This window comes from Acinetobacter sp. F-1 (assembly GCF_022869025.1).
Classification (GTDB): Bacteria; Pseudomonadota; Gammaproteobacteria; order Pseudomonadales; family Moraxellaceae; genus Acinetobacter; species Acinetobacter pseudolwoffii.
The window spans coordinates 1-86,251 of sequence record NZ_JAJKFX010000013.1 but is presented as its reverse complement, the minus strand read 5'-3'; the positions used below and the strand labels follow the sequence as shown (position 1 = coordinate 86,251).

The following is an 86,251-nucleotide window of genomic DNA, read 5'->3' as shown; positions in this document are numbered from 1 at the left end:
CGTAATGATCTTAAAACAAAAAAGGCTTGAACCCTTACGGTTCAAGCCTTTAGCTGAAGATCTTGGAAGATCTTCGGATTTACTTTTGAATTTTGGTGGAGGTGGCGTCAATTGAACTAAAATCCTAACCTATTCATTCTAAATATATTTTATTGAATAAAAAAATTCATTGACCCAATTTTGACCCAAATTAGATTTAGTGCATTGAATCACTTTAAAATCTTGTTCAAATCCGAATTCAGGATTTGAAGTGGCGTACGGCATTATAGCAGAAAATTATACCTAAAAATAAATGCAATGTTATATCATTACATTTAGCTCATTATGATATTAATAATCACATCAAGCTCAGTATAGTTCAATTTTTTAATTTGTACTTTTGCTTAGGACTCTTTGGGTTATTAGGGAGCGTTCGTTCAATTAACCCGGCCTCCAATGCTGGATTTAAATATTTTTTTTTGGAATGTTGCTCGGTGTGACAAGTCTAATAAAGCCATCAGCTCAGTTAGGTTATATTCCTTCTGCTCCATATGCTGGATGAGATATTTAACTTGATCGCTAACTTGAGCGGTATCTTGATCGCTGGCATCAGAACTAAGTATTGCATCTAGAATCATCTGCAAAATAAACTCAATAAAAGGTGCAGAATCTGAACGATCTGTGCTCGCTTACAATGCATCGTAATAAGCTTTTTGGTTTTGATAAATCAAGCTTTCTACAAGGATATTGAGAAAAATTGGATTCCACTGGCTTAAGATTAAAGTTTGCCACAAACGCTCTATTCGCCCATTACCATCAGTAAATAGGTGTCTCATAATAAAATACTGAACTGTGAATTAATGAGTGCTCATTGCCTTCAGCTAACCACTGCAATAGCTCTTAAACGGTTGACTTGATTTGCAGGCGGAGCTATATGCACGACTCGATTCCCTGACATTACACCCACACCGCGATGGCTGTTCAGACATACCCTAAATATTAAGTAATTATTTAGTATCCTAAAAAGCGGATAAAGATCTGGAGGATTCGGATAGCTCTGTAGGATGAATTTCGCTTCAATGAGGGAAATAACCCTAATGGACTAGAGGATACAACAATGACCTCACGCAGCATTACTGAATGGCAAGACTTCGTTAAGAACTGTATTGATTTTCGTCCACACGATGGTGTGTACCGAATTGCTCGAGACATGTTCACTGAAGCTGAACTGTTTGAGCTTGAGATGGAACAAATCTTTGAAAAAGTCTGGATTTATGCCTGTCATGAAAGTGAAATTCCAAATAATAATGATTTTGTGACCGTTCAAATTGGTCGCCAACCACTAATTATCAGCCGTGACAGTAATGGTGAACTTCATGCCATGGTCAATGCATGTGAACACCGCGGTGCTACCCTGACACGTGTAAGCAAAGGCAATCAAGCTACATTTACCTGTCCTTTCCATGCATGGACCTATAAATCAGATGGCCGCTTGATTAAAGTCAAGGCTCCAGGTGAATATTGCAAACACTTCGATAAAACCACACGTGGTCTCAAACAAGGTCGCATTTCTAGTTATCGCGGTTTCGTATTTGTCAGCTTAGACAGTCAGGCGACAGATTCTTTAGAGGATTTCTTAGGTGATGCCAAGGTCTTTCTTGATTTAATGGTTGAGCAGTCACCAACGGGTGAGCTTGAAGTATTGCAAGGTAAATCAGCTTATACCTTTGCAGGCAACTGGAAATTACAGAATGAAAATGGTTTAGATGGCTATCACGTTAGTACAGTGCACTATAATTATGTATCGACTGTTCAACATCGTCAGCAAGTCAATCTCGAAAAAGGGGCTGACTTAGATACGTTAGATTACAGCAAATTAGGTGCTGGTGATTCTGCAACTGATGATGGTTGGTTCAGCTTTAAAAATGGTCATAGTGTATTGTTCAGTGATATGCCTAATCCAACAGTTCGTCCAGGTTATAGCACTGTAATGCCATACCTTTTAGAAAAATACGGAGAAAAACGTGCCGAATGGGCAATGCATCGTTTAAGAAATCTGAATTTGTACCCTAGCCTATTCTTTATGGATCAAATCAGCTCTCAGTTACGTATTATTCGTCCTGTGGCATGGAATAAAACAGAAGTTATTAGTCAATGTATTGGGGTTAAGGGTGAGTCTGCCGAAGCACGTCGTAACCGTATTCGCCAGTTTGAAGACTTTTTTAACGTGTCAGGTTTAGGCACCCCAGATGACCTTGTAGAATTCCGTGAACAACAAAAAGGTTTCCAAGCTCGACTCGAACGCTGGAGTGATATTTCTAGAGGTCATCATACTTGGGAATATGGTATTACCCAAAATGCTCAAGATTTAAACATTAAGCCAGTCATTACTGGACGTGAATTTACCCATGAAGGCCTGTATGTCAATCAACATGGTCAATGGCAACGTTTAATGCTAAATGGCCTAAATAAAAAAGCATTAAAAATGCAAGATGTGACTTTTGAGCAACACACTATCAAGGACGAGGTGTAATCATGACTGCTGAACTTAACTTTGCTGTTTCTCAGTTTTTAATCAAAAAAGCTGAACTTTGTGATACCTATGATTGGGATGCTTATCTTGATCTATATGATGAAGATAGTGAATACCATATTCCACAGTGGATTGATGATCATAACTATATCCAAGATCCGAATCAGGGCTTGTCGTATATTTATTATGAAGACCGTACAGGGCTGGAAGACCGAATTTTTCGCATCCGTACCGGTAAGGCGGCCTCTGCCACCCCCCTACCACGCACCTTACACATGATTAAGAATGTTCGGGTTAAAGAACTAGATGATGGCTTAATTGAAGCAAAAGTAGCATGGCACACCCTGTATAACCGTCAAGGCTTGGAAGGCAGTTTTTATGGTCATGCCACTTATACCTTACGCAAAGATCAAGATAGCTTCCGTATCCGCCGTCAACATACAGTTTTGCTAAATGACAAAATTGACTCTGTCTTAGACTTTTATCATGTTTAAGGATCAATACTATGACTTATTCAGTCGCGCTCAATTTCGCTGATGGTAAAACCTTCTTCATCTCTGTACATGATGACGAATTGCTGCTCAATGCAGCAATTCGTCAAGGGATTACACTACCTTTGGATTGTCGTGAAGGGGTATGTGGAACCTGTCAGGGCCAATGTGAAAGCGGTTCTTACGAACAGGAATATGTCGATGAAGAGGCACTCAGTGAACGCGATTTGGCAGAACGTAAGATATTGGCTTGCCAAACCCGGGTAAAATCTAATGCTTCTTTTTACTTCGATCATAATTCAAATCTTTGTAATGCTGGCGAATCTTTAAAAATTGCCACTACAGTGACTGCAGTAGAACTTGTTTCTGAAACCACGGCCATTTTGCATATTGATGCCAGCAGTTATAAGCAACCTTTGAACTTTTTACCGGGTCAATATGCACGTCTGCAAATTCCGAATTCTGAGGAATGGCGTTCTTATTCTTTTGCAAACCAGCCTAATGCAACCAACCAGTTGCAATTCTTAATTCGCCTGCTGCCAAACGGTGTAATGAGCAATTACTTGCGTGAATGTTGTGAAGTAGGACAGACCATTTATATGGAAGCTCCTTTAGGCAGTTTCTATTTGCGTGAAGTCGAGCGCCCCTTGGTCTTTATTGCTGGTGGGACGGGATTATCTGCCTTTTTAGGGATGCTGGATAATATCGCTGAACAACCTAATGCCCCAGCAGTACATCTTTATTATGGCGTGAACCAAGAAGCCGATTTGTGTGAACAACAACGTTTACATAAGTATACCGAACGTATGCCTAATTTTAAGTATCAGCCAATAATTAGTAAGGCGTCAGAAAGTTGGACTGGTAAAACCGGTTATATTCAGGACCATTTAAATAAAGACCAGCTTGCAGAGCAAGCATTTGACATATACCTATGTGGGCCACCCCCAATGATTGAAGCGGTAAAAGACTGGCTGGAAGATCAAGCCCTACAGGACTACCGCATTTATAGTGAAAAATTTTTGCAAAGCAATACAACGAATCGTTTTTAAGAACATGGGAATACCCAAAATAAAAGTATTGAGCTTTATAGCTTGGATGTAAATCAAACACCTACTTAAGGAAAATAGCATGGAACGCAAACAAATTAGTGATCTGGTTAAGCAAATGAATGTAGACACCGCCACTGGACCTGTCGACACACGAGTACAGGAAATCATTGTCCGTTTAGTCACAGATCTTTTTCAGGCCATTGATGAGCTCGATATTCAGCCGTCTGAAGTGTGGAAAGGCTTAGAATATTTAACTGATGCTGGACAAGCTAATGAACTGGGCCTACTCGCAGCTGGCTTGGGATTGGAGCATTTTTTAGACTTGCGAGCTGATGAAATCGACTTAGAAGCAGGTATCACTGGAGGTACGCCACGTACCATTGAAGGCCCTCTGTATGTAGCAGGTGCACCTGAGTCTGTGGGTTTTGCCCGTATGGATGATGGCTCTGAGTCTAATCAAATTGATACTCTCATTATTGAAGGGACAGTAACCGATACAGAAGGTAATCTAATTGAAAATGCCAAAGTCGAAATATGGCATGCAAACAGTTTAGGAAATTATTCCTTCTTCGATAAAGCTCAATCAGACTTCAACTTACGCCGCACAATTTTTGCCGATGATAAAGGAAAATATGTAGCGTTAACCACGATGCCGGTCGGTTATGGCTGTCCTCCAGAAGGTACTACACAGGCTTTGCTAAACAAGTTAGGCCGTCATGGTAATCGCCCTTCCCACGTGCACTATTTTGTATCTGCGCCTGGATTCCGTAAGCTCACCACCCAGTTCAATATTGAAGGTGATCAATATTTATGGGATGACTTTGCTTTCGCAACGCGCGATGGTTTAGTCGCAACAGCAGTAGAAGTTACCGATCCAAGCGAAATTAAACGTTATGGCGTAGATAGACCTTTTAAACATATTACATTTAATATATCTCTGGTCAAAAACAGTGTTTCAGCGCCTTCAGCAGAAGTTGAACGTCGTCGCTTATGTGCATAGTGCTCTTTTTCTCTCCACTTGAACTGAGTCTTAATCTGGGTTCAAGTGGAGGGTTTTAAATTAAGCTAAACTTAATTATATCATCCCCATTTTCTAAACTTCTCAATTGAAATAGATATTTTTTTATCCTTAATTATTTTACTTTTCTCTAAAAAACTGATGTATCTATCTTCAATCCTATTTTATTAAAAAAATAATATATTCCTAAAAGCCTCTAGTCTTTTAGCACAATCTTCTCTTTGGAAAATCTTTCCTTCACACATCATACCCCCAATCTTTTTTAGTTATTTAGCTAAATATCCCAATTATCTGATTTGGAAAAAATGGATGGTGTTTAGGAATTTCTGGATAGTTTAAAAGAAGCAAAAAGCGTTCAATCAATACTCTGAAAAAGTTTTTTAAGTGAATGAAATACAGCAAGGAATAATCAATTTCTCTAAGGAAGGTATGAGATGATAGGTCAGCAAGGAATAAAAGTAGGATCAAAAAAATCATTTATATTATTTAGTATTTTAAGTGGAATAAGCTTATCTGGCCAAGCGGAAACAACTGAGCAAGAATGGAAATTTACACTTAAAAATGTTTATATTGAACGAGATTTTGACTCTTCTTCAATAAAAGATATCGGAAGCTGGTCACAATCAGCATCATTGTTTTATACGTCGCAAATGAAGGATACTCCGCTTAGTCTTGCAGGAAGTCCTATCACTATAGGTGTCAATGCTTCAACCCAATATGCAGTACGTCTCAGCTCAGACAAACATGTACCTGATGCTATTTTACCGTTTGATCCTATCACTCAATCACAAGCTGCTGACTATTTTAAATATGGGGCTACCTTAAAATTAGGCTATCAAGATACGCTATTGAGCTTAGGAGAGCTTTGGCTAGATCTTCCTTTGACTACAGTTGACGGTAGCCGTCAGCTACTGAACTCTTATTGGGGTGGAAATTTACGTTCTCAAATAAATGATCAACTGCAGCTTGAGCTTGGACATATCACTAAGTTATCTCCAAGAAATGAAAAAGATTTTCGCAAGTTTTCTTATACTGCTGCAGGAGTCAAACACTATTCAGATGCTCTAAATTATATTGATCTGCGCTATCAAGTTTCACCCAATTTAAAAACAGAATATTATTTTGGTAATCTCGAAAATCTTTATAATAAACATTACTTAGGTGTTGAGCATAACTGGAAAGCCGATCATTTTTCTTTAAATTCAAGGCTAAAATATTTTAATGCGCAACAGGACAATAACCAACTCAATATAGATGCGCAAAACATTGGTTTACTTGAAACCGTAAAGATAAAGAACCACGGTATCGGTATAGGTTATCAACAAATTATGGGTGAATCTGCCTATCCTTTACTTGATGGTTTTTTACCTGAGCCTTATTTTATCAATTGGAATGCAACAGGATTTTTTAAAGAAAATGAAAAGTCTTATCACTTCATCTATAGCTACGATTTTAAAGATTATATTCCAGGACTGAATACAACACTTAAATATGTATATGGTAATAACTTTAACGCCGCTGATGGTCGCGAAAATAGAGAAAGTGAAGCTAATTTTATTGGAAGCTATGCATTTCAACAACCCTATCTTAAAGGTTTAGCTTTGCAATATCTTTTAATTGATTATCACGTTAAATATGGCACTGATTTCACAGAGAATCGTTTTTTTGTAAATTACAGTAAAAAATTCTAAAAATTTTAAGGGAATAAAGATGAAAACAATTGATCTTAATACGGTGATAGACCGTGAAAAACTATCACCATTACAATGGCTAGTATTTACGCTAGGCTTTTTAGTATTTTTTTGCGATGGTTTAGACACTGGTATTATTGGTTTTATTGCACCTGCATTATTAGATGATTGGGGGATAAGCAAACCTCAACTTGCACCAGTTTTGAGTGCTGCTCTGGTCGGTATGTCGATTGGCGCTATTCTGTCTGGCCCTCTTGCTGATAAATTTGGGCGGAAAAAAGTTATTACTTTTACCACATTACTTTTTGGTGTATTTACAGTTTTATGCGGACTTGCTACTTCAACACAAGAGTTGATGATTTACCGGTTCATTACTGGTATTGGCTTAGGTGCAGCTATGCCAAATATTAGTACAATTGTTTCAGAATATATGCCTGTAAAACGTAAAGCATTTTTAACTGGATTGGCAGGTTGTGGATTCATGCTTGGAATTTCTTGTGGCGGCCTTCTATCCGCTTATTTATTAGAGAGTTTAGGCTGGGCTAAAGTCATTATTATTGGCGGTGTTATTCCACTTATTCTGGTCATTATACTACTCGTCAAATTGCCAGAATCACCACAATATTTAATCAAAAATAATCAACTCTCAAAAGCTCAGCATATTTTAGAGCTTATACAAGGAAAACCCTTTTCCGATATAATCACAATTAGATTGGCTCATACTGAAATACAGTCTACTCAAAGTCCTGTTAAGCAAGTTTTAAGCAAATATTTAGTAAGCTCAAGTATGTTATGGCTTTGCTGTTTTATGAGCTTATTAGTCTTTTATCTTTTAACCAGTTGGATGCCAGTCATTTTAAAAACAGCAGGTTTTACTACTCAGCAATTCAGCTTAATTGCCGCTATCTTTCCTTTTGGTGGAGTAATTGGCGCTATAATCATGGGTTGGTATATGGATAAAACCAATCCTAATACAGTTATTCGATACTCTTATCTGGTTGCTTTTGGCTTATTTATTGTAGCAGGCTTCTTAAGTTCAGACATATTTTTCTTTGGAATTACCATATTCTTAATTGGTGCTTTGCTTACTGGTGCTCAATCTTCCTTACTACCTTTAGCAGCCATTTCCTATCCTTCAACCTGTCGAGCTGTAGGCGTCTCATGGATGCATGGCATTGGTCGAATTGGAGCAATTTTAGGTGCTTTCTTTGGATCCTTAATTTTCACATTTGATCTGAGTTTAAGCGGCTTATTCTACATCCTTGCAATTCCTACATTTATTTCATTTATTGCCTTGAGTTTAAAAGTGTTAAGTGAGAAATCAAAATACCCAGAACAAACTGAAATTAAAGAAATAGCTTAAACTAATCTAATAGCATTAAAAGCCAGGTTTAAATCTGGCTTTTAATCTTTACATTTTTAATATTTTAATAAAACTCTTTAAATTTGTTTTTAGTATCACTCGGCTTTTCGCCAAACTCCTCATGATAATCTTGAGAGAATCGGCTCAAATGATTAAACCCCCATTTAAAAGCTAACTGTGAAATAGAGATTCTTTTACCAGGCTCAGGCGTACATAAGGATTTATAAATTTGTTGTAATCGATACTTTTTTAGATAAGCTAAAGGGCTCGTTCCATAATAGGCTTGAAACTCTTCATATAATTTTGATTTTGAGACTCCTGCTAATTTTTGCAAAGTATCAACACTGATTTCCTCACATGCATGGGTAATTATAAATTTATGTACTTTTTGAATATAAGTAGGCTGCCGTTGATTCGATAACTGTCTAAGCTGCTCTGAATAATTATTTTCTTGAGAAAGTAATAAGGTTTTAATGATGAAATTTTCATAGTCTTCAGCAAGCAAAGATAATCCATGAAAACTAATATATTGAGATTTTGAGTTTAAGAAATTCTGGATGTATTTCCACCACGAATTAGTAAGCTGCTGTGAATCAAAATGCATTTTCGGATTGAATATAACAGAATCATCCACAGGTTGCTTAAGAAGATCTGCCAATACAAGATGTAAACTTCTTTCAGGAATGACTACTTGAAGCTTTTTACAGTTTTTATCAATTGCAAGATCTTGCAACTGGGCATTTGAGATAATAAGTCCAGTGTTTTCATCTGAATAATATTGCTCTCCCCTCATATTTAAAATTTGTTTGCCACATAGAGGTAGGCTAATACTATAAGCTTTAAGATGGGAAGTATTTATTGCTACGTTAGCGCCATAAGAAATGGTACCGATCGTCATCTGCTTACTAGGTAGGCGCATTCCATCATAATGAAAATCTAAAGTATTCCGATAACTGGTATCCAAGCGATGTTCGCCACAAATGTTTGACATAAGATTTTGAGCAAAATCGGCTTTTTTTGAATAATGTTTCAATTCAATATCTTCTTGGCTTAGTGATTGCATTCCTTGTTCACCTAGCTAAAATTTATAATATTGTTAAATATATCAGTTAGGACAGCTATCTGGATAGACAAATTCTATATTTAAATTCAATCTCAAACCTTTCCTAGTATTAGAATTTATTTATTGGTAAAATAAAAAATTAATATAACCATTATAATCAATGACATAAAAATTAGCGTAGCATCATAAAACTTAAAAACAAAAAAAATACCTTTAAAATATTTACTTATACCAATAGGGTATATTAAATAAATAATAATTCTTACATTAAAAATATTTTTTAAATTAAATATTTCTTGCTATATATAAAATACATAATAAGATTTATTAGTTAGAAGTACCTACCTATATTTAATCAGTCTACAAGGATATCGTGATGATTAATCTAGATAAATTTGAAAAAAATTTACCCAAAAAGTTTTCTACTAATTTAAAGCATCCAGAAGATGTGTTGCAATGGATGATAAAGGTAAATGGCCCGCATCGCCTCTACATTCCAGACCCTCAAAAAATTGATTTTTTACATGAGGGTATTAACGTTGGTGCGATTACTTTCGGTACTGTTCAATATTCTACTCTAGCAAACATTTCTATTGATAATTTACAACATTGTTATATTTTTAATGTACCTATTGAAGGCATTCAAGAAATTAAAATTAAATCATCAACTATATATTCTAGTGATGAGGTAGCTGCTATATTTTCACCTCATCAACCATTTTCTATGATTTTACAACCTAACTGCCAAAAACAAATGATTCGAATTTCAAAAGATAAGGTAGAGAACTATCTTTCCCAATTATTAGGCTATAAGATAGTTAAACCATTAATCTTTGATATTCAAGCACCTATGCAAGGTTCGATTAAAAAATGGTTTAATTTAGCCATGAATTTTCAAGAATTTTTGTTGGAGGCTGAATATCTTCTAGATTTTCAAAATATCTGGAGCAACTTTGAAAAAAATTTAATTTCTATTTTATTAAACTCTCAACCTCATAATTACAGTTTAGAGCTTGAGCATCGATTAAAAGGAAAACCCTCATATTTAAATTATATTGAAGATGTTTTTAAAGAAAATCTTTCTCAACCAATTACACTTAATGAGCTTGAAAAAATTCTAGGCATCTCACGTGAAAAATTATACCAAGATTTTAATACTTACTATGGTCAATCTCCTGTAGCTTACTTACGTAATTTGCGTTTCGAAGAAACTTATAAACGTTTAAAAAATATAAAACCTTGGGAAAATGTTTCAAGTATTGCAATGGATTGTGGTTTTCAGCAATTAGGCCGTTTCTCACAAGAATATAAAAACCGTTTTGGAGAGTTACCTTCTGAAACATTAAAAAATAGTATTCAATAAAACCACCTATTTTATTTATATAGTTTTAAGCTAATTAAAAGAGCACTTCATTTATAAAGTGCTCTTATCTTTGAATCAGATAATCTATTTATACTTTTTCTTCATCATCTTTTAGAATATCTTTTTGCATTTTTTTCGCTGTTCTATCTGGATTAAGGAATATTACAGCAGCTAATCCTACAATTAATAAATAGATACCAATATAAGAAAAACTTAAGTTCATTCCCATAACTAGTTTATTGAGCATTATAGCATCTGGAAGTATTCCCTTTACTGGCTGGATGTATCCTGCAGACTCCATAAACATTCCTACCATAGTTGGCGAAATCATCCCCCCTAAAGAGGCTAGAGCCGTAACAGTCGCCATAACAGCTGCCCGTTGTTTAGAACAAATACTATAGGCCAAAGTAATAGGTGCTAATGGGAATGTCATCGCCAAACCTGCAGCAATGGTCAAAACACCAACTGCAGCAATCCCTGTCGTATAAGGTAATAGTAAAAAGAAAATACCTGACATTAAAATTAAGATACCAAATACACAGCCTAAGGATTTATGTACTGAGCACCCTTTTTTCATTAAAATTTTAGATAGATAGCCTGCTACCAATAAAGTTAAAGCGCCAAATATCCATGGAAAAGTTGAAATCATACCGATCATCTGAGGAGACGTGTCTATAACCGCAGATAGGTAGCGAGGCGACCATGTGGTTAAAAAGCCCATAGCCCAAAAACATCCAGCACCTGCTAAAAAAGCAGAAATGAACATGGGTGAAATAAAAACTTTAAATAAAGGTACTACTTTTAATTGGTCTGAAAACTCAGCAATACTTTTATTATTAATATAACTTGTACTAGGATGCACAAGTGGTTTAGGTTGAGTAAGCTGCTGTTTCGCTTTGATATGACTATATGGCCCTTCTTTCGCAATTAAAAACCATAATAAACTCCAGCCAAGACCAAAAAATCCTAAAAAACCAAATGCCCATCTCCACCCATAAGAGGGATGAGCGATGATTGCAGCCAATATAGGTGCAGCAATAATTGGTCCCAAGGTTGATCCTATTGCAACTAAACTACTTGGCAAACCACGCTCCTTGGGTGCATACCATCCATGGATATGCTGCAAAGTGATAGGGGTTGCTGGCCCTTCTGCAGCCCCTAAAATAATGCGTGTAACCAGAAGGAGAGTTACCCCCCCCCCCATCAACATAGGAAATTGCAAAACTGCCCATGCAATTCCCATAACCAATAGAATCCATCGTGTTTGTATTTTAGCTGCCAAAAAACCTACCGCAATCGATGAAATAGCAAATAAAAAGAAAAAAGAACTACCAATAAAACCGAATTGACTACTCGACATTCCTAGTTCACGCATTGCGGGTTCAGCTACCAGGCCTAAAACAGCTTTATCAGCAAAGTTGATCATTTGGAATATGATGAGCATTCCAGTAATTAACCACGCTCGACTTGTAATTCTCCCAGTTTCTAATGGCTCTATAAGTGAAGTAGGAAGGCTTTTGATTTGGCTTTTCATGTATTTACCTCCCGTAAAAACTCATGTGCTCTGCGCTCATCAAGATGAGTTTTTACAATATCAATTACATTAAAAGTATCATTATCTTCTGCTGCCAATACCAAACCATCGAAATCATTTTGAGCAGTATTGACCATCTTCTGAACATCTGCTGAGTCTGGTGTATTTGGTACAATATGATGCAGGATAAGTGCTTTCACATTTGCTTCTTGGGCAACTACGCCTACTTTCTCATAAGATGTGTGAGATTCTTCAAGATGGACTGCAATACCGTTGCGTGTCGGTCCCTCAGGGAACGTAGCTAAAATTGCGTCTAGATCAATAACCTCATGCATTAATACATCTGCGTCTTTGGCTAGTAAAATACAGTTTTTAGAATATGTCGTATCACCTGAAATTACGACAGAACCATATTTAGAATCGAACCGGAAACCAAAAGCAGGAAAACATAGACGGTGGTCTACCAAAATTGTGCTCACTTTAACCAGCTCATCTTCATAAATGACGAAAGGTTCCATTTCCGGATGTCGATTATGGACAGGGTCTGCTTTGGCATTTTCAGGAATCTGAATATCAAATGCCTTAATCCATTCGGTTGGACTTGAACGACCTTCATCTGCCATTCGAATTGCAATATCTGATGCAAATACATTGTGTATTAAAGCATCAACCATCGCAGCTGTTCCTACCATAGGATGATCCCCGCCACAACAGCCTTTAATTTTGGGATGAGTATGAGTCGGCATAGCTGGATTTTGTAAAGGCTTTCCAGGACCATAAATTTGGATAGGCTGGCTAAAAGACTCACCTGGGACTTGCCAACCTGTGAATAAATAAGAGCCTAAATCATAGATATGGTCAGAGTGATGATGAGTAATAAAAATACCTCGTAACTCACCCCAAGTAGCATGACTTCTATAATTACGAATACTCCCCATACCACAATCGACGATATAGGTTGCATTATCTATACAAATAGCTGTTGAGATTCCTGCTCTAGAACTAGATACGATTGGGCCACCACCTGTACCTAAAGCAATAATTTTCATTCCCTGTTGATTATTAATTTTCATTGAATAGTCCTTTTAAATTCATGCTAATAACACTCTATAAATATAATTTATTTTATTCTTCGACTAATATTCACTTTTTATAAATTTATTATGCTTAATTTAATTTTTTTCATTTGCTTAAATCTAAGTGAACACACAATAATTTTTGGTAAAATAATTAAATAAAAAGCCTTCATAATTATGAAGGCTTTTTATTTAATTATTTAGAATAAATATTTTAACGATTAGAACTCACAGTTAGGAAGGCTGGATGGATTAAAGAAACGAATATTACGAGCTGCTGAGACCTGGACTACCTTCTCTGGATCTGTCAAATTGTGCAGTTCTGAAAACAAACTGGCTAAATCATTACCTGGACTTACCCAAAAAACACCTTTAGCGGGGCCTTCTGAAGTAACTTTATATCCATGTGTTGTTCCACGTGGCCAATAAAGATAATCCCCTGCTTTGGCAGTTGTCCATTCACCGTCTAAATATAGCGAATACTCGCCCTCAAGAATAAAAGCATGTTCATCCTGTACAGGATGCATATGAGGAGGAACAAAAGTTCCAGGAGGATCATTTGAAATCCAAGCAAAACTTGACTGTTGATCTCCTCCTAATATAGGTTCATATACATGTCCAAGCACATTCCATTTAATATTTTTAAGCTCTTTATTTAATCGTGTTTCATTAAACACTAAAGAAGATAAATGTTTCTGATCTAGCATTTGCATTGTAAGTCTCCCTTTTTTGTTATTTCAACAACTTTTCAAAATATGAACTATGCATTTATTAAGGAGTTTCTATTCAAATAAGACATATAAAATACATAGATTATCATCTAAGAATGCATAGCATTTATTACTCAAGAGTTATATATTCTAGATTTTAACTGATCAAAAAATTATGAAAAATTTAATTAAAATCATTAAACTAACTGATGGAGAAGACCCGGATCCTCGTTTTACACTTGCCAATGAGAGAACATTTTTAGCATGGAATAGAACAGCACTCGCTATATTAGTGGGTGCCATAGCATTTATTACATTGAATAATGGAATAATTGAAGAAGTAATTGCCAATCATATTTTTATCTCTTTAATTTTACTTTCTATTCTTCTTAGTATTAGCGCTATTTTTCGTTGGTTTAGAGTTGAATATGCACTGAGAACCAAACAGTCTCTCCCCTATCCTTTTATGGCCCCGATATTATCAATTTTTAGTTTAATTCTAATTATATTTATTTTTATTCATATTAAATAGGAATTATTATGCAAGATAGTGGACTTCAACCTGAAAGAACTTTTTTATCTATAGAAAGGAGTTTATTTTCTTATATCATAGTAAACTTTACTTTTTTTAAATATTTGATCAATAAGCCTTATTATTTTTTTTATATTTCTATTTTCATTACCACAGCAATTTGTCTCTATTATTTTGTTTTACTCATTAACTTTAATAAAATAAAAACCTTAAGAACTGATAATAAAAATTTAATTACTTATCGTCTCATATTATTATCTTCGGCTATTTTCACCATAATCTTAGCTATAGCAGCTATTTTTATTATTTATTAATAAAAAAACTACTCTTTGAAAGTAGTTTTTTTAATTTTTTAAATTTTTATATATTTGTAGATGTATAAAGTCTTTCAATTGATTTTACAATTTCACCATTTCTAAGAAAGTGAAAAAGCAAACTAAAATGATCACTGTCTTTAAGAACTCTAAAATTTGCTAAATTCCCTTTAAACTCCCACAGTTCTTTCATTTTTTGGGATTGTTGAATGAAGGCTTCGGTTTCATAACTTCCAACAAAAAACTCAGCAGGAACTAAATCGTCAGATACTCTTAATATCGGTGAATTCTCCCTTGCCTGAGAACTATCTAATTTAATATTTATATTTAAGCTAGTAGATATCAAAGGAACTAAATCGTATATACCACTGATAGGAATTATACCCTTAACATTTAACCAGTCTTTTATTAAACATCTGGTATTTAATACGAGCTCTGTTGTTAAGTGCGCACCTGCCGAATGCCCACAAATATACATAGGTAATTTTTTTGAATCAAAATTTAAAAGTGTATTTAATGTAAATAAAGAATAACTTAATGATTTTTTTATTTTTTCAATACTTACTTCTGGGCAAAGAGGATAATTCATAATTGCAACATGATATCCAAGTTCTGCTAAATGGTCAGCAATAAAGTAAAACTGGTTTTTATCTCTTGATTGCCAATACCCCGCATGTAGGTAAACAAAAATTGCTTTTGCATCCCCTACTGCATAGCACAGGTCAAAGCATTCTCGCTCATGAAAACCATAATATATATTTTTTTTCCATTTTTTGCTGATCAATGCTAAATGATTTAGCTCTTTGAACTTAGCCATCACTTCATTATAATTATTGTTTTTCTGCCCGACAACATAATCATTTTCAAAATTGATAGTATTCATTTCTATTATCTCTATTTATTAACCACTCATCTATTACATAGTTTTATATATATTCTCACTATTCAAAAATTATTTTTTTTTATCCTCTTTAGATAGATTGAATTGCCACCACTCTCCTAGACAAATTTCGTCTATTCTTTTTGCATAGGAGAGAACCTTATGAGTGGACAACGCTATACCCCAGAATTTAAAGATGAAGCTGTTAAATTGATTACCGAACGTGGATATTCTGTCACTGATGTTGCAGAACGTTTAGGTGTATCACAACACAGCATTTATAAATCGCTAAAGGCCGTACAGCCTTTACGCAACAATCCTGATGAACATGAATTGCTCGAAGCAAAGAAAGAAATCCTTCTCCTTAAAAGTCAGCTTAAACAGACAGAAGAGGAACGGGATATTCTAAAAAAGGCCGCAAGGTACTTTGCAAGCCTGCCCGAGTAAAGTATCAGTTTATCCTGGAATACAGCCATCAATTTAAGATTAAAACGATGTGTCGGGTTCTTAAGATTGCTCGTGCTGGCTACTATGCCTGGTTGCATGAACCCGAATCAGGCAGGACGATTGAAGATAAGCGGTTATTACAGCTCATCCGTTCTTCTTATGATGCCAGTTATGGCATCTACGGTTATCGTCGCATTACGCTAGATCTAAAAAAAGCTAGGTGAAGCTGTGGACCTAATCGTGTGCTGAAGATCATGAAGAACAATGGTATTGCCGCTGTTCGAGGATATAAGAAGCATAGAGGTTATGGCTGTGGTCGTCCTCAAATTGTGCCACCAAATCACTTAAATCGAGAGTTTGTTGTAAACACACCTGATACCTCTTGGGTGACTGATATTACCTACATCCGTACTTGGCAAGGCTGGTTATATCTGGCTGTGGTTCTTGATTTATATTCGAGAAAAGTCATCGGTTGGTCAATGAAGCCTACGCTTGCTAAGGATATCGTTTTGGATGCACTTCTTATGGCAGTATGGCGACGCAGACCCAATGAGCCTGTGATCATACATTCAGACTAAGGCTCACAATACAGCAGCGGAGACTGGCATAAATTCTGTCAGAAGCATAACTTGATTCCCAGTATGAGCCGCGGAGGCCTTGCGCAGTATACTGCTCATGGGACAATGCTGTTGCTGAATCCTTTTTTAGCAGCTTAAAGAAGGAAAGAATTAAAAAGAAGATCTATAAAACACGAGAAATGGCTCGTGCAGATGTGTTTGATTACATCGAGATGTTTTACAATCGAATCAGGCGTCATTCGCATCTCGATGAGATGAGTCCAGAAGTCTTTGAGGCAGCTTCAAAATGAGGCTGTCTCGTGTCTAGGATACTGGGAGCAGTCCATCTCATTTCTTTGATATTTTTTTTGATGTATTATTCTTTTAGACTCATTCAGGGATAAGTTAATGTTTGAAATTATTGATGATTTAAAAAATAAATTAGATCGGCATCGTCCCCTATCACCTGCAATAGTAAAAAATTTAAAAGAAGATCTTATTGTACGATGGACTTATCACTCCAATGCTATTGAAGGTAATACACTTACTCTCTTAGAAACTAAAGTTGTATTAGAAGGTATAACTGTCGGTGGAAAAGCGTTAAGAGAGCACTTCGAAGCAATTAACCATCGTAATGCAATCTACTACGTTGAAGACATTATCAGAAAAGAAGAACCTTTTTCTGAATGGCAAATCCGCAATATACATCAACTCATTTTAAAAAATATTGATGATGAGAATGCAGGACGTTATCGTCAGCAAAATGTCCTAATCTCTGGTGCTACATCTACCCCGCCTGATTACACATTATTAAATGACAAGATGGCTCAGCTAGTTGATTGGTACAATTCAGAGGCACATAAGCTTCACCCCATTGAATGTGCAGCTAAAGTACATGCTGATTTTGTTGGCATTCATCCATTCATTGATGGCAATGGGCGTACATCACGTCTATTGATGAATCTTGAATTATTAAAAGCTGGCTATCCGCCTTGTGTTATCACTGTAGAAAATCGCTTGGCTTACTATGAGGCTTTGGATCAGTGGATGGCATATGGGAAGACCGAAGCTTTTATTCAATTGGTTTCGGATGCAGTAATCGAAGGATTTAAACCCTATCAAGTAATTTTGAATTTAAATTAAGGATTTGGCCAAATAAATATTTCAAATATATTTGCAAGACAAAGACCTATCCATAATTAATCTTCACATTTTCTAAATTACATCCTGGACTGTTTGTCTAACCATACCTGGAACCCAGACCAACTTTTAAAATCATCCACTGCACGCACGAGACAATTTGGATTGCGTTCTAATAGCATTTTACTCAAGGCACTGCCCGGCCCAATTTCTAATACTACATCAGGCTGGTTTTCTTGTATTACTGTTAAACAGGCATCCCAGTCAATAGCATGATTCATTTGGTGAATCAGCGCATTAACTGCATCTGTGGTCTTAAAAAACTTATGTCCACCCGAACCGCTGATCATGGCCGTGCATAAATGAGCAAAGTCTTGTTGCTGTAAAACCTGCTGATACGGCTGTACTGCAGCATCCATCCATACGGTATGCGATGCAATGGTAACATTCAACCGTTTAACAAAACGTGTTCCTCGCAATTCGAGTTGCTGAGCCAGCTGCTGTAAATTCGTATCAGCCCCCCCCACGACAAAACTACTATCACTCAGTTTAATAGAAAGTGCGGTTGACGTTTCTGTCAACAACTCTTGAAGCGTATTGAAATTAATTCCCTGGACAGCCATTAAGCCACTTGCGTCCTGGGCAGCTGAAGACATCAACGAGGCACGCTGCTGGGCTAAATACAAGCCTTGTTCCAAACTTATCTGCGTTGCACAAATGAGTGCACTTAACTCTCCGAGTGAATAACCTGAGAAGCTCATAAGGTCCTCAATCTCAGGTTTTAACTTTTGCCAACGACACCATTGCAAAGCAAAAATAAAAGGCTGCGCGAACTCATTCGGATACAGATCAACTTCGGTCAAATCTGAACAAAATAGCTTCGGCAAATACAGTTTTAATTCATCTACTACTTGCAGTTCTTTCGCCATGCTTCGGAGCTCATGCACATGCGCTAAGTTCTGAAGTCCTTGACCACTAAATATGATTGCGAAATTCATTTTCTACCTTTAGCAAGAACAAAGTTACTCCCAATAAATCTGCACTACCACCTGGACTTAAACGATGTTGAACAAAATAATTCTCTATTTTAGACACATCTTTTACCCAGTGCTGTTGTAGTACACCACCCCTTGCTAAAAACTGTTTTGCTATATCCTGCACAAGATATAAGGCCGATAAACCGCCGCGCCAAACAATATTGGTATCTTGTACATAGGCCATAAGGCTGAATAGGCTTTGAATTGAAGCCTGTTGGATATTGGCCGTTTGGGTATAAATGTCGATATACGTTGGTAAGGCAATATCCATCACCGTTTTAAAACCTGAAGCCACTTCTTCAATCGCGCCTGTGATGCCATATTGGCGACGCATACGTTGTCCATGACTATTCGGGTCACGTTGCAAATGATGTAACAGTTCATCCTGCCAAGTGCTTTGAATTTTTTGACTGATTGAGCCTGTATTCAACGAACTATCAGTTGCTAGACATTGCCCGACTGCTGCACTGGCAAAACCTAAATTAAAAATCGCCCCTTTATGGGTATTGATCTGCTGAGTGGCAGTCATCATCTTCTGTTCAGCTAAAATGCCACACTGTCGAATCTCTTCAAAATTGACATCACGATAGCCATTCAAACATTGTGCCTGAAAATAGCCTTGTAAAGCATCGACACTGGATTGGAATAAGCTAAAGTCCATATCACTATGACTGCCCTGCGAACTTGGACAAACCAAACCGGGCTTATGTTCTAAACTGGCTTCATCCAATAACGCCATACATGCCAAATGGTCTAATGTTTCAGCAGTAGTGATAATGCTTGGGCATAAAACTTCATGTGGTTGTAGCATCTGCATATTCCAGCTTCCCTTCGAATAATTGTTCTAATCTCAGCATCTCGACACGCTGAATTCCTTTTACGATCACTTGCTGTTTCATTTCAGGAAAAACCGCAATTAGTTCATTAAATGACACATGCCAGTCTGGATGGATTTGAATCTCGCCGTCTAAATGAACTGAACTCTGTGCCTGGACTTGCTGTATTAACTGTAAAATTTCCGGCACATCATTTTGATGCTGTGGATATAACAGCATATCTAAATCTGAAACCGGTCTGACATAGGCCTCCCGCGTGAGAGCTTGGTAGGCATAAGAGCCATAGACATATACTTCACAGCCTCGTTGTTCTAGCTTGTCTGCAAAATCACTTAGGATCTCACGCTGGAAGATCTGTAAGTCAGCTTTTAACAAGGCCCGTAGGGAAAGCGGTCGAGTGATCTGTTCAATATTGTATTCTGCGACCCAACAGGCTACACGATATTTATAACCTTCCACCAAACAGTTGATCGCCAACTTCACCTGTCCCGCATCCAGCCCTTCCTGCCGGCAAACAGTCATTGGAACATGTTGGCTCAGCAATTGAGACACTTTCAGTTTCACTGTTTCAGGTAAAGAAACATCCAAAAATTGTAAAGTGGCTGAATCACGCAGATAAGCGAAGTCATGACGATCCATATCTGCTTTCCTTAACTATGAACGACTTTCTCGATTATGTGATTACACAACACGCGTCCTTGACGCTGTTGCCCAACTATACGACGCTGATCCACAAGATAAGATTCAATATGTTGTTGTTGATTTAACAGCACTTGGCTAACCCAATCGGTCTCCAAATCTGGCCAAATGGCATTGATTGCACCCATCTTGTAAAAGTTTTCCGCACCGGGAGCAAAAATAGCTGAACTTTGTGAAAGTTCTTTTAACTTATCGGCGGGAATTTTTGTCACCCTTGCCATTGCGTTAAGATCCATCACTTTGACTTGGGAATCACTCAGTGCATAGACTTCGTTCGCCATTAAGCCATAGGAAAGGAATCCACCACTTACGGCTTGGCCAAAAATAATCGCGAGGTTGGCGTGCCCACTTCTGCGCAGTAAATCTACACAGGATGCCAAATGGGCAAAGGTTCTGTTTAAGCAGAGTAACTCATCTGCACGAGAAAGGTCTTGGCCTTGCGTATCCACAACAAACACCACAGGTGTCTGTTGCTTCTGCTGTACCAGCTGTAAGATTTCACCTGCCAGTTCCATGGCAATCTGTTGATTAATGGGTGCTGCATTGACTGTGCCGAGAATCCGCACCGGACCTGCATCCGTCTGCGCACTACCTTTAATTACATAACCTTCGATCTGGTAATCTAACTGATGCGGAAATAATTGTTGTAAGAGTACTTCTGTATTCATGAGCTCATCCTTGCTTTAACAACACAACTTCATGGGCAGACAACATCGGAATTTTTTCTGGCTGTGAAATTCCCATCTCGTGCCAGATTTGTAAACCATCATTTTTACCAAACCAGCGTTGGTACTGGTGCTCAAGCTGTTGCTGTTGCTTCAATAATTGTTCTAAGTCTAAAGGAGCTACCTTAGCGTCGAGTTGCGTTAAAATCGCATCACGAATATCTGCAATATCATCCTCAACCAAAGCCTGTACATGATTTAGTAAATAACGATGTTTACCGCCTGTAACACGCCAAACCAATGCACGATCTTTCGAGTCAAACTCTTCTACGCCTTTGACCGTTTCAATCACTTCTGGGCCAGATAGTGCCAAACGCCCTTCTTCGGTCATGATAATAGTACTGCTCAAACAAGCGCTAATCCCCATACCACCGAAAGCGCCACAGGTGCCGCCAATCACGGTAATAATCGGAATACCTGCATTTCTTACCTGCAACATCGCACGCATAATTTCGGAAATAGCGATAAGACCTGCATTAGCTTCATGCAGACGTACACCACCTGAATCGACAAAAAATACGACTGCTTGAGTTTGATCTTGAATCGCTTTATGTAAGAGGCCTACAATTTTCGCCCCGTGGATTTCACCCACAGCACCGCCCATAAACTGGCCTTCTTGAGCCATAATATGCACTGGTGTTCCATTCAAACGCGCTGTACCAATAATCACGCCATCATCAAAACTTCCCGGAATATCCAAAGCAGAGAGATGTGGGCTAACTTCAATTTCAGCAGGCTTTAATATTTCATTAAAACTGTGTTCATCGACGACCGCTTGAATACGTGCACGAGCAGTTTTTTCATAAAAACTGTTTTTGAGCATTACTTGATCCATGTTCTATACTCCCTTAAACATAGATATTGCTTGGCTTAAGCGCAGGTTTACCACCGCTGGAGTCGCCCCCATATCATTTAACTGAAATTTAAGCCCTGCCACCGCATGACGTTGTGCAAACTCATTCAATACTGACTGCCAAACATGTTGAAAACCGACCGCTGATGTAGTGACTTCAATCTGACAAATATCCGCCTGATCATGCCGTGAAACTAAGACTTCTAAATTTCCAGATCCTACTACACCACAAATGACAGCTGCTTGTTGAGCACTTAACGGTGCTGATTGCAATTCAAATTTTAACTTTTCCATGTCGATCACCAGTTTCTAAAGCGACTCGGGGGACTATATAAACCACCCGACCATTTAACTAAATCTTTTACCGATTTTGCCGCCAACAAATCACGACTGACCTGTGTTGGATCGATATCCAAATCTTCTGGATGTTGAATAATGCCGCGCTGGCGTAACTCTTTCACTTTGGCCTCATCACGCTGTATACCTACGGGTGTATAACCTGCCACACCACGAATCGCTTGTTCACGTTCTTCAGGTGTGCGACATAACAGTAAGTTGGCAATGCCTTCTTCTGTCACAATATGGGTTACGTCTTCGCCATAAATCATGATTGGCGGGAGTTCGCTCTCCATTTTTTCCTGCAACTGCCACGCATCTAACTCTTCTACAAATACAGGATGCATATGTTCACGGTAGGTTTCGACCATCTGCACTACCAATTTACGGCCTTTGATCATTTTGCCATCCACCGCTTCACGGCCAGCTTTGGTATATGCATAACTGGCATGACGACGCCCATGGGGATCAGAACCCATATTTGGTGCACCGCCAAAACCAGAAATTCGGTCCACTGTTGCGGTTGAACTGTTGCCTTGTAAATCGATTTGTAAAGTTGAACCAATAAATAAGTCGCAGGCATATAGACCTGCAGTCTGGCTAAAGGCTCGATTGGAACGCATGCTGCCATCACTGCCTGTAAAGAAAACATCTGAACGTTCTTTAATATAGTCTTCCATCCCCACTTCAGAACCGAAGCTATGAATCGAATCAACAAATCCACTTTCAATGGCTGGAATCAAAGTCGGATGTGGATTTAATGCCCAATTGGTACAGATCTGTCCTTTTAATCCTAAGGATGCTGCATAGGTAGGTAGTAGTAATTCAATCGCAGCAGTGTCAAAACCAATGCCATGATTTAATCGCTGAATTTTATAAGGTGCATATATTCCCTTAATGACCATCATTGCCATTAAGATTTGTACTTCGGTAATTTGTGCAGGGTCGCGTGTGAACAACGGTTCTATATAGTTGTACTTAGGACTTTCGATATAAAAATCGACCCAGTCAGCGGGTACATCGACACGCGGTAACTTATCTACAATTTCGTTCACCTGTACAATCACAATACCGCTTTTAAATGCAGTTGCTTCAATAATTGCAGGTGTATCTTCAGTATTGGCACCTGTATAAAGGTTACCTTCACGATCGGCCGCATGTGCCGTAATCAAACAGACATTTGGTGTCAGATCAATAAAGTAACGTCCATACAGCTCTAGATAAGTATGGATTGAACCAATACTAATTTTTTGCTGCTGTACCAATTGTGCTAGACGCAGACTTTGAGGACCTGCGAAGGAAAAATCGACTTTAGAGGCAATGCCCTTTTCAAACACATCAATATGACTGGGTAAAGCCAATACCGACTGCACGATATGTAAGTCATGAATGACCTCTGGATTACATTGACTTAAACTCTTTGACAGGAAATCAGCCTGCTTTTGATTATTACCTTCTAAGCAAACGCGATCACTACTGGAAATCACGGTTTCCAAAAGTTCAATCACCCGAGCATGCTCAACTTGTTTTACAAACCCTTTTTCTTTGGCAAGATTCAGTTTTTCTTGTCTACGGGTGCGCTGCTTATCCCATAAGCGCGTCTTAACCATTTGGTTCATGGAGTCACCTTTATGCTGTGCTTAGCCGAAGATGGCATTGATTGTAAGAAAAAAAACTGACGGACCAAGTAAACAACCAAGACCGGTATAAAAAGTTGCGACCAATGCACCATATGGCACCAAACGCACATCGGTTCCTGCCAAGCCTGCTGCTGTACCACTGGTCGATCCTGCCATTCCACCAAAAACCATGGCAGAACGTGGACTTTTCAGATACATGAATTTCGCAAACAGAGGGGTTCCCACCATGAAAAATACTGCTTTAATCAGACCAATTGCAATTGATAAGGCAATCACTTCTGAGCTCGCACCAATGGCTGAACCTGTCACTGGTCCAACGATATAAGTCATTGCACCTGCACCAATTGTAGTCATTGAAACGGGGTCTTTATAGCCCATCAACCATGCTACCAGTGCACCAATCAAAAATGGAATTACACAGCCCAGTCCAAGCGCGATCAAACCCACTTTTCCTGCTTTTTTCACTTCTTTGACATCAACTTCAAACGCCGTTGAGGCAATGGCCAAGTCACGAATCATGGCGCCACCGAGTAAAGCAAAACCTGAGAAAATGGCGATATCTGAAATGCCCTTTTCACCTTGAGTATAAATTCCTGCAAAATAGGCCAAGACCAACCCCATGGTGATGGCGATGGCTGAGCTTTGTAATTTGCCTTTGGTGAGATATTTCGACAAAAGATGCGATACATACATCATCAAACCAGTCACTGCGAGCGCCGCGACGAGGGCATTTTTGGTAAAAACCGTAATTATTTCTTCCATTGCGTTTCTTCCTTGCAACCGTACAGCTGATTGTTATTTCGTGTTATGACAACACTCTTGTCCTTAAGTGGCTTTTTCAGTCGGCTCTACCGCCCATTCATAGCTTTCATAATCGCCACTGGATTTATTCAACCAACGAATCACCAAGACGGTGCCAATCAAAGACGCAACCGAAACAATCAGGCCCAACATCCCGCCTGACATAGCAGCAACTACGTTTTGGCCTGCCGACATTGCAACTACAATCGGGATATACATACCTGACCAGTACAGCACACCAAATTGAGTCACTTGAGGTAAGTGTCCACGTTTAGCTAATAGTTCTTTCGATAGAATTAATAAAATCATGGCGATTGCCACACCACCTACATTTGCTTGGACACCGAGTGCAATCCCGAGGGCATTGCCTAGATAAACACCAAGTAAATGGCAAACTGCCAGTATGGCTGTTCCGTAAATAATCATTGCTGAATCCTCCCTGGATCATGCAGCACTTCTAATAATCTGACTTATAATTTGGTATAGTTATAGCTTATCTGTATCCAGTGTACAATGCTTTGTACTCAAATAAACATATATTGTATACAATTTTTTGGTGATGTATGACTTCAATTGCGGAACTTCCTCTTTCTATTCAAATTAGTAAAAAGTTAGAGGATGATATTATTTATGGTTTTTTCCTGCCTGGGACTAAGCTGGATGAACAAGAGCTGTGTGAACGCTACGGTGCCTCACGCACCCCGATCCGTGAGGCATTAAAGCTATTGGCCGCTGAAGGTTTGGTTGAAATTCGCCCACGTCGTGGCGCAATTATTCCAGCCATTAACTCACTCACCCTTTGTGAAATGTTCGAAGTGATGGCTGAATTAGAAGCCATGTGTGGACGACTGGCTGCACGACGTATTCAACCTGAAGAAAAGCAAGAATTAAAGCACTTACATCAGTTATGTCAGGACTATTTAAATCAGAACGACTCAGAAAATTATTATGAGGCCAACCGTTTATTTCACTTTGCCATTTATAAAGCTAGTCATAATGCCTTTTTAATTGAACAAGCCTGCACTTTACACAAACGTTTGCACCCGTACCGTCGCCTACAACTCCGCGTCAACCATCGAATGAATCATTCCTTTACAGAGCATAGTGAAATCTTAGAGGCCATTTTTGCAGGCAATGAACAAGAAGCCGAGGCTTTACTGAAAGCACATGTCGTGATTCAAGGTGAGAAATTTACCGACTTTATTTCAACCTTAGAGCATTTAAAATTATAGATATCTATGGCGGCATCAGATTTGGATTTTCTAGTAATAATATTTATGCCGCCTCTCTTCTGATGATGGCGTCAATTGAACTAAAATCCTAACCTATTCATTCTAAAGCTCTTTTATTGAATAAAAAAATTCATTGACCCAATTTTGACTCAAATTAGATTTAGTACATTGAATCACTTTAAAATATTGTTCAAATCCTAATTCAGGATTTGAAGGGTGTACCGATTCTACTATTATTATAATCTAATAAAAATATCATGTTATAACATATCATTTATTTGATATTTTTTTTTGATGTATTATTCTTTTAGACATATTTAGGGACAAGGTAATGTTTGAAATTATTGATAATTTAAAAAATAAATTAGATCAGCATCCCCTCCTATCCCCAGTAATAGTAAAAAATTTACAAGAAGACCTTATTTTACGATGGACTTATCACTCGAATGCTATTGAAGGGAATACACTTACTCTTTTAGAAACGAAAGTCGTGTTAGAAGGCATAACTGTCGGTGGGAAAACATTAAGAGAACATTTCGAGGCAATTAACCATAGAAATGCTATTTATTACGTTGAAGATATTATTAGAAAAGAAGAGCCATTTTCTGAATGGCGAATTCGCAATATCCATCAGCTTATCTTAAAGAATATTGACGATGATAATGCTGGCCGATATCGCCAGCAAAACATATTGATTTCAGGTTCTACAACTACACCACCGGACTATACATTGCTCAATGACAAAATGACTCAGCTAGTCGACTGGTACAACTCAGAGGCACATAAGCTTCATCCGATTGAACGTGCAGCTAAAGTACATGCTGATTTTGTAGGTATCCATCCATTCACTGATGGCAATGGCCGTACATCACGTCTTTTGATGAATCTAGAATTGTTAAAAGCTGGTTACCCACCTTGTGTCATCACTGTAGAAAATCGATTGGCTTACTATGAAGCTCTAGATCAATGGATGGCATATGGAAAAACTGAAGCTTTTATTCAATTGGTTTCGGATGCAGTAATTGAAGGATTTAAACCATATCAGGTGGTTTTAGGGCTTTAAAATAAGAGCTAGGCTTTATGGTATTTTATAAAAATATGGGTAAGGATAATCCTCACCCATTTATAAATAACAACTCTATTAAATAATTTAGGGATTAGACTTTGATACTATTTTTCTTCATATAGATCAAAATTTAAAGTGATGCTAAACCATCATAGCCTTTAAACCCTTCAACCTTATTAACTAATTTGCACCCCTTAAATGCCCCCTGATTTTCTCTAATATACATCTGTGTTTGAGCGAAACTTTCATTTCTTTCACTTACATCACCATATATACCATACGTACATTTCTGATTACCTAGACCTCGATCACTAATAATAATGGTTAATTCGTTAAAATTTGGTGCTGTGAAAACATTAGCAACCATATTTTTTTCTCTAGAAACGGTTTCAAGCATTACCACCCATGCATCATTACTATCACCTGCTGGATCTATAAGCTCAGGCGGTGATTCAATATCAAAATATCTACCATCGAAGGGTGATTCTTTAAATGCTTTCGAAACTCGTTCTCTAAACCATGAGTCCTTTGAATATAATGTGCTAAAGGAGTAAGAACAATCATATGGCAAATTAAAAAAACCATTAATAAATTCAGTACGGTCTAAACATTGTTTAGATACTATTCTTTTTACATTAACCTTCTTATCTATCTGTGGAGTAACTTTAGGAGGTATACCTGAATAACTATGGGCACTTAAACTAAGCAAAAGGCAAATGCTTACACTTGATAGTAATGATCTTAAATACATTTCTACTTCTCTTCTATTAAAATTTTAATATATGAATTATTTAAATTATAAAATATTAAATTGGTTAAAGCATATACGATTAAAGTATTATTTTTATAGAAAAAGCATCAAGATAACAACCACTTATTATTAAGTTTTTCTTACCAAATAAAATATCATATTAATTTTATTTAACCACTAACATTCAAAAGCCGAATTAAAACAATCAATAACAAAAATTTTTAATTCTAAAATATTTCAACTCATATCAAATTTATCTCTAAATAGATTTCATTACAATAATTAATAGTATAAAATTCAAACACTAAAACAAATACATAAATATATACTTTTATATATTATTTTTTATGAAAATTTATCATGAATATATAAGGACTAACCTTATAAGTAGACACCTATTATTTTAGGTCAGGAATAAATTTAAATACATTGTCAATTAATACAATTATTTTTCAATTTCCATTAGCTTAAAATCAACTCAATATCAAAAAATTTAGGGTAATTTATGTATTCTCATTATTGTAATGGTTGCGGAAGACATTTCGAATCAGTCAGTATGAATGACACCTATTGTTCAGCAAATTGTTCTTCTAGTAACATAGAGTATAAAAAACAGCAAGCAAGATACCAAGATGGTTTCAGGTCTAATAGTGATTCTAATTCTGGAGGATATACTTATGGTGGAGGTCAACCTGCAATCCCAATTGAGTTGATCATATTTGGAGCTGCTGGCTACGTTGCATGGGATTCAGTTAAACGATGGTCAGAGTTTGAGCCTATCACTAGTCACATATTGCTTGTATTTCACTATATTTTTTATAAACCATTACATTTCAGTACCAACATTCACTCATATTTAACGAGGGTAGATCGAATACATGATCTGGGAGTTTGGTTCTTTTTCTTAAAATGGTTTGCAATTATTTTCTACGTTATTTTTATTTTCTGTTTGTATATCACGATTATTGATGCTCTTAATAAAAAAGGTCTGACATGGCTTTGGGTTTTGTTCCTCATTTCCCCTATTATTACACATGGTATTTGGTATTTTTTCATTAAATAGAATAGTGTGAGTAGCTACAATGTAAGATGCAGCTATTCAAATAAGCAAAAGTGGGGATTACCGGGGTAGTGAATAATAGATGCTAAGAATACCCCTATTTTTTAATAGTAGGTAACACATGATATTGCATTTAGGTTGTAAGCAATCCTACTCAAAATTAATTTGAGATGGTGGCAGCTTAACTGACGATCTATTATGAATTCCTATAGATAGTAATTGTTTTTCAATATTCAACTTTTACCCATAATTTACCCAATTATCATAAATTTATGAAGCCCATAACGTAAGTTATGGGCTTCATATTTTGTATCGCCTGCGTACAAGAGAAACGCATCTGAAAAGGATTTCTGACTTGTATATTTTACTTGTCTAAAAAATTAGACTGTTTCTCCCACTCCGAAACTAAGCGAGTTCAACCGACATATACCAGATCTTAGCAAAAGCAAAACATCACTAAACACTACTTGCTAAAAACAAGCTTAATCAATTGCTTAACAGCCTACAAGTGTTAGGCACTCATTCATTTAAATTAGCCTATCAGTGCCTAGGTAGTAAAAATAATAATTAAAAATCAATTATATATGAACTCATATTTTTGACTTTTAAAAATTATAAAATTTCGTGCTGTTTAAACAGTGCCGTAAAGAAGTCTTTTACAACAGATACCGCATTATCTTCGGGTGTATTTTTATCGTTATAGAACTCCGCACCACCGAAGCGATATACTTCATACCCTCTTAAACGCATCTCACGGTCTACTCTAACCATTTCGGCATAGCGTCTGGTATCCGCTCTACCATCTTCTCGTGCGTAATGGTGTTTTCCATCAATTTCAATAATGACCCGCTTTAGATTTGGAAGAATCATTAAGAAGTCGATACGTTGTCGGATTCGTGTTTTCCCATTTGGTAGATCTTTGGCACTTACTGGATCATATGCAACATATACTTGTGGTAATAATGCGGGAAGTTTGTCACCCAAGAATCCAAAGTTTCTAAAATATGATTCAAAAAACATAATTTCAGCTTCTGAATCTAGAGACTCAATTAATCGTTTTTTTAAACCTTTATTAATTTCTAAATTATTGTCTTCCCACCAGTCTTCTAGCTGCTGCCATGTAAGATGATCATATATTTTTTGATCATAGTTCAATGAATTTGTATCAGAAATTAAAGAAATATCACCATCTAGAACATCTGTAATACCAAAATCTGGTTTCACATTTTTCGAAGCAAAGATAATTTGTTTCGGGACTTTTATGGATTCTTTTTTCTTTTCAGTAATTATATATTTCGTTCTAAAAATTTTTGAATCTTGATCAACAACTATTTCATATCCGTCATTTCCAATAATTTCATTAAGTCTATTAACTAACTCTTTATTAGCTTGTTCTGATCGATGTGAAGGATCTAATAAAAATTCTAGAAACCAAAGAAAATGTGTGGTTGAGCAATCATAAGCTCCTATATATTTAAAAACATCACTATTGGTGAATTTTTGATTTCCAGATGTTGAATTTGTTAATACCTTTACTCTTGAGTAATCCAGCTTTTTGCCAAGATCATTATCATAACCATCTAAATTAAAATATTTCTGAATAGATAAAATGAAATCTTTCTCTCCAAAAAAATCATACAAAGCAAAAGTTTCTGCTATTTTTGTTCTATTTTCTGAAGTTAAAGGTGATTTGAATTGGTCAAGATAAAGCCCCATTGTTTGTCTATTTTTTATAGAATCAATTCTTGGGAGAATATATTCGATAAATAGTCTAAGTTCTAACGAAGTTAAACAATTTAAAGCATCTTCGGTTTTTTGATGCATATATTCTTTATTGCTATTAAAGCATGCTAATGCTTCATAGTTACTCAAGCCATGTGTTTTTAAAAACTTACTTAATTCTTTTGGAGGATCAATCTTTGAATAAATATTTCCAACTGCCCCAGCTAAGCTATGAATAATATCTTTATTGTTCATGAATAATTACTTCTTAAAATCGCTTAATTTTGCTTTAAAGGCTACTGCTTTTAGCTCTTCAGGGTGATTTTCCCCAAATGGATCATGAATTTCTATCACTTCATGTTCTGAACCATTTTCATCAAGAACTACTCGATAAATATAAGCTTCTTTTCCTTTTGATTTTAATACTTCATATTCATTTAAACTAAAGTAAAAGTCAGAGTTAGCTTTTAAGGTCGTAGTCTTTACTTCAATATATCGTGACTCACCTTCATAGTGACTTTCCATATCATAGCCCGCAGATACATTATCTAATGCAGTACGAGTAATCGCTTTTGTAACAAGTTTAGGATTGTTTGCTAAAACAAAAATTCGTGCATACTCCCATTGATAAGCAATCTCCTCTCCTTTTTTTCCTATTTCTTCTTGCCGATCTAATACTTCAATTAATTTATCTACAGACATTCCACGTTCTATTATTGTTTTGCCATTATTAATGTTTGTTGGCAAGATCTCCGAGTTGGCTGATGTAGAATCACTTATCAGATCAACTACTTTTTTAGCAATATCAATTTCTATCAGACTTAATAGAACAACAGGATTATTGGAACTTGGAGCCAGCCAGTCTTCATGGTCCAATGCTGCATGATATCCTTTTGTTGAATGCCCTTTCTTATTTTCAGTATAAACTTTACCAGGTTTATTAAACTTTCTAGCTTCGGGTAGCACATCAAAAATATGTTGTCCATTTGATAAAATGCTTTTTACATAAATGCTTGGAAGATCAGCATTTAACTGGATCATTAATCCTTTTCTATGAGGGAATTCATAGACTAATCCACCTGCTAAAGCATAACCATCTTTACTAATTTGTCTTTGATGACGACTATCATGTACATTTTTACCGCCTTTGGACTCAATAAATTTAACCAAACGCTCAGTTGCATCAGAAACAGGTAAATTGTTTCTATACTTGGTATTAATTGATCCCATTAGACATTCTCAACTGCATTCGCCACCAAAGCATCTGCTAAATAAAGCTTGGTTTTCTGTAATTTACTTTGTAAAACTTGAAGCTGTTCAATGATAGAAAAAAGTTGATTAACTTTTTTTACAATCAACCTTTGTTCATTCAATGGAGGTAACGGTATAGGAAACCTATTCATTGATGCCAATGATAAATTTTTGATAGTCGTACTAGTTACAGATTTTTCAGCATAGTCGAAGAAGTATGGACTATTAAAAACCAATTTTATGAAAAGCAGTGATGTTGGCTCAATCATATTAAAATAACAGGCACTTTTTCCTAAAATTACTGGTTCATTATTATAAAAAGCAACATTACCAATAGTCCCATTAATTGAGACAAACATAGTTCTTAAGCATAGATCCTTTTTATTTTTTTCAAAGGATTCTTTAGATACTGTTTTCGTATGATCTTTTATTTCAATCACACCATCATTTAAATTATTTCCATTGATGAAATACAGTTCAGTATTATCTTCATATTCCGGTGTTCCGTGTAAGCCATCCCCTAAAATAGACACAATATTATTTAAGCGAGACCACTCCCACCCACTCGGCAATTCAAACGGCTTTTCATCCTCAGTTATCTCAGGCAAAGGCTTCGACTTCTTAATCTTGCCTTCTTTAATCAGCTTGGCTTTTTCATAGGCAATTTTTTTAAGCAACTCACTTGCAGGTTCATCACTTGGGTCTTGTTTGACCAATTTACCCATCACAGCAAGCTGTAAAACAGTTTGTTTTAACTGCTCGATGCTGTATTCAGTGTTAAATAACAGATCAAAGTTTGCAACAATGCGTTGCCAGTTGCCTTGAAAATCATCGGCATCGCTCGATTCAGTTAAGGCTTTTAGTAAAGTATCGACCAATGTGGAATGTGCATCACTGCTTAAAGTTTGTTGTTGCTCAAGCTGATCGCATAGTTGCATCAGTTCATCAACTTTTACAACGATACGTTGTTGTTCTTCGAGTGGTGGTAATGGAATTTTTGTTTGTTGAACGGTAGATGTATTTAATTCAATCTGATTCGTAGTTCCTGAAGCGGAATCCTCCAAATCTTTTTGAATATAAGGACTTCTAATTACTAAATATATAAATTTAGCAATATCATTTAATAGTCTAACAACTGTTACATGACTATCAGCTACAACTTTTTCAAAATTCTCATTTATTTCAAATAAGCAAGCTCTACCTATTGTTCCTGTTCCCGTTGAGTTCCATAAAATATCATCTTGTTGAAGAAAACGAATTTCTTCATATTTATCCAGACTTTCAGGTTCAATAAATCTAGCTGGTGATAAATCTAATCCTTGCCAACGGACACATTTTTGTGAAACCACAATTCGATTAGACTTTTCAGTGTACTTTGGACTTTTACCACGTTGAATATAACTACTCAAATCTTGTAAATACCCCCAAACCCAATTGCTAGGAATAGTAAATGGAGTCTCATCCAATATTGGTAATGGCTTAGCCTTTTTAATCTTTCCCTCTTTAACCAGTTTTTCTTTTTCCGTTGAAATCTTTTTTAATAGTTCACTTGCAGGTTCACCATTAGGGTTTTGGGCAACTAATTTACCTCGAATCGCTAAATCTAAAATCAATTCACGAAGTTTTTGCACACCATAAATGGTATCTTTCGCACCCGAACTACGCCCACGCCCTGACTTCTTTTCAGTTTCCGCAGTCAGCCAAATATCTAAATGCTCAGTAATGAGCTGTTTTACATCGGTCATCTCATTCACCCTAAATTATTGGCTTAACGCTTCATCTAAAATCATTTTTAGCTGATTACGGATTTTGCTGATCTCAGCCTGTAAATCCGCATACTGCGCCAACAATTCCTCAGGGTCTTTAACTTCCTCCTCCACTTGATGCGGATTCTTAATATCTAAATTGTAGTTACGATCTAAAATCTCTTGCTTAGAGACTTTCCACGCCTGTTCATTTTCCACACGACTGGCAAAACCGTCAGCTTCGTTGCCCCACCACGCTTTTAAAGCATCAAACTCTTTGAGCTGAATCGGCTTGGTCTTGTTATAGGCTTTTACGCCTTGTGGCAATTGATGCTCATAGAACCAAATATCTTCGGTCTTTTTGCCTTTGGTGAAGAATAAAATATTGGTACTGATGGATGTATACGGTGCAAAAACAGACTTCGGTAAACGTACAATGGTATGCAGATTACAATCCGTCATCAACTTTTCTTTAATGGCAGTTTTAATCCCTTCACCAAACATAAAGCCATCAGGTAAAACCACGGCTGCACGACCATTGGCTTTTAAAAGCTGAATCAACAGCACCATAAACAGGTCAGCCGTTTCACGGGTTTGAAACTTAGATGGAAAATTCTTCTCAATGCCTTGTTCTTCCGTACCACCAAAAGGTGGGTTGGTCAGAATCACATCTACACGCTTGTCAGGTCCCCATGAAATCAGCGGATAAGACAGTGTATTATCTCGGCGAATCTGCACTGGCACATCAATGCCATGCAAAATCATATTAGTCGTACATAGCAAATGTGGTAAAGGTTTTTTCTCAATACCAAAAATACTGTCATGCAGTACTTTTTCATCATCGGCATTTTTTACATATTGCTCACGCTTATGCTCAATCGCAGACGTTAAAAATCCGCCCGTACCACATGCAGGATCAAGTACTGATTCTTCTAATTTTGGATCAATAATTTGCGCCATAAACGTTGTGACAGCACGAGGTGTATAAAACTCACCTGAGTTTTTGGCATTTTGCAAATCACGCAACAATTGCTCGTAAATGTCACCAAAGGCATGACGTTCAGTCGATTTATTAAAGTCAAAACCTTTTTGGATTTGGTTAATCACTTTACGAATCAGACCGCCTGACTTCATATAGTTATAGGCATCTGAAAATACAGATTGAACTACGCGCGCACGAGGATCATCATTTTCTTGAGCAAGATTTTGTAATCTTGGGAAAAGCTGATTATCAATAAAATCTTTAAGCGCATCACCTGTAATACCTTCATCATTGGCTGCCCAATTACGCCAGCGGAATTCTTCAGGTATTGGGGATTTAAAGGTCTTACCTTCAAAAAGTGCGAGTGTTTCTGCTTCTTTTTCACGGTCATCCACAACTTTCAGGAAAAGCATCCAAACCAACTGACCTAGGCGTTGTACATCACCATCTACACCTACATCTTCACGCATGGTATCTTGAATAGACTTAATTGTTCCCGAAATGCTCATAATTAAACTTCAAATCATTAATATTAAATTTGCGCAAGAGTTTAACAGACCGCAACCTTATGACACATCATCATAAAGTTGATCGCCCAGTTCTTTCAGTGCTTTTGTATATTCTTCAACCGAACCAAACGATTGAATAATCTCCATGAGCGACCCCATCTGATTAAAAGGCGGAACTTTTAAAATCTGCACATCTTCAATCGGCTGAATTCCTTGGTCGGCAAATTTGTCTAGCAATGCATCTAATACCTGACGCGCCTGCTCGTTGTACTTGGTAAAGTAATTGCGTTTACGGACGTTATTGGCCCGTTCTTTTTTAGTCAGTGCTGGCTGATCAAAAGCAATGTGACAAATCAGATCAAAAGCATCGAAGTCCTTGCCAACTTCATCTTCTAGTGCTTCAAAAATCACCCCTTGTTTTTGAAACTCTTCAATAATCAGTGATTTCTTTTCTGCCCCTTTCCATTTTCTCAGGAAGGTATCTAAGGATTCATAGTCCTTCAAAATGTGCTCACGGGTATAATCCTTCAGGGATTCTGTGACGAGCTTGCCATCGTTATCATAGAATTGAACACGCTCACCAATCACGCTAACATGCACATTGTTGACCACAAATTTCTTAGGTGTTTCACCTTCGGGATCTTCTCCTTCACCACCAGTAGGTGGATCAAAAGGTTTAGGCTCTACGTCATCACCACCTATGGAATCCTCACCTTCTTCTGGTGGCACAATAGGATCATCACCTTTCGGCTCATAGATCACCACAGGTTCACCATCAAATGTAGGATCGCTAAACAGCTCAGTGGCTTTTTTAAAGTCCATAATCGTGAACCAAGACTTTCCAAACTCTTCATTTACCCGTGTACCACGACCAATGATCTGCTTGAACTCTGTCATGGACTGAATATGCTGATCGAGAACAATCAATTTACAAGTTTGCGCATCAACCCCTGTGGTCATGAGCTTGGAAGTAGTTGCAATGACAGGATAACGTTCTTCAGGGTTAATGAAGTTATCTAGTTCAGCTTTACCTTCTTGATCATCCCCTGTAATACGCATGACATACTTGCGATTTTCTTTAATTTTATCAGGGTTCAGGTTCATAAGAGCCTGACGCATACGCTCTGCATGATCGATATTGTCACAGAACACAATGGTTTTGGCATACGGATCAGTGCTGTTCAAATAGTCAGTAATTTTCTGTGCAACAAGCTCTGTACGTTTTTCCAAAACCAATGTTTTATCCATATCTTTTAAATTGTAGATACGGTCTTCGATTTCGTTGCCATGCTTATCTTTTTGACCCTTGGTTGGTCGCCAACCTTTGAGGTCTTTATCAATATCAATACGGATCACTTTATAAGGCGCGAGGAAACCGTCTTGAATTCCCTGTTTCAAGGTATAGGTATATACAGGTTCACCAAAATAAGTGATGTTGGATGTGTCTTTGGTCTCTTTAGGTGTCGCAGTTAAACCAATGTGGGTCGCTGAATTAAAATATTCAAGAATGTCACGCCATGCGGAATCTTCTTTAGCACTGCCACGATGACATTCATCAATTACGATCAGGTCAAAGAATTCAGGACTAAACTGCTTATAGATGTTCTTCTCTTCTTCTGAACCTGTTACAGCCTGGTATAAAGACAGATAGATTTCATAGCTTTTATCAACCGTGCGATTGGTGATTTTCGTCATCTTATCGCCAAACGGTTTAAAGTCATTATTCTTGGTTTGATCAACTAAAATATTACGGTCAGCCAAAAAGAGAATGCGTTTTTTAGCACCAGATTTCCATAGACGCCAAATGATCTGAAAAGCTGTATAGGTCTTACCTGTGCCTGTTGCCATAACCAATAAGACACGATCTTGCCCACGGGCAATTACTTCCAGAGTCTTATTAATTGCATTGGTTTGATAATAACGAGGTGCACGATCTGTACCATCATCGTAGTAAGGAAATTCGACAATTGCTTTTGCTTCAGGTGTTATTAAACCATGATGCTGTTGATATAGATTCCATAAGAAATCTGGCGGTGGGAATTGATCTAAACCTAGTTCTGTTTCCACCTTATTGGAATTAAACAATTCTGTCTGGTCATGTAAAAGAAAGCCATCTCCATTCGTTGAAAATACAAATGGAGTTTGTAAACAGTCAGCATAACCAAGCGCCTGCTGCATACCAGCACCTAAAGTATGTTTATTGTCTTTGGCTTCAATCACCGCAATTGGAATGTTCTTTTTATAGTAAAGAATATAGTCTGCACGTTTGGTCTCACCGCGGGTATGTAATTTGCCACGAACCATGATTTGACCTTTGGTAAAAGTCACTTCTTCACGGATCTGTTGCGCTGTCCACCCTGCATTTATTAAAGCGGGATAGATAAAACGAGTGCAGATCTCACGTTCTGACAAATCTTTTTTAGACATATATCCTCAAAGCGAATAACTTAATTTTTATCATATATTTAAAGATAACCATTATTTCTAAAATATAAAAGCAAATACTGCATGCTTTTAAACTTAGGTTGAATAGCTTGAAACAAAAAAATAAGGGAGCAAAGGCTCCCTTTCTATTCTCGACTCGCCAACTTACTTTCAATCCATTGATGGATCTCATAAGCTGACCAGCCGATACGATTTTGAGTAATTTTAACTTTCCTTGGGAATGTAGGATCGTAATAAGGTGAATTCTCATCCATCATTTCATAGATAGTTGAACGTCCTACTCCTGTAAACAGCACAACTTGTTTGATATTGATAAGCTGATTCATTTGAAATGTTTGACCAATAAATGTATTCATGACTGATTCTCCTTAGATTGTTTAAGCGAGCTGTCTACCGCTCAAACAATCAGGACGTTCTGTAAAAAACTAATTTGAATACTTCAGCACCTTGGCCTAATTCACCGCTCTTACACTTTGCTGCAACCCCTGTTGAATATCTTGTACAAACCCTTCAGGCGAAGTTTGTTGCTCCACTGCCCGGTTCTGTTCTTGTTCAGGATAGTATTCATCCAGCACATCCAACCCTTCCTCTATATCTGTTTCAAATCGCGCATTGGCAAAACCCTTCCTTGCCGTAAAGTCCAAAGCCTCCTGATAAAACCCAGCTTGTTTACTCTGCTCATCAATTTGCCTGGCTTGAGCAATCGCATCATTCAAGTTAATCCCTTCCCTTAAAGTTAGATCCACGTAATACACCGGCTGACGATAGCTTTGTGTGGTGCTTTTTCCTCTTAAAGTCAGTTGCAAAGGCAAGCAAGACAATAAGCCTCCTGAAGCGGCATGGTAATAACTCAGCCGTGCAGCCAAAGTCCGAATACTGTTAAAGCCTGTAGTTCTAAAGATGAAGGTACCAAACTCATCCGAGTCATCCAGGTTCACATGTAAACGTCCATAAGGTTTGCAGTTGCCACCTTGAGCAAGAGGACATAAATCTGGCGATGGACAGGGATGTTGCTCTACGCCTTGATTGGTTAATCGCTGGCAGGTTTCCCCATTACCGACACAGACAGGGCGACCGGTCTGACGGTCAAACAGGCTGTACTCTGCACGTAGGTTTAAGTCAGGATCATTGAAGATCATTCTGACAGGGATTGAGCGTAGTTTTTGATTCGGCGTATTGGCTCGAAGCTGTTCATCCAGTGGATGTTTCACCCATCCTTCTTTGCTTTGGATTTGGGACGTAATGGTGAATTGATCATCTTTTTCCGGTAGGCGTTTGCCATTCTTTTCTACTACCCGACCAATACTGATACGCCCTAGAGCTGGTGGTGTAATCGCTAAACCTTTAATCATGGAAAATATCCTTAAATTTATTTTCTTACAGATTTGCCGCTGCTATGTAAGAGACGTGTTTCAAAGACACTCAATAAATCCAATCAACAGAAATAGATTATTGCTAGCAGACCAGCCGTAGATATGTAAGAAGCATGTTTCGAAATAATTGAATCAACTAAAAATGAATGAATAACGTTGCTAGCAACAAAAGCCGCGACCGTTTGCCCTCTATTCCTAGCGAATGGAGGGCGGGGAGCGGTTTTTGCGCCTCGCTAATTGAATGGGCTGAAACAGGCTAGTCGGTATAGATATTGAATCGACGACCGCCTTGCTTCTGAAGGGGATAAAGCTCAATAAGTTCAGGCTGGTGCTGAAGCAATGCCTTGGTATTCAGACTGATGGAGTCCTTGGCTTTCTTCCACACCACCGAGCCACGACTAAACACAGCTCTTTCAGCATCTTTCATCAGCATTTGGATGTGATGCTTCAGCTGGTCAAAGCGTTCCTGCTTATGCTGAATCTCTTCTTTCATTTTAATGAGCTGATCAAACATTAAATTGGCATTTTCATTTTGCGAGAGATCTTCAACGCTCAGCGGTACATGCGCTGGATAGAGTTGCAGAATGGCTTTGGCTGCGGATTCACTGGCATCGACTGATGGCGGAGTATCCGTTTCCACACATTCCCAGAAATAACGCTCTGCCTGAATGATGTGTTGAATCACTGATTCAGAACGGCTGACTTTAAAGATCTTGGTTTCATGCCCACAGATCAGGACACAGACATGCGCTGCCTGTTTACCTGTCACTGCAAGTTGGTGCTGTACCTGACACAGTACGTATAAAGGCACACCATCTCGCCATAGTCTGGCACCATGTTCTCCGGCAGTCTTACACTCCAGGATCTGTACGTCATCACTACCCACGACTGAGTAATCTAGATTTGCTAGCATAAAGGCTTTGTCGGGATCGGGGTGCTGAAGCACGGCATTCACTCGTCTCACTTTATTATTGGTGTGCAGACTGTAGTACTCAGCCACCAATGGCTCTAGCTGTTTGCCCCAATACAACGGTGCAACGCCTGAGCTATCATCATCTATATTCTGCTGAGTTCGACCGGTCTTGATCATCCAGAGTTCCAACATTGACATGTAAGGGTTGAGGCCGCAGGCGGTTGCGGCATCACTACTGCCAATACCTTGCTTACGTACTTCCAGCCATTCCTGGTAATCCATGTTTTTGGTATTAGCTAAACGCTTGGCTGTCGTTGTTCGTTTAGCGACTGTATTTGATTGATTGCTCTCATTCGGAATTGGGAAATGAGTTCGTTGAGGGGGATTTATCGGTGCAATCTGATTCATGCTTTAATCCTTATAAATAGTGAGGTCTGTAAAAATTTTTGGCATAAAAAAAGCCACATCCGAAGATGTGGCAAAAGGGAGTATTGACTGGATAAGGATCATCTACATGATCCTTATCCATTAAATTAAGCATACTGGTTTGAAAAGCTTAGACAGCTAAACGTAGTGCCTGTTCCAGTCCACGCTGCTTTAATGCAGCACCTGTACCAAACCAGGCTGAATCGAGGCGGTGATCTGTACTCATGGCACGACGTTCATGATCGGCAAATTCGGTAATTGAACAAAGTAAGCCATAAGCGGTATCTTTGGCTGAGCTGAGTTCTGCACCACGACCTTGTCCATTAAACATGTCCATGACTTTAGTCATAGCGCGTCCATTCGGTTCAGACTTTTCTTTGGCTGGATTTGGAGTAGTCATATTGCGATAGAACTGAATGATGTTCTCTTCCTGATCTGCAATACTTAAGCTAGTGTTATTAAACACGGCATCAAAATAGGCAGCGGCTTCTCCTTGAGTGACTTTACGCTGAGTCAGCTGTTTCATCTCATACATATGCTCATCCCAGGCACGGACTGAGATGCCCAATTGCTGCTTAACTTTGTCAGCATCAAACTTAGTACTGTGTGGCACTTTCACGACACCAGCACTGCTACTTTGTCCACGTAGGGCAATGGCTAAGGTATTATTGCATACCACCCGGATATTGGTGAACTGTGCTGTGGTGGCCAACGTACCGTCACAGGCAGTTGCCAGCAGAATATAACCATTACTGACATCCTTGCCCTTCAGTGCCGTAGATTGTCCGGTACGGGCCAATGCCCAGAACTTCTTCCCGCCTTTGAGTACACCAGCGGTTTCCAGTTCAAAGCCGGATTGCTCAGTCAGATCCCGATAGAACTCCAGAATCTCCATCGGTTGCACTTCCTGATACCGCTGACTGACCACAGACAAGGGCGCATGAGTATCGGAACGATACAGCACCCGCTGTTCTTCATAAGGCATGATGATGCTCTGCCCACGTGCATTCTGTGCCATGTAGCTAACATCGGAGGATTCAATCCGCCAATCCATGCCTGCCTGCTGTGCCCACACTTCAATAGGCTGATTCTGAGTGAGTTGATTCCCTAGACCATGCCAGGGAGTATCACCGACATACGCCATTTGTTCGACTTGATGCGCCATATCTTTTCTCCTGAACCGGGTTAATCAAAATTGCGTTGGCAATGATGGCAGTGGAAATAACGAACGGATGCTACTGCTGGTCGAGATGGCTGAATGAAACTATCAATCAAACCACCAACCACTGCCCCTGCAATTCCCCCCATCCACGGAGAGATCGGCATCGGCAAACTTTTAGAAATGCTGGCACCAATACCGGCACAGGTCATGGAAGACAGGCTGCCCTGATTGGCTGGCTGTTGATTTACCACACGGCTGACGTTTTCGGAATAACAGTAGGGACATGTAATATTCATAAGATATACCTCTAAAATAAAAAAAGGCTTACCGTCTGATAAGCCTTTGAATGTGTAAAGAAACACTCATTGTTCATGTAGATGATGTATATCTATGATTTTTTGGGATCGATGCCTTTCCATGGATTTTGTGCCATATTAAATTGACTCTTTTTTTTCCACCATACTCGCAGGTATTGATCCGCTTTCTCAGACATAGCCAAATAACGGATTACATTAAAAGCGTTATGTACACTCTTTTCGTTGCATCGTTTAATCATTCCTATACCTAGCGTACCTTTATTCCGATAGCGCTGCTTATTGGAGGCCTGATTACAATTAAAAAAACCACCACTTCCCTGGGTAATCTTCTTCCTCCATAACTGACCAATCTCATGTCCATAATAGTTGTCATTACAGTGAAGTGAACCGTTATAGATCACTAGTAAATGACAATGGTAGCCTCTCGACTTTCCTCCCTGCTCAAGACGATATGCATATCCAATTTGATCTTTAAAAATCGTATCTTTGTCATGTATCCGTTTAAGCAGTACTCTCATATGTTCATCAAACTTAGTAACGCCTGGATGTGTCTCTGCTGGATAATTTAAATCGACCCGTACCAAAAGCAGCTTACAATGATGTCTGACCATATCTTCAAAGTACGTTCTTAATGGCTCCCAATTAAGTTCTCTCTTATTTTTATTATTTCTTAAAAATGATTTGTGTTCTTTCCTTAACCCACTTTGAAAGTGTTTAAATGCAGCATGAGTAAAAAAAATATCCTCATTATCTTTTTTAATGTGCTCAGGGAGCAGATCAAAGTAAGCCTGAATCAAAGGGCTGTAGGTTCTGTTTGAATCATAAATTAATTTGGCATCTTCTCTTAATCTGTTTAAGTCAGATTCGAGCTCTTGCCAGCGATACGTTTTCTTAATCACTTCCTTCATCTGGTTTTCAATAGCGAGTAAGATTTGTGGTTCGTTCATCGTTGGTGTCCTATGGTTAATTCCATAGGAGTGACTGATCTGTATTTTTTAAATTTGAAGGAGGTAGATTATTTTTCTCTCAATAAAACACCTTCATCATTTGGGGATGATGAAGGTTATTAAGTTGTTTAAGTATTTAATAATATTAAATATATTATCCTAGCTACTCTCAAACTAAAATAAGCTAACAAGTGCAAGACTGAAATGAAAACCTCTACTTCTATAGCAAACAGGGAAAATCTTACAAATTTCCCTATATTTATAGGGAAAAGTGAAGCGTAAGTTAAGCATCTTTATTTTTTAGATTTCGCTCTTTTTTCAGCTGCAATTTGGTCAGGATCTGGCTTTACAAAAGCTGTCTTTTTCTTAATAACAGGATTAATAATTTTTACCCGTTCATGCGCCCTAATCTGTTTATTACTTTTGATCAGCACAGTATGATTTGTATGAGAGAATAACTCGGGGCTATTGATTTGCATGGACTCATTTTCTTGATTTGATGCTGGACTTTCTTCGTAAATATCTTGCAAATTAGCCTGCTGTTGAGTTATCTGATTAGCACTTTCAGAAATCTCTGATGGGATATATTGCGTATTAGACAAATCACAGTTGCCTAAATCATTTTGCTTATCACTCTCTACTGAGCAGGATACTAAGCGTCCCTCCGCACTCTCTAGCGTTGATGCTGACTCAATAGACTTTAATATTTTTTCTCTTTTTTTAGTATTTTTAGTTCGAATTCGACCCAAAATCAAATAGCTTTTCCTTGGCAAGTATTTTAAGTCATCTTTATTCATTAGAACCATAGGACAGTAAGCATAGAATTCAGCCAGGCATTGAACCAACAACTTAATAACTTTATTTTGCCCTGGTCTAACTTCAATATAAGTATCCTTTAACAGATTTTCTGTTTTCACAATAGCAACTGAGATGGCGGTTAAATCTCTCCCTAGGTACTCATCAAAAGGGTTATGTATAACTTTATCTGATTGCCCATGCCGTTTGTTAAAGTCCTCAATCTGAACCGCTTTAATTGAAGCATATTCTTTCCAATATTTGATAACCTCCTCTTTTAGCTGCTGAGACTCAATTTCCTCTTGTTCGTTAAACTCGAACAACAAGGTTGCATCAATAGAGTGTTTTCTGTCGCAGGTTACATAGGCTCCAACATGACCAATCAGTTTGGCACCTGCGGTATATCGGCGTTTTAAATTTTCAATATAATCTCGGAACATCTCATCAAAAAGCTTCCCATCTCTAACCCGGTTACATCCAAAGATGAAGCGCATCACAATTACATCTTTTTTTAAAATTTGCTCAAGATAATTTTGAATACTTGCTTTGGTTGATTCTGCTTTCTTTAAGCTTGCAGCTTCCTCTTTGAGATTAGGCTTAAGCTCATCTCGACGATATTCGTTTAAATGCTGTCTTAGTTCATCCAAATTTGAGAGCAAATAATCTTCATTAAAAAAGTCTAGAAACTGGTGAGTAAATCTAACTGCTTGAGTTCGTAGCCCTATATCCAAATTCTTTTCATTGATCAGACAGCTTAGTTGAGAAACTAAACTAAATTGTTGCAACAAAGGGGACAGCTTAGACATTCGAGGCGATTTTTGAAACCTATCAGCACTAGAATTTGCTGAATATTCAAAAACTGAGTCATAGTTTAGACAAGTTAAGAAAGTCTCTATTCGTATTAAATCATCTAAGAGAGCTGACTTTAGTGAAACAACACTTTGCTGTCGATATACATACTCTAATAATCTCAAACGATTACGAGCCTGATCTGGCAAGTTCTTACGGTTAAAATATTTATCAATTTTATCGATATCAAAATCATCCAACAAATCACTCAAATACTCTGGAATGGTATTGGAAGCTACTTTGTTATTTGAGCGATCTCTTCCTTGCTTTACGTCATCGATGTATATTTTTTCTTCCCAAAATTGATGGGTATTAAGAACTAAACCCTTTTCTTTTTCTTTTTCTTCATTTTCATCTTTAGAGTCTTGATCCATTCGGAACAAAAAAATACTTGCGAAAAAGTATTTTAAAAATGTATTTCTGAAATTATCTTGCTGCTTAGCTGTAAGCTTTCCAACGAAAACATTTTTTTGGAAGACATCTTTAATTAAAGCTTCCTGATCAAAAAACTGAATGAACCTATCAAAAATATGCTCTCCCCATTTTTTCAAAAGAATTGATTTACACCATTTTATAAAGTTGGAGGAGGTTGTATATAATGACGCTTTATACAATACCAGATAAGAAATCGTATACTGATTTCTTGGTGCTCTATGTACATGACTAACTTGCATCAATATTGAATAATCATATTTAAATGTAGACTCCAAACCACGTACTACGTCAAAAAAGATATCTTTTGGTAAAGTAATATCAAATACACTAACACCAACCTGCTCCCCACTACGCACTAACTCATCGTAATCAGCAACTAATCTATTGTATGCATCATTCTGATCTTGAATAACCTGCTTAAGACTTGAAGAAATCCCCCCCCTCTGCAAATCTAGAGCTACTTGATATACCTCTATGAATAAAAAGAAAGACTCTATATCAAGAGTATTTTTTTTAGAATTCCACGATGACAAAAACTTCTCATATAGAGGAAAATTCTCATCTACAAAACGTACATAGTGAGCAAGCAAAGAATCCCAATAATAATTGCGATTAAAAGTCTTATAAGCATCACATAACTCAGGTCCAGCAACATCGATTAGCTTCTGATAGAAGTCAATTATTGATTGAGCTTGTTCGGCATCATTATTTTTTAGCGCTGTCTCATACTTATCCCGAGTAGGTGCAGACCTATTTGCAATTTTTCTAAGCACCTGATGCACCTGTTCTAACGCAACGATGGTCTCATGATAAATGCTCACATCTGTAGCATTTTGCCCAATCAATTGAAAAGCTTTAAATCTATGAGGAAATTTTCTTTTCAAGTAAGCAAACAGGTTTGAATAAAAGTCCTCAGTATCCCCTAGCCACGATAGAGTCATTAGTCTTCTTTCCTTTCATATCCAAAATGAGAAAATAAGTATTAATATATAAGTCTGTTTTATTTTAAACTTTAAAAATTATAGCCTAAAAGTATTAAAAATAGGACATTCTATAAAAATTAGATAATTACTATCCCTTAAATTTTAGATCTCTAAATCATATTTTAAGGTACCTAATCTTACTAAATTATCAATCTTATATATCAAAGTAGAAGCGTATGAAAACAGAGATATTACTTAAGATTCAGCTCCACCTCCTTAAGTCGCTATAGAAATTTCACCTATATTTACGCGACCTTTCTAAAATAATGGACAAAAAAAGACGTGCATACGCACGTCTTCAAAGTAATTTACTTACTTCAATTAATCTCTTTCAGAGTAAATTTGACCAGGATAAATCTAAGAATCTATTAGGTGTAAGCAACGTCAAAACTCAGCTGTTTGAGCCACCCACTCTTTCACTTGCTCCCCATACCACTCCATCAACCTTACCCTCTCATCCCAGTACTGTGCTCGGTTATAGGCCGAGCGAATTCTATTTTGAGGCACATGAGCAAGCTGGCGCTCAATTGCATCTGGATTAAACAGATTCGATTCATTTACGACAGTACTGAATAGAGATCTAAAACCATGTGTGGTCATTCGTCCCGCATAGCCTGAACGTTTGATCACAGCCAAAATAGACTCACTACGCATCGATTCTTTGTTATTCAAACGATGTGGAAATAACAGTTCCTGATTATGAGTAAGCCTCAAAGCCTTTAGCTCAGCAATCATCATGTCCGTCAATGGTACACGATGCGGAAGACGGTTCTTCATACGCTCTTCAGGGATATCCCACTTACGCCCTTCCAGATCAAATTCTTCCCAGCGTGCTTGTAGCAACTCACTTACTCGAACACCTGTAAGCATAATTAGGATAATGGCATGATGTGTTTGAGCATCGGCAGGATAAGCCTTAATACGTCTGAGAAATTCAGGCATCTCAGATTCAGACAAAGCTGCTAGGTTTTTCACCTTTTTACTTTTTACCACCCCCACTAGATCACGTGCGGGATTACTATTTCTATAACCATGCGCAATAGCATAATTCATCACCATTCCACATCTCGATAAGGTTCGCTTGGCAACTTCAGTAGAACCCCTAGCGTCAATTTTCTTGATGATCTGAAGAATCTCAGGTGCCTCAATCTGGTTAATACGCTTATTAGCAAGAGCAATATAGAGCTCATCTAATGAAGCTCGAACATTACTGATATGTTTGGATGACCAGGTTTCTTTTTGAGTATTGAACCAATTCTCTGCAACCTCCTTAAAATAAGGCTGCTCTTCTTGGACCTCAACTGTATTCTTGAGTTTATATCTCAGATCAAGCGCGATCTCCCTTGCACGCTTTAGACTCAGCTCAGGATATATACCTAATGCTTTAGACTTCCGTTGTCCATTTTCCGTATACCGGATAGACCAATATTTTTTCCCATTCGGATCGATTCGTAAAGACAGACCATTAACATCAGAAAGGCGGTATTGTTTTTCCTGCGGTAGTGCTTTTTTACACATTACATCAGTAAGTGACATATCTTTGTCCCACGTAATTAAACTTATTTAGTGGGTCAAATTGTCCCAATATTGACCCACAAACAGCAAATATAGGGTCAAATGGCTTTGGATAGAATCGGACAAACAGGCATAAAAAAAAGCCTTTAAACATTGAGTTTAAAGGCTTTTTTAGATTCCGATGGATTACTTCGGAAAGAATTTTGGTGGAGGTGGCGGGAGTTGAACCCGCGTCCGCCAGCACTACGCTCGAGAATACTACATGCTTAGATATCGTCTATTATTTTAACTCTTTGTGACCCGACGAACAGGATACAAATCGCGATCCTCTTAATTTAGTACAAAGCCCCGAGGCTTGGCTTTATACGGACTTGTGTGCGTGCGCTTCAGTCGGACTCTCTAACCACAAGTATTCGGAGAGGCGGACAAGCTGCCCTTAGGCAGCTAGAGCGTATGATTCGTCGTTTGCGACTAAAAAATGCAAATTTGATTTACGAGAGAAAATGCGCTCTCGGCATGCATCTATGAGTTTCATCACCAGCGTCGAAGCCAGAAACACCCCCAAAGTACAAGGCAATCATAGCATAAATGTCAAAAATTACGATGTATTTTCTGAACATTTACACAACTTGATGTGCTTAATTACATTATTGCGCTAATATTTTACTTTTCAAGCCAAATAACAGAAAAATTATGAGCTATTTACTGGCACTAGATCAGGGAACTACGTCAAGTCGGGCCATTATTTTTAATGAACATGGACAAGTTCAGGCAACGGCTCAACGTGAAACGCATATCCACACCCCACATTCGGGCTGGGTGGAACAGGATGCTCAAGAAATCTGGAGCTCACAGATTGCCGTGGTACAACAAGCTTTGGCGACTGCAGGTATTCTGGCAAAAGATATTAAAGCCCTTGGCCTGACTAACCAGCGCGAAACGACCGTAGTCTGGGATCGTAGAAACGGCAAACCGCTCGCTCCGGCAATCGTCTGGCAAGACCGTCGAACTTCTGACTGGTGTAACCAGCTGATTGAACAGGGCTGGATGTGCAAAATTCAGCAGAAAACCGGTCTACGGATTGATCCTTATTTTAGTGCAGGAAAATTGGTCTGGTTTCTGGAGCATGTAGAAGGCGTACGTGAACTGGCTGAACAGGGTCATGTCGCTTTTGGTACTATCGATAGCTGGCTGATCTGGAACCTGACTCAAGGCGCAGAACATGTGATTGAAGCCAGCAATGCTTCCCGTACCATGCTGATGAATCTGCATCAACAAACTTGGGACGAAGAACTGCTGGAGCTGTTTCATATTCCTGCTTCGGTCTTACCAAAAATTATTTCCTCGGATAATTATATCGCTGACACCGCTTCAGGTTTACTCGGTGCCAATATCCCCATTACCGGTATTCTAGGTGATCAGCAATCTGCACTGTTTGGTCAATCCTGTTTTGAAGTGGGTAGCGCAAAAAATACCTATGGCACCGGCTGTTTTATGCTGTTCAATACCGGTCAAGACATCCAGCTCAGTCAGAATAAACTGCTTTCTACCCTTGCCTGGCAAGCGCAGGGTCAAACTACCTATGCACTGGAAGGCAGCGTCTTTATGGCAGGTGCGGTAGTGCAATGGCTACGTGATGGTCTCGGGATTATTCAAAAAAGCAATGATATCGAAAAACTGGCCTGTAAAGTTGAGGATACCGACGGCGTGGTTTTGGTTCCGGCCTTTACCGGACTTGGCGCACCGCATTGGGACAGTGAAGCGCGTGCCCTGCTCTGTGGCATGTCTCGTGGTACGACTCAAGCGCATATCGCCCGAGCAGCCTTAGAATCAATCGCTTTTCAGGTATCGGATGTCCTCAGTGCAATGCAATCCGATATTGCCCACCCTTTAAAAGAATTACGGGTCGATGGCGGTGCCAGTAGCAATGACATGCTGATGCAGTTTCAGGCAGATATTCTCAATGTGCCGGTGCTGCGTCCGAAAATGCTGGAGTCTACCGCTTGGGGGGCAGCCGCCATGGCCGGATTAAAATCCGGAATATTTTCCAGTCTGGAGGAAATTTCGCAGTCTTGGCAACTTGAACGTGCCTTTGAACCAAAAATGAAAAATGATGAGCGTGAAGCTCATTTAGCCAAATGGCAGAAGGCCTTAAAACGGGCCAAATCAGATCTATAACCTGTATCGATCTGAAGGTCGAAAGCTAAAAAAGCACTGTTCAACAGTGCTTTTTATTTTCTATCTCTTACCCTCAATAAGCATAAGATGCAATCGCTGTAGCAATTGGCTTATCTTCATCATTGACCATGGTCATACGCATGGTGCAGCCCTTACGCCCCAAACGTAAGGTTTCTGCCCGCGCGATAAAATATTTACCACGCCCGGGCGCCAGATAATCCACCCGCATATCCACTGTCGCCAAACGCGACACTTTTTTAATGGTATCTGCAATCGTTTCAGGTTCAGCTTTTTTATATAGCTCCCCCATCGCTACAATTCCACCGACACTATCGAGTACCGTGGCCGCAAGACCGCCATGCAAAATTTGAAACGCGACATTCCCAACCATAAAATCCTGCATTTCGACATAGGCTTCGATCTGGCCTTCCACCACCCGCATGCTCATGCCATTATGCTTAAAAAAAGGAGAGCTATTAAAAGCATGTACCAACTGATTTAAGACCACATCAATATCCACCTTTGCCCCCAAGTGTATATTACCTGTCCAGCTTTTCTCTGTCTTAGTCATCACTCTGCTCAAATCCACCGCAATAAAAAACCGCTAATTTATGCCCAAAAATTTCAGTTAGGGCTACAATAGGTGCCTAGTTTAATACTGATTGCTGAGATTTTTATGACCTATACGTTCAATCGTCCCGCGTTTCCTGCAACTCGCATGCGTCGTATTCGTAAAAATGAGCATTTACGTTCTATGGTACGTGAAACGCATCTCAGTGCAGATCACCTGATTTATCCAGTATTTGTACTGCCGGGACAAAACCAGAGCCAAGATATTCCCAGTATGCCGAATATCCAACGCCTGTCAGCAGACTTGCTGTTAAAAAAATCAGAGCGTCTGCTGGAACTGGGCGTCAATAAACTGGCACTGTTTCCAGTCACACCACAAGAAGATAAAAGCCTGACCGCCGAAGCGGCTTGGCGCGAAGATGGTCTGGTCCAACGCACTTTGCGTTTATTAAAAAAGGAACTGCCAGAAATGGTGCTGATTACTGATGGTGCACTCGACCCATATACCACGCATGGTCAGGATGGCATTATTGATGAGACCGGTTATGTCTTAAATGATGAAACGGTCGAATGTCTGATTAAACAGGGTCTCAGCCATGCCGAAGCAGGCGCAGATGTATTTGCCCCAAGTGACATGATGGATGGCCGGATCGGTGCAATTCGTCAGGCCTTTGAACAAAATGGGCATATTTATACCTCAATCATGGCTTATTCAGCCAAATATGCATCCAGCTTCTATGGCCCATTCCGTGATGCAGTCGGTTCTGCCAGCAATTTAAAAGGCGGCAATAAATACAATTACCAGATGGATGTCGGTAACCGTGCCGAAGCACTGCATGAAATTGCGCTGGATATTCAGGAAGGCGCAGACATGGTGATTGTCAAACCGGGCATGCCTTATCTTGATATCGTCCGCGAAGTCAAAGACACTTTTGGCGTACCAACCTTTGTCTATCAGGTCAGTGGTGAATATGCGATGCTGGCCGCTGCCATTCAAAATGGCTGGTTATCTGACAGCGTGATTATTGAATCGCTGATGAGCTGCCGCCGCGCCGGTGCCGATGGCATCTGGACTTACTTTGCCGAAGAAGCTGCGCTTAAACTGAAAGACATGAAGTAAAAGGATTTCGGCGCAATGCATATCGCCATTATCGGCGCTGGCATCACCGGGTTGATGTCGGCGCTGGAACTGCTTGAACAGGGATGTTCTGTCACGATTTTTGATCAGCAAGTTGCCGGGAAGGCTGCGTCCTGGGCCGGAGGCGGGATTCTTTCTCCGATGTATCCCTGGCGCTACCCCGCTGCAGTCAATACGTTGGCCCGGCATGCCAAACCGCTCTATCAGGACTGGAATCAAAAACTGCAGCCAGTGACCGGTATCGATTTCCAGATTCATGAAAGTGGTATGCTGATTTTTGATGAAGATGATTTTGAGCTTGGCTTGCGCTATGCGGAAAAATATCAGGACCCTCAGCAACAGGCCGAATTGCTTGATCAGACTCAGCTACAACAAATCAATCCCCGAATTGATCAGCGCAAGTTCCAACAGGCGATTTACTTTCCCGAACTGGCCAATATCCGCAACCCTAGGCTATTACAGTCGGTCATCAGCTATTTAAAACAGCATCCGCATGTCACCTGGCAAGAACATTGTAAAATCACTCAGCTCAATATTCAGCAAGGCTGGGTAACGAGTGTGTCTAGTGCAAGTGGTCAACATTTTCAGGCAGATCAGTTTGTAATCGCCACAGGCGCATGGTCTGCAGGCTGGTCAGAACAGCTTGGCTGTGAAATTCCGGTGCAACCGGTGCAAGGACAAATGCTGCTGTTTAAAACCCCAGAAAACTGGCTACCGAGCATGTGCATGAACAAGGTCATGTATCTGATTCCACGGCGCGACGGACATGTTGTATGTGGCTCCAGTATGCGTCAAGTCGGTTTTGACACCTCGCCTTCTGCTGAAATCCGGCAAGATATTCTACAGGCTTGTCTGGGGATGGTACCGGAACTGGCGGATTTTCCGCTGGTCAAGCAATGGGCCGGATTAAGACCCAGCTCACCCGATGGTATTCCCTATATTGGCAAAATCCCCGAATTACAAAATGCCTGGGCCAATTTTGGCCATTTCCGCAATGGCTTATGCATGGCCCCAGCCTCAGGCAAGCTACTTGCTCAATTGATGCTTGAACAAACGCCGACCATTGTAGATCCACAGCCCTATGCTCCGGCCCATCTATTGGAGCCAGGTCGCTTAGTGCTTTAGGATATTATGCAGCGCTTCTTTCAAGGTTGGATAATCAAACTGAAATCCCGCATCCTGTAAAGCTTGAGGCTGTACATACTGACCGTTTAAAACCAGTTGCGATTGTTCTCCCAGCATCATTTTCAGGCTGCATGCTGGCAGTGGCAGTAAAGGTTTGCGTTTCAGTAGCTGTGCAGCAGTCCGGGCAAACTGTGCCTGACTGACTTTTTCCGGAGCAACCACATTAAAAATCTGCCCAGTCGTCGTTTCAAGCATCAAGAATTCAATCGCACGCAATACATCTTCTAAATGCACCCAAGTGACTGGCTGACGCCCATGACCAATCCGCCCGAACAGATTCAGTTTAATCGGCAATAACATCTGCGGCAGAATTCCACCACCTTTGCCGAAGACCACAGCAAAGCGAACAATTTTGGTGTCCTGACTGCTATAGGACAAAGCCAGTTGTTCCCACTTCGCACAGAGCTCAGACATAAAAATATCTTGTGGCGGGCTTTGTTCCGTACAGACCTGCTCCCAACGCTCGCTCGGGTCAATACCATAATAACCAACGGCCGAGGTCGAAATAATCCGTTTCGGTTTGATCTGGTATTTTTCTAAATAGTCAAATAACTGTTTGGTGGTGTCTAAACGGCTATCCAGCAATTTCTTTTTACGCGCTGCTGTCCAGCGTCCCTGACCGATGCTTTCGCCAGCCAGATTAATCACATAATCAATCTGAGGCTGTTTTAATTCATCCAGCTGGTTAATCCAGTGAAAATCTGGATGAGGTTCAGATTGATTCTTGCGGCGGGTCAGCCCAATCACCCGATAATCACGTTCTAATAAAAAACGCACCAGATGACTGCCAATAAAACCACTCGCTCCGGTCACCAGCACTACAGGTTTATCCATAAGTCATTCTTAGCCCTGTTATTTTTTCTATTTAAATTATACGCAACTTATTCTGGGGTTTTTCAATCAATGCCCTCTTTGTCGTGGTGAATTTGTATCCTGCCTGATGCGATCAATCTATCAAGATCAATCGTCATAAAGCCACCTACCTATCAGGCCTGCGGCGAATTGCCAAACATTTGATCTGCCATACGCTGTGCCTGCTTGCCATAGAACCAGTAAGTCAATAGATACAACGGAATCGCGATCAGCAAGAACATGATCAGCACAATACTTATAAATTGTGGCTGCTGTAGATATAGCAAAAAGTCCTGCCAGGCATTTGGATTAGAGCGCGTGGCAATGAGAATACCAAGTAACAGAAATAGCAGGTTATAGCCCCAATAAATCAGGCTAAACCCCAAGGTGAATTTTTTACGTTCCGACTGCGTTGGGGCACGTTTTTGCTGTTTTAAAAACTTAAATAAGATCCAGATCATGGCCACCAGATAAGGAACAATCGTCAGTACGGCGCCCATCCCCGTTGGCATCAGGGCTGCCAGCACCCCGCAAATGCAGGTAAAAATAAAGCAGATAATAAAAAACCAGATAAAATAACGGGTTAAAGGCAACATAAGAATCACTCAGTGACATTCATCAAGCTAGTATAAAAAAAAACAGGTTTTTTTTCATTTTATTGTCAACCATCGGCCAGAAGGTGACGTTATATAGGGTACAAGGTACAAAAATTTGGACTGGCATCCACGAATTTTTGCTGACCTTAGAGCTAAAGCAATAAGTCCAGTGTACAGGGAAATTTTGAATAGCAGCCAAAATCTTCATGTAACACAAATTTGACCGACGATTTCACATCACTCGAATCGTCGGTTTTTATTTTTTAAAATTCCGATTTTTCAGCCTGATGAATTGCATGACTGTTCAAGACTGGGTGATTTAGACACCACCATCCTGCTATTTCACCTACTGATTAAAATAAATTCAGCCTGACATCAGCAACAATTCGCTGAAATATCTTTTTTAAGTAGATTTTCCCCTCAGCTTTTTCCTATAGTAGCAAGGCAGACATTTCAGGGTTCATCTACATGGCAGTTCATTTTCTTCACACTTCCGATTGGCATCTGGGGCAATTTTTCCATAACCATGACCGTGAATTTGAACATGCCCAGTTTTTGACTTGGTTGCTCGATCAAATTAAAACAAAACAGCCGCATGCTTTGTTGATTGCCGGTGATATTTTTGATGTGATCAATCCAGCCTCAAGTGCGCAAAAGCAACTGTATCAGTTTCTGGCCGATGCACATGATCTGGCGCCGCATATGCAGACTTTGATGATTGCCGGTAATCATGATTCCGGTTACCGGATTGAGCAGGTTGAACCTTTTCTGTCTAAATTCAATGCCAAAGCTGTGGGAATTGTAGGCCGAACCGCAGAAAACACCCTGAATCTGGATCGCTTGCTGATTCCGATTTATGATCAGGATAAAAATATCATCGCCTGGTGTCTGACCCTGCCCTATTTACGCAGTGCCGAAATTACCGGGCTGAATGAGCATACCAGCAATAGCCAGAATGCGATTAGCTATCTGCATCAACAACTGATTGCCGAAGCCAAGGCCCGTAAACAGCCACATCAAGCCCTGATTCTAATGTCGCATGCACATATGCAAGGTGGCGAAACTTCCGACTCGGAACGGCCAATTATTGTCGGTAATGAAGAAGCGCTCTCGACGGCGCTGTTTGATGAAGTGATTGATTATGTGGCACTCGGTCATCTGCATAAACCACAAAAAGTTGGTCAGCCACATATCCGTTATAGTGGCTCACCGATTCCGCTGTCATTTAGTGAAATCAACTATCAACATCAGGTGGTCGAGGTCAGGATTGATCCTGAGCAAAGCAACGAACAGCGCTTTCAATACGATGTTTTAAAAGTGCCACGCACCGTCGAGCTGTGCCGGATTCGGGAAGAACTGGAAGATTTAATTGCTAAACTTCAGGCCTTGCCTGCCGGAGAAATCGAACAACTGTCGGCACGACATTTTCTGGAAATAGAATACACCACCGATGCCCCGCCACCAGTCGATTTACGCCAGCAAATTGAACTGGCTTTACCCGCCAACCGTTACCGCTTGCTGCGCATCAGCCGGATTTATCAGCAACAGGCCGAACATACGCAAGGAGATTCGAAAATTGATCTGGCACCACCGACGCCGGAATCGCTGTTTTTGAATATCTGGAAAAAAATGGGCTATGAACATGATCATTCTGTACAACAGGATTTTCAGCAACTTCTGGTTGAAGCCCAGCACGAACTTGCTCAGAAACAACAAGCCTAGGATCGGCCATGAAAATTTTACGTTTGAGTCTCAACAACCTGGCCTCCCTCACTGGCACCCATCATATTGATTTTGAATCCAGCCCTTTAACACATGCCGGCCTGATTGCAATCACTGGAAAAACCGGAGCCGGTAAATCGACCCTGCTCGATGCCATGTGTCTGGCGCTCTATAACGAAATTCCACGTCTAAAAGGTGCGACCGGCAGCCTGAAAGATGCCGGTGGTCAGGATGTTTCGATTAAAGACTCCAAGAATATTCTACGCCGTGGCTGCGTGCATGGTTTTGCCGAGCTGGAGTTTATTGCCCTGGATAGCAAACGCTATACAGCACGCTGGGAGATTCGCCGGGCACGTCAGAAAGTCGATGGCAATCTAAAAGTAGATCGTTTTATCAAGTGCATCGATGATGATACGACGCTAACGCAAAAAATATCTGAAGTTACCCCCTTAATTGAAAAACTGCTGGGCCTGAGCTTTGAACAGTTTACCCGCGCGGTACTGCTGGCGCAGTCGGAAGTTGGCGCATTTTTAAAAGCCAAAGATCATGAACGTGCAGACTTGCTGGAATATCTGACCAATTCGCAGATTTTCAGTGAGGTCAGTAAAAAAGCAGCGGAAAAGCATAGTCAGGTTCGACAAAAGCGCCATGAACTGGAAAACTGGCTCGGTCATCTGGAATTATTATCCGAAGACGATATTACTCAGCTTCAACAGCAACATACTGCCTTCAACCAGATACTTGAGCATTTTAACCAGAGTGAAAAATTACTAGAAAATGACCTGAAATGGTATCGGCAGAAACATGCTTTATATACTGAAATTCAGGCCAAAAAAGAAATTTACGATGTACAGCTGGATGCCGATCAGAAGCTGACCGCACAAAAGCAGTTGCTGGTTCATTTGGATGAGTTTCAGGGCATTCGAGAACAGTTTATCCAGCAGAATCAAATGCTCACGCAGCAAAAACAGCTTGCGATACAACAACAATCATTCGAACAGCAGCTACAACAGGTGCAACAGCAACGTGATGCTGAATTTGCGCAACTTGCTCAGATCCAGCAACAGCAACAAGCCCATGTTCAACATATGCATGCCATGCAGCCGCATCTGGAACAAGGTCTAAAACTGGATCATGAGATGCATCTGGTCGGCAATGACTATAAGAAAAAATCAGCAGATTTATTGGACTATGCACAGCAGTATATCCAACCCTTGCAACAACAGATTGAATCATCGAAACAGCAACTCGCATCTGCTGCCGAGCAGCAACAGCAACGCCTGACGCAACTTGAACAGCAGGCTGATCTTGCCGTGTTTGATCTGGAACCACAAAGTACACTGCAACGACTGCAAGACTATCAAAAGCTGTATCAACAGATGCAGCAACAGGCGCCGGCAGTACTCTCTCAATCGCGTACTGAACTGGAACATTCCCGGCAGCAGCTGGCTCAACAAATCGAAAGTTTGCAGCAACAATTTGGCAATCAAGCCCAATTGGAACAACAGCTTCAGCAGCAGCAGACTGTACAGCAACAGAGCTCGACCCGGCTGCTTAAACTGGAAGGCTTGATCCAGCACGTGGCACGTCTAGCGGAACAGGAAGCCGAACAACAGCAACTCAAACAAGACGTAGCGTATGCACAGACAGAATTAACCCAGCTTGAACATACGGAAATTCAACTGCAGCAAACAGTCAGCAACACCGAACAGGAATTTGAACAACTACAAAATATGCTGCAGCAACAGCGCCTACTGCAAACCCAAAGCGTGCAGGAACTGCGCGCGCAGCTCAAACCTGATGAAGCCTGTATGGTCTGTGGCAGCCAACAGCATCCGTTTGTCCAACATCAAGCATTATTAGACACAGCGCTAAACCAGCTGCAAGATCAACAGCTGCAACAGGCACAACAACAACTGAATCAGCTTAAAGATGATTTAAAAGCAACCCAGATTCAACAATCCAAAATCAAGATGCTCCTTGAGCAAAAACAACAGCGTTTAATCCACATTGAACGGATACTGAATGAACAGCACCAGACATTACAACAAAACTTAAAAGAGTTAGGACTTGAGCCAGCCAATCCTGATCATTCAGCCCAGTTGCTCCATCCCCTGCAAACACAGCTTGGCCAGTGGCAACAGCAACACACTCAGGCAAACGAACAGTTCAAAATCCTGCAACAGACTTGGCAAAACTGGCGACAACAGCAACAGCAACTCGACAGCTTGCAACTGAGTCTGCAAAAAATGCTGCAACTGGATCAACTGATTGAGCCAGTTCTTACAGTACTGCCCGAAGCACAGCAGCTCGCTTGGCACAAGAATGCGCCTGCTGCCTGTACCCAGCTGCAACAACATTTGCAGCAGCGATTACATCTTGTCAATCAAGTCAAAACTGCGGAACAGGAGCTACAAGGTTTCAAGCAGCAACTGAATCAGGCTCAACAGCAACTTCAGCTACATGAGCAGCGGCATACGCAAATACAGGCCGAGACCCATTATTTGCTTGAACAAGGCAAAGACTTACGTCAGCAACTCAATCAGCTGACCGAACAACATGCCGGTCAGACCTATAAGCTGGCAGCAGAATGGCGACTGCAACTGGATACCCAGTTAAAAGCGCTTGATAGCCAGCTTCAAGCACAACGCCAGGTATATGAACAGCATGAGCAAGCTTTGCATCAGGCTTTACTTAAACAACAGGCTTTGCTGACCCAAATGCAACAGCTAACTCAACAGCAGGCACAATCTGATCAGGCCATCCGTACATGGCAAAATCTGCATCGACATTTTAATGCGGAACTGATCCAACAATGTCTGACCATTGGTCTGAGTGAACATCAGCAAATCCGACAGCAATTACAGGCACAACATCAAGCACTGGAAAATGCCAAAATTGCCTGGCAAACGCTGGAAGATCAATACCAGAAGCATCTCCAGCAACAGCCTGAACTTGCTTTTGAGGAAGTGGAAGCACATTTAAATAGTTTGGCACAGGAAAAAACCGAGCAACAAAACAGCTTCAATGAGATTGATACCAAACTGCGTATGAATGCCAATAATCAAAATACCTATGCCAAATATCAGCAACAGATTGAACAGGTCAAAGCCGAAGAATATCGCTGGGGCCGTATCTACGATTTAATCGGACATAAGGAAGGTACCAAGTTCCAGAAAATTGCTCAGGAACATCATCTGGATATCTTGGTGGAATACGCCAACCAACAACTGCAACCGCTGGCACCGCGCTATCAGTTGCACCGTATTCCAGACAGCCTGAGTCTGGCGATTATTGATCTGGACATGAACAGCGAAGTACGTCCGGTCTTGTCTTTATCTGGCGGAGAAACCTTTCTGGTTTCTCTGGCCTTGGCACTGGCGATTGCTAATATGGCTTCCGGTTCGATGAAACTGGAATCGCTATTTATTGATGAAGGCTTTGGTACTTTAGATCCAGCCTCATTACATATGGTGATGAATGCACTGGATCATTTACAAAGTCAGGGTCGTAAAGTGGTCTTAATCTCGCATGTGCAGGAAATGCATGAACGGATTCCAGTACAGATTCAGGTCAAGCCAGTCGGTGCTGGCGCCAGTACCATTCAGATTATAGGTTGACAATGATGCACCCTGCCCCAGACAGGCTCTCGCCCTATTTCAGCTTACAGCTCGAGAGCCTACGGGGCATCAGTGCCATTGTTGTACTGTTCACGCATTGCTTTCAGGCCTTTATCGCCCCTTTTGACCTCAGCCTGTATTCATGGGTGCGCCTGCTTGGTCAGGCCGCGGTCATGATTTTCTTTGTTCTGAGTGGTTATCTGATTGGCTATTCGATCCAGCACAATATTCATCAGCATGGTCAGTTCAATCTGCGCCGTTATACCCAACAGCGTTATCGCAGGATTTTGCCACCCTTTCTGTTTGCCATGGCTCTGAGCCTGTTGTTGTATCTGTTGGCACCACTACTCTTTGCCACTCAAAGCCATGCCTTTCAAAACAGTTTTGGCATGATGATCCGGACTGACTATGGTCTCGATTCAGGTGATTTTATTGGCGCTCTGCTGTTTTTGAATGGCTTCATCACGCCTACAATTTCAGCCAATGCCCCGCTCTGGAGCCTGAGTTATGAAGTCTGGTTCTATGTCTTGGCCGGATTTCTGCCTTTTTTCAAAGATTCAGAAATAGCCAAAATCGGCTTTTTTAGTGTTTTAATCGTTTTATCCATCCTGAATATTCAGTTTTTTATTTATTTTCTGGTCTGGCTGATGGCCTTTGCCTGTTCATTTCGTCATATCCAGCGACATTTTCTAAACCGGTTACAAGTGCTTAAACTGGGGTTATTTGGCTTGGCATTTCTAATCGCCTGCATTGATGCTTACCAGTTTCATATCGTCGATCAAGCCCGACAATATCGCGCTGCAAATTTTACTCCCTTTAATTTCTGTATCGGTCTGGCATTTAGCTGCTGGCTGGTACAACTCCAGCAGCAGCGCAGTCACTACAATCCGGTCTGGGTACAATCCGCTGATTTTTCCTATACCTTGTATGTAACCCATTTCCCTTTGCTGCTGTTTATTCTGGGCTGTGTTCCGGCAACCTTGGCTTATGGTCTGGGCGGCGCTGTTTTAGCCTTGCTCGGCAGTATGGGCAGCCTGATTGTCTTTGCCTGGCTGATGGCAAAATGGCTGGAGCCACAAAGAAAAAAAGCGTTATCGAATAACGCTTAATCATACTTTTTCAAAATAACCCGACGACGCCTGTTAATCCTTTTGAGGACGTGCACCAAATAATGCCGTGCCGACACGCACCATGCTGGAACCGGCAGCAATTGCAGCCTGCATATCGGCCGACATGCCCATACTCAAGGTATCCCAATCTTCAGGATGCGCATGCTGAGCTTTCACCCTATCAAATAAAGCTTTAGCCTCGATGAAAGCTTGAGGATTGCCCGGCGCTGGAATCACCATCAGGCCACGTAAGCGCACATTTGGCAGTTGGCTGATTTGTCTAACTAAATCAGCAACCTCTTCCGGCTGGCAACCATCTTTCGTATCCTGAGCATCAATATTGACCTGAAGACAGATATTCAGCGCGAGCTGATCTTCTCTACGCTGATTGGATAAACGCTCGGCAATAATCAAACGATCCACCCCATGCACCCAGGCAAAATTTTCTGCCAGATGCTTGGTCTTGTTACGCTGTACATGGCCAATAAAATGCCATTCAATTTCCAAGTCTTTTAGAGCCGTAATTTTCTCTAGCGCTTCCTGCAAATAGTTTTCGCCAAAGGCACGTTGTCCCGCCTGATACATATCAGCCAGTACTGCACTCGGCTGGGTCTTGGAAACGGCCAGCAGTTGCACCGAATCTGGCTCACGACCGGCCTGAGCACAGGCTGTTTCAATTTGCGCTAAAACCTGATTTCGTGACTGTTGCAACATATTCATTGATGGGGTTCTCATTTCATTCATCTTTTTTTCCCTTGCCCATAAACTAAGGGTTGGTTAAGCTGTGGGAAAGCCTTATTATTCTATCAAAATAATTAACATTTTAATGAACTCGGGGACCTTATGGATATCACAGAATTGTTGGCATTTTCTGCTAAAAATGGTGCGTCGGATTTACACTTGTCTGCAGGCTTACCGCCAATGATTCGTGTCGATGGGGAAGTTCGTCGTATCAACCTGCCAGCATTAGAACATAAAGAAGTACATAAACTTGTTTATGACATCATGAACGATAAACAGCGCCGTGATTTTGAAGAAAATCTGGAAACTGACTTTTCTTTTGAAGTACCCGGTGTGGCCCGTTTCCGTGTCAACGCATTTAACCAGAACCGTGGTGCCGGTGCAGTATTCCGTACCATTCCATCCAAAGTTCTGACCCTTGAAGATCTGGGCATGGGACAGATTTTTAAAGACATCTGTGAATATCCGCGTGGTCTGGTACTGGTCACAGGGCCAACCGGGTCGGGTAAATCAACCACCTTGGCGGCGATGCTGGATTATATTAACGACAACCGTTATGACCATATTCTGACCGTCGAAGATCCAATCGAATTTGTGCATCAATCCAAGAAATGCCTGATCAACCAGCGTGAAGTGCATCGTGATACGCATGGCTTTAATGAAGCCCTGCGTTCGGCACTGCGTGAAGACCCTGATATTATTCTGGTCGGTGAGATGCGTGACCTTGAAACCATCCGTCTGGCCTTAACTGCGGCAGAAACTGGTCACCTGGTGTTTGGCACCCTGCATACCACCTCTGCGGCCAAAACCATTGACCGTGTGATTGACGTATTCCCTGCCGAAGAAAAAGATATGGTTCGTGCCATGTTATCGGAATCATTGCAGGCTGTGGTTTCACAGGCCCTATTAAAGAAAAATGGCGGCGGACGTGTTGCAGCGTATGAAATCATGATTGGTATTCCTGCAATCCGTAACCTGATTCGTGAAAATAAAGTCGCACAAATGTATTCTGCGATTCAGACCGGTGCCAACTATGGCATGACCACACTGGATCAGACCCTGAAAACCCTGGTATCTAAAGGTCTCATCAGCCCGCAAGTGGCACGTACTGCAGCCAAACAGCCAGAAGCATTCTTATAAGAAAAATTAATTGTATTGGGGTTTTTATACATGGATTTTAACGGCTTACTCGATTATATGGTGGAGAAAAAAGCATCGGATCTGTTCATTACAGCCGATGTCGAACCTTCAATCAAAATTAATGGGCAGATTTTACCGATTGGTTCGATAAAATTACCCGGCGCGGCAGTGGGGCAACTGCTTCACTCCATCATGAGCGACAAGCAGCGTAAAGAATTTGCAGACACGCGTGAATGTAACTTTGCCATCAGTACACCGGATAAAAGTGCCCGCTTCCGTGTCAGTGCCTTTCAGCAGCGTGATCAGCCGGGTATGGTTTTGCGTCGGATTGAAACCGTGATTCCGACCATGGATGAACTCAAATTACCGCCGATTCTAAAAGAACTGGCGATGACCAAACGCGGCATCATTATTTTTGTCGGGGCAACCGGTACCGGTAAATCAACTTCGCTGGCCTCGCTGGTCGGTTATCGCAATGAAAATTCCAAAGGTCATATCATTACCATTGAAGATCCGATTGAATTCATTCACCAGCATAAAGGCTGTATCATCACCCAGCGTGAAGTCGGGATTGATACCGATTCCTTTGAAATTGCCCTGAAAAACACCTTACGTCAGGCGCCGGACGTGATTCTGATTGGTGAGATTCGTTCGCGTGAAACCATGGATTATGCGATTGCCTTTGCCGAAACTGGTCATCTGGTCTTTGCGACCCTGCATGCCAACAACGCCAACCAGGCCATTGACCGGATCATTCATTTCTTTGAAGCAGACCGGCATAACCAGCTGTTCATGGACTTGTCACTGAACATGAAAGCCATTGTGGCACAGCAACTGATCCCAACCATCGATGGCAATGGTCGTCGTGCCGCGATTGAGATTCTGATTAACTCCCCCCTGATTGCTGACCTGATCCGTAAAGGTGATGTGCATGAGATCAAGGACCTGATGAAGCGTTCCCGTGAACTGGGCATGCAAACCTTCGACCAGGCACTGTATGACCTGTATAAGGCCAAGCAGATCAGCTATAAAGATGCGCTGAAACATGCGGATTCACCCAATGACTTACGTCTGCAAATCAAACTGGCAGAAGAAGGCGGCAGTCATTTATTACGTGCACATTCCAATATCACCTTTGATGGCCAGTCCTGATCAGATTGAACACATAAAAAAAACAGGCTTCAATCGAAGCCTGTTTTTTTTGTTTCAACCGGAGCGCAAATTATTTTTTACGAAACACTTCCTGACAGGCCGGCGCATCGCAGTAGCCATACAGATTCAGAGAGTGACCGGTTAATTCAAAACCAAATTTTTCAGCAACATCATGCTGCTCTTTTTCAATCGTATCATTGATGAATTCAACGACTTTGCTGCAATTCAAACAAACCAGGTGATCGTGGTGATCTTCCTGCATGATCTCGAAAACGGAATGATTGTTTTCAAAATTATGACGCTCAATAATACCCGCGGCTTCAAACTGTGTTAACACACGATACACAGTTGCTAAACCTACATCTTCACCCTGATCGAGTAAAGTCTTGTAAATATCTTCCGCACTTAAATGATGTTGTCTTGAATTTTCTAGTAATTCTAATATTTTAATTCGTGGAAGGGTAACTTTCAGTCCAGCTTTTCGTAAATCTTGGTTTGAAATAGTCATGTAAAAAGGTCTCTCAACAAAATCAAAGTTGGAATATGCAACAAACTTTAGATGCAGTATGATCTATCCTTGGATCAAATGCATCATAATTAATTTGGGATAGTTTAGCAAAATGCAAAAAATCATGTTGACGTTATTCGTCACTTCCTTGCTCGTCGGCTGTTCGACATTAGGTGTTTATAAAGTAGATATTCCACAAGGAACCCCTTTAACCCAAGCTCAAGCCGCTAAAATTCAAGTGGGAATGAGCCATCAACAGGTGCGTTTCTTACTGGGCAGTCCAACGGTAAGCGATCCGCTGAATCCTTTACGCTGGGACTACATCTATAACTATACCCCAGGAACCTACGCTAAAAAAGCCAAGATCCCGGCAGCCCAAGGCCAGCATTTGAAAATTTACTTTAACCAGTCTGGTATCGTGGAACGTGTTGAAGGTCTGGAAACCATTCCAGAATCTCAACCCGGCTTACCAGGTTCAAAAGAAGCAATTTTAAATGCGCCTCCACTATAGTCGCTTTCTCATGAAAAAGCCCCTGAATCATCAGGGGCTTTTTTGATTAAGTCGATTGATTGAGCAGATCATTGAAACTAATGCTCATTCAAGCCGCTTTCTATTCGGAAGATGGTTTCAGCTTTCTTAAAAGATTGCCTCTGGCATAACGACCCACCGGATTTTTCTCGGCACGTTTACGTCGGATATCTTTAGGATTGATAGTCAGTGCTCGGTAAATTTCGACTCGATCACCTGCTGCCAGTGGCTGCTGATGATCTTGCAAGCATACACCGAAGATACCCAAAGACAAGGGTTCAGGTAGGGTAACCTGCTCTGCTATGCCACTTTGCTGGATGGCATCCAATGCTGTCATGCCGGGCTGAAATGGCACAGCCAGATGAAACTGTTGCTCCGGAGTCGCGTAGGCCACCCAGATCAGTGCATTATTCATCAGAACAGTTGTCCTAGAACAGCGACCATCGCCACGATAATCGAAACAGGCAATACCACACGGACAGCAATACGCCACAGGTTATAGAACCCTTCAGAGCTAAAATTCATTGATTTACGTAAATGGCTGATCTTCATGATCCAGCCCGCAAAGAGCGCGTAAATCAAACAAATCAATAAGCCCCAAAGCAGTAAGACTACGTTGAACATTGGTGCCACATTTGGAATGGCCCAGATCAGGGTGACGACAGCCATAATCGCCCATTGAATCGCAGGGTGAAGCTGACGTTGCTGTAACTGCTCTCGTGCCATCTGCAGGATGAATGCAGCAGTCGCTACAATCGCGGCCACCAACGTAAATGCAGGGATTTGTGCTTGTACAGCAAAGAAGGCAAATGCAATCACAGCAAGCAATTGTGCGATCCAGATCGGCAAGACCGTCTTGCTGGCGACATCCTGCTGTTGTACCGTGCTCAGGCTAGACTGCCAGTACAAGCCCATGCCCAGACCACTTGCAACCAGTGCCAATACGGTGGCATTGCCCCATTCCGAGAATTCAACTGGCGTGACTTGCCATGCAGGTAGCGCAGTTCCCATCACATTTGCCAAGATCAGAGATGCCAGTACGCCAATCGCCGTAATAACTAACAAAATTTGACGCGGCAGCAGTGACAAGACCAGAGCAGCAACTACCAGACCTATAAACAAAAGATTCAGTGCAAGATCAAGTGCAGCAAGCGCCAGAACATTGCTGGCATTGTTCAGCATGGCACCGGCCAGAAAAGGAATAAAGATCACACTGAGCCAGCCGACTATACGCCATTTTTGTGAGGCATCTGCTTCACGGGTCAGCGTTGACAGTGCCTGTAATGCCGTTGTTTTAGAGCGCTTGGCCAAAGCAATTTCCAAGTAGCAGATGGGAAGCGCCAGAATCAGCATAGTGGCTAACCAGAGCATCCAGAAATCCAGCTGACGATCAATCTGTATACCCGTTATCGGTGCGAGCGTCGCGATGATAATAAACGATAAACAGAAAGCCATCAGCGGTGATAACCATTTTGACATAGCATTGTCCTGCATGATGCATTCCTATAAAAATCTAGCGCTATTTTGCCTTGTGAAGCGGTGAAAATCAAAAACAAAAAGCAAACCACCATGACAGTGATTTGCTGCGCAAAATTTATTATTAAATTGTAATTCTTGTTATCTCGTTACGTCTTTTATTATGAGAAGAAACGAGCGAACCAGTTTTTACCTTTTTTCTGTTCTTTTTCTTTGATAATGCCCATCATATTTTCTTTCACTGCGCCGACATAATCAGCGTCATCGTGCTGAATATGGTTGATTAACCATTTAGATAATACTTCATGCAGTTCTGATTCAATCGACTGCCCCAGTTCAAAACGATCACGATAAGACTCGATTTTCTTGATAAACAGGTCATGTACACGTTTATGTGGAACTCGGTATTTATAACCCGCTTCTTCCTGAAGAGATTCTTCAAAAGTAAAATGCGACTGGGTATAATCGATAATATTTTCGAGGATCTGTTTAATACGGGCACGGTCGGTATTTACATTGATCTCATCAATTTCATTGATATAATCGAGAATTCGTTTGTGCTGATCGTCAATCACATCGATACCAGTATTATAGTCTGGAACCCATTTCATTTTCATTACGACCACCTATAAATATTAAGGACTTATCACATAAAAATCATCATATAACGTATTGATTTGAATAAAAATGAAGTAAATTAGTCGGCTTTCGGCTTAATTTAAGAGAAACCTTGCAATTAACTGTTTTTATTAGGAATATATTTTAAACCCGAGTATAAGAATCAGATATTTTTTAATCAATATACTATTTCCAATAATATGGCTTCTCTTTAATTTAAATAAAAAAGATATTAAAAAACGGGAATTAAATCCCATCTTTAAAATAAAAAAATCTATTTTTAATATAAATCTGCTTTGGTCACACGTTTTAAGGATGGATCTAGACGTTCCCGTTCCAATCGATCTACCTGAGTCAGTTGCGAACGGAACTTGGCACCCTCTTTAAACAGAATCATTTCACCCGGCTGAAAAGCGGTCCATTCCTCATTTTGTGTCAATGGCTCAGTGGTAATAACCGCAACCCTGTCCTTCGGCGTAGTGACCTGACTAAAGTCCACCTCGACATCAATATCAATCAGCTGTGCCGGTCTAAATGGGTATTCACGCACCAGCCAGTGCAATTTGGTAATGGCATAGCTAAACAGCGCCTGCCCATTGGAAAGGCAGAAATTAAAAGTGCCGTGCTCTGCAATCGCAGGTGAAACCTCAGCAAGTAGTTCAAAGACCTGATCCAGACTCGGTTCATCATAACCAAAGCGTTTGACCAGCTGATCGAGCAAATAGCAAAAAGCGCGCTCACTATCAGTATTGCCGACTGGGGTAAAACGGCCACTCAGCACCGGAAAATACTCATGCAAATCGCCATTATGGGCAAAAATCCACTGCCGGCCCCACAGTTCGCGGCTAAATGGATGCGAATTTTCCAGATTGATTTTGCCTTGGGTGGCTTTACGGATATGCGCAATCACATTACGGGATTTGATCGGATAGTTACGCACCAGCTCGGCAATCGGAGATTCAACCGCAGACTGGTTATCGACAAATAGGCGACAGGCTTTATCCTCAAAAAAAGCAATCCCAAAACCGTCGGCATGATCCGAGGTAATTCCGGCCCGCTGGGAAAACCCACGAAATGAAAAGGTAATATCCGTCGGGGTGGCACAATTCATTCCAAGCAGTTGGCACATGGTCTGGTTTCAGCTTTCTATTTTCTTAGATGCTTATTGTGCATGACTACCCGAGTCATTTCAAATAGCTATCAGTTATAAATAGAGATAAAAAAGAGCCTCAATTGAGGCTCTTTTCCGCAAAAAAACAACTTATGGACGAGGTGGATGGGCACGGTTGGTAATCAGTGTACCAACGCCATGATCGGTAAAAATTTCCAATAAGCTGGCATGTGGCACACGACCATCTACAATATGCGCGCTCACTACGCCACCTTTGACCGCATCCAGTGCACAGCCGACTTTAGGAATCATGCCACCATAGATCACACCTGTTTCAATCAGACGGTCAACTTCCTGAGTGCTTAAACCCGTCAGCAGGTTTTTATTTTCATCCAGAACACCTGTAATATTGGTCAGCAGAATCAGCTTCTCTGCACCTAGGGCTTCTGCGACTTTACCGGCCACCAAGTCTGCATTGATGTTATAGGTATTGCCTTCTTCATCCACACCCAGCGGTGCAATCACGGGAATGAAATCGCTGTTGGTGAACATTTCCAGCACATCGGTTTTTACGCCAACGACTTCACCGACCAGACCCAAATCAATTTGCTGAACCGAACCATCTTCAGCCACTTTTTCCATCAGCAGTTTTTGCGCACGAATCAGGTTGCCGTCTTTACCAGTCAAGCCAATGGCACGACCACCATGCTGGTTGATCAGGTTCACAATCGATTTATTGACACTACCGCCAAGTACCATTTCCACGACTTCCATCGTGGCAGGATCAGTCACGCGCATCCCGTCGATACGGTCTGATTCACGGCCCAACTGTTTCAGCATGGAATCGACTTGTGGCCCCCCACCATGCACCACAATCGGATTAATACCAACCGTTTTTAATAATACGATATCACGTGCAAATGAACTTTCCAGCTCAGGATCGGTCATCGCATTACCGCCGTATTTTACTACCAGGGTTTTACCCGCAAAGCGTTGAATATACGGCAAAGCTTCTGTCAAAATCTGTGCTTTGTCGATGCCTGTTTGTTGATTTGGCATTCGCCTCTCCTTATTGAGCATCTAAAATATCTTGAGCGATCTGTGGATAACGGTCACGCAACATGGCTACAAACAGCTGACGAATTTCATTCAGGCCCTGAGCATCATTGGCATCAAAGCGCACTGTGAAATACTCACCTGTATTGGATGCTCGAATGATGCCAAAACCATCCTCAAAATCAAGACGTATCCCATCAATTTTACTGATTTGCGCACGAATTCTTTCAGATTGCTGTTCAACAAAGTCTAAAAGTTCAACCGGATGCACATGATGCGTTGCAATATAAAGATCTTCGGTCCCATGCCGTTTCGGATAAGCCGCTAAAGCTTGTGCAAGACTTTGACCAGTTTGATCCAGATATTCCATGACTCTGAGCGCTGCATAGAGTCCATCATCATAGCCCCAGCCACGGCCATCATTAAAGACATAATGCCCGGCATATTCTCCACCAAAAATCGCCTGCTGCTGAGATTGTGCCAGATAAGTTCTCAGAAATGAGCTTCCGGTACGAATCATCACCGGCTCACCGCCCAAACGTTGCACGGTGTCTCGCACCAGGGTTGAGCATTTAACATCATAAACAAACTGGCGTGACGGCGAACCGCTTAAGCAAATTTCGGCAAACAGGCACAGTAACTGATCCGCCGTGATAATCTGGCCCTGTGCATCAATCAAGACCACGCGATCGCCATCGCCATCCAAGGCAATGCCCAGATCAGCCTGCTGTTGCATGATGCTTTGGCGTAAAGTCTCCAGATGTTTGTCTTGCGAAGGATCTGGTGCATGGTCTGGAAAATGCCCATTGGCATCACAACGCAAAGCCATCACCGCACAACCCATTTTTTGAAGCACCAGATTGGCACAGCGCCCGGCTGAACCATTCAGACCATCCAGAACCACTTTAAATGAGCGCTTCAACTGGATATCTTTTAATATACCATGCTGATATTTTAGACAAAATTCTGGAATAACTTGATGAGTCTGTTCGTCTAGGCAAAGCTGCTGATTGCTATAATGTGGTTTGGCCAGATGAGCCACCTGCTGGATCATCTCTGGGCAAGGCGGCTCACCAGAGATAATCCATTTAATACCATTATCTTCTTTGGGATTGTGACTGGCCGTGACCATGATGCCATTGCCATCAAATTGCCGCGCGGTGAAATACAGCATCGGACTGGAACAACAACCGACAATGGTGGCTTCAATCGAATAAGCTTGAAAAATACGGCGAATGGTTTCTGCAAAAGCCGGACTGCTAAGCCGTGCATCATAGCCAATTGCGACACGTGTCTGTCCCGCAGCCTGATATTGCTGTGCTAAACCGTGAGCAATTGCATCGATAATCCCAGCACCCAGTACACTGACTTTACCGCGTATGTCATAGGCTCGAAAAATGTGCATGGGGAATAGATGATTCATAGATCCCATAAAACTATTCTTTTCACTAAATATAAGGAGATATAAAATGACTTATTTCATCATCATGACTTTAAACATTTGTTTTTGTTTTAAGACCCGCTACTTTTAAACCATTTCAATGTAACAATCAATTATAAAAATATTACCGTTAACTGAATAATCAGAAAATTTCTGTGATGAAATAGTCCTTATTTAATTATATTTATTTTTAATTTCCCCGGCTAAAATTAAAATAAAGATATAAATTTCAATTTTGAATAACTCTATTTATATAGAAAATAAATTTTTATTTTTAACTCCATTTTAAGCGTCACATTATGTTTAGGATTTACTTTGTTGTATTTAAGAAATGACCTACATCCATTCATTGTTTGCAGGTCATCTTCTCTTTAGTTTTTACCGGTATGGCCAAAGCCACCAGCACCACGCTCAGTGGCTTCAAATTCACTGACCAGATCAAATTCAGCTTGTACTACCGGCACCAGCACATATTGCGCCAAACGTTCACCCGGCTCCAGACTGAAAGCAGTCTGACTCCGGTTCCAGACCGATACCATCAATTCACCCTGATAATCTGAATCGATAAGACCTACCAGATTACCCAGCACAATCCCGTGCTTATGACCTAAACCTGAACGTGGCAAGATCAGACCTGCAAAAGCAGGATCTTCGATATAAATCGCCAAGCCTGTTTTCACTAAAACGGTTTGACCCGGTTCAATCACTGTCGTTTCATGGACGCAGGCACGCAAGTCCAATCCTGCTGAACCTGTGGTGGCATAAGTCGGTAATGGCCATTCCTGACCGAGACGCGAGTCAAGGACTTTCACCTGAACTTTCATGTGTTCATTCCTGTTGTTGCATTTAAAATATGTATAAGCGTTGAAGTTTATCGTTTGATAAGATTGCGCAAATTATCCAGATAATGCTGCGCCTGTAATTTCGGATCGATATTACCCGCCAGCTTTTTCTTGCGACCTAACCATTCCAGTTCATCTTCCGGTAATTCATCCAGAAAACGGCTTGGAGTCATTTGCTTCATCTGTCCGCCAGCCTTGCGCTGTTCGGCCAAGGTAATGGTCAGACCCTGACGTGCACGGGTAATCCCGACATACATCAGGCGACGTTCCTCTTCAACCGTCTCCGCAGCAATCGAGTTCTTATGCGGCAGAATTTCTTCTTCCAGCCCGATCAGATAGACATAAGGGAACTCAAGCCCCTTAGAAGCATGTAAGGTTAACAAGTTGACTTTGTCAGTATCTTCTTCTTCCTGTTGCTGCTCCAGCATATCCAGCAGCACCATTTTACGAATCACGCTTTCAATATTTTTTTCATCGACATCTTCAGCGCGGTTAATCAGGCTTTGGATGCTGCTGTAAAGCACTTCAATATTGTCGAGCTTGGTTTTTTCCTGTGCCGGCGTGGCTGCAGTTTCCTTGATGTAATCGATATAACCGGCTTCAATCATCATCTGACGGATGATCGGTACCGGTTCATCATCATCAAGTAAATTGCGGGTAAAGCCCTCAATGAAGTCGGCAAACTCTGCCAACTGTGTGGTGGCCTTTTTCGGAATCGCCATGGTCAAACGCTGATCCGCTGCCGCAGCCAGTAGTGATAGGTTATTTTCCTGAGCAAAGAGACCCAGTTTTTCCAGTGTCACCGGCCCAATGGCACGTTTTGGCGTATTGATAATCCGTAGGAAAGCGCTGTCATCTTCAGGGTTAATGATCAGGCGTAAATAACTCATCATGTCCTTGATTTCGGCACGCGCGAAAAAAGATTGACCGCCAGACAATTTATACGGAATCTGCATCTGACGGAGATGGGTTTCTAAAATACGCGCCTGAAAATTGCCGCGATATAATACCGCATAATCTTTCCAGCTTTTCCCATTCATCAATTTATGCGTGATCAGGTCTTTGACCACGCGTTCTGCTTCATCATCATCATTACGGCAAGTAATCACCCGGATCACTTCACCATGGCCTTTGTCTGACCAGAGTTTTTTATCAAAAATATGCGGGTTATTGCCAATCACGGTGTTGGCTGCTTTAAGAATACGACTGGTCGAACGATAGTTCTGTTCCAGTTTAATCACTTTTAAATTCGGGAAATCTTGTTGCAGCAAGGCCATATTTTCCGGTTTGGCGCCACGCCAGGCATAGATGGACTGGTCATCGTCGCCTACAGCAGTGAACTGCCCCATCACGCCAACCAGCAATTTCACCAGAATATACTGTGCAGTGTTGGTGTCCTGATATTCATCGACCAGCAAATAACGCACCCGGTTTTGCCATTTATCCCGTACTTCGGCATTTTCCTGTAGCAGACGTGTCGGCATCACGATCAGGTCATCAAAATCTACGGCATTATAGGCACGCAGATTACGTTCATAAAGCTGATATAAATGCGCAAACTGGACATCTTCGGCAGTTTCACAAGTGGTATGCGCCTGCTCGGGTGGAATCAGATCATTTTTCCAGTCCGAGATCATTTTCATCGCTTTGGCAATCAGTTCTTTGCTTTCTGCACCGGATAAATTATCACGATGCATCAAATCCATCAGAATACGTTTGCAGTCGTCAGCATCCAGAATCGAAAAATTATTTTTAAGTGGAGTATGTTTCAGCTCCAGACGCAGCATATTCAGGCCAAAGGTATGGAAAGTCGAAACTGAAACGCCTTTACTTTCTTCACGGGTTAACAATTTGCTGACACGCTCTTTCATCTCACGTGCCGCTTTGTTGGTAAAGGTCATTGCAGTAATACGATGCGCAGGAATCCCGCAATGCTTGACAAGATATGCGATTTTTCGCGTGATCACTGAAGTCTTGCCTGAACCCGCTCCTGCAAGTACTAACAAGGGTCCTTGAGTGTATTTCATGGCTTCAAGTTGCTTGTCATTTAACTGACTGGCGAGTGACATATGGCTTCCTCTTCTAGATTCGGCTCCGATTATAGTCATCTCTGCCTCAGTTGCCTAATTTAAAATACGATTAATCAGGTCAATGTCCAGATATAAAAAAACCACCCGAAGGTGGTTTTTTTATATGCGTTTAAAGATTATTGAACAGCATATACCGCGATTTCTACACGACGGTTTTGTTCTTTACCCGCCGCAGTTGTATTGTCTGCGATCGGGTTGGCTGAACCTAAACCTTGAGCATTAATACGTGTACGTGAAACACCTTGACCTGATAAATAAGTTGCTACAGAGTTAGCACGTGCTTGAGACAACGGGATGTTGATTGAGTCATTACCGGTACTGTCTGTATAGCCAGTGACCAAAATACCGCTCTGGTTATCTTCGGTTAATACTTGAGCCACTTTATTCAAAGTGCCATAGAAGTTTGGTTTGATGTTCGATTTGTTGGTATCAAATGTAATGCTACCTGGCATTACAAGGTTAATCGAACCATCTGCATTACGGTTAACATCTACGCCAGTTCCGGCTGTTGCTTGACGTAATTTTTTCTCTTTGTTATCAAGATAAACACCTGCTGCACCACCAACAACAGCACCAATCGCTGCTGCACGGTTGTTTTGACGGCTGGTATTCGCATTACTCTTAGAAACACCGTAACCTGCTGCAGCACCAATTAAAGTACCTAAAGCAGCTTTATCATATTCCACACCACCGAGGTTATTACCAGTTGATTGACAACCTGTAAGTGCTACGGCCCCTGCTACAGCTGCTGAAATTACTAGTGCACGCATCGCATGACTCCTTATTGTATGCTTTGTTGTATAAGCGAAATAATGATTTAAATTGAACGGGATAACCATTGAATTTTTGTTAATAATAAATCGTTTCGCAATATTTTGTAATGTTTATATGTAACTAAAACAATGGACTTCATCACAATATCTTCATAGTTAGGCCTTTAGGCTTTTTTATTTGCCTCACTCTCATTATATTATTCAAAATATGAAAAAATTTAAGCGATTAATCTCTGGGGACTGTTTTGATATGTCATCGAATAGCAATAAACAAGCAACTTTAAAAAAACTTACACGTGGCTTGGCTGTCACCTCAGTGATGACAGGCAGTACTTTTTTTCATGGCCCTCCGGTTCTGGCGCTGGGTTTTACCAAGTTTTTTAAAAAATCTGCAAAAGTTGATGAAACCAATATCAAGATTACCAACAGCTGGTTAGGCGTCAATAACTGGCTGATTGACAATGTGCTCAACAATACCGAATGGCAAATAACAGTAGATGAATCACTTGATTTAAATATGCAGGGTCGTTATTTGATGACCTGTAATCATCAAAGCTGGGTCGACACCACCGTCAATCAGTACTTCGGCTTGACCCGTATGCCGCTGACGCGTTTTTTTACAAAATGGGAACTTATTTTTATTCCTTTTGTCGGTCAAGCCTTTAAAATCTTAGGTTTTCCGATGATGAAACGGCATAGCAAGGAACAGATTGCTAAAAATCCTGCGCTAAAATACCGCGATATGGAAGAAGCACGTAAATCCTGTGAGCAGCTAATCAGTCAGCCCTTTACCCTGTTAAATTATCTGGAAGGCACGCGTTTTACCCAAGACAAACATGATCAGCAGCAGTCTCCTTACAAATACTTACTTAAACCTAAGGCCGGTGGTCTGGCTTTAGCGCTGAGTATTCTCGGCGATAAAATTGATGCGCTGGTCGATATGACCATCGTTTATCCGGACGGTATTCCGGGTTATGGTGAATTTTGGTTAGGTGAAGTGCCACGAATTGCGGTAAATTTAAGAAAAATTGAGATTCCTGACTGGGTACTCGGCGGCAATTATGAAGATGATGCTGAATACCGTGCACGTTTCCAGAAATGGATTGATCAAATCTGGACTGAAAAAGATCAACTAATAGCGCAAATGCAGCAGAACTTTGACCAAAGCGCTGTCTGATTTTTTGCCTGAGTAACTATGAAGAACGACAACCCCGACATCACCTCTAGCTCATTTAAGTTTATTCGTAAAGGCACCTGGGGCTGGAAAGTTGCGCTGATTTACGACATTTTTATGATGGTCTTAATCATCATTAATCTATTTTGTCTCAGTGCCAACGCCATTTTAATGAGCGATTTTGGTCAATGGTTGTTTGACTTCATTCGTTTACCGGAAATCTTGCAGTTTTATAAAAGTGATTTACGCCCTTGGGTCGTCATTACTGAGGGCTGGTTTACCACCTTCTTGATCTGTGAATTACTGGCACGTTGGGGCATTGCCATTGTTCAGCGCCATCATCGGCGCTGGTGGTTTTTTCCATTCGTACATTGGTATGAAATTCTCTCCATTATTCCACAACTGCGCTTTCTGCGTCTGTTACGTGCGGTCGCGATTGGCTATAACTTGCATAGTCACGGTTATAAAGTCATTCCCGAGCGCTGGTATCGTCAAGGCAATTTTTATTACAACATGCTCATGGAGGAGCTTTCCAGCCGTGTGGTGCTGACTGTACTGGACGGTATTAAGCGTGAACTCAGCACCAGTACATCACATAAAAAATTGATTGATGATTTAGTAGAACATCATCGTAAATTACTGGCAGTTGCCTTGGCAGACATCTTGCAGGAATCTTTGGGTAAAGAGTTGCAGGCACAACGTTCCATGATTGCTAAAAATGTCGGGCAAGTAGTCAATCAAGCCATTGAAGACACCCCGGAACTGACCCAGTTATTGCGATTAATTCCACTTGTCGGTAGCCGGATTGAACAACAAATTCAAAGTATTGGCCAACGTCTAGGGGAAAATATCACCCAAGGTCTGATTGATCCCTTTACTCATACCGGCCAAAAAGAAAATCCGACTTTTACCCTAATTTCAGATAAAATCAGCCAGATTCAGATTGAACATAATCCACATATTGATAAGTTGGTCGAATCGGCTGTTTTTGAAACACTTGAAGCGATCCAAAAACAGGTGAAAGTCAAACAGTGGCAACAGATTTTAGAAGAACATGAGCAAAATCAGCGCTCAATAGATAGATAACATTTAAAGTGCAGAACCAGATAAAATCATCCGGTTCTGTTGGCATAAAAAAATAACTGAGATCGCTAGAGAATTACGCCAATTTGTTCTAGGATTTGCACTATTTACAACATTGCTTCGACATAAAACCAGCAAGTCAGAAGTATTTAAGGAAGAATTATGGCTGATATACGGATAAAAGGCAGAATGGTCAATGCAATACGCATTAGCTTAGATACCAATGATCATGATGCCATCCGCCAGCAACTTAGCCCAAAATTACAAGCTGCATTCCCATCTGGCACTTTGGCCGTCATTGAAAGTTCAGTTGAACAGGAACTGATTGCCCTGATTCAGCTGTTAATCGACTTAGATGTACAGCCAATGGCCGTGACTGAGGGTTTACTGGGTGATCAGGCGCGTTCCATTCAGTTCCCGGTTCTGCCACCCGATCGCCAGTTAGAAGAAGTGAAAGCCACGAAAGAACAGGTGGTAGAAGTTAAGCCAGAAGCAGCGACAAGTGATGATCAGGCAGCTGCTGCCCCGATCGTTGCGCATGTGACCTCATATCATGATGAAATTCTGCGGACGGGCCAATGTATTGTGCAGCATAATGGCGACATTATTATCAATGCCGGCATCAACAGTGGTTCAGAACTGATTGCTTCAGGCAATATCCATGTGTATGGCAGCGCACGTGGTCGTGTCATTGCAGGTGTCGGGGGGAATACGGCAGCTCGTATTTTCTGTCACAGCCTTGAAGCAGAACTGATCTCGATTGCGGGAACCTATTGCGTAGCGGATGATATTCCCCCGCATGTCGTTAAGAAATCAGTGCATATTTACTTGAATGATCAACAAGAGCTTGTATTTGAAGCTCTACAATTTTAATGTATAAATAAATACCAAAAACCCCATTTTAAACAGGGGATTTGAACCATAACAGGAGTGGATTCGGTGGCGAAAATTGTTGTCGTAACGTCAGGCAAAGGTGGTGTAGGTAAAACTACAACAAGTGCATCTTTTGCAACAGGTTTAGCCCTACGCGGTCACAAAACTGTTGTGATCGATTTCGATGTAGGTTTACGTAACCTTGATTTGATTATGGGCTGTGAACGCCGTGTAGTTTATGATTTTGTGAATGTTTTAAATAACGAAGCACGATTACAGCAAGCACTGATTCGCGATAAAGATATTGAAAATTTATATATTTTACCTGCATCACAAACACGTGATAAAGATGCCTTAACAGATGAAGGTGTTGCTCGTGTAATGGATGAACTTTCGCAGGAATTTGATTACATTATCTGTGATTCACCTGCCGGTATTGAACGTGGTGCTATTTTGGCCATGTACCATGCTGATGAAGCCATCATTGTCACCAATCCTGAGATTTCATCAGTACGTGACTCTGACCGTATCATTGGCATGCTTGACAGTAAAACTAAAAAAGTAGAACAAAACGAAGGTCGCATTCGTAAGCATCTGTGTATTACCCGTTTCAACCCGGAACGTGCCGATAAACAGGAAATGCTGACGATTGACGATATTTCTAAAGATATTTTACGTGTACCGACCTTGGGCGTTATTCCTGAGTGTCCAAGTGTTTTACAGGCATCGAACGAAGGTAAGCCGGTGATTCTTTTTACTGAGGCTGCAGCAGGTCAGGCTTATGATGACCTCGTGGCACGTTTCCTTGGCGAAGAACGTCCTTACCGTCATATCGAGGTAAAACCTAAGGGCTGGTTAGCACGACTATTTGGAGCGTAGACATGGCAGGATTCTGGAGTAAACTTTTTAGTGGCGAGGATAAACCATCAAGCGCACGGACTGCTAAAGACCGTTTGAAGGTTATCGTTGCTTCCGAACAAGGCTTGGGTCGTCGCTTGAGCCAGGACAAAATTGATCAGATGAAGACAGAAATCATGCAAGTGGTCAATCGCTATGTACGTGGTGTCGATGAGCAGCATATTCAAATGTCGGTACGTTCTGAAGCCAATATTGAAATGCTTGAGATGAATATCAATTTACCTGAAGAACGATAATCTGATTTTTGATTGGTCAAGCAAATTGATTCAAGGCAAAATATGAGGCCGGATTAGTAAAGCACGGCTTTACCCGGCCGCAAGACGAGAAGCTAGGCTTCGAGTGGGCTGGTCGTAAATACTGCTTTACCCAGCCGCAAGACGAGAAGCTAAGCTTCGAGTGGGCTGGTCGTAAATACTGCTTTACCCGGCCGCAAGACGAGAAGCTATGCTTCGAGTGGGCTGGTCGTAAATACTGCTTTACCCGGCCGCAAGTCGAGAAGCTAGGCTTTGAGTGGACTGGATCAGTAAATTAAAGCACGGCTTTTAAGGATTTACTCAATCCCAAGACTAGAAACAATGTTTCTAGTCGACAGAGTCAGCTCAAAAGACACTGTCTCTTGCTCATACAAATTTTGCCTTTTTTCATGCCGAAAAAACTACATTAGATTAAGGAAATTGCGATGGCATTATCTCAACCAGCGACCTTTAACGAAGAATGGTCAGATGAGCGTGTATTTGCCTACCTGAATCAGCTTCCTCCTGCAGGTGTAAATGCTGACTTTCATGTGCTTTATCATGCTTTCAAGCATATGCGTCCATTTGATTATGAACGCCTGTTGACGAAATTTGTCGCTGATGGCCGTGATGTCAATGCAACCAATCCTGAAGGGCAACGCATTCATGACGTGATTGCCACCTTCCCGCGTCAAAGTGCCGAGTTCTTGGCGGTATTGGCAAAGTTTGCCTGATTTTAGCTACCGTATTAAAAAAGCCTGCAATTGCAGGCTTTTTTATGGTTCAGTATAAAGAAACTTAAACTAGAATCTCGCGTTTACCATTGGCTCCCATGCCACTGACAATACCATTCTCTTCCATCTGGTCAATGATCCGCGCAGCACGGTTATACCCCAGACTAAATTTACGCTGTAGCGAAGACGTTGAAGCCTTACGGGTTTCGAGTACAAATGCTACGCACTGATCATACAGTGCATCTCGATCTGGGCCACCCTCTCCACCCTCTTCAAAACCGCGATTTGATGGTTCCTCATCATACGGCGTCAGGATTTCATCGACATAATTGGGCGCACCACGTTCACGCCATGCATCACAAATCCGGTTCACTTCATCATCGGCAATAAAGGCACCATGCACACGCTCAGGCTCAATTTTACCAGGCCCCAGGAAGAGCATATCACCATGACCGAGCAAGTCTTCTGCACCGCCTGCATCCAGAATAGTACGTGAATCAATTTTTGAGTTGACACGCAGTGCTACACGGGTCGGAATATTGGCTTTGATTAAACCGGTGATCACATCCACCGATGGACGCTGAGTGGCAAGCAGCAAGTGAATACCGGCCGCACGGGATTTTTGTGCCAGACGCGTAATCATTTCTTCAGCTTTTTTACCGACCTGCATGATCATGTCAGCAAATTCATCCGCGACAATCACAATCGAAGGCAACGGCGTTAAACGCGGTGCACGCTCACCCACCACTGAATCACTGGCCTTCCAGGTTGGATCGATCAGGTCTTCACCATTGGCAATCGCTTCTTCGACCTTGCGGTTATAGTCACTAAGTTTACGAATTTTCAGGAAAGACATCAGTTTATAGCGACGTTCCATTTCATTGACACACCAATTTAATGCGTTGACTGCATCTTTCATATCGGTGACGACAGGCGTCAATAAATGTGGAATATCATTATAGTTGGCCAGTTCCAGCTGCTTTGGATCGATCAGAATCAAACGCAACTGTTCAGGGCTGTATTTGAGCAACATCGATAGAATCATCGAGTTGACTGCCACCGATTTACCTGAACCCGTGGTACCCGCTACCAGCATATGCGGTGCCTTGCCCAAGTCAGCAATTACCGGATTACCGGAAATATCCTTACCCATTGCCATGGAAAGAATACTGTTCGGATCAGTGAAGGCTGGAATGGTCAGAAGCTCGATCAAACGTACCATTTCACGGCTGCTGTTCGGCACTTCAATCCCGATATACGGTTTACCGGGAATCACTTCAACCACACGTACCGATGCCATCGACATCGAGCGTGCCAAATCTCGGGAAATATTAGTGACTTTAGAGGCCTTCACACCCGGCGCCAGATCCAATTCAAAACGTGTCACCACTGGGCCCGGCTGTGCTTCAACCACCTTGGCTTTGACATTGAATTCCTGCAGTTTGATTTCAAGCAGTTCAGATAAACGCGACAATTGCTCTTCAGTGAAATTCACTTTTTTATTCGGATCGACTTCATCCAGCAGGTCGAGACCCGGAAGAGGCGATAGATCTTTACGGCGCTCAGCCACCTGCATCGCACGTGACATCGGACGGCCTGAAGCATCAGTTAAAGGTGCATCAAAATCAAACTCGTCTTCATCTTGTGGTTTGCCAGCCGTTTCTTGCCAGGCTTCTACAAATTCTTCTTTAGATAAAGCCTCGCGTACTGCGGCATGAGTTGCAGAAGAATCAGATACCGGTTGTGCTATAACTTGATGCTGAATCGGGGCCTGTACAAAAGCAGAAGATTGCGCATAGCTAGAGGCACGTATAGTTTGTTTTGGCTCATCCTCTTCAATCAGCAAATCACCCAGGTCATCCAGATCGGCTTGCAATGCACTATTTTTGACTACATGTGCTGTTGCGACAGATGCCAGAACCGGCGCCGCGCTTGTAACTTCTTCGGCAAAGCTCTGGGGTTTTGCAGCAGGCGCAGCATTAAATGGACTATGCACATCTGTCGCCGTTTTTCCTTGTGGAACGGCAGCCAGAAGTTCATCAAAGATTTCATCATCATCCCAGTCCAGCCCAGTATGCGTAGCAGGCGCTGTTCTGGCTTGAACATGTTGAGACGGCGCAGCTTGAGAAACCGCCAAGTGTGAGGCTGGAGCACTATGCTGCTCTTCTTCGGCAGCTTTAAGTAATGCATCAATATCCTGTTTATGGCGCTGATCTTCACTGGAATGTAAGGCACGCCATACTTCGCCTGTTGCCACGACGCGGTCTGGCTGTTGCGGCACTTGCGGTGCTTGCTTCAATGTCTCGACTGGCTCAGGAGCCTGCTGTACAGCCTCAGGAATATCGTCATGTAACTGTGGCTGCTGCGATTCTTTATCAGCAAAATCATCAAATAAGCGTTCAGCAACCTGATCACGCACTACCGGATCGATGTCTACCAGTTCATGCTCAGGTGCAGAGGTTACTGCGACCATTTTCTTCGCAGCATTCACTGGCTCTTTTTTAATCACAGGCGCAGTCCGGTCAAAATCGGACATACCTTCAGGGATATTGCGATAGAACAGATCCTGTAAATAAGCCGGTGTTGCTTTGAGACTGCTCCAGGTCTTGTTCCACTTCACCCCAAAGGCCAGTGTAAATAACATCACCCAAAATACCAACAGGAAGAATGCAGCACCATATACCGTCAGCAACTGTTCTAAACTCTGGCCTAATTCATAGCCAATAATACCGCCGGAAGAGTTATCCAGCGTATCGGCAGGCACTTGCCAGAATAAAAACAGCAGTGCTGACGTGGTCAATAACAGGAAGAATTGCGCAGCATAGCGGAATGGCCGGTTCAGGAAGCTACGTGGCCACCAGACCTGAACCGCCTCCATAAACAGATAGACAGGAATCAGCAGGCTTGCCCAACCGAGAAAGCCAAACAAAAGGTCTGCAATCCAGGCACCCGCAACCCCACTGGCATTCGAAACGGTCTGCGTATCACTAGAGATATGCATCCATCCCGGATCAAATGGCGTATAGGTCACTGTTGCAAGAAACAGATAAATCCCAAATGAGACTAAAAATAATGTCATTACTAAGCGCTGTGCATAGGCACTCGACACCGCTGTCATATACTGTCCTGTAACCAATTCTTCATGAATATTCTTTTGCTTCAATGCTTGAAAAAAGCGACGCAATAAAAGGCATATTATGCACCTGTTCTGTGAAAAAAGATGCACTATTGTGCAAGCACACTGTGTACTTATTATATATAGCCCAAATCGATTTCAATGATCAATAATATCGACTTTAATCTCACCCCACTGTTATACAGTTTCACGTATAATTCAATAAATTTCTAAATAAAAAAGGATACAGCTGATGAGCGCACGTCACTCACGACTGATTATTTTAGGTTCTGGCCCCGCAGGCTACAGCGCAGCAGTCTATGCAGCGCGTGCAAACCTAAAACCAACCCTCATTGCCGGTTTGCAACTGGGCGGCCAATTGACCACGACCACGGACGTGGATAACTGGCCAGGTGATCCTGAAGGCTTAACCGGTCCAGCATTGATGGAGCGTATGCAGGCGCATGCAGAGCGCTTTGGCACTGAAATCGTGTATGACCATATCAATGAAGTAGATCTAAACCAGCGCCCTTTCGTATTGAAAGGCGATATGGACGAATTTACCTGTGATGCTTTAATCATCTGTACCGGTGCAACAGCCCAATACCTCGGTCTGGAATCTGAAGCTGCCTTTATGGGTCAAGGCGTCAGCGCTTGCGCCACTTGTGATGGTTTCTTCTACAAAAACCAGAAAGTCATGGTTGTGGGTGGTGGTAACACCGCTGTTGAAGAAGCCTTATACTTATCCAATATCGCTTCGCATGTGACTCTGGTTCATCGCCGTGATTCATTACGTTCTGAAAAAATCTTGCAAGATCATTTATTTGCTAAAGAAAAAGAAGGCAAGATCAGCATTATCTGGAACCATCAGGTCGATGAAGTTTTAGGGGATGCACAATCTGGTGTGACCTCAGTACGTATCAAGTCGACCCAGGATGACTCTACTCAAAACGTCGATGTAACGGGTATGTTTGTTGCCATTGGCCATAAGCCAAACAGTTCAATGTTTGACGGTCAGTTGCAGCTGCGCGACGGTTATATTCAGGTGCAAAGTGGTACTGCGGGTAATGCAACCCAAACTTCGGTACCGGGCGTATTTGCTGCGGGCGATATTGCTGACAGCATTTACCGTCAGGCCATTACTTCTGCGGGTTCAGGCTGTATGGCTGCACTCGATGCAGAAAAATATCTTGATGCGATGGGCAAACTAGACTAAGCAGCAAGAATAAAAATGCCGTCCATTATGGGCGGCTTTTTTATTGCTAGAATTAGCTTATGATTCATCTATAGTTTTATTTCAGGTTTGCCATGCATCTACTTTCTCCCTCACAATTTATCTTCCCTGACCCGATGCAGGTTGACCCTGAAGGCGAAGGACTGATTTGTATTGGTGCTGACCTCTCCCCTTCCACACTTTTTGAAGCCTATACCCATGGCTTATTTCCCTGGTTTTCTGAGGGAGAACCTATTTGCTGGTGGAGTCCGGAACCGCGCTGCATTATTCGGCCCCATGATTATCATCCAAGTAAATCCCTGATCCGCAATATGAAAAAATGGGATTATCAAATCACGGTCAATCATGCTTTTGAAAGGGTGATTCGTTCCTGCTCATTGCCGCGTGCTTATGCAGAAGATACCTGGATCAGTGAAGATATTATCGCAGGATACTGCGACATGTTCGATGCCGGATATGGCTATAGTATTGAGATCTGGGATGAAAATCGCATTGTAGGTGGGCTTTATGGTGTAACGATTGGACAGGGTTGTTTTGGTGAGTCCATGTTTAGTACGCAGACCGATGTTTCTAAAATGGCTTTTTATACTTTAATGCTGATTGGGCAGGAAAATAAGCTGCCCTGGATTGACTGCCAGTTGGTCAATGACCATCTTTTAAGCCTCGGCGCCTGTACACTTTCTCGCCAAGACTATCTTAATTCGTTACAAGATGTTGTAAAACAGCCTGCTATCGATTGGAAAAAGTATCAAGAGGGTGTATTTTCAAGTAAAACAATAGCGCAAAACGCGCGACTCAGTGAATGAAAATAACAGAGGGTACTTGTTATGAACTCTTATCAGCCAAAGTCCCTACTGAACGATTTACAGTATTATATTACGCCGCCGCACGATTGCAGCTACTTGCCCAATAAGTCGGCACGTATGGTTTTTCTGGATCCTGCGCATCGCATTGATGTACTGACCCTGTCAGAACTGTCGCGCACCGGTTTCCGGCGCAGTGGCGATTTTGTTTATCGTCCGGAATGTCATCTGTGTCGTCAATGCTTATCTTCACGCGTGCCAGTGGCTGAATTTTCCATGAACAGTTCACAAAAAAAAGCCTGGAAACGCAATCAGGATCTTCGGGTGAAAATTACCAGTCCAGAGCAGGCCGGTGATACGCATTATGCGCTGTATGAACGCTATATCAATGAACGCCACGCAGATGGGGACATGTTCCCCCCGAGTCGCGATCAGTTCGAAAAGTTTTTATTGCAAAGTTGTACGGATAGCTTCTTTTTAGAATTATGGCTGGATGATCGCTTGATCAGTGTTTCCACCTGCGACTTGCTAGATGATGGCATCTCGGCTGTATATACCTTCTTCGATCCGGATGAAAATCGCCGCTCTCTCGGTGCATTTGCAATCTTGAAGCAGATTGAACATGCGCAAAAACTTGGCTTGCAATTCATCTACCTCGGTTATTGGGTGCCACACTCCAACAAGATGAATTATAAATCTCAGTATCTGCCTCTAGAACTCTTGATTGATGGCCAATGGCGACGTTTAAACCGTGCGCTGAGTGAGCTGGAGATTCAGCACCTGGGAAACTCATTGATGACGACCTTACCCAGCGGATGGAATCACCAGATTATTAAATAAGGTCGTCAGTTTCTATTTGAACAGGCTAGCAAAGTCATCCGTACATGCCTTGACCATAATGATGGCATGTTCGCGTGTTCCGTTTGAACCCGGATAATAATTTTTGCGTAAATCAATCTGATGAAAGCCTGACTTCTCATAAAGCTTGATGGCAGCAATATTAGTTTCGCGCACTTCCAGGAAAATCTGCACCGGATTATTTTTCAGCATGGCGACTGAGGCATCCAATAATTGATAACCCAAGCCCTGACCTTGCTGGGCCGGATCAATTGCCATAAGCAGTAAATTGGCTTCATCCAGCACCGGTTGTAAAATACAAAATCCCAGCACCTGCCCTTGCTGCTCGATCACGGTACTTTGATAAGCAGTCACCGCATCTTCAAACTGTTTTAAAGTCCAGGGATGTGATTGAACAGATTTTTCAATCTTTGCAACGGCTGCTACATCCGCTGCTTGCATTAAACGAATCATCTTCGTTCATCTTATATAGAATTAACTTCCGCATTATAGAAACTTCATCCAAAAAATCGAGTAAAAAAAAGAGCAATTTCAATCGCTCTTTAATTTTCAGTCCTATTCAAGTCCGAGTTTGGCTTTCCAGACTGTTAACAGGCCATGTGTATCATGAGCATTTGGATGAAAGCCAGGTTTAAAGTACATTAACATTTCACGACCCATGCCCGTAATTACCCCTTTTGATGGGCTATACGCGTAGGTATATATCGATTTCAGCGATTCCAAATTCAATTGATTGTCCTGCTTGAGTAAACGTACCAGAAAATAGCTTTGTACAACAGCTAAGGTTGCCATCGAAATGACCAAAGATGAGGTCCGTAGCGCATAGGCTTTTAAACCGTTACCAAAGACAGCTTCAAACACATCATAGGCCACCGCTTTATGTTCATTTTCTTCAATCGCATGCCATATCCACATATTTTTCATGGTTTTATCAGTCATCAGTTCCTGGATATGAGCGTTACTTAACAACTGCGTTGCGATGGTCGCGGTAAAATGTTCCAGTGCTGTGGTTGCAGTCAAATCCACCATTTCTTGGCTAATGCCAACTGGCTTCAGCAGTTTGGCCATGACTTTACGCGTGGTCTGAATCACCTGATCGGTATAATGATCCAGTGTCTCGACATCATGTCCATAGCGCTGTGCGGAGGCATTAAAACCGACATGTTCATGTGTGTGCATAGCTTCTTGACCAATAAAGGCAGAAATTTCTTTTTGCAATTCTGCATTATCTTTGATCGCTGGATGCTGACGCACGGCCCGAACGCTATCGATAAAGAACTTTTCACCTGCCGGAAACAGTGCAGATAAGGCGGTCATAAAATGCGTTAAACCGGCTGATCCATGCATCCAGTATTCCGGGACATGATCAAAATCAAAATTCATACGACGAACAGGAAAGCTTGCACCAGCACGCTCTGAAATTTTTACTTTTACGTTCATTGTAGGCTCCTTTCAAGCACAGCTGCCTGAATCTATTATTCGTTTTATTGAGCCTAGTTTTATTGATTTTTATCGTATAAATAAGTGCAGTTTAGGTCATCGCACTATCAGTTAAGGACACTCATGAGTGATTGTCTGACAAAAATCCAGACAAAAAAAACGCCTCAAAGAGGCGCTTTTTTTACACAATCAGC

At 41.0% G+C, this 86,251-nt stretch carries 74 protein-coding genes, 1 other RNA gene and 2 pseudogenes; 30 read left to right on the top strand and 47 right to left on the bottom strand.

Annotated elements, in window-relative coordinates:
• Positions 1-358 precede the first annotated feature (358 nt).
• Positions 359-955 (bottom strand): annotated as a pseudogene (locus LOZ91_RS12070) (Fic family protein); the annotation flags it as partial.
• A gap of 141 nt (positions 956-1,096) precedes the next feature.
• Between LOZ91_RS12070 and antA the strand changes: the two are divergent.
• From antA to LOZ91_RS12040, 6 genes are all read left to right on the top strand, one after another.
• A complete protein-coding gene (antA, locus tag LOZ91_RS12065) occupies positions 1,097-2,512 on the top strand; it encodes an anthranilate 1,2-dioxygenase large subunit (protein ID WP_005107633.1) in 1,416 nt (471 codons plus the stop codon).
• 2 nt (positions 2,513-2,514) lie between these two features.
• The gene (gene antB / locus LOZ91_RS12060; RefSeq protein WP_005107634.1) at positions 2,515-3,006 is read left to right on the top strand and encodes an anthranilate 1,2-dioxygenase small subunit; all 492 of its coding nucleotides are present in this window, start codon (positions 2,515-2,517) and stop codon (positions 3,004-3,006) included.
• A gap of 11 nt (positions 3,007-3,017) precedes the next feature.
• The gene (gene antC, locus LOZ91_RS12055; protein WP_005107636.1) at positions 3,018-4,052 is read left to right on the top strand and encodes an anthranilate 1,2-dioxygenase electron transfer component AntC; all 1,035 of its coding nucleotides are present in this window, start codon (positions 3,018-3,020) and stop codon (positions 4,050-4,052) included.
• A 79-nt stretch (positions 4,053-4,131) separates the two neighbouring features.
• Positions 4,132-5,052, top strand: coding sequence for a catechol 1,2-dioxygenase (gene catA / locus LOZ91_RS12050; protein WP_005107637.1), 921 nt, complete (start codon positions 4,132-4,134; stop codon positions 5,050-5,052).
• A 452-nt stretch (positions 5,053-5,504) separates the two neighbouring features.
• Positions 5,505-6,761, top strand: coding sequence for an OprD family outer membrane porin (locus LOZ91_RS12045; protein WP_244783269.1), 1,257 nt, complete (start codon positions 5,505-5,507; stop codon positions 6,759-6,761).
• Positions 6,762-6,780: 19 nt separating this feature from the next.
• Positions 6,781-8,124 (top strand): MFS transporter, encoded by a 1,344-nt coding sequence (locus tag LOZ91_RS12040; RefSeq protein ID WP_005107639.1) that lies wholly within the window; start codon positions 6,781-6,783, stop codon positions 8,122-8,124.
• Positions 8,125-8,188: 64 nt separating this feature from the next.
• On the opposite strand, the gene LOZ91_RS12035 is transcribed toward LOZ91_RS12040, so the two are convergent.
• Positions 8,189-9,187: an AraC family transcriptional regulator gene (locus LOZ91_RS12035; RefSeq protein ID WP_005107640.1), complete on the bottom strand. Its 999-nt coding sequence runs from the start codon at positions 9,185-9,187 to the stop codon at positions 8,189-8,191.
• A gap of 376 nt (positions 9,188-9,563) precedes the next feature.
• Here LOZ91_RS12035 and LOZ91_RS12030 point away from each other — a divergent pair, with 376 nt between their 5' ends.
• Complete coding sequence (locus tag LOZ91_RS12030) at positions 9,564-10,550, top strand: AraC family transcriptional regulator (protein ID WP_244783268.1); 987 nt, start codon at positions 9,564-9,566, stop codon at positions 10,548-10,550.
• Between the two features lie 88 nt (positions 10,551-10,638).
• On the opposite strand, the gene LOZ91_RS12025 is transcribed toward LOZ91_RS12030, so the two are convergent.
• From LOZ91_RS12025 to LOZ91_RS12015, 3 genes are all read right to left on the bottom strand, one after another.
• Positions 10,639-12,084, bottom strand: coding sequence for an MFS transporter (locus LOZ91_RS12025; protein ID WP_244783267.1), 1,446 nt, complete (start codon positions 12,082-12,084; stop codon positions 10,639-10,641).
• Complete coding sequence (locus tag LOZ91_RS12020) at positions 12,081-13,157, bottom strand: MBL fold metallo-hydrolase (RefSeq protein ID WP_005107643.1); 1,077 nt, start codon at positions 13,155-13,157, stop codon at positions 12,081-12,083. The genes LOZ91_RS12025 and LOZ91_RS12020 overlap by 4 nt, the downstream gene beginning before the upstream one ends.
• A 224-nt stretch (positions 13,158-13,381) precedes the next feature.
• Positions 13,382-13,873, bottom strand: a complete 492-nt coding sequence (locus LOZ91_RS12015) for a cupin domain-containing protein (protein WP_005107644.1) — start codon at positions 13,871-13,873, stop codon at positions 13,382-13,384.
• A gap of 172 nt (positions 13,874-14,045) precedes the next feature.
• Here LOZ91_RS12015 and LOZ91_RS12010 point away from each other — a divergent pair, with 172 nt between their 5' ends.
• The gene (locus LOZ91_RS12010; protein WP_005107645.1) at positions 14,046-14,402 is read left to right on the top strand and encodes a DUF202 domain-containing protein; all 357 of its coding nucleotides are present in this window, start codon (positions 14,046-14,048) and stop codon (positions 14,400-14,402) included.
• Between the two features lie 360 nt (positions 14,403-14,762).
• On the opposite strand, the gene LOZ91_RS12005 is transcribed toward LOZ91_RS12010, so the two are convergent.
• A complete protein-coding gene (locus LOZ91_RS12005) occupies positions 14,763-15,599 on the bottom strand; it encodes an alpha/beta hydrolase (protein WP_100355941.1) in 837 nt (278 codons plus the stop codon).
• A gap of 159 nt (positions 15,600-15,758) precedes the next feature.
• Here LOZ91_RS12005 and LOZ91_RS12000 point away from each other — a divergent pair.
• Positions 15,759-16,911 (top strand): annotated as a pseudogene (locus LOZ91_RS12000) (IS3 family transposase).
• A 97-nt stretch (positions 16,912-17,008) separates the two neighbouring features.
• Complete coding sequence (locus tag LOZ91_RS11995) at positions 17,009-17,743, top strand: Fic family protein (protein ID WP_244783266.1); 735 nt, start codon at positions 17,009-17,011, stop codon at positions 17,741-17,743.
• Between the two features lie 77 nt (positions 17,744-17,820).
• Here the strand turns inward: LOZ91_RS11995 and LOZ91_RS11990 are convergent, their stop codons facing one another.
• From LOZ91_RS11990 to madL, 9 genes are all read right to left on the bottom strand, one after another.
• Positions 17,821-18,669: an acyltransferase domain-containing protein gene (locus LOZ91_RS11990; RefSeq protein ID WP_228152458.1), complete on the bottom strand. Its 849-nt coding sequence runs from the start codon at positions 18,667-18,669 to the stop codon at positions 17,821-17,823.
• Positions 18,670-18,715: 46 nt separating this feature from the next.
• Positions 18,716-19,594: a triphosphoribosyl-dephospho-CoA synthase MdcB gene (mdcB, locus tag LOZ91_RS11985; RefSeq protein ID WP_100328877.1), complete on the bottom strand. Its 879-nt coding sequence runs from the start codon at positions 19,592-19,594 to the stop codon at positions 18,716-18,718.
• Complete coding sequence (mdcG, locus tag LOZ91_RS11980) at positions 19,572-20,252, bottom strand: malonate decarboxylase holo-[acyl-carrier-protein] synthase (RefSeq protein ID WP_100328878.1); 681 nt, start codon at positions 20,250-20,252, stop codon at positions 19,572-19,574. Before mdcG ends, mdcB begins: the two co-directional genes overlap by 23 nt.
• A gap of 11 nt (positions 20,253-20,263) precedes the next feature.
• Entirely contained in the window at positions 20,264-20,980 is a 717-nt protein-coding gene (gene mdcE / locus LOZ91_RS11975) for a biotin-independent malonate decarboxylase subunit gamma (RefSeq protein WP_244783265.1), read from the bottom strand.
• Between the two features lie 4 nt (positions 20,981-20,984).
• Positions 20,985-21,872, bottom strand: a complete 888-nt coding sequence (locus LOZ91_RS11970; RefSeq protein ID WP_074383151.1) for a biotin-independent malonate decarboxylase subunit beta — start codon at positions 21,870-21,872, stop codon at positions 20,985-20,987.
• Positions 21,873-21,875: 3 nt separating this feature from the next.
• Complete coding sequence (mdcC, locus tag LOZ91_RS11965) at positions 21,876-22,184, bottom strand: malonate decarboxylase acyl carrier protein (protein WP_244783264.1); 309 nt, start codon at positions 22,182-22,184, stop codon at positions 21,876-21,878.
• 5 nt (positions 22,185-22,189) lie between these two features.
• The gene (gene mdcA / locus LOZ91_RS11960; protein ID WP_074383152.1) at positions 22,190-23,845 is read right to left on the bottom strand and encodes a malonate decarboxylase subunit alpha; all 1,656 of its coding nucleotides are present in this window, start codon (positions 23,843-23,845) and stop codon (positions 22,190-22,192) included.
• A 21-nt stretch (positions 23,846-23,866) separates the two neighbouring features.
• Positions 23,867-24,628 carry a malonate transporter subunit MadM gene (gene madM, locus LOZ91_RS11955; RefSeq protein WP_005107671.1) on the bottom strand — a complete coding sequence of 254 codons (762 nt, stop codon included), beginning with the start codon at positions 24,626-24,628 and terminating at the stop codon, positions 23,867-23,869.
• A 63-nt stretch (positions 24,629-24,691) separates the two neighbouring features.
• The gene (madL, locus tag LOZ91_RS11950; RefSeq protein ID WP_074383153.1) at positions 24,692-25,093 is read right to left on the bottom strand and encodes a malonate transporter subunit MadL; all 402 of its coding nucleotides are present in this window, start codon (positions 25,091-25,093) and stop codon (positions 24,692-24,694) included.
• Between the two features lie 137 nt (positions 25,094-25,230).
• Here madL and LOZ91_RS11945 point away from each other — a divergent pair, with 137 nt between their 5' ends.
• A complete protein-coding gene (locus LOZ91_RS11945; RefSeq protein ID WP_100328880.1) occupies positions 25,231-25,899 on the top strand; it encodes a GntR family transcriptional regulator in 669 nt (222 codons plus the stop codon).
• Positions 25,900-26,230: 331 nt separating this feature from the next.
• A complete protein-coding gene (locus LOZ91_RS11940; protein ID WP_244783263.1) occupies positions 26,231-26,962 on the top strand; it encodes a Fic family protein in 732 nt (243 codons plus the stop codon).
• Positions 26,963-27,095: 133 nt separating this feature from the next.
• On the opposite strand, the gene LOZ91_RS11935 is transcribed toward LOZ91_RS11940, so the two are convergent.
• The 15 genes from LOZ91_RS11935 to ssrA form a co-directional block, all read right to left on the bottom strand.
• Complete coding sequence (locus LOZ91_RS11935) at positions 27,096-27,716, bottom strand: hypothetical protein (RefSeq protein WP_244783262.1); 621 nt, start codon at positions 27,714-27,716, stop codon at positions 27,096-27,098.
• 1,672 nt (positions 27,717-29,388) lie between these two features.
• Positions 29,389-30,753: a hypothetical protein gene (locus LOZ91_RS11930; protein WP_244783261.1), complete on the bottom strand. Its 1,365-nt coding sequence runs from the start codon at positions 30,751-30,753 to the stop codon at positions 29,389-29,391.
• 6 nt (positions 30,754-30,759) lie between these two features.
• The gene (locus tag LOZ91_RS11925; protein ID WP_180120117.1) at positions 30,760-31,728 is read right to left on the bottom strand and encodes a DUF3883 domain-containing protein; all 969 of its coding nucleotides are present in this window, start codon (positions 31,726-31,728) and stop codon (positions 30,760-30,762) included.
• Positions 31,728-33,494, bottom strand: a complete 1,767-nt coding sequence (locus LOZ91_RS11920) for a restriction endonuclease subunit S (protein WP_244783260.1) — start codon at positions 33,492-33,494, stop codon at positions 31,728-31,730. Before LOZ91_RS11920 ends, LOZ91_RS11925 begins: the two co-directional genes overlap by 1 nt.
• A 15-nt stretch (positions 33,495-33,509) precedes the next feature.
• Positions 33,510-34,985, bottom strand: coding sequence for a class I SAM-dependent DNA methyltransferase (locus tag LOZ91_RS11915; protein WP_244783259.1), 1,476 nt, complete (start codon positions 34,983-34,985; stop codon positions 33,510-33,512).
• 57 nt (positions 34,986-35,042) lie between these two features.
• Positions 35,043-37,412: a DEAD/DEAH box helicase family protein gene (locus tag LOZ91_RS11910; protein ID WP_218208923.1), complete on the bottom strand. Its 2,370-nt coding sequence runs from the start codon at positions 37,410-37,412 to the stop codon at positions 35,043-35,045.
• Positions 37,413-37,555: 143 nt separating this feature from the next.
• Positions 37,556-37,786, bottom strand: coding sequence for an AlpA family phage regulatory protein (locus tag LOZ91_RS11905; protein ID WP_004811081.1), 231 nt, complete (start codon positions 37,784-37,786; stop codon positions 37,556-37,558).
• Between the two features lie 96 nt (positions 37,787-37,882).
• The gene (locus LOZ91_RS11900; RefSeq protein ID WP_005262483.1) at positions 37,883-38,782 is read right to left on the bottom strand and encodes a hypothetical protein; all 900 of its coding nucleotides are present in this window, start codon (positions 38,780-38,782) and stop codon (positions 37,883-37,885) included.
• Between the two features lie 277 nt (positions 38,783-39,059).
• On the bottom strand, positions 39,060-40,124 hold the full coding sequence (locus tag LOZ91_RS11895) for a lambda-exonuclease family protein (RefSeq protein ID WP_171542485.1): 1,065 nt from the start codon (positions 40,122-40,124) through the stop codon (positions 39,060-39,062).
• Positions 40,125-40,272: 148 nt separating this feature from the next.
• Positions 40,273-41,307, bottom strand: a complete 1,035-nt coding sequence (locus LOZ91_RS11890; RefSeq protein WP_244783258.1) for a DUF932 domain-containing protein — start codon at positions 41,305-41,307, stop codon at positions 40,273-40,275.
• Between the two features lie 20 nt (positions 41,308-41,327).
• Positions 41,328-41,600 carry a hypothetical protein gene (locus tag LOZ91_RS11885; RefSeq protein WP_244783257.1) on the bottom strand — a complete coding sequence of 91 codons (273 nt, stop codon included), beginning with the start codon at positions 41,598-41,600 and terminating at the stop codon, positions 41,328-41,330.
• 92 nt (positions 41,601-41,692) lie between these two features.
• Positions 41,693-42,568 carry an inovirus-type Gp2 protein gene (locus LOZ91_RS11880; protein ID WP_244783256.1) on the bottom strand — a complete coding sequence of 292 codons (876 nt, stop codon included), beginning with the start codon at positions 42,566-42,568 and terminating at the stop codon, positions 41,693-41,695.
• A gap of 293 nt (positions 42,569-42,861) precedes the next feature.
• On the bottom strand, positions 42,862-45,588 hold the full coding sequence (locus LOZ91_RS11875; protein WP_244783255.1) for a hypothetical protein: 2,727 nt from the start codon (positions 45,586-45,588) through the stop codon (positions 42,862-42,864).
• Positions 45,589-46,014: 426 nt separating this feature from the next.
• Positions 46,015-47,166, bottom strand: coding sequence for a tyrosine-type recombinase/integrase (locus tag LOZ91_RS11870; protein ID WP_244783254.1), 1,152 nt, complete (start codon positions 47,164-47,166; stop codon positions 46,015-46,017).
• Positions 47,167-47,349: 183 nt separating this feature from the next.
• Positions 47,350-47,708, bottom strand: a transfer-messenger RNA (tmRNA) gene (gene ssrA / locus LOZ91_RS11865).
• A 130-nt stretch (positions 47,709-47,838) separates the two neighbouring features.
• Here ssrA and glpK point away from each other — a divergent pair.
• Positions 47,839-49,323: a glycerol kinase GlpK gene (gene glpK, locus LOZ91_RS11860; protein ID WP_244783253.1), complete on the top strand. Its 1,485-nt coding sequence runs from the start codon at positions 47,839-47,841 to the stop codon at positions 49,321-49,323.
• A 73-nt stretch (positions 49,324-49,396) separates the two neighbouring features.
• Here glpK and LOZ91_RS11855 read toward each other — a convergent pair whose 3' ends face one another.
• On the bottom strand, positions 49,397-49,894 hold the full coding sequence (locus tag LOZ91_RS11855) for a thioesterase family protein (RefSeq protein ID WP_180000918.1): 498 nt from the start codon (positions 49,892-49,894) through the stop codon (positions 49,397-49,399).
• 105 nt (positions 49,895-49,999) lie between these two features.
• On the opposite strand from LOZ91_RS11855, the gene hemB reads away from it, so the two are divergent.
• Positions 50,000-51,013, top strand: coding sequence for a porphobilinogen synthase (gene hemB, locus LOZ91_RS11850; protein WP_005172298.1), 1,014 nt, complete (start codon positions 50,000-50,002; stop codon positions 51,011-51,013).
• 15 nt (positions 51,014-51,028) lie between these two features.
• Positions 51,029-52,156, top strand: a complete 1,128-nt coding sequence (gene thiO, locus LOZ91_RS11845; protein WP_244783252.1) for a glycine oxidase ThiO — start codon at positions 51,029-51,031, stop codon at positions 52,154-52,156.
• Here thiO and LOZ91_RS11840 read toward each other — a convergent pair.
• Together LOZ91_RS11840 and LOZ91_RS11835 are read right to left on the bottom strand one after the other, a co-directional pair.
• Entirely contained in the window at positions 52,145-53,050 is a 906-nt protein-coding gene (locus LOZ91_RS11840) for a TIGR01777 family oxidoreductase (RefSeq protein WP_100357319.1), read from the bottom strand. The two genes, thiO and LOZ91_RS11840, sit on opposite strands and share 12 nt — an antisense overlap.
• 152 nt (positions 53,051-53,202) lie before the next feature.
• On the bottom strand, positions 53,203-53,664 hold the full coding sequence (locus tag LOZ91_RS11835; protein WP_100357320.1) for an ABZJ_00895 family protein: 462 nt from the start codon (positions 53,662-53,664) through the stop codon (positions 53,203-53,205).
• Between the two features lie 468 nt (positions 53,665-54,132).
• Between LOZ91_RS11835 and LOZ91_RS11830 the strand changes: the two genes are divergently transcribed.
• From LOZ91_RS11830 to LOZ91_RS11820, 3 genes are read left to right on the top strand one after another with little or no spacing between them, the layout of a single operon-like run.
• On the top strand, positions 54,133-55,386 hold the full coding sequence (locus LOZ91_RS11830) for an exonuclease SbcCD subunit D C-terminal domain-containing protein (protein WP_244783251.1): 1,254 nt from the start codon (positions 54,133-54,135) through the stop codon (positions 55,384-55,386).
• Between the two features lie 8 nt (positions 55,387-55,394).
• The gene (locus LOZ91_RS11825; RefSeq protein WP_244783250.1) at positions 55,395-59,006 is read left to right on the top strand and encodes an SbcC/MukB-like Walker B domain-containing protein; all 3,612 of its coding nucleotides are present in this window, start codon (positions 55,395-55,397) and stop codon (positions 59,004-59,006) included.
• 5 nt (positions 59,007-59,011) lie between these two features.
• Complete coding sequence (locus tag LOZ91_RS11820; protein WP_244783270.1) at positions 59,012-60,115, top strand: acyltransferase family protein; 1,104 nt, start codon at positions 59,012-59,014, stop codon at positions 60,113-60,115.
• A 33-nt stretch (positions 60,116-60,148) separates the two neighbouring features.
• Here the strand turns inward: LOZ91_RS11820 and LOZ91_RS11815 are convergent, their stop codons facing one another.
• Positions 60,149-60,835 (bottom strand): YggS family pyridoxal phosphate-dependent enzyme, encoded by a 687-nt coding sequence (locus LOZ91_RS11815; RefSeq protein WP_074384176.1) that lies wholly within the window; start codon positions 60,833-60,835, stop codon positions 60,149-60,151.
• 123 nt (positions 60,836-60,958) lie between these two features.
• Between LOZ91_RS11815 and LOZ91_RS11810 the strand changes: the two genes are divergently transcribed.
• The gene (locus LOZ91_RS11810; RefSeq protein ID WP_244783249.1) at positions 60,959-61,996 is read left to right on the top strand and encodes a type IV pilus twitching motility protein PilT; all 1,038 of its coding nucleotides are present in this window, start codon (positions 60,959-60,961) and stop codon (positions 61,994-61,996) included.
• Between the two features lie 30 nt (positions 61,997-62,026).
• Entirely contained in the window at positions 62,027-63,148 is a 1,122-nt protein-coding gene (locus tag LOZ91_RS11805) for a PilT/PilU family type 4a pilus ATPase (protein WP_005096052.1), read from the top strand.
• Positions 63,149-63,218: 70 nt separating this feature from the next.
• Here LOZ91_RS11805 and fur read toward each other — a convergent pair whose 3' ends face one another.
• Entirely contained in the window at positions 63,219-63,656 is a 438-nt protein-coding gene (gene fur / locus LOZ91_RS11800; protein WP_005096051.1) for a ferric iron uptake transcriptional regulator, read from the bottom strand.
• Between the two features lie 112 nt (positions 63,657-63,768).
• Here fur and bamE point away from each other — a divergent pair, with 112 nt between their 5' ends.
• The gene (gene bamE, locus LOZ91_RS11795; RefSeq protein WP_004279275.1) at positions 63,769-64,167 is read left to right on the top strand and encodes an outer membrane protein assembly factor BamE; all 399 of its coding nucleotides are present in this window, start codon (positions 63,769-63,771) and stop codon (positions 64,165-64,167) included.
• Between the two features lie 100 nt (positions 64,168-64,267).
• On the opposite strand, the gene LOZ91_RS11790 is transcribed toward bamE, so the two are convergent.
• The 9 genes from LOZ91_RS11790 to LOZ91_RS11750 form a co-directional block, all read right to left on the bottom strand.
• Positions 64,268-64,600: an RnfH family protein gene (locus tag LOZ91_RS11790; protein ID WP_244783248.1), complete on the bottom strand. Its 333-nt coding sequence runs from the start codon at positions 64,598-64,600 to the stop codon at positions 64,268-64,270.
• Complete coding sequence (locus tag LOZ91_RS11785; RefSeq protein WP_244783247.1) at positions 64,600-65,679, bottom strand: hypothetical protein; 1,080 nt, start codon at positions 65,677-65,679, stop codon at positions 64,600-64,602. The genes LOZ91_RS11790 and LOZ91_RS11785 overlap by 1 nt, the downstream gene beginning before the upstream one ends.
• Before the next feature lie 143 nt (positions 65,680-65,822).
• Positions 65,823-66,278: a bacteriohemerythrin gene (locus LOZ91_RS11780; protein ID WP_005096048.1), complete on the bottom strand. Its 456-nt coding sequence runs from the start codon at positions 66,276-66,278 to the stop codon at positions 65,823-65,825.
• A 281-nt stretch (positions 66,279-66,559) separates the two neighbouring features.
• On the bottom strand, positions 66,560-67,408 hold the full coding sequence (locus tag LOZ91_RS11775) for a class II glutamine amidotransferase (protein ID WP_225553028.1): 849 nt from the start codon (positions 67,406-67,408) through the stop codon (positions 66,560-66,562).
• A 132-nt stretch (positions 67,409-67,540) separates the two neighbouring features.
• Positions 67,541-68,449, bottom strand: a complete 909-nt coding sequence (gene argB, locus LOZ91_RS11770) for an acetylglutamate kinase (protein ID WP_005096046.1) — start codon at positions 68,447-68,449, stop codon at positions 67,541-67,543.
• Positions 68,450-68,459: 10 nt separating this feature from the next.
• The gene (locus LOZ91_RS11765; RefSeq protein WP_244783246.1) at positions 68,460-69,878 is read right to left on the bottom strand and encodes a phosphomannomutase/phosphoglucomutase; all 1,419 of its coding nucleotides are present in this window, start codon (positions 69,876-69,878) and stop codon (positions 68,460-68,462) included.
• Between the two features lie 380 nt (positions 69,879-70,258).
• Positions 70,259-70,711 carry a dUTP diphosphatase gene (dut, locus tag LOZ91_RS11760; protein ID WP_005172331.1) on the bottom strand — a complete coding sequence of 151 codons (453 nt, stop codon included), beginning with the start codon at positions 70,709-70,711 and terminating at the stop codon, positions 70,259-70,261.
• 47 nt (positions 70,712-70,758) lie between these two features.
• Positions 70,759-72,798, bottom strand: coding sequence for a UvrD-helicase domain-containing protein (locus LOZ91_RS11755; RefSeq protein WP_005096042.1), 2,040 nt, complete (start codon positions 72,796-72,798; stop codon positions 70,759-70,761).
• Between the two features lie 137 nt (positions 72,799-72,935).
• On the bottom strand, positions 72,936-73,589 hold the full coding sequence (locus tag LOZ91_RS11750) for an OmpA family protein (protein ID WP_074384135.1): 654 nt from the start codon (positions 73,587-73,589) through the stop codon (positions 72,936-72,938).
• Between the two features lie 253 nt (positions 73,590-73,842).
• On the opposite strand from LOZ91_RS11750, the gene LOZ91_RS11745 reads away from it, so the two are divergent.
• The 6 genes from LOZ91_RS11745 to LOZ91_RS11720 all read left to right on the top strand — a co-directional run bounded on the left by LOZ91_RS11745 (position 73,843) and on the right by LOZ91_RS11720 (position 78,607).
• A complete protein-coding gene (locus LOZ91_RS11745) occupies positions 73,843-74,769 on the top strand; it encodes an acyltransferase (protein WP_005172334.1) in 927 nt (308 codons plus the stop codon).
• A gap of 18 nt (positions 74,770-74,787) precedes the next feature.
• Positions 74,788-75,852 carry a hypothetical protein gene (locus tag LOZ91_RS11740; RefSeq protein ID WP_005172337.1) on the top strand — a complete coding sequence of 355 codons (1,065 nt, stop codon included), beginning with the start codon at positions 74,788-74,790 and terminating at the stop codon, positions 75,850-75,852.
• Between the two features lie 159 nt (positions 75,853-76,011).
• Entirely contained in the window at positions 76,012-76,722 is a 711-nt protein-coding gene (gene minC / locus LOZ91_RS11735; protein WP_005096035.1) for a septum site-determining protein MinC, read from the top strand.
• 66 nt (positions 76,723-76,788) lie between these two features.
• Positions 76,789-77,601 carry a septum site-determining protein MinD gene (gene minD / locus LOZ91_RS11730; protein ID WP_005096033.1) on the top strand — a complete coding sequence of 271 codons (813 nt, stop codon included), beginning with the start codon at positions 76,789-76,791 and terminating at the stop codon, positions 77,599-77,601.
• Positions 77,602-77,603: 2 nt separating this feature from the next.
• Entirely contained in the window at positions 77,604-77,876 is a 273-nt protein-coding gene (gene minE / locus LOZ91_RS11725; protein ID WP_005096032.1) for a cell division topological specificity factor MinE, read from the top strand.
• Between the two features lie 443 nt (positions 77,877-78,319).
• Positions 78,320-78,607 carry a PA4642 family protein gene (locus LOZ91_RS11720; RefSeq protein WP_005096030.1) on the top strand — a complete coding sequence of 96 codons (288 nt, stop codon included), beginning with the start codon at positions 78,320-78,322 and terminating at the stop codon, positions 78,605-78,607.
• 64 nt (positions 78,608-78,671) lie between these two features.
• On the opposite strand, the gene LOZ91_RS11715 is transcribed toward LOZ91_RS11720, so the two are convergent.
• On the bottom strand, positions 78,672-81,725 hold the full coding sequence (locus tag LOZ91_RS11715) for a DNA translocase FtsK (protein ID WP_244783245.1): 3,054 nt from the start codon (positions 81,723-81,725) through the stop codon (positions 78,672-78,674).
• Between the two features lie 250 nt (positions 81,726-81,975).
• Between LOZ91_RS11715 and trxB the strand changes: the two genes are divergently transcribed.
• From trxB to LOZ91_RS11700, 3 genes are all read left to right on the top strand, one after another.
• On the top strand, positions 81,976-82,938 hold the full coding sequence (trxB, locus tag LOZ91_RS11710) for a thioredoxin-disulfide reductase (protein ID WP_005172342.1): 963 nt from the start codon (positions 81,976-81,978) through the stop codon (positions 82,936-82,938).
• Positions 82,939-83,030: 92 nt separating this feature from the next.
• Positions 83,031-83,762: a leucyl/phenylalanyl-tRNA--protein transferase gene (aat, locus tag LOZ91_RS11705; protein ID WP_180000118.1), complete on the top strand. Its 732-nt coding sequence runs from the start codon at positions 83,031-83,033 to the stop codon at positions 83,760-83,762.
• A gap of 21 nt (positions 83,763-83,783) precedes the next feature.
• Complete coding sequence (locus tag LOZ91_RS11700; RefSeq protein WP_005096022.1) at positions 83,784-84,599, top strand: arginyltransferase; 816 nt, start codon at positions 83,784-83,786, stop codon at positions 84,597-84,599.
• A gap of 12 nt (positions 84,600-84,611) precedes the next feature.
• Here the strand turns inward: LOZ91_RS11700 and rimI are convergent, their stop codons facing one another.
• The gene (gene rimI, locus LOZ91_RS11695; protein ID WP_005096020.1) at positions 84,612-85,070 is read right to left on the bottom strand and encodes a ribosomal protein S18-alanine N-acetyltransferase; all 459 of its coding nucleotides are present in this window, start codon (positions 85,068-85,070) and stop codon (positions 84,612-84,614) included.
• A gap of 102 nt (positions 85,071-85,172) precedes the next feature.
• On the bottom strand, positions 85,173-86,057 hold the full coding sequence (locus LOZ91_RS11690; RefSeq protein WP_244783244.1) for a metal-dependent hydrolase: 885 nt from the start codon (positions 86,055-86,057) through the stop codon (positions 85,173-85,175).
• Positions 86,058-86,251: the final 194 nt, after the last annotated feature.

What these genes read in the sequence shown, in the direction of transcription:
- LOZ91_RS11875 (WP_244783255.1), bottom strand. Translation starts at nt 45,588, where the DNA reads ATGACTCTATCGTGGCTAGGGGATACTGAGGACTTTTATTCAAACCTG.
- LOZ91_RS11820 (WP_244783270.1), top strand. Translation starts at nt 59,012, where the DNA reads ATGCACCCTGCCCCAGACAGGCTCTCGCCCTATTTCAGCTTACAGCTC.
- LOZ91_RS11755 (WP_005096042.1), bottom strand. Translation starts at nt 72,798, where the DNA reads ATGTCACTCGCCAGTCAGTTAAATGACAAGCAACTTGAAGCCATGAAA.
- LOZ91_RS11970 (WP_074383151.1), bottom strand. Translation starts at nt 21,872, where the DNA reads ATGGATCAAGTAATGCTCAAAAACAGTTTTTATGAAAAAACTGCTCGT.
- LOZ91_RS11885 (WP_244783257.1), bottom strand. Translation starts at nt 41,600, where the DNA reads ATGAATATTACATGTCCCTACTGTTATTCCGAAAACGTCAGCCGTGTG.
- LOZ91_RS12005 (WP_100355941.1), bottom strand. Translation starts at nt 15,599, where the DNA reads ATGAATACTATCAATTTTGAAAATGATTATGTTGTCGGGCAGAAAAAC.
- LOZ91_RS11920 (WP_244783260.1), bottom strand. Translation starts at nt 33,494, where the DNA reads ATGACCGATGTAAAACAGCTCATTACTGAGCATTTAGATATTTGGCTG.
- LOZ91_RS11905 (WP_004811081.1), bottom strand. Translation starts at nt 37,786, where the DNA reads ATGAATACATTTATTGGTCAAACATTTCAAATGAATCAGCTTATCAAT.
- LOZ91_RS12045 (WP_244783269.1), top strand. Translation starts at nt 5,505, where the DNA reads ATGATAGGTCAGCAAGGAATAAAAGTAGGATCAAAAAAATCATTTATA.
- LOZ91_RS11840 (WP_100357319.1), bottom strand. Translation starts at nt 53,050, where the DNA reads ATGGATAAACCTGTAGTGCTGGTGACCGGAGCGAGTGGTTTTATTGGC.
- madL (WP_074383153.1), bottom strand. Translation starts at nt 25,093, where the DNA reads ATGATTATTTACGGAACAGCCATACTGGCAGTTTGCCATTTACTTGGT.
- LOZ91_RS11780 (WP_005096048.1), bottom strand. Translation starts at nt 66,278, where the DNA reads ATGAAAATGAAATGGGTTCCAGACTATAATACTGGTATCGATGTGATT.
- LOZ91_RS12020 (WP_005107643.1), bottom strand. Translation starts at nt 13,157, where the DNA reads ATGAAAATTAATAATCAACAGGGAATGAAAATTATTGCTTTAGGTACA.
- LOZ91_RS11910 (WP_218208923.1), bottom strand. Translation starts at nt 37,412, where the DNA reads ATGTCTAAAAAAGATTTGTCAGAACGTGAGATCTGCACTCGTTTTATC.
- LOZ91_RS11785 (WP_244783247.1), bottom strand. Translation starts at nt 65,679, where the DNA reads ATGCAGGACAATGCTATGTCAAAATGGTTATCACCGCTGATGGCTTTC.
- LOZ91_RS11895 (WP_171542485.1), bottom strand. Translation starts at nt 40,124, where the DNA reads ATGAATCAGATTGCACCGATAAATCCCCCTCAACGAACTCATTTCCCA.
- LOZ91_RS11765 (WP_244783246.1), bottom strand. Translation starts at nt 69,878, where the DNA reads ATGGGATCTATGAATCATCTATTCCCCATGCACATTTTTCGAGCCTAT.
- mdcB (WP_100328877.1), bottom strand. Translation starts at nt 19,594, where the DNA reads ATGCAGATGCTACAACCACATGAAGTTTTATGCCCAAGCATTATCACT.
- LOZ91_RS11945 (WP_100328880.1), top strand. Translation starts at nt 25,231, where the DNA reads ATGACTTCAATTGCGGAACTTCCTCTTTCTATTCAAATTAGTAAAAAG.
- LOZ91_RS11855 (WP_180000918.1), bottom strand. Translation starts at nt 49,894, where the DNA reads ATGACTAAGACAGAGAAAAGCTGGACAGGTAATATACACTTGGGGGCA.
- LOZ91_RS11835 (WP_100357320.1), bottom strand. Translation starts at nt 53,664, where the DNA reads ATGTTGCCTTTAACCCGTTATTTTATCTGGTTTTTTATTATCTGCTTT.
- dut (WP_005172331.1), bottom strand. Translation starts at nt 70,711, where the DNA reads ATGAAAGTTCAGGTGAAAGTCCTTGACTCGCGTCTCGGTCAGGAATGG.
- LOZ91_RS12040 (WP_005107639.1), top strand. Translation starts at nt 6,781, where the DNA reads ATGAAAACAATTGATCTTAATACGGTGATAGACCGTGAAAAACTATCA.
- LOZ91_RS12025 (WP_244783267.1), bottom strand. Translation starts at nt 12,084, where the DNA reads ATGAAAAGCCAAATCAAAAGCCTTCCTACTTCACTTATAGAGCCATTA.
- LOZ91_RS11890 (WP_244783258.1), bottom strand. Translation starts at nt 41,307, where the DNA reads ATGGCGCATCAAGTCGAACAAATGGCGTATGTCGGTGATACTCCCTGG.
- LOZ91_RS11825 (WP_244783250.1), top strand. Translation starts at nt 55,395, where the DNA reads ATGAAAATTTTACGTTTGAGTCTCAACAACCTGGCCTCCCTCACTGGC.
- LOZ91_RS11870 (WP_244783254.1), bottom strand. Translation starts at nt 47,166, where the DNA reads ATGTCACTTACTGATGTAATGTGTAAAAAAGCACTACCGCAGGAAAAA.
- LOZ91_RS11690 (WP_244783244.1), bottom strand. Translation starts at nt 86,057, where the DNA reads ATGAACGTAAAAGTAAAAATTTCAGAGCGTGCTGGTGCAAGCTTTCCT.
- LOZ91_RS11940 (WP_244783263.1), top strand. Translation starts at nt 26,231, where the DNA reads ATGTTTGAAATTATTGATAATTTAAAAAATAAATTAGATCAGCATCCC.
- LOZ91_RS11810 (WP_244783249.1), top strand. Translation starts at nt 60,959, where the DNA reads ATGGATATCACAGAATTGTTGGCATTTTCTGCTAAAAATGGTGCGTCG.
- LOZ91_RS11830 (WP_244783251.1), top strand. Translation starts at nt 54,133, where the DNA reads ATGGCAGTTCATTTTCTTCACACTTCCGATTGGCATCTGGGGCAATTT.
- mdcE (WP_244783265.1), bottom strand. Translation starts at nt 20,980, where the DNA reads ATGAATACAGAAGTACTCTTACAACAATTATTTCCGCATCAGTTAGAT.
- LOZ91_RS11815 (WP_074384176.1), bottom strand. Translation starts at nt 60,835, where the DNA reads ATGAATATGTTGCAACAGTCACGAAATCAGGTTTTAGCGCAAATTGAA.
- rimI (WP_005096020.1), bottom strand. Translation starts at nt 85,070, where the DNA reads ATGATTCGTTTAATGCAAGCAGCGGATGTAGCAGCCGTTGCAAAGATT.
- LOZ91_RS11990 (WP_228152458.1), bottom strand. Translation starts at nt 18,669, where the DNA reads ATGGCGAAAGAACTGCAAGTAGTAGATGAATTAAAACTGTATTTGCCG.
- LOZ91_RS11900 (WP_005262483.1), bottom strand. Translation starts at nt 38,782, where the DNA reads ATGATTAAAGGTTTAGCGATTACACCACCAGCTCTAGGGCGTATCAGT.
- antA (WP_005107633.1), top strand. Translation starts at nt 1,097, where the DNA reads ATGACCTCACGCAGCATTACTGAATGGCAAGACTTCGTTAAGAACTGT.
- LOZ91_RS12030 (WP_244783268.1), top strand. Translation starts at nt 9,564, where the DNA reads ATGATTAATCTAGATAAATTTGAAAAAAATTTACCCAAAAAGTTTTCT.
- glpK (WP_244783253.1), top strand. Translation starts at nt 47,839, where the DNA reads ATGAGCTATTTACTGGCACTAGATCAGGGAACTACGTCAAGTCGGGCC.
- LOZ91_RS11720 (WP_005096030.1), top strand. Translation starts at nt 78,320, where the DNA reads ATGGCATTATCTCAACCAGCGACCTTTAACGAAGAATGGTCAGATGAG.
- LOZ91_RS12035 (WP_005107640.1), bottom strand. Translation starts at nt 9,187, where the DNA reads ATGCAATCACTAAGCCAAGAAGATATTGAATTGAAACATTATTCAAAA.
- LOZ91_RS11880 (WP_244783256.1), bottom strand. Translation starts at nt 42,568, where the DNA reads ATGAACGAACCACAAATCTTACTCGCTATTGAAAACCAGATGAAGGAA.
- LOZ91_RS11775 (WP_225553028.1), bottom strand. Translation starts at nt 67,408, where the DNA reads ATGTGCCAACTGCTTGGAATGAATTGTGCCACCCCGACGGATATTACC.
- argB (WP_005096046.1), bottom strand. Translation starts at nt 68,449, where the DNA reads ATGCCAAATCAACAAACAGGCATCGACAAAGCACAGATTTTGACAGAA.
- thiO (WP_244783252.1), top strand. Translation starts at nt 51,029, where the DNA reads ATGCATATCGCCATTATCGGCGCTGGCATCACCGGGTTGATGTCGGCG.
- LOZ91_RS11700 (WP_005096022.1), top strand. Translation starts at nt 83,784, where the DNA reads ATGAACTCTTATCAGCCAAAGTCCCTACTGAACGATTTACAGTATTAT.
- LOZ91_RS11935 (WP_244783262.1), bottom strand. Translation starts at nt 27,716, where the DNA reads ATGTATTTAAGATCATTACTATCAAGTGTAAGCATTTGCCTTTTGCTT.
- catA (WP_005107637.1), top strand. Translation starts at nt 4,132, where the DNA reads ATGGAACGCAAACAAATTAGTGATCTGGTTAAGCAAATGAATGTAGAC.
- madM (WP_005107671.1), bottom strand. Translation starts at nt 24,628, where the DNA reads ATGGAAGAAATAATTACGGTTTTTACCAAAAATGCCCTCGTCGCGGCG.
- LOZ91_RS11750 (WP_074384135.1), bottom strand. Translation starts at nt 73,589, where the DNA reads ATGCGTGCACTAGTAATTTCAGCAGCTGTAGCAGGGGCCGTAGCACTT.
- LOZ91_RS12015 (WP_005107644.1), bottom strand. Translation starts at nt 13,873, where the DNA reads ATGCAAATGCTAGATCAGAAACATTTATCTTCTTTAGTGTTTAATGAA.
- bamE (WP_004279275.1), top strand. Translation starts at nt 63,769, where the DNA reads ATGCAAAAAATCATGTTGACGTTATTCGTCACTTCCTTGCTCGTCGGC.
- LOZ91_RS11930 (WP_244783261.1), bottom strand. Translation starts at nt 30,753, where the DNA reads ATGAACAATAAAGATATTATTCATAGCTTAGCTGGGGCAGTTGGAAAT.
- mdcA (WP_074383152.1), bottom strand. Translation starts at nt 23,845, where the DNA reads ATGAACCAAATGGTTAAGACGCGCTTATGGGATAAGCAGCGCACCCGT.
- LOZ91_RS11790 (WP_244783248.1), bottom strand. Translation starts at nt 64,600, where the DNA reads ATGAATAATGCACTGATCTGGGTGGCCTACGCGACTCCGGAGCAACAG.
- LOZ91_RS11715 (WP_244783245.1), bottom strand. Translation starts at nt 81,725, where the DNA reads ATGACAGCGGTGTCGAGTGCCTATGCACAGCGCTTAGTAATGACATTA.
- hemB (WP_005172298.1), top strand. Translation starts at nt 50,000, where the DNA reads ATGACCTATACGTTCAATCGTCCCGCGTTTCCTGCAACTCGCATGCGT.
- LOZ91_RS11915 (WP_244783259.1), bottom strand. Translation starts at nt 34,985, where the DNA reads ATGAGCATTTCGGGAACAATTAAGTCTATTCAAGATACCATGCGTGAA.
- antB (WP_005107634.1), top strand. Translation starts at nt 2,515, where the DNA reads ATGACTGCTGAACTTAACTTTGCTGTTTCTCAGTTTTTAATCAAAAAA.
- LOZ91_RS11995 (WP_244783266.1), top strand. Translation starts at nt 17,009, where the DNA reads ATGTTTGAAATTATTGATGATTTAAAAAATAAATTAGATCGGCATCGT.
- LOZ91_RS11805 (WP_005096052.1), top strand. Translation starts at nt 62,027, where the DNA reads ATGGATTTTAACGGCTTACTCGATTATATGGTGGAGAAAAAAGCATCG.
- mdcC (WP_244783264.1), bottom strand. Translation starts at nt 22,184, where the DNA reads ATGGAAAAGTTAAAATTTGAATTGCAATCAGCACCGTTAAGTGCTCAA.
- minE (WP_005096032.1), top strand. Translation starts at nt 77,604, where the DNA reads ATGGCAGGATTCTGGAGTAAACTTTTTAGTGGCGAGGATAAACCATCA.
- LOZ91_RS11740 (WP_005172337.1), top strand. Translation starts at nt 74,788, where the DNA reads ATGAAGAACGACAACCCCGACATCACCTCTAGCTCATTTAAGTTTATT.
- LOZ91_RS11745 (WP_005172334.1), top strand. Translation starts at nt 73,843, where the DNA reads ATGTCATCGAATAGCAATAAACAAGCAACTTTAAAAAAACTTACACGT.
- fur (WP_005096051.1), bottom strand. Translation starts at nt 63,656, where the DNA reads ATGACTATTTCAAACCAAGATTTACGAAAAGCTGGACTGAAAGTTACC.
- aat (WP_180000118.1), top strand. Translation starts at nt 83,031, where the DNA reads ATGCATCTACTTTCTCCCTCACAATTTATCTTCCCTGACCCGATGCAG.
- mdcG (WP_100328878.1), bottom strand. Translation starts at nt 20,252, where the DNA reads ATGGATCGTCATGACTTCGCTTATCTGCGTGATTCAGCCACTTTACAA.
- LOZ91_RS11925 (WP_180120117.1), bottom strand. Translation starts at nt 31,728, where the DNA reads ATGGGATCAATTAATACCAAGTATAGAAACAATTTACCTGTTTCTGAT.
- trxB (WP_005172342.1), top strand. Translation starts at nt 81,976, where the DNA reads ATGAGCGCACGTCACTCACGACTGATTATTTTAGGTTCTGGCCCCGCA.
- antC (WP_005107636.1), top strand. Translation starts at nt 3,018, where the DNA reads ATGACTTATTCAGTCGCGCTCAATTTCGCTGATGGTAAAACCTTCTTC.
- minC (WP_005096035.1), top strand. Translation starts at nt 76,012, where the DNA reads ATGGCTGATATACGGATAAAAGGCAGAATGGTCAATGCAATACGCATT.
- LOZ91_RS12010 (WP_005107645.1), top strand. Translation starts at nt 14,046, where the DNA reads ATGAAAAATTTAATTAAAATCATTAAACTAACTGATGGAGAAGACCCG.